Source organism: Variovorax sp. WS11, assembly GCF_010499245.1.
GTDB lineage: Bacteria > Pseudomonadota > Gammaproteobacteria > Burkholderiales > Burkholderiaceae_C > Variovorax.
The window spans coordinates 342,353-453,048 of the sequence record NZ_JAAGOW010000004.1 but is presented as its reverse complement, the minus strand read 5'-3'; the positions used below and the strand labels follow the sequence as shown (position 1 = coordinate 453,048).

Sequence of the window (110,696 nt, the reverse complement as noted above, 5' to 3'; positions counted from 1 at the left end):
ACGGCTGGCGCTGGGCGGCTGGCATGCCAGCGAGAACCCGCAAGACTAGCCCCTGTCCCTCCCGAAGCCTGAACATCGCCTGCGGCGGTTGGGGTACTCCTTCGCCTCCACCGCCCTCCCACAGTAGATAGCCCCATGACCCCTACCGCCCATCAATTGCCCGACCTGCTGCGTGACCTGGACTGGATTGCCGACCCACTGCGCGTAGGCCGGCTTTCGCAGGACTTCGCCTGGTTCAGCCCCGTACTCAAGCGCGACCTGGCGGGCAAGCGCGGCGACATCGCCGTGCGCCCGCGCACCGAAGACGAGATTCGCAGTGTGGTGGCCGCCTGCGCCCGCGCCGGTATTCCCATCACGGTGCGCGGCAGCGGCACCGGCAACTATGGGCAAAGCACACCGCTGCACGGCGGCGTCATCCTGGACCTGAGCGGCTACAACGGCTTCGGCTGGGTGCGCGGCGGCGTGGGCCGTGCGCAGGCCGGTATCCGGCTCGCAGACTTCGACGCACAGGCCAAGCCACTGGGACAGGAGTTGCGCTGGCTGCCCTCCACCTACCGCAGCGCCACGCTGGGCGGGCTGTTCGGTGGCGGTTTCGGCGGCGCGGGCTCCATCAACCACGGACCGCTGGCAGCCCCCGGCAACGTGCTGGCCGTGCGCGCCATGACCGTGGAGGCCGAGCCCCAGATCGTGGAGCTGAGCGGCCCCGAAGCCATGCTGCTGCACCATACCTACGGCACCAACGGCATCGTGCTGGAACTGGAGGTGGCACTCACGCCCGCGGTGGCGTGGACCGAGTGCATTGCCACATTCGCGCAGTTCGATGCGGCGCTGGAGTTCGCCGACCGTTTCGGCAGTGCGCCGGGCCTCGAGAAGAAGGAGGTCTGCTTTCTGGCCGCCCCCATTGCAGACTACTTCACCAGCCTGGCCGAGCACCTGCCCTCCGGCTGCCATGCCGTGATGGTGCTGGTGGCACCACACTCCGAGGCGGGCATGCGCGACATGGTCGTCCGGCACGGTGGCCAGGTCACCTACTGCAAGACCGCGGACCAGGTGGAGCAAAGCCACAAGACGCTCATCGAATACACCTGGAACCACACCACGCTCCATGCACTGAAGGTGGACAAGGGGCTCACCTACATCCAGAGCGGGTTCGACCCCATGCGCAAGCTCGAGCAGGTCAAGGCCCTGGAAGCCGCGCTGAGGGGTGAGGTGATGATGCACCTGGAGTTCCTGCGCACCAAGGAAGGCGCGTTCAACTGCAGCGGCCTGCAGCTCATCCGCTACAGCACCGAAGAGCGCCTGAACCAGATCATGCAGATCTACCGCGACCACGGCGTGCAGATCAACAACCCCCACGTGTACATCGTGGAGGACGGCAAGCAGAACAACCTGGACCCGGCCGTGGTGGACGTCAAGCGCCGCTTTGATCCTCTGGGCCTGCTTAATCCTGGGAAGCTACGCAGCTGGGTGGCTCCTGCAGCCATTGCGTAGCCGCAGCGCCAGACGGCCTGAGCAAGCCACTACCGATGGATCGAAGGGCATATTGGGGTATCAGGCCGCGCAGCCCGTCGCCCGGCGGCGTGCCTCCTTCGCGCTACGTGCTTGGCGTTCAATGGAATCGGCGTGCCGCTTCTGCGATCGGATCCGAGGACGGCCTCGACGCCGGCGTGCCGAGGTCCTCAACCTCTTGGTGACGCATCAACGCGGCGAGACCTGCTGCCGTAGCCAAGCCGCGGGTCGGCATCGGACCGCGGGAGTAGTCGACCAACCGCTGATGGTCGCCAGCCTGGTCGAGGCCAACGATCGTCCAGTAGAAGTGACCAGCGATGGGCTGATCAATGCTCAGTTCGAGGTTCATGTTCATCTGCGACCCCTTCGTAGTACCAAAGATTACATTTGGCGCGCAGCCTCTTGAGCGGAGAAGGAAGGATTTCACGGTACCAAGCCAAAAGCGTGCATGTCTCCCCCAGGGTGCAGCCCACCGCGAGACATGAGCCATTTGCAGCCGCGCTTAAGGGATGCACCGGAGTGCTCATGGCGCCGAAGGTGGACGCGGCCCGCGCCAACCTCGGAGCACGCCGCCGCAGCGCGCCAAGGAAAAGCCTACGCATCCGGGTTTCTCCGCAGAGGGATAGTCCGGGATAGACCTTGGTCTGGCCGCTGGTAAAACCACGGCATGACAAGAAAGATTCAAGCGCCGGTCATCACGCGAATGCAGGAAACCGAGGGCACAGGCTTCTCCAAAGTGTTCGCCTTCCTACGCGACAAGTTGCTCGAGGGCAGCATCCGCTGCGGCGATCGACTGGTGCCCGAACGCGAGCTCGCGCTGCAGTTGGGCGTCAGCCGCCCGATCGTGCGCGAGGCGCTGCGCGCGCTGTCGATGATGGGCGTGGTCGAAATCCGCGAGCGCGTGGGCACCATCGTGCGCAAGCCGGACGTGTCGGTGCTGGGCGACTTCTTTGCGTTCTCGATGGCGCAGCAGGCCGACATCGTGGACGACGTGATGCAGGCGCGCATCGCCATCGAGGTGCAGGCCGTGCGCCTGGCCTGCCGGCACGCATCGACCTCGGATCTGGAGCGCATTGCCGCGGCAGTCGACCGCATCGAGGCGACGGTCGACGATTCCGAAGAGGGCAGCCGCGCCGACTACGAGTTCCACGCCGCGCTGGTGCGGGCGAGCCGCTCTGAGACCCTGATGCAGCTGTATGCCGCGATGTCGACGCTGCTGATGCGCTCGCACCACGAGCGCCGGGACGTGGTCGGTGGCGATCCGGCGGTCAAGCAATACCTCGTCGAAGACCATGCGCGCATCTTCCAGGCGCTGGTCTCGCGCGACGAGGAGCGGGCCGACCAGGTGCTGCGCAAGCACTTCAGCATTGGCGACGAATACCGGCGCAAGGCGGCCAGCGGGCCGGCGGCGCGCGGCCGGCCGCCCAAGCACGAGGAGGTCGCGTGATCGATCTCGACTTCGGCACGGTGCTCCAGCGCTGGCCGTTGTTCGCCGAAGGCGCGTGGCTGACCGTGCGCCTGGCCTTCGTCGCCACGCTGTCGGGCTTCGCGATCGGAACGCTGTGCGCGGCCGGCCGGCGCAGCAGCCATCGGTGGCTGGCGCGCGCCTGCGGGGCCTACGTGGAGCTGATTCGCAACACGCCGCTCCTGGTCCAGATCTTCCTTGTCTACTTCGGCCTGTCGAGCCTCGGCCTGTCGCTGTCGGCGTTTACCGTGGCGGTGATCGCGCTCGCGGTCAATGCCGGCGCCTACGCGACGGAGATCATGCGCGCCGGCTTCGACTCGGTGAATCGCAGCCAGATCGAGGCTGCCGAATGCCTCGGTCTGTCGCGCCTGCAGGTGTACTGGCACGTCGTGCTGCTGCCCGCGATGGAGCGCGTGTATCCGGCGCTGACCAGCCAGTTCGTGCTGCTGATGCTGGCCTCGTCGATCTGCTCGCAGATCTCGGCCGAAGAGCTCACCGCCATCGCCAACCACGTGCAGTCGGACACCTACCGCCCTTTCGAGACCTTCATCCTTGTCGGCGCGGCCTACATCCTCCTGTCGCTGCTGATGCGACTCGGCTTCTGGGGCCTGGGCGCATTGCTGTTCCCGCGCCGCCGCAGACTGGGCACCGCGCTGTGATGACCGGCACCGCATTCAATGCCAACCATCTGATGTTCCTGTTGCAGGGGGCAGGATGGACCGCGATCCTCTCGCTCATCGCCTTCGTCGGCGGTGGCCTGTGCGCGTTCGTTGTGGCGCTGGCGCGGGTCTCGCCCCATCGCTGGGTGCGCACGGCGACCGGCCTGTGGGTCCAGCTGGTGCAGGGCTCGCCGCTCCTGGTGATCATGTTCCTCGCTTTCTTCGGGCTGCCGACGCTGGGCATCAAGGTCTCCGCGCTCGCCGCTGCCGGCGTGTCGCTCACGATCTACGTCTCGGCCTATCTCGGCGAGATCTGGCGCGGCGCCATCCAAGCCGTGCCGCGCGCGCAATGGGAGGCCGCCGAATGCCTGGCGCTGAACCGCACGCAACGCATGTTCAAGGTCGTGCTGCCGCAGGCCGTGCGGCTGGCCACGCCGCCCACGGTCGGGTTCATGGTGCAGATCGTCAAGAACACCTCGCTCGCGTCCGTGGTCGGCTTCGTCGAACTCGCGCGTTCGGGACAGATCATCAACAACTCGATCTTCGAGCCCTTCATCGTCTACCTCGTCATCGCGGCCATCTACTTCGCGCTGTGCTATCCGCTGTCGGTCTGGAGCCGGCGGCTCGAGCGCAGGGCCGCCGCGTCCCCCACTGCGGCGAAGGCCGTCTTGACCCATGAACCTGTCCTCGCCCAACCCTGACCGTGCCTCGGCGCCAGTCGTGCGCCTGCACGACGTGCACAAGAGCTTCGGTGCGCTCAAAGTGCTTGAAGGCGTCGGCTTCGAAGTCGGCCGCGGCGAGGTCACGGCGATCATTGGCCGCAGCGGCTCGGGCAAGAGCACGGCGCTGCGCTGCATCGATCGCCTCGAACGCATCGACAGCGGGGAAATCGTGGTGTGCGGCCATCGCGTCGATGCGGCCGGTGTCGATCTCAAGGCGCTGCGGCTGGACGTCGGCATCGTGTTCCAGAGCTACAACCTCTTTCCGCATCTGACCATCGAGCAGAACATCATGCTCGCGCCGCGCTCGGCCAAGGGCCTGGCCAAGCCGGCCGCGCGCACGCTGGCGCACGAGGTGCTGGCCAAGGTCGGGCTGGCCGAGAAGGCATCGTCCTATCCCGAGCAGTTGTCGGGCGGCCAGCAGCAGCGGGTTGCCATCGCCCGCTCGCTGGCGATGCAGCCGAAGGTGATGCTGTTCGACGAGGTGACCTCGGCGCTCGACCCCGAGCTCACCGGCGAGGTCCTGCGCGTCATCGAGGATCTCGCCGCCGGCGGTATGACCATGGTCATGGTCACGCACGAGATGGCCTTCGCGCGCAAGGTCGCGGACCAGGTGCTGTTCATGCACCGCGGCAGGGTCTGGGAGCGCGGCGGCCCGGAAATCCTGTCATCCCCCCAAACCGCCGAGCTTCGGCAATTCGTGGCCAGCGAGCTCTGAAGGCTGGCCCTCTTTCGAAAACATGGAGACACCCCGATCATGAAAGCATTCCGTTCACTTCCCACCCTGTTGGCCGCCGCCTGCCTCGCCATGGCAGCGGCCGCGCACGCCGACGTGCTCGACGACGTCATGAAGGCAAAGAAGATCCGCATCGCAACGGACCTTTCGATCCCGCCCTCAGGCATGCTCAACAAGGACCTCAAGCCGACCGGCTCCGACGTCGAGACCGCTCAGCTGCTCGCCAAGGACTGGGGGCTCGAGCTGGAGTTCGTGCAGACCACTGGCGCGACGCGCATCCCGAACCTGCAGACCGGCAAGGCCGACATCGTGGTCTCCACGCTTTCGGTGACGCCGGAGCGCCAGAAGGTCATCGACTTCTCGAAGCCGTACGCGGCGCTGGTCTCCGTCATCGGCGCGCGCAAGGACCTGGCGATCAAGGACTGGCCCGACCTCAAGGGCAAGTCGGTCACCGTCACGCGCGGCACCACGCAAGACACCGAACTCACGCAACTGGCCAAGGACCGCGACTTCAAGGTGGTGCGCTACGACGACGACGCGACCATGGTCACCGCCGGCGTCAGCGGCCAGGCCGACATCGTTTCCACCTCGGTGACGATCATGAACCAGATCACCGCGAAGAACCCGCAGCGCCCGTTCGAGCAGAAGATCGTGCTGCGCAATCTCGACCTCGCCATCGGCGTCAAGAAAGGCGAGGAGCGCATGGTCGCCAAGCTCAACGAATGGGTCGCGGCCAATCTGCAGAACGGCAAGCTCAACGCCATCTACAAGAAGTTCCACGGCAGCGATCTGCCTGCGAACATGCGTCCCTGAATCATTCACAACCCGAAGAGGAATTCATGCGTCTCGTCATAGGTTCGGACCACGCCGGCTGGGTGCTGAAAGGCGCCGTGGTCGAACACATCAGAAAGCTCGGCCACGAGGTCGTCGACGTCGGCTGCCATGACGACCAGTCGGTCGATTTTCCCGACGTGGCACGCGCGGTGGCCGCGAAGATCGTCGGCGGCGAGGTCGAGCGCGGCATCATGGTGTGCGGCACCGGCGTCGGCGCGTCGATCGCCGCCAACAAGATGAAGGGCATTCGCGCGGCGGTCTGCCACGACGTGCATTCGGCGCACCAGTCGGTCGAGCACGACGACGTGAACGTCATGTGCATCGGCGCGCAGATTGTCGGCCCCTGGCTGGCCGCCGACCTCATCACGTCCTATCTGGGCGCGCGATTCGCGGCAGAAGACGAGGACTTCCGGCGCCGTGTCGAGAAGCTTCACCAGATGGACGCCGAGTCTTGAAGCCCGATCACGCCACGCCCGAGGTCGTGGTATTCGGCAGCCTCAACATGGACCTGGTGCTCCGTGTGCCACGCGTGCCGGATCCCGGGGAAACCTTGCAGGCCCGTTCGTTCATGAGCAATCCAGGCGGCAAGGGAGCCAACCAGGCCGTCGCGTGCGCGCGGCAGGGCGCTCGGGTCGCGATCGTCGGGCGCGTCGGCAACGACGCCTTCGGGCTTGCGCTGAAGGCCTCGCTCGAAGCCGACGGCGTGGATGCTCGACAGGTGGCCACCGATGCAGCGTCGACCGGAGTGGCCTTGATCATGGTCGACGACGGTGCGCAGAACCGCATCGCGCTGAGTCCCGGCGCGAACGCGTCCGTCGGCACCGAAGACATCGGCCGGCTGCGCAGCACGCTCGCGACGGCGCGCATCGTATCGCTGCAACTCGAGGTGCCGATGGCGGCGGTGTGCGAGGCGGCGGCGATCGCGCATGCCGCTGGCTGCACGGTGGTGCTGAATCCTGCTCCCGCTCAGGCGTTGCCCGACACCCTGTTGCCGCTGGTGGGCATCCTCGTAGTGAACGAGACCGAAGCCGCGATGCTGAGCGGCATGACGGTGGGCGACACGGTGAGCGCCGCCTGCGCGGCCGCTGCCCTGCGACAGCGCGGACCTGCTCACGTGATCCTCACAATGGGCGCTCACGGTGTCGTGGTCGCCAACGCTGAGGGCAGCCGCCACTTCGAGGCCCTGTCAGTCCGCGCGGTCGACACCACGGCGGCCGGCGACACCTTCATCGGTGCCCTGTGTGCCGCGCTCGCGAGGAAGGCATCTATCGATGCCGGCATCGCACTCGGCATCCAGGCTGCCGCGCTCAGCGTGACGAAGGCGGGCGCGCAGGCGTCGATGCCGCGTCGGCAAGACCTCGCCGCACTGCCCGCGGTGCCGCCGCCGCGCCCGGTGGTGGCGCGCTGAGACGGTCTGGCGCTGAACATCGGCTTCGTGCGCATGTGCGCACGCCCCCTCAACAGCCTGCCGTTCGTACCGGCCGTGTTGCTGTTGAGATCGGCCGGCTCGTGTGCGCTCAGGCGCCGTGCTCGCCGTCCGCGGTGCGCAACTGCCGGACCGCGCTCGGCGGCACCCCGAACTCCGCCTTGAAGAGGCGACCGCGGCGATAGGCGAGGCGACCGGCCAACTCGGGGCGCTCGGCCGCGAGTTGCGTATCCATTCCGCCTCGATCTCAGTCTTCCACTTCGGCGCGTACAGGCCGGTGACAGCGATGCTTAGCAGCGCGTCGCTGACGCTCACAGGGTAAAGCACGCACGCATCCAGAAGGGCCGTGTACTGTGCGTGCCCGGCCATCAGTAGTCCAAGCCTCACTCATTGGCGTTGTCCGACGGTCGCTGCAACGCAGCCTTCTGGCCCTTGCGCATCCGCTGCTGGTAGGCCATTAGATCCTCAAACGTGATGCGGCGGTGTGTCCCGACCATGCGATGCGGAAGTCGCCCGGCCTCGATCTCGCGAATGACAAAGGGGCGCGATACGTTCAGGTAGTGCGCCGCCTCAACCGTGGTCATCTCGCGCTTACCCGAGACGACCGTCACCGCCTGGCGCTCGCTCAGAGCGCCCAGGACTTCGCCGATCAGCCGCAGTGCCTTGGTCGGCAGTTGGACCGGAGGCAAGTCCCCATCTTCACTGGTGAGCATGATGCTGGCTGCTCGGGAGCGGTCCAATGCCTCGCCGATGCAGCGCTGCGCCGTGCGCGCCATCTCCAACTCCTCTTGCGTCATCTCCGCAGGCTGCTGGCGCCTCGGGCGTTCCAGAGTTGTCATGACACTTCTCTGCACCCCAGCGGCGCTGTGGGCTTTTTCACCGAACACCAACCAGGCCGTCGCCGAGCGTCCCGAGGACGTGAAACCCCTGGTGGGCAGCACGGCGCAGGCCATGCAGGAATGCCTCGCCGCCAGCGGCATCCAGGAAGGGCGCCCTCTTCCGCTGCATTCGCAAGGGAGGTTATCTCGGGGAGTCACCCGCACCGGCGGCCGTGCGCGACATCGTGAAGAAGCGATGTGCGATGGCGGGGGCGGGCTACTTCCGCGCCGAAAAGCTCACTCAACAGCAGGACCAGCTGGATGTTCGGTGAGGGATGAAGCGCCGGACTCACACTCGACGATCTCCGCGGAGCTCGCCGAATACGGACAGACCATCAAGCGCTTTGCCGCACGATCACCTGGTAGCCAAGGTCCACCGAAGAGGAAGGCGGGGATTCACCTCGCATCAGGGCCAATAGCATGCTTGCCGCGGCGGTACCGATCTCCGCGCGCGGCGTGCGCACCGTGGTGAGGGGCGGCAGCATCTGATCGCTGCCGGTCAGGTCGTTGAATCCGGCAATGGCCACGCGCTGCGGCACCGGAATGCCCAGCCGCAAGGCACTCAGGAGCGCACCCTGCGCAAGATCGTCGTTGCACCAAAGACTCGAGCAGTCGACGAAGGGGAGACGACTGCTTCCCCGTCATAGCCGCTGAGAGCAACATGTTCGGCATGGCAACTAAGCCGTCGCTGACCGCCAGCGCAGGCAGGCCTCGGTTCATTCGGCTACTGCGCGAAATGCCGCCTGTACGGCGCGCACCAGGGATGGATGCAGCGTGCCGAGCTTAGGTACCTGGCCGTGGGGCGCCGCAGGCGGCACGGAAAACCAGTCGGTGGTGTAGGGAAGGTCGACGGCCTGCCTCAGATCGAACTTGGTGTCGTAGCTCAACCCGGCTGCCTCGTAAGCAGATGGGTTGCGTTCACGCAGGATCGAGAACTCGCCCCGGTGCAACGTCGTGGTTCGCTGGCTGGTGCCGTAGGCGACCCGCACGTGGAACTGCGGCGCGTCATCATCGAAAACAGCCAAGACCAACGCCGGCCGTGGTTTGGGGCGCGGGTGGATGTCGTCAGGGAAGTGGCACCAGACGATCTCGCCGGCGGTGGGTTCTGCCCACCATGCCGGCATCATGCGGTCTCTGTGTCGAACAGGCTCGACCGCACCGAGCGCTTGCCGCCTTGCGGGAGGCGCTTCTTGATCTGACGCATCTGGACAGCCGTCAGCGGACCGTCGTCCGGTTCGTACTGTGGCAGCATCCTGACCGCCAGTTCGTGCAGCGCCCGGTGAATGGCCTGGGTTTCATCCACACCCAATTGCTCAGCCAGGCGCTTGGCTGTTTCGCGGGTGACGCCAGTGGCGCTATCGACCGTGCGGTAGCGAAATGCGATCTGATTGGCGAGAGTGCGCGAAGGCATGGATGGCGGCCCCTTGAAGATATCTTTAAGATATCCAATTTCTAAGAAGGAGTCAAGCCTCGTGCGCCGCCGCTTCGCGCCGCCATCTCTCATAGCGCGACGTCCGGTCGGTAGGCGGGGACGTCGCCGTACGTCCCCGGCCGTGCCGGAACGGCGCCTGGGTCTTCGACGATGAACACGAGAGCGAATCCGGCTCGAAGGTGACCCGTTGGCCCTCGCCCCAGGGCCTGGACAAGGACGAGCGTGTCATCTAATTGGGCACGTTCTCCAAGACCTTGTTCGGCGAAGTGGGGCTCCACCTGGTGGTTCTGTTGCCGGATGACGCCGATGATGCGGTTATCAGCGCCGCCCTGCCGCTACAGCAGTTCGGACGCCTCGCGAAGCCGCTGTGCGTGCCCGGCCGTAAGTGGTTCAAATCTAGTTCGTTGGTGTTGTCCGACAGGCGCTGCAAAGCGGCATTCTGGCCCCTCGCGCGTCCGCTGCTTGTTGGCCATCAGATCATCAAGAGTGATGCAGCGATGCGTCCCGACCATGCGATGCGGGAGCCGCCCGGCCTCAATCTCGCGAATGACAACGGGCGACACGTTCGGGTCGTGCGCCGCCTCAGCCGTGGTCAGCTCGCGCTTATCCGAGACGTCAGTCACGGCCTGGCGCCTGCTCAGAGCGCCCAAGATCTCGCCGATCAGCCGCAGTGCCTTGATCGGCAGCTGGACGGGGGCAAATCTCCGTCTTCCTCCACGGCTCAGTCGGTACGGCTGGCTGGCAGCACGATGGTCATGAGAAGCCTGCTCTCTTCCAACCCATGCAGGCCATGTGGCACGCCGCCGGCGAGGTACATGACCTGATCGGCCTCCAGCAGCTTCACGCCGCCGGCGAGCTGCACCTCAACCCTTCCTCGCATGCACTGCAAGGTCATCGACGTTGAGACGGCGTGCGTCGGAACCTGTTTGCCGGCCGGCACCACCAGCCACATGATCTCGATGTCCCTGGCCTTCAGGAGTGCGCAGGTCTGCGCCGCCTCCACGTCGAGCGCGCCGAAGTCCACAACCTGACCGGACGATGCGTGGTGAAGTGCCATGCGAGCAGTTTGGCAAGTTGGACGTTCGCTGTCCAGGTGTCGCTCTTGTTGGCAGGAACCGTTTAGCGCGGACACGAGTGTCTCCATCAAGGCCCTGCACCCCCAAGCCATCCTTCGTCCTCCGAAATTTACAGAAGCGACGGCCAAGCGGCCGGGCCGAACGGTCAGGCCCATGCGGTGGCGCCATAGGTCGAACCTATGGAGCAATCCACATTTCGCATTTTTCAGTGGTCGGCCCATCCCGAAGAATCTCCGCTACGTCACGAAACTTTCACAAGCCCGCAAAGACAACCTGCTCATGTCAGATCACGACGGTACCCCCGGCGCATGGAAGATTCGCCCTACTGACTACTTGGCGAGCTGCGCGCCCGCTTACGACATCCCCGCCCGCCCGTTCTCTGTCTACGTGACGATGCGCGACGGCTGTCGCATCGCCGTGGATGTGTATCTTCCCCAGTCGCGCGATGGCGCTGCGACGGTCGAGCGGTTCCCCGCGATCGCCCTCTTCACCCCCTACTACCGCCGCTTTGTCACGACCGATGCAGCCGAGGAGAACAGCCCGAACTGCGGGCGCTATCGCGACTTCTTCGTGCCGCACGGCTATGCGGTGGTGGTGGTCGACGTTCGCGGCACCGGCGCCAGCTTCGGTACCCGCGATGCACTGCGCTCCCCCAAGGAGCGTGAAGACTACCACGAGATCGCCGAGTGGATCGTCCAGCAAGGTTGGAGCGACGGCGTCATCGGCGCGACAGGCATCTCCTATCTCGGTGCGGCCGCCGTGTTCCTGGCCAGCACCGGACACCCTGCTGTGAAGGCAATTGCGCCGCTCTTTGCCGTCACGGACATCTACACCGACCAGCTCTATGTCGGCGGCATGCTCTCTACGGTGTGGACGGGCCGCTATGACGAACTGATGGTCGCACTCGACCAGGATGATCGCCCGGCGCTCGCCAAGTTCGCCTACTACGGCAACCCACGCCTGGCAGGACCACAGCCGGTGGATGAGGACACCGACGGTAGCCAGCTCGCTCAGGCCATCCAGCAGCACCGAAGCAACTGCCGCCTCAACGACCTGGCGCGCGAGATGCCGTTCCAGCACGACGCCGCGCTGCACGATCCGGAACTCACGCTCGACATCTGCAGCCCGGGCTACTACGCGCGCCGGATTCCGGACAGTGTGGCCGTGTATTCCATCTCGGGCTGGTACGACGGCGCGGGCTACAGCAACTCCGCCATCACTCGCTTCCTGACGCTGCCCAAGCACCAGCACCGCCTGTTGCTGGGTCCTTGGGATCATGGCGCACGCAGCAATGTCTCTCCCTGGCGCGAGAACGCCGGCTCCGACTTTCCGCTGCTCGCAGAGGTGCTGCGCTTTTTCGATCACCACCTGCGGGGCATCGACACCGGATTGGAGCGCGAAGCGCCCGTGCACTACTTCACCATTCACGATGAGAAGTGGCAGGCCGCCGATAGGTGGCCACCGGTGAGGCAGGTCCATCGCCTCTATCCTGCGGCGGGCGCAGCGCTGGTGCCTCAACCGCAGGCTTTCGGGAGCGACACCTACCAGGTCGATTTTTCCGCCTCCTCGGGCACGCAGACGCGGCTGGAGCGCTTGGGCGCGGCGGCCGTCGAGAACTACTATCCCGACTGGACCGAGAGGCAGGACGCTCATTTGCGCTACGACAGCGCCCCACTGGAGGCGGCGGCCGAGCTCACGGGCCATGTCGCTGTCCAGTTGCTGTTCGTGTCGTCCGAGAAGGATGCAGCGGCGCATGTCTATCTCACCGAAGTGCTCGCGGATGGCCAATGCCGCTACGTGACCGAGGGCTCCCTGCGCGCGCTGCACCGTGAAGGCCTCTCGCGCTCGCCTGACTACGTGGCCAGTTGGCCGGTCAACTCCTATGACCGGGCCTCGGCCCGCCTGATGACGCCGGGCGAGCCGGCACGGCTGGTCTTCTCGTTGCTCCCTGTGTCCTGGACGTTCGCCCCGGGCAGCCGCATCCGCATTTCGCTGACCGGCAGCGACGCCGGTCACGCGCCGCAGGTCCCGCACGGCAGGCCTCCGCGTCTTGAGATTCTGCGAGGTCCGGATGCCACCTGGTTCGAATTGCCGCTGCGCAACGCCTCCCGCTGAACTGCCCCTTCCACCTTCCCCCGTGCCGCTGACTTGCACCCTTCGAGGAGTACCCGCCATGCTGTCTCTTACCCGCCGCGACCTGCTTGCGACGCTCGCCGTCCCCACTGCCGGCTTCGTCCTGTCGTCGGGTGCCCAAGCGCAAGTCGCTTGGCCGTCACGCCCCGTCAAACTCGTCGTGCCGCAGGGCCCCGGCTCGGGATCCGATGTCGTCGCCCGTCTGCTGAACGATCGCCTGGCGCAACGCCTCGGGCAACCCGTCGTGATCGAGAACAATCCGGCCGCGAACGGGCTTGTCGCGCTCAGCAGCGTTGCCAAGGCCGCGCCCGACGGCTACACCCTGGGACTGGCAGGGGTCTCGCAAATGGCATTCAATCCGGCCCTGTACAAGGACCTGCCCTACAACCCGGCCAAGGACTTCACCTACGTCGCCCCGGTCGTCGACACGCCTTTCGTGCTGGTCACCAGCAACAAGAGCGGCATCAAGACCTTCCCCCAGTTCGTCGAGCAGGCCCGCAAGAAGAACGGCGAACTGAGTTTCGGCAGTGCGGGGATCGGCAACTCCACCCATATCGCCATGGAACTGATCGCTTCGGCGGCGGGCGTGAAGCTTCTGCACGTGCCCTACAAAGGGTCGGCAGCGGCGCTCACGGCGGTGTTGGCGGGCGAGGTGGACGCGATGGTGAGCGTGGTCGGCCCTGCGCTGCCGCAGGTTCAATCCGGCAAGGCCAACGCCGTTGCCGTGCTCGGCGCAGCACGGGTGCCGCAGTGGCCGCAGGTACCCACCATCAAGGAAGCCGGTCTGAACGTCCCCGCCATGCCCGGCTGGTACGCCGTGGTCGGTCCCGCAGGGCTCGATCCGAAGATCGTCTCCACATTCAACGCGGCCTTGCAGCAGGTCATGGCCGATCCCGCTGTCAAGTCCAAGCTGGTCGAGCTCTCGCTGCCGCCGATTCCGGGCGGCGACGCCGAAATCCGCCAACGCGCCGCCTCCGACCTGGCGTACTGGAGTGACTTCATCCGCAAGAACAACATTCGCGTCGAGTGAGAGCCGCCATGAATGCACGCCACCTGGCATCGAGGGTCGCCCTTGCGCTGGCCTGCATCATCCCTACCGCGCAGGCCCAGGCCCCCTACCCTTCCAAACCGGTCAAGCTGATCGTGCCGTTCTCCGCCGGCGGCTCGACCGACCTGGTGGCGCGCCAGATCGCGCAGGAGATGACGGCTCGCACAGGCCAGTCCTTTGTCGTCGACAACAAGCCCGGCGCCGGCAGCACCATCGGCGCCGACTTCGTCGCCAAGGCGCCTGCCGATGGCTACACCCTGCTGCTGGGCACCATCAGCTCGCACGCCACCGCGGTCGGCCTGTACCCGAAGCTGCCCTATGACCCGCTCAAGGATTTCGCGCCCATCACCGAGATCACGGCGATCCCGAACCTGATCGTCGCCAGCCCGCAGAACCCCAGGCTTGCCGACGTCAAGACCCTGGGCGATCTGGTCAAGCTCGCCAAGGCGAAACCAGGTGCGCTCACATACGGCTCCAGCGGATCGGGCAGTTCGAACCATCTCGCGACCGAGCAGCTGATGGCGGCGGCCGGGCTCTCGTTGAACCACATTCCCTACAAGGGGTCGGGTCCGGCGCTCAGCGACGTTGCGGCCGGGCATACCGACCTGATGCTCGACGTCGTGCTCTCGTCGTTGCCGCAGATCAAGGCTGGCCGGCTGAAGGCCCTGGGCATCACCAGCCTCCAGCGCTCGCCCCTGCTGCCCGATGTGCCGACCGTGGCAGAACAGGGCTACCCCGGCTTCGAGATGCTGGGCTGGTATGGCTTGTTCGCGCCGGCCGGCACGCCGCCGGCGGTGCTGGAGCGGCTCAGCCAGGATTTCACGGCCGTGCTACGCAGCGACAAGATGCGCACCACCCTGGAATCCCAGGGTGGCCCGGCGATCGCCAGCACACCGGCCGAGTTCGCCGCGCTCATTCGCAGCGAGATCACACGCTGGAAGAAGGTGGTCGAACAGGCGGGCGTCAAGCCGGAATGACGTCCCCATGACCACCGCCCTCGAGACGATCCGCTCGGTCGGCACGGAGGCCTTGCCGGTGTTCGTCGAAGCGATGCGCAGCGCCGATCCGACGCTGGCGCTGTTCCGTGCACTCGACGAAGGCCTGGCGCGGTCGCCGGGTCACCGACTGCTGACCGTTCTGATCTATTTTCGCGACAAGGGCGAGTCGCAGCGTGCCTACAGCAGCCGACCCGTCGACTACCCCGTGGGCGGGCGCAAGACGCTGGGGCAGGCGCCGCGCATGCGACACGTACTGGCCACCGCCGAGCCTTTCATCGGACGCACGCGGCAGGACATCATCGACAACTACCCGGACCACCAGAGACTGCTCGCGATGGGCTGTGAAAGCATCGTGAACATGCCGGTGCGCTGGGGATCCGAAGTGCTGGGTACCGTCAACCTGCTGGACGCCGAGGGGCGCTACGGGCCGGCCGATCTTCCCCGGATCGAGGCTTGGGCACAGCTCGTCTCGCCGGCCTTTCTCGCGGCGGTTCTGCAGCGCTGAGAAGGCGAACGCCCTGCCACCGCCCTTGCGCGACCTCGTCCTCGATCACGCGCAGCAGCATCTCGCGCACGGATTGGACGGCAGGGCTGCGCGCTGCGGAAACGGACAGGCTCAACGACAGTTCACGCACGAGCGGCCTCTCGGCGATCGGAACGCCCCGGACGCGACCGTGGTGCTGCGCGAGTGCGAACGCGGCCGTTGGCAACACCGTCGCGCCCAAGCCGCGTTCGACGGCCAGGACAAGGATCTCCACGGCGCTCGTCTCCGCGACCAGCCTGAAGCTCAGGTGCCGTTCATTGAAGAGGCGCTCGGTCGCCACCCTGACGGAATTGGGGTGGGTCGGCAGCAGCAGCGGCAGCGCCGCCAGCGCCGTCACGCTCAGCGTGCGCGGTGTGCGGTGCGCAGGCGCCAGCACCGCAAACAGCTCTTCTTCGAGGACGGGCTCGATCCGCAACCGCGCATCCGCGCGCGCGTTCATGGTGACGGCAAGCGCCAGCCTGTCCTGGGCGACCTGGGCGACCAAATCACCACTGGACGCCTCCACCAGTTCCAGCTCGATCAATGGGTAGCGTTCCTGGAGGCAGGCCAGCAACGGGGCCGCAACGATGCGCGACGTGCTGGTCGGGAAACCAATCGCCACACGCCCGGACGGGGCCTCGCTTTCGCGCCGAATGGCTGAGTGCGCGTCATCGAACTGGCGCAGAATCGTCTTGGCATGCCGGTAGAGCAACTCGCCCATGGTCGTCGCTCGGGTGCCATGCACGCTGCGCTCCAACAGGCTGACCCCGAGCTCGGACTCCAGATTGCTCATGTGCTGGCTCAGCGATGGTTGCGCAATGAAAAGTGCTTCCGCCGCTGCTGTAATGTTCCTGAGTTCGACCACCTTGACGAAGTACCTGAGGTGCCGGATGTCCATAGGGCGATGCGCGGCGTGCAGCGCGCCGCAAGAATGAAAAAAGCCATTCTGGAGCAGTTGCTGACTTCAGCAGTACTTTGATATCGCCGCCTGCAGGTCTTCGACAAGCTGGCTGATTGCACCGATGCGCTGCAGCGAGGTACCTCAGGCTCTGCGGGGCGACGTGCTGCACCTGCGACCGAAGGCGGCGGCGGTCCATCTCTTCGACGCAGGCAGCGGGGTGCGCATGGTGGCGTCCTTCGACGCATGATTCATTTCAATCCCCGGTGCCAAAATCCAGCAGCACCTTGCAGCTGTAGCGCGGGTTCTTCTCCGCAATATCGAAGGCACCCGTCACATCGCGGAAGTCGACCTTGTGGCTGATGATGCGGCCCGGGTCCACCAGGCCCTGCTGGATCCAGTCGATGACCTTGGGGAACATCGCGCAGTTCAGCCGCGAGGCGTACAGCGTCAGCTCCTTCTTGGTCAGCTCCTGCTGCGGGATTGCCGAGGGCGTGCCGGAGAAGCCCAGCACGCCGATGCGGCCGGCCGGTGCAGCGATGCGCACCGCCTCTTCCAGGATCGCGGGGTGGCACACGGCGTCGTAGATCAGTGTCGGGCCGCATTCCACGCCGCGCCTGGCCAGCGCCTCGGCCAGCGGCTCGCGCTGGGTATTGATGATCTCGTCCTGCGCCGCGCCGCACGTGAGCGCCAGCGCCAGCCGCTCGTCGAAGTGGTCCGTGATGAAAGCGCGGATGCCGTACACCTTCTTGAGCACCTGCATCAGGTTCAGGCCGACCGGCCCGGCGCCGTAGATCAGCGCCACGTCGCTGGGAAACACGCCGGTGCGGCTGGTCACGTTGGCCGCCACCGCGAAAGGCTCGATCACCGATGCGCTGGTGTCGGCCAGGCCCTTGGGCACCACGTAGGCATTCTTCTCCGGCGCGCAGGCGTACTGGCTGAAGCCGCCGTCGCGGTGCACGCCGATCACCTGCAGCCTGCTGCAGACGTTCTGCCGCCCGATCAGGCAGGCGTGGCACTGGCCGCAGCTGATCACCGGGTCCACCACCACGGTCTGGCCGATGCGTGCGGCGTCGACGCCGGCACCCACCGATTCGATGCGGCCGACAAACTCGTGCCCGATCACGCGCGGGTACGACACGAACGGGTTGTGGCCGTGGAAGATGTGCAGGTCCGATCCACAGATCCCGGCATAGCGCACGCGCACGCGCACCTCGCCAGCCTGCGGCTCGGGCATGGGCCGCTCTTGCACGGCCATGCTGTTGGGTTGATCGACGACGACGCTCAGCATGATGTCGGTTTCCTGTAGATGAAAATAGTGCGGTGCGGTGCGGTGCGGTGCGGTGCGGTGAGCGCCCTCACCAGTTCCACATCGAGCCGTCGCGCAGCCGCGCGACCGGCAGGTAGGCGCGCTCGTACGGGTACTTGGCGGCCAGGGCCTCGTCGATGTCGACACCCAGCCCGGGCACCTCGTCCATCACCAGGTAGCCGTCCTCGAAACGGTAGTTGTGCGGGAACACCTCGTCGGTGAGTTCGCTGTGCGGCATCAACTCCTGCACGCCGAAGTTGGGCACCCACAGTCCGAAGTTGACGGCTGCCGCCATGCACACCGGCGACAGGTCGGTCGCGCCGTGAAAGCCCGTGCGCACCTGGTACATCGCCGCGTAGTCGGCGATGCGCCGCACGTGCGTGATGCCACCGGCGTGGACGATGGTCGAGCGGATGTAGTCGATCAGCTGCTCGCGGATCAGGTGGTTGCAGTCCCAGATCGAGTTGAACACCTCGCCCACCGCCAGCGGGGTGGTGGTGTGCTGTCGGATCAGACGGAAGGCCTCCTGGTTTTCGGCCGGGGTGGCGTCCTCGATCCAGAACAGGCTGTAGGGCTCGAGCTCCTTGCCGAGCCGGCCGGCCTCGATCGGCGTCAGGCGGTGGTGCGCATCGTGCAGCAGGTGCACGTCGGCGCCGGCCGCTTCGCGCACCTTGCGGAACAGCTCGGGCGTGTGGCGCAGGTACAGCGCGGTGTCCCACGGCTCCTCGGGCGGCAGGCCCTTCTCGGCCGGCTCGTAGTAGCCCTGCGTCTTGCCCACGCCGTAGGTCTTTTCCAGGCCCGGCACGCCGGACTGCACGCGGATGGCCTTGTAGCCCTCCTCCTTGTGCTTGAGCACCGCCTCGATCGCCTCGGCATGGTCGCGCCCATTGGCGTGACCGTAGACCATCAGGCCCTCGCGACTCTTGCCGCCGAGCAACTGGTACACCGGCATGTTCGCCAGCTTGCCCTTGATGTCCCACAGCGCCATGTCGATGGCGGCGATGGCGGTCATCGTGACCGGCCCGCGCCGCCAGTAGGCACCCCGGTAGAGGTACTGCCAGATGTCCTCGATGTTGCGCGGGTCGCGGCCGATCAGGCAGGGAATGACGTGCTCGTCGAGGTAGGACTTGACCGCCAGCTCGCGGCCGTTGAGCGTGGCGTCGCCCAGGCCGTACGCGCCTTCGTCGGTGATCACCTTGACGGTGACGAAGTTGCGGCCGGGGCAGGTGACGATGGTGTCGATGCGTTCGATCTTCAAGGCAGTCTCCAGGGGAAGGTGGGTCGAGGCAGGCAGGCCGGCTGGCGTCAGCGCCGGGGGTCAGTGCCTGCCAACGGGTTTCAGGCCTACAGGAAGCCGATCGAGAACCAGGGCACGAAGACCAGCAGCAGCAGTGCGACGAACAGCGCGGCCATGTGCGGCCAGACGCGCGGCATCGCCACGTCGGGCGAGACCCGGCCGATGGCACAGGCCGCATAGAAGCCGACCCCAAAGGGCGGCGCGAACAGTCCCAGTCCCATGGCGAAGATCACCACCATCGCGTAGTGCACCTCGTTCACCCCGACCAGCTTGGCAATCGGGAACAAGAGCGGGCCAAACAGCACGATCGCCGGGATGCCTTCCAGCAGGCTGCCCAGCACCACGAAGGCCAGCGCCGACACCAGCAGGAAGCCCAGCTTGCCGCCCGGCACGGCGGTCATGATCTTGACCAGGTCCTGCGCGAAGCCGGACTGCGTCAGCGCCCAGGCCATCGCCGTGGCGCAGCCGACGATCAGCAGGATCGCGCCCGACAGCGAGGCCGTGTCCAGCAGCATCGGGTAGATGCGGCGCCAGTCGAACTGGCGGTAGATGAAGATGCCGGCCAGCACCGTGTAGAACACGCCGATGGTCGAGACCTCGGTCGCGGTGGCCACGCCCTCCACCACCGCAGTGCGGATGATCACCGGCAGCAGCAGCGCCGGCAGCGACACCAGCAGCAGCTTGCCGATCTCCTTGCCGGAGGCGCGCTTGACGCCGCTCATGTCCTCCCGGCGCGTCTGCCACCACACCACGATGGCCATCAGCAACAGGCCGACCACCGCCGGCATCAGGCCGCCGATGAAGAGAGCCGTGATCGAAACGCCGGTCACCGAGCCGACCGTGATCAGCACGATGCTCGGCGGAATCGTCTCGGACATGGCGCCCGAGGCCGACAGCAGCCCGATCAGGTCGCCGTCCTTGCTGCCGCGCTTCTTCATCTCGGGAAACAGCGCCGGTGCCACCGCCGCCATGTCGGCCGCCTTGGCGCCCGAGATGCCCGAGACGATGTACATCGCGCCCAGCAGCACGTACTGCAGGCCGCCGCGCACGTGGCCGATCAGGCCGACGAGGAAGTTGATCATGGCGCGCGCCAGCCCGGTCATCTCGATCAGTGCGCCGAGGAACACGAACAGCGGCACCGCCAGCAGGATCAGGTGCGACATGCCCTCCTGCATGCGGTTGGGCATGATCGACATCGGGTTGGTGGTGGAGAACGCGAGGTACGACATGGTCGCGAGCCCGAAGGCGAACGCGATCGGCACACCCATCACGATGCAGGACACCAGCATCACCAGGAAGAAGATCACCAGGTTGATGTTGCCCAGGCTCGAGAGCACCGGCGTCAGCAGCCACAGCGCTGCGCCGCCCAGCGCCACTGCGCCGCCGGTCAGCGCGACCTGCTTCCAGCTCGCGTTCTCGACCCAGCGCGTGACGGCCGTGGCCAGCATCAGCACGGCGCCCGCAAAGACCGCACCGGCGCGCCAGCCCTCGCTGAGGCCCAGTACCGGCGTCGAGACCTCGATCTCCTCATGCCAGTGCTCCCAGGCCGGCACGCACAGCATGACCAGAAAGGCCACCACCAGGCTCATGCCCAGCGCATCCACCCAGGCGCGCGTATTCGGCACCAGGTCCTTGACGAAGGTCGTCAGGTGCATGTGGGCGGCGCGCCGCAGCGCGATGCAGGAACCGAGCATCGCCAGCCACAGGAACAGGATGCTGGCGAGCTCGTCGGTCCAGGTGAGCGGTGCGTGCAACGCATAGCGCGCGAAGGCGCCGCCGCCCAGGATGAAGATTTCCGCGACGACGATGGCCGCGGCCGGAACCTCGGTCACCCAGCCCAGCAGGCGGTCGAACCAGCGCGTCGACGATGGGGAGATCTCGAGGGGGTCTGCCGTGTGTTCCATGGATCACTCATCCGGTCGGTGCAACGGCGGCTCAGACCAGCTTGCCGGAGTACTTCTCCAGCTTGGCCCAGACCTCGTCGCCGTACTTCCCTTTCCACTCGGTGTAGAAGCCGGCGCTCTTGAGCAGCTCGCGGAATGGTGCGGGATCGGGCTTGTTGAAGGTGACGCCCAGTTTGGTGAGCTGCGCTTGCGCGTCGGCGTTGAGCTTGGCGATGTCCTCGCGCTGCTTCAGGGCTGCTTCGTTCAAATGCTTGGCGAGCGAGGCCTGCACTTCCTTGGGCAGCGCGTTCAGCTTCTTGGCGTTGCCGAAGATGAAGTGGCCGTCCCAGGTGTGGCCGGTGAGCGAACAGAACTTCTGCACCTCGAACAGCTTGGCGCTCTGGATCAGCGCCAGCGGGTTTTCCTGGCCGTCGACCACCTTGGTCTGCAGCGCCGAGTACAGCTCGCCGAACGGGATGGCCGTGGGAGAGGCGCCGAGCGCCTTGAACATCGAGATCCAAAGCGGGATGCCCGGCACGCGGATCTTGAAGCCCTTCAGATCGTCCGGCGTGTTGATCGCCTTGGTGGCCGAAGTGATGTTGCGGTAGCCGTTGTCCAGCACCTTTTCGTAGGCCAGCAGGTTGACCTTGGCCAGCGCGCCGCGCACGTGGGCGCCCAGCTCGCCGTCCATCGCAGCCCACACCGTGGCGTAGTCCTTGAAGGCGAAAGCCACGCCGTTGATGCCGGCGGTGGGCACCAGCGTCTGCAGATTGGTCCCGGCGGTGGACATGATGTCGATGGCCCCGGCGCGGGTCTGCGAGATCATGTCGGGCTCGCTGCCGAGCTGGCTGGTCGGATAGACCTGCAGGTCGACCTTGCCGCCGGTGTCTTTCTTGATCGCCTCGGCCGCCTCCTTGATGCGCAGCGTGCCAGGGTGGTCGGCCGGGAAGGCAGTGCCGTACTTCAGCTTGATCTCGCTCTGCGCGAGGGCGAAGCGCGGCAAGGCGGCCGCGGCGCCGGTGACGGCGATGGCCTGGGCGAACTGGCGGCGGGTGGGGGCGAAGCGCATGGGGAGTCTCCGGTGGGTGTCGTGAACAGGTTGTGAAGAGGGTTCGGATCTGGGATTCAGCTCGCCAGCAGCGCGGCCATGCCACCCTGTCGCAGGGTGGCCAGATGCACAGCCAGCCGTGCGGCGAAGTGCGCCGGCCAGGGCGCGGTGCCGAACACCGGCGCATACCCCAGCGCGGCATTCGCCGCGGCGATGTCGTCGATGGCCTGACGCAATCGCATGGCCAGCGGCGCCGCGCCCGGGTCGCTGATGGCCAATGCGATGCCGCTGTCGCTGCGTTCGCGCGCCAGGTAGTGCAGCCAGCCCGCGAGCGCGCGTTCGAGCAGCGGGCGTTCGATGCCGTGCGCCAGGCTCTCACGCAGCGCCGGCAGCCAACGTACCGGCACCTTCTGCGTGCCGTCCATGGCGATCTGCTGGGTGCGGTGCGCCAGCGCCGGGTTCTCGAAGCGCCGCAGCAATTCATGGCAGTAGGCCTGCACGTCGTAGCCGGACGGCGCGGCGACGGTGGTACGCAGGTCTTCCAGCATGAGCCGGCGAGCGAACGCACCGACCCGCGGATGGGCCATGGCGTCGGACACGCTCTCCAGATCACACAACTGCCCGGCATAGGCGATTGCCGAATGCGTGCCGTTGAGCAAGCGCAGCTTCATCGCCTGGTACGGACGCACATCGCCGGCCAGCAGCGCGCCGGCGTCTTCCCAGGCCGGGCGCGGACCGGCGAAGCGGTCCTCGATCACCCACTGCGTGTATGGCTCGCAGACGATCGCCGCCTCGTCGCGCAGGCCGAGCCGGGCTGCGGCGTAGTCGAGCGACGCGGGCGTCGCCGCTGGAACGATGCGGTCGACCATGCTGTTGGGAAAGCCGATCTCGCTTTCGATGCGGCGCGCCAGCACCGGGTCGAACGCGCTCGCGTACTGCACGAGCAGCTTGCGCAGCAGATCGCCGTTGCCGGCCATGTTGTCGCAGCACACCACCGTCAGCGGCGCGTGGGCCGGACGCGCGCGGATGCCGGCAGCCAGTACGCCGAGCGTGGTGCGCGGCGTGGCGGGATGCTCGATGTCGTGGCGCACGTCGGCGTCGCCGGTGTCGAGTTCGCCGGTGGCCGGGCTCTGGCTGTAGCCTTTTTCGGTCACGGTGCTGGTCACGATGGCGGTGCTCGGCGCGGCGATGGTCGCCAACACCGCCTCGCGCTGGCTCGGCGCATGCAGCGCCCCGAGCAGCGCGCCGACGACGCGCGTGCGGGCCTGCTCGCCATGCCGCTCGGTGATCGAATACAGGTGGTCCTGCGCCGCGAGCGTTGCGGGCACCCGCGTGTCGCGCAGGCTGACGCCCACGATGCCCCAGCGCCGGTCGCCGCCCTCGACCACGGCTTCGGTATAGAGCGCCTGATGCGCTCGGTGGAAGGCGCCCAGGCCCAGATGCACGATGCCAGGGCCGAGCTGCCCGCGGTCGTAGCCAGGCAGGTTCACACCCTGCGCCGCTTCGGCGCGGGTCTGCTGCGAGAGGGTCTTCAATCTACTTCTCCCCGTCCATGGCGCCGAACAGGCTCTCGGTGGAAATCCGTCGATGTCTGTGGTGCCAAGCGGGCCGGCATGGTGTTCCTCTGGTGAAATGTCTCTGGGTACTACCATGGTGCCATGGTGCCATGGTGTAAAAGTGGATCGTAGAAGGGAAATGTGGCATCGAATCCTGGGGATTACCCGCAGGTACATCGCCATTTCTCGTTCACTACCATGGTGTACGATGTCGCATGATGCGAACCCCCGCCCTGCCAAAGGCCGGCGCAGGCCCCCGGTCCGACCCGCCGCCGGTCGACGTGCCGGTTGCCGCGGCGCTCCATGGCTTCGAACTCGACCCCTCGCGCTCCTACACCGGGCAGGTGCACGATCTGCTGCGCGACGCGATCGTGCGCGGCACGCTGCCGCCGCGCACCGCCTTGTCGGAGGCCACGATCTCCAAGTTGATCGAGGTCAGCCGCACGCCTGTGCGCGAGGCGCTGGCGCAGCTGGCCGAAGAGCAAATGGTGGTGATCTACCGCCAGGTGGGCACGCTGGTGGCGCCGGTGCGGCTCTCGCTCCTCGAAGAGGGCCGCTTCGTACGCAGCACGCTCGAATGCGCGAGCCACGTGCAGCTGGCCCAGACGATCACGCCCGAGCAGCTCACCGAGTTCGGCCAGATCGTGCAGCGCCAGCGCGACGCGGTGACCAGCGGCGCCATCGACCAGTTCTCGCAGCTGGACGAACTCATGCACCGCCGCCTGTTCGAATTCGCCGGGCGCGGGCACGTCTGGGCCATGCTCGAACCGATCAAGCGTCAGTTCGACCGCGTGCGCTGGCTGCTGCTGGGGCATGTGGCGGGTCACGCCGAGCGCGCGCTCAAGGAGCACGAGCAAATGCTGGCGCAGATGGCTTCGCGCGACGTGGCGGGCCTCGGCGCCAGCGTCTCCTCCCATATCGACCACATCACCGCGCATGTTGCCGCACTGCGCGAGCAGGCGCCGGCGAGCTACTTCGCCGACTGAGCGGCCTGCATCCGGTGCGCTACTGCCGCTGTTTGCGTTCTTAGTTTGTCGGAAGTGGATGAAAAATGGGGGAGTCCCCCAGCAATGCTGCAACGGGCGATCTGAAGTGCGGAAAGCGCTCAGCGAAGGGGGTCTCAAGCCGACCCTCGAGCACCGCCCCGCTTGCAGCCGACAGTGCGCACCCTTCGTCGACCATCGCATTTGCTGGCGCTTGGACACCCGCCGATTGACCAGGTGGCTCATCACCGACTCGGCCGAGGCCGACGAAACGCGTGCCCGGCCACCTTCGCAGCCGCCGAAGTAGTAGAGCTGGCGAGGCGCCAGGCCGTAGACCCCTTGCATGAGATCCACCGCCACGTCCCTGACCTTCTTGCAGGAGGCGTAGGCGAAGTTCCCCAGCATCTCGTCGTTGAGCGCGAATACACCGGGCTCGCCCGGCGGGGACGCAGTCGCCTGGTGGCCCGAGTCGGTGCCGAAGGTGGCGTAGCCGCGCGCGAGCGGCAGCGGGTCGCCGGGCGCCGCATCCCGCAAGGGCGCGAGCCCGCTGATCAGCACGCCGTTGAACCCGCCGCCGCCGCACTGCAGCGCCTTGCCGTTCCATCGGGTCGGCAAGTTGAGCTGGAAATGATCGGCTGCGCCCTCGGATCGCGCGAGGCCACGCCGGCCAGCACGTTGCAGTATTCCGGCGTCGCCGGGGGTGAGGGTGTTGCCGCTGACGGACTCCGGCGCAGCCGTCACGAGCACTGCCGAAGGACGGTGGCGGGGCTGCCGGGCAGGCCGCTGGAGGAGGCGGGAACCGGAGCGCCGCCCGCATCACCGCGACGGTCAGCGCGTTGCCGGCCAGCGTGCCGCCGAGGCCGGCATGCGCGCTCTGCCGCGCGGTGGGCGGCAGATGCGGCAGCTCGGCCCAGACGCGCTCGGCGGTCCAGTGCGCGGGATGGTGCCTAGCTGCCCCAAAGGCGTGCGGGCTGAGTCGCGACTCCGAATCCGATCATCCCCTTGGTCGGCGCGCCCTTGGGAGCGGATGCACACATGCGGCGGGCACGTATATTGCTTGAAATCGCCGACTGTCGACAGTATTCTGTCGACACCGGCCCAAGGAAGATAAAACCATGCCATTGCAAGCAGTGGGCCGCTCGGCCACCCCCCCGTCCGAGGCCGAGCGCGCCATGCGCCAGGACCTGGCCGCCGCCTACCGGCTGGTGGCGCACTACGGGATGGACGACAGCATCTACACGCACATCTCCGCCCGCGTGCCCGGCACCGAGGACCAGTTCCTGATCAATCCCTTCGGCCTGCTGTTCAAGGACGTGACCGCCTCCTCGCTGGTCAAGATCGACCTCGAGGGCCGCATCCTGGACGACTCGCCCTACGACGTGAACCCGGCCGGCTTCACCATCCACAGCGCGGTGCATGCGTCGCGTCACGACGCCGCCTGCGTGCTGCACACGCACACGGTCGCCGGCGTGGCGGTGTCCTCCCTCGCCTGCGGGCTGCAGCCCTGCAACCAGTGGGCGCTGCAGTTCCACGAGCGCGTCGTCTATCACGACTTCGAGGGCATCGCGCTCGAGGCCGAGGAGCGCGAGCGCTTGGTGGCGGACCTGGGGCCGACGGCGCGCGCGCTCATCCTGCGCAACCACGGCCTCGTCACGCTGGGCCGCACGGTCTCCGAGGCCTTCATCCTGATGCTCAACCTGGAGCGCGCCTGCCGCGTGCAGGTCGCGATCCAGTCCACCGGCCAGGCCGTGTACCCCGTGCCGCCCGAGGTCCGCGAGAAGACCGCGCTGCAGTACGAAAGCGGCGACAGCGTGCGCATGGCCGGCCAGCCCGATCCGAACGAGCGCGAATGGCGCGCGCTGCTGCAGCACATCGAGCCCCTGCCCGCGACCTCGTTCCGCGACTGAATCCCCTTTCCTCCTGATCCTTCAACATCCCCACCCACAAGGAGTCCTCATGAAACGTCGCAACCTCATCCAGATGGGTGCCGCCACGGCCGCCGGCCTGACGCTCGCGGGCGTTCCCCTGCACTTGCTGGCTGCGGGCAAGAAGGGGGGCGTGATCAACGCGGTCGTCCAGCCCGAGCCGCCGGGCCTGATGCTGGGCATCACGCAGAACGGCCCTACGCAGATGATTGCCGGCAACATCTACGAGGGCCTGCTGCGCTACGACGAGAAGATCAACCCGCTGCCTTCGCTGGCCACCGCGTGGAGCTCGAACAAGGAAGGCACGCTCTACACCTTCAAGCTCAAGCCCAACGTGTTGTGGCACGACGGCAAGCCCTTCACCTCGGCCGACGTGGTGTTCTCCGCCGACGTGTTCCTGCGCAAGACCCATGCGCGCCTGCGTGCCAACCTGGCCGCGGTCGAGAGCATCCGCGCGGTCGATGCGCTGACGGTCGAGTTCAAGCTCAAGTACCCCTTCGGCCCCTTCCTCGGCATCTTCGAGGTCGGCAGCATGCCGATGATCCCGAAGCACATCTACGAGGGCACCGACTTCCTCACGAACCCGGCCAACGCCACGCCCATCGGCACCGGCCCCTTCAAGTTCAAGGAGTGGGTCAAGGGCTCCTACATCCAGCTCGTGGCCAACGACAAGTACCACGTCAAGGACGTGCCTCTGATCGAGAGCGTGTACTTCCACGTCATTCCCGACGCGGCCTCGCGCGCCGCGGCCTTCGAGTCGGGCAAGGTGGACCTGGTGCCGGGCGGCGCGGTCGAGTACTTCGACGTGCAGCGGCTCGCCAAGCTGCCGGGCGCCGCGGTCACGACCAAGGGCTGGGAGTTCTTCGCGCCGCATGCCTGGCTGTGGATCAACAACCGCAAGGCGCCGATGGACCAGGTCAAGTTCCGCCAGGCGCTGATGCACGCCATCGACCGCGAGGCCATCTGCAAGGTGGCCTGGCAGGGCTTCGCCAAACCGGCGACCGGCCCCTTCAACAGCAACATCAAGTTCCACAGCACCGACGTGCCCAAATACCCACGCAGCGTCGACGCCGCCAAGAAGCTGCTGGCCGAGGCCGGCTACAAGGGCGAGACCCTGCGCCTCCTGCCGCTGCCCTACGGCGAGACCTGGTCGCGCTCGGCCGAGATCCTGCGCCAGAACCTGGCGCAGGCCGGCGTGAAGATCGAGATGGTCGCCACCGACGTGGCCGGCTGGAACCAGAAGCTCAACGAGTGGGACTACGACCTCGCCTTCACCTACGTCTACCAGTACGGCGACCCGGCCCTGGGCGTGGCGCGCAACTACACCACCGCCAACATCGCCAAGGGCTCGCCCTTCAACAACGTCGAGGGCTACTCCAACCCGAAGATCGACGAGCTGTTCGACGCCGGCGCCAAGGAAGCCGATCCGCAAAAGCGCGCCGCGATCTACCTGCAGGCGCAGCAGCTGCTCCTGAGCGAGGTGCCGGTGGCGTGGCTGTACGAGATCAACTTCCCGACGCTCTACCGCAGCAAGCTCAACAACCTCATCAGCTCCGGCATCGGCTTGAACGACAGCCTGGGCACCGCCTCGGTGGGATGAGCCGCGCATGAAGCGCACGCAATTCATGCTGGCCCGCGTGCTGCAGGGCCTGATCGCCATCCTGCTGATCGCGACCGTGAACTTCCTGCTGGTGCGCGCCGCGCCGGGCGACCCGGTCTCGGTGCTGGCCGGCGAGGCCGGCGCGTCCGATGCGCAGTTCGTCGCGCAGCTGCGCACGCAGTTCGGCCTCGACCAGCCGATCGGCACCCAGCTCGCCACCTACATCGGCAAGGTCGTGCAGCTGGACCTGGGCTACTCCTACCGCCAGCAGCAGCCGGTGCTGAAGCTGATCGCCGAGCGCCTGCCGGCGACCCTGCTGCTCACCGGCAGCGCCTTCGCGCTGTCGCTGCTGTTCGGCGTCACGCTGGGCGCGCTGTCCGCGCGGCGCGCCGGCACCTGGGTCGACAGCGCGATCACGGTGGTGGCGCTGATCTTCTATGCCACGCCCCTCTATTGGCTGGCGTTGATGGCGGTGCTGGTGTTCACCGTGCAGCTCGACTGGCTGCCGGGCTTCGGCTTCAGCACCGTCGGCGCCGGACTCGGCGGGCTGGCGCTGGCCTGGGACATCGCCAAGCACCTGTTCCTGCCGGCGCTCACGCTGGCCCTGTTCTACATGGCCGTCTATGCGCGCATGACGCGCGCGGCGATGCTCGAGGTCGCGCAGATGGACTTCGTGAAGACCGCGCGGGCCAAGGGCGTGCGGCCCGGCCGCATCCTGCGCGCCCACGTGCTGCGCAACGCGCTGCTGCCGGTGGTCACGCTCGCCGGCATCCAGGCCGGCGGAATGATCGGCGGGGCGGTGCTCACCGAAACGGTGTTCGCCTGGCCCGGCATCGGCCGCCTGATGTTCGACGCGCTGCTGCAACGCGACTACAGCCTGCTGCTCGGCGCCTTCCTGGTGACCGCCGCGATGGCGGTGCTGTTCAACCTGATCACCGACCTGGTCTACACCCTGGTCGACCCACGCATTGAACTGACATGAAGATGAACAGCCCTTTCTGGCGGCGCTTCGTCCGCAACAAGGGTGCCGTCGCCGGCATGGCCGTGCTGCTGGTGGTCGCCGCGGTCGCGCTCTTCGGGCCGCTGATGGCCGCCAACAGCCCCTGGGACATGGTGCAGCAGCCCTTCCTGCGTCCGTGGACCGAGCCCGGCTTCGCCCTGGGCACCGACACCCTCGGGCGCGACATCCTCGCGGGCGTGATCCATGGCGCGCGCATCTCGCTGCTGATCGGCGTCGTGTCCACCGTGGTGGCGCTGCTGATCGGCGTGACGCTCGGCGCCATCTCGGGCTACTTCGGCGGCTGGGTCGACGCCGCGCTGATGCGCTTCACCGAGCTGTTCCAGGCGGTGCCGAGCTTTGCGCTGGCGATCGTGCTGGTGGCGATCTTCCAGCCCTCGGCCGGCTCCATCGTGACCGCCATTGCCGTCGTCTCCTGGCCGCCGGTGGCACGCCTGGTGCGCGGCGAGTTCCTCACGCTGCGCCAGCGCGACTTCGTGCAGGCAGCGCTGCTGGCCGGGCAGTCGACGCCGCGCATCATCCTCACCCAGATCCTGCCCAACGCCATGTCGCCCATCATCGTGATGGCCTCGCTCATGGTGGCCACCGCGATCCTGCTCGAATCGAGCCTGAGCTTCCTCGGCCTGGGCGATCCGAACCAGATGAGCTGGGGCTACATGGTCGGCTCGGCCCGCACCGTGCTGCGCCAGGCCTGGTGGATGGCGCTGTTCCCGGGGCTGGCCATCGTGCTGACGGTGCTCGCCCTCAACCTCGTGGGCGAGGGGCTGAACGACGGGCTCAACACCCGGCTCGACGGGAGGGGACGATGAGCGCCGCGAAACAGCCGGTGCTCGAGATCGCCGACCTGAGCATCAGCCTTCCCAAGGGCGCCGATCGCGCGCTGGCGGTCGAGGGCGCGACGCTGTCCCTGCTGCCGGGCCAGACGCTGTGCGTGGTCGGCGAATCCGGCTCGGGCAAGTCCATGATCGCCAATGCCGTCATGGGCCTGCTGCCGCGCCCGCACGTGGCGCCCACCGGCGGCCGCATCCTCTTCGAAGGCACCGACCTGCTGCAGCTCGGCGAGCCGCAGATGCGCGAGCTGCGCGGACGGCGCATCGGCATGGTGTTCCAGGAACCGATGACGGCACTCAATCCGGTCATGCGCATCGGCGAGCAGATCGGCGAAGTGTTCGACGCGCACGGCGCCGTGCCCGCCGCCGAGAAACGCCGCCGCATCCTCGCGGCGCTGGCCGACGTGGGGCTGCCCGATCCCGAGCAGTTGATCGACGCCTACCCCTTCCGTCTCTCCGGCGGCCAGCGCCAGCGCGTGATGATCGCTTGCGCCCTGGTGCTCGAGCCCGCGCTGCTGATCGCCGACGAGCCGACCACCGCGCTCGATGTCACGACGCAGGCGCAGATCCTCGAGCTGGTGCGCGACCTGCAGCGGCGCCGCGGCACGGCCGTGCTCTTCATCACGCACGACTTCGGCGTGGTCTCCGAGATCGCCGACCAGGTGGTGGTGATGCAAACCGGCCGGGTGGTCGAGTCCGGGCCGGCGGCCCGGGTCCTCGGCGCGCCGCGGCACCCCTACACGCGCAAGCTGATCGCCGCCATTCCCACCGGCGAGGCGCAGCCGCCCACGCGCACGGACGACGATACGCGGGTGCTTCAGGTGCAGGACCTGTGCAAGACCTACAAGTCCGGCGGCAGCCTGTTCCGGCGCGGCCGCTCGGTGCAGGCCGCGAAGAACATCAGCTTCGACCTGCGCAGCGGCGAGACGCTGGGCCTGGTCGGCGAGTCGGGCTCCGGCAAGTCGAGCGTGGGCCGCTGCCTGGTCGGACTGGCGCCCTTCGACAGCGGACGCATCCTCTTCCAGGGCCGCAACCTGTCGCAGGGCGAGGCCTTCCGGCGCTCCGCGGCGGGCAAGATCCAGATGGTGTTCCAGGACCCCTACGCGTCGCTGAACCCGCGCCACCGCATCGGCGCCGCCATCGCCGGCGGGCCGATCGCCCAGGGCCTAGACAAGTCCGAGGCCATGGCGCGCGCGCTGGAGCTGCTCAAGCTGGTGGGACTCGGCCCCGACGCCGCGCAGCGCTACCCGCACGAGTTCTCGGGCGGGCAGCGCCAGCGCATCGGCATCGCGCGCGCGCTGGCCATGCGGCCCGAGCTGCTGGTGGCCGACGAACCGGTGTCGGCGCTCGACGTGTCGGTGCAGGCGCAGGTGCTGGAGTTGTTCGCCGAAGTGCGCGAGAAATTCAAGCTGGCGATGGTGTTCATCACCCACGACCTGCGCGTGGCCGCGCAGATGTGCGACCACATCGCGGTGATGCAGCGCGGCGAGGTCGTGGAATACGGCGAAACGCACGAGGTGCTGCGCGACCCGCGGCATGCGTACACGCGCAAGCTGATCGATGCCGTGCCCAAACTGGCAGCGCCGGCCGAAGCCATGGCGGCGGCAGCCTGATGCAGTCCGCGCAGGACGACAGGCCGCCGCGCGTGGCGCTGCTCAGCGCCGTGCTGGACCTCGGCTACCTGGCGCCGGCCTTCCGCGAGGCCTGCCCCGGCATCGAGCTGCGCCTGGGCGCCGAGCTCGGAGCGCTGGAGGAGATCGATGCGGCCGTCTGCTGGTTTCCGCCGCCCGGCCTGCTGGCGCGCATGCCGAAGCTCAAGCTGGTGCAGTCGCTCGCCGCCGGCATCGACCACCTCCTGGCCGACCCGCAGCTGCCGCGCGGGCGGCCGCTGTGCCGCATCGTCGACCCCGGCATGGCCGCCGGCATGACGGCCTATGTGAGCTGGGCGGTGGTGCAGCACCATCGCGGCATGCGGGCCTATGTCGCGGGCTCGGCCGCCGGCCGATGGCAGGAGCAGGAGGTCGTCTCGCCGCGCCGCCATCGCGTCGGCATCGCCGGCCTGGGCACGCTGGGCCTGGCCTGCGCCGAGGCGCTGGCGGCCATCGGCTATCCGGTGCGCGGCTGGAGCCGCAGCGCCAAGCAGGCGCTGCCCGCGGGGGTCGCCGGCTTTCACGGCGAGGCGCAGCTGGACCAGTTCCTCTCCGGCTGTGACACCCTGGTGTGCCTGCTGCCCCTGACGCCGCAGACGCAGGGCTTCCTCGATGCCGCGCTGTTCGCGAAGCTGCCGCGCGGCGCGCACCTGATCAACGTGGGCCGGGGCGATCATTTGGTCGAGGCGGACCTGCTCGCGGCGTTCGCATCGGGCCGGCTCGCGGCTGCCACGCTCGACGCCTTCTCGCAGGAGCCGCTGCCGCCGGACCATCCCTTCTGGGGCGACCCGCGCATCCTGGTCACGCCGCACATCGCGACGCGCACCGACCACGGGGTGATCGCGCAGCAGACCCTGGCCAACCTGGCCTTGCTGCAGAAGGGCGAGCGTCCCCTCAACCTGGTCGATCTCGAACGCGGCTATTGAACATGAACGCATCCACACACGCAGCCAACGCCGCCCACGATATCGCGGCCCATCTCCATCCCTTCACCGACCTCGCCTCCCATGCGCAGGTCGGCCCGCTGGTGATCCGGCGCGGCGACGGCATCTTCGTGGAGGACGACCAAGGGCGCCGCTACCTGGAGGCGATGTCGGGCCTGTGGTGCGCGTCGCTGGGCTTCAGCAACGAGCGCCTGGCCCGGGCCGGCAGCGAAGCCCTGCGCTCGCTTCCCTACTATCACACCTTCAACCACCGCTCGAACGAGGCGGCCATCGCGCTCGCCGGGAAGCTGCTGTCCCTCGCGCCGGTGCCGATGTCGAAGGTGTTCTTCGCGAACTCCGGCTCCGAGGCCAACGACACCGCCGTCAAGCTGGTCTGGTACTACCACAACGCCATCGGCAAGCCGCGCAAGAAGAAGATCATCGCGCGCACCAGGGCCTACCACGGCGTTACCGTGGCGGCCGCCAGCCTGAGCGGCCTGGTCCCCAGCCATCGCGACTTCGACCTGCCGATCGAGCGCATCCTGCATGTCGACTGCCCGCATCACTACCGTCACGCGCAGCTCGGCGAGAGCGAGGAGGCCTTCGCGACCCGGCTGGCCGATGCGCTCGAGGCGCGCATCCTCGCCGAGGGTCCGGACACCGTGGGCGCCTTCATCGCCGAGCCCGTGATGGGCGCGGGCGGCGTGCTGGTGCCGCCGGCCACCTACTTCGAGAAGGTGCAGGCGGTGCTGCGGAAGTACGAGGTGCTGCTGATCGCCGACGAGGTGATCTGCGGCTTCTGCCGCACCGGCGAGATGTTCGGCTCCACCACCTTCGGCTTGCGGCCCGACATCCTGACCGCCGCCAAGGCGCTGTCCTCGGGCTATGCGCCGATCTCGGCCGTGATGGTGTCCGAGCAACTGCATGCGGCCGTGGCCGCCAACAGCGGGAAGATCGGCACCTTCGGCCACGGCTTCACCTACTCGGGCCATCCGGTGAGCTGCGCCATCGCGCTCGAGACCCTGCGGGTCTACGAGGACGAGCAGGTCCTCGCGCACGTGCAGGCGCTGGCCCCGCGCCTCCAGGCCGGGCTGCGTGCGTACGCGAAGCGCGCGCACGTGGGCGAGGTGCGGGGCGTCGGCCTGATCGGCGCCATCGAGCTCGTGGCCGACCCGGCGCGGCGAACGCCCTTCGACCCGGCGCGCAAGGCCGGCCCGCGCCTCGCCGAGCTCGCGCTGGCGGAAGGCCTGATCGTGCGCGCCATGGGCGACGCCATCGCCTTCTGCCCGCCGCTCATCGCCAGCGCCGCCGAGATCGACGAGATGCTCGCGCGCTTCGACCGGGCCCTGCGCCGCTTCGAGGAGTCGGCGGCGTGAAAGCCTTGCGCGCCGGCGGCACCGGCGCGGCTGTCGCGGCGCTGCGTCCTCCCGGCTCCAGGAGCGCCGGCATCGCGCTCTTCTTCTGCGCGCTGGTGGCCTTCGCCTCCTACGACGCCTTCTGCAAGAAGATGCTGCAGCACTACCCGGCGCCTTTCGTCAACGTGATGCGCTACCTGGCGGTGGGCGGCATCGCCTTTGCCGTGCTGCTGCGCCATGGCGACCTGCGCCTCTGGCGCGCGCCCCACAAGAGGTGGCTGCTGCTGCGCGGCGCGATGCTGGCGACGGTGGCCACCTGCTTCATGACGGCGCTGATCTGGATGCCGCTGGCCGAGGCCACCGCCATCTACTTCACCGCGCCGCTGATCATGGTGGCGCTCTCGCCCTGGCTGGTGGGCGAGCGGGTGCGGCGCAGCCGCTGGGCCGCCGTGCTCGTCGGCTTCGCCGGCATGCTGCTGATCGTGCGGCCCGGCAGCGACCTGCCGCGGCTCGGCACCTTGCTGATGGCGATCGCGGCCGTCTGCTATGCCGTGTTCCAGCTGATCACGCGCCGCCTCGTGGGGCAGGTCGCCGGGCCGGTGCAGTACGCCTACACCGCGCTCGTCTGCCTGGTCGCCACCGCGCTGCCGGCGCCGCTGTTCCTGCCGGCGCAGGCTCCGGGCGCCGGCGCCGTGCTGCTGCTGCTGGCCGGCGGCGCCTGCAGCGCCGCGGCCCAATGGCTGCTGCTGGCAGCCTTCGAGCGGGTCGAAGCCTCGACCCTGGCGCCGCTCAACTACTTCCAGCTGCTGCTGGCGGTAGGCTTCAGCACCTTCTGGTTCCACAAACCGCCCGACGCGCTCGCGATGTCGGGCATGGCACTGATCATCGCGGCCGGGGTCTACCTGGCGCGCGGCCGATGAACGAGGCCGCGGACAAACAAAGAGGCAAACGACATGGCTTTCCCTTCTTCTTCTTCTTCCTCTTCCTCGGACGACGTGCTCTTCGAGTCCCTCGAGACCACCGACCTGGTCGAGCAGGTCGAGGCCCAGCTCACCCGCGCCATCGTGGAGGGCCGCCTCGCGCCGGGCAGCCGCATCGTCGAGGCCGACATCGCGCGCCGCATGGGCGTGAGCCGCGCGCCGGTGCGCGAGGCGGCGCGCCGGCTCGAGCGCCAGGGCGTGCTGGTCGCACGGCCGCGCCACGGCTTCACGGTGCGGACCATCAGCGTGCAGGAAATCGATGACCTGTACGAAGTGCGCCTGAGCCTGGAGCTGACCTCGATCGAGCTGGCCTGCCGCAAGGCCAGCGATGCCGACCTGGCACGCGTGCGGGCGATGGTCGACGACATGGTGCGTCAAGCGCGCACGCGGCCGCAGGACGAGCGCATCGACACCGACCTCGCGCTGCACACGCTGATCAGCGAGCTGTCCGGCAACGCGCACCTGCACCGCATCTTCCTGAACACGCAGACCGAGCTGCGCATGGTCATCGCCCTCATCACCGTGGTCGACGACTCCGAGACCGTGGCCAGCAACCACCTGGCGATCGCCGACGCCCTACTGCGCCGCGACCCCGAGGCCGCCAAGGCCGCCATGCGCACGCACATCGAATCCGCCTGGCGGGACGTGCGCGCCCTGTTCGTGCGGCAGCACGGTGCCGCGCCGTCCCTTCCCGCTTCACCCGTGCAAGGAACCCCTCGATGAAAGTCGTCTACGCCGACACGCACAAGGAACATGACCCGCAGCTGTTCATGGTGCGCGGCAAGCTCAAGCGCAGCAACGAGCAGCCCGAGCGCGCATTCCGCCTGCTGGCGGCCGTGCAGGGCGAAGGCCACGACATCGTTCCCTGCGAGGACTTCGGCGCCGGACCCCGTGCGGCCATCCATACGCCGGAGTACCTGCGCTTCCTCGAGACGGCCCATGCGCGCTGGCAGTTGCTCGACGACCCGTCCGAAGAGGTGATGCCGAACATCCATCCCTTCCCGGGCCAGCCCTGCACCTATCCCGACAGCGTGGTGGGCCAGGCCGGCTTCCACATGGGCGACAACGCCTGCTCCATCGGCGCGCACACCTGGGAAGCGGCCGTTGCTTCGGCCCACATGGCCACGCACGCCGCGCAGCTGGTGCTCGACGGCGAGCGCGCCGCCTATGCGCTGTGCCGCCCGCCCGGCCATCACGCCTACGCCGACCGCGCCAACGGCTTCTGCTACCTGAACAACGTGGCCATCGCCGCGCAGCACCTGCGCGGCCGGCACGAGCGCGTCGCCATCCTCGACATCGACGTGCACCACGGCAACGGCACTCAAGGCATCTTCTATCGCCGCGCCGACGTGCTCACGATCTCCCTGCATGGCGACCCGCGCAACTTCACGCCCTTCTTCACCGGCCATGCGCACGAGCGCGGCGAGGGCGAAGGCCTGGGCTACAACATCAACAAGCCGCTGCCGCTCGGCACCGACCTCGACGGCTACCTGCCGGCGCTGCGCGAGGCCTGCGACAGCATCCGCGCCTTCGCGCCCGGCGCGCTGGCGGTGGCGCTGGGCCTCGACACCCACGAGCGCGATCCCTACAAGGGCATGCGCATCACGACGCCGGACTTCGCGCTGCTGCTGGCCGAGATCGCGCGCCTGGGCCTGCCGACCGTGCTGGTGCAGGAAGGCGGCTACCTGTCCGACGACCTGGGCCCCAACATCGCGAGCGCGCTGCGCGGCTTCGCAGGCGCGGCATGACGACGGCGCTGGACTTCGACGACGCGCATGTGCTGAGCGAGGGATCGCCCGAGCTCGACGAAACCTGGGTGCGCGCGCTGGCGCGCGAGCATTGGGCGCTCGAGGGCGAGCTGAAGCCGCTCTCGGGTGAGCGCGACCGCAACTACCGGCTGGAAGCGGCCACGGGCGGTGCACGCTTCGTGCTCAAAGTCTCGCACCCGGCCGAATCGGCGCTGGTCGCCGACTTCCAGACCCAGGCCCTGCTGCGCCTGGCGCGTGTCGACCCGGCATTGCCGGTGCAGCGCATCGTGCCGACGCGAAGGGGCGAGCCCTCCCTGCTGCGCGACCCGGGCGATGGCCTGCCGCGCGTGGTGCGCCTGTTCAGCTACCTGCCCGGCCTGCCGCTGCCCGAGGCGCCGCGCACGCCGCTGCAACGCGAGAACCTGGCGCGCATGCTGGCGCGGCTGGATCTCGCGCTCGCCGGCTTCGACCATCCCGCCGGCGACCTGCCCCTGCCCTGGGACCTGCAGCGCGCCCACAGCGTGCGCGGCCTGCTCGTGCACATCGACGACCCGGCGCGCCGCGCACTGGCGCAGGCGGCGCTCGACCGTTTCGAGCACGCGGTCCTGCCGCGGCTGCGCGCGCTGCCCGCGCAGCCGATTCACAACGACTTCAACATCTACAACGTGCTGGTCGATCCGCAGCAGCCCGATCGCATCGCCGGCATCCTCGACTTCGGCGACATGGTGCGCGCGCCGGCCATCGACGACCTGGCGGTCGCCGCCGCCTACCAGCTCGGCACCGGCGAGGACCCGCTGGCCGAGGTGCTGCCTTTCGTCGCCGCTTATCACGCGGTGCGGGCGCTGCAGCCGAGCGAGATCGCGCTGCTGTTCGACCTGATCGTGGCGCGCCTGGTCATGGTGGTCGCCATCAGCGGCTGGCGCGCCGCGCGCTATCCGGAGAACGCGGCCTACCTGCTGCGCAACAACCCGCTCTCGTGGGCGCGCCTCGCGGCCTGCGAGCGCATCGGCGCCGAGGCCGCCGCCGACGCCTTCCGCCGCGCCTGCGGCCTGCCATGAGATCCTGCGATGTCCACCCTGCCTGCTGATATCCCAGCGCTCATGGAGCGCCGCAACCGCTTGCTCGGCCCGGCCTACCGGCTCTTCTACGACACGCCGCTGCATACGGTACGCGGCGAGGGCGTGTGGCTGCACGACGCCGACGGCAGGCGCTACCTCGACGCCTACAACAACGTGGCCTGCGTCGGCCACTGCCATCCGCACGTGGTCGAGGCCATCGCGCGCCAGGCCGCCACGCTCAATACCCACACCCGCTACCTCCACGAGGGCGTGCTGGACTACGCCGAGCGCCTGCTCGCCACCATGCCGCCCGAGCTCGGGCATGCGATGTTCACCTGCACGGGCAGCGAAGCGAACGACCTGGCGATGCGCATCGCCGGCGCGCACACCCAGGCCAGCGGATTGATCGTCACGCGCTTCGCCTACCACGGCGTGACCGCCTCGATCGCGCAGGCCTCGCCCTCACTGGGCCGCTTCGTGCAGCTCGGCGAGGCGGTGCGCACCGTGCCGGCACCGGATGCGCGATCGATGGCGCCCGAGGCCGTGGGCCCGGCCTTCGCCGCCGGCGTGCGCGCCGCCATCGCCGACCTCGAGGCCCACGGCATCCGGCCTGCAGCGCTGATGGTCGACACCGTGTTCTCCAGCGACGGCATCTTCACCGACCCGCCGGGTTTCCTGGCCGAGGCGGTGGAGGCGGTGCGCGCGGCCGGCGGCCTCTTCATCGCCGACGAGGTGCAGGCCGGCCTGGGCCGCACGGGCGATGCCTTCTGGGGTTTCCAGCGCCATGGCATGGTGCCCGACATCGTGACCATGGGCAAGCCGCTCGGCGCCGGCCATCCGCTGGCCGGACTGGCGGTGCGGCCCGAGGTGCTGGCCGCCTTCGCGCGCGAGTGCCGCTACTTCAACACCTTCGGCGGCAACCCGGTCTCGATGGCCGCCGGCCTGGCCGTGCTCGACGTGATCGAGCGCGAGGGCCTGATGGCCAATGCGCAGCGCGTCGGCCGCTACCTGCGCGAGCGCCTGACGGCGCTCGCGCAGCGCCACGCCTTGATCGGCGAGGTCCGCGGCGCCGGCCTGTTCGTGGGCGTGGAGCTCGTGAACGACCGCACCGCCCGCGCACCGGCCACGGCCGAGACGGCACGCATCGTCAACGGGCTGCGCGAGCGACAGGTGCTGCTGAGCGCCACCGGCGAGCACACCAACACGCTGAAGATCCGCCCGCCGCTGGTGTTCTCTGAAGCGCACGCGGACCTGCTGGTCGACACCCTGGACAGCGTGCTGGCGACGATGTGATTCAGCCGTCGAGCGGCTCCACTCGCACCAGCCATAAATTGGGCGAGCTAGGCGTCGGGCAACCGGCGAGTAGTGACAGGTGAATCGAGTCCCCTACCTGGAGGGGGGACAGGCTCAGCGAGTCGGCGGCAACAAATGATGGCGGCTGTCGGTGTCCTTCATTCGGTCACCTTCGCCCTTTCAATTGACACCGATGCTCCTTTCAATGTGCCACCCGCCTGGCTCAGGCTGCTTCCCGCCTGTCACGCATCGGCTTCGTCGGGCTCCTGCTCGGCGGGAAGCTCGAATATCCCTGCCGCAGCAGCCCGATCGAGCAACGCTACGCTGATGAATTCCGCCTTCTCGCAGATCGCCAACTCGGCCGCTTGAACCAATAGGGTGGTGAGCTTCCGGCGCACTTGCCGTGCGCTTTGGCGTTATGCATCGGCCAGCACTGCACTGACCTCGCGCGATCCGCCGTAGTTTCGATTGGGTACGACTGGCGGCCACGGGGTCGGAGCGACGCCGCGGAACGTCGGGTGAGCGTGGGCTGCGGCCTAGGCGTTGGGGGTGACTAGCGCTAACGGCGGCGATGCCGCCCATTCACAAGCGACGCTTCTCCGGGGGGCGGCTCGTTCGGCTCGCCGGCGGCGGGATCTACGCCACACTTCGTCGGCGCGATGGCGGCGCGCTCGGCGGACATCGAGATGACCCCACATTCCCTACCGCGGCCCCACGCTCGCGGTGACGGATCTCATCGGTGGCGAGATCCCTTCCGCGTGCGCCGCGGTGGGCGATTTCCTGCCCTACGTGCAGGCCGGGCGCTGCCGTGCGTTCGTGACAGCCGCGTCAAGCTGCGTCAGCTTGCAGGTTGCCACTCTCACGATGGCTGCAACGGAATTCCCAACAATGGCAGCCGAGCCCGATGACGCTACACGGCTCGGAGAGAGGCCATCTGCGTGTTGCGCATGCCAGGGGACGACGCGTTACGATCATCCATGAAAAAGTCATTCCTGCTGGTTGTCGACGTCAGGCGCGAGCGCCGGCGCCTGCCCGAGTGCGCGGACGACCGGGAGTTCGACTGCAAGTTCGCGCCTTCGCGCAAGCTCGCAGTGCCGACGCACCTGTCCGCCCTCACTGCCTTTATTGACCGAGCGGCGAGGGACGGCGGCGCGCGGTTCCTCGCCGGCATCCTTGCGAAACCCACCCATCGCAAGGCGCGGACCGGAGACGTGAGCAACACGGTGCCATGACGGGCATCCAGGCCAAGCGCAGGTTTATCGTCATCGCACTGCTGTGCGTGGCCCTTGGCGGCGCACTGCTGCGACAGCTCTCCGCGCCCGGTTCGACGGCCCGCGACGTCGGCACCTTGTTGATGCTGCTGTGGCTGCCGATCATCGGCAACGTCATCGCCTGGCTCATTGGCAAGCTGCGGCGCCCGGTGCCCGCGCAGCCTGCGGGTTTCGAGGCGGGCAGCACATTCCACCCCCATGCCCTCGTCGAGCTCACGCTGCGCGCGCCGCAACTCCCCTCCGAAGACTCGCTGGTCCCCGAAGGCGAGCACCGCTGCGCCCTCGTGGTGGACAACGAAGGCTTTTCGGCACGCTGGGTCGTGGCGCCGGGGCAGGCGTTTCGGCGCGGAACGGCGCAGACGCTTCAGTTCGAGTTCCTGAAGCCTGCAACCGCACTGCCGCGGTTCCAGCGCAACGTGGTATTCCGGATCCTGATGGTCGAATCGTTCGTGGGCGATGGCCGGGTGCTGGAGCTGCTCGGCCACGACTGACGCCTGGCCCGCGGTCATCGCGGTTTCGGTGCGTCGTTCGCATCGAAAATCAAGCCCTTCGTGCTAGACAACGAATTCGAGTCCCGGCCTCCTTCATCGCGGCAAGGCCCCTGCCACAAAGCACGGTGATGGAGCGGCAACCACTGCGGCGTCAGCTGACCAGGTCCGGCCATCTGTAGTACCCACCCAGGAATGGCAGGAACCAGGGCGGACCGAGATGGGCGGTCGCGCCAGCGGCCGTGCGCGGCATCGTGAAGGAGCGATGCGCGATGGCGGGGGTGGAGGAAAGTTTTGGTGCGCTCTCGCTGAGGGCCGGGTTCGTGACGGAAGCCGGCCGACAGAACATGTCGCTGCTCGAGCCGATGGCCATGACCTGCCATCACAGCGTCGCGACCGTGATGGGCTACTTCCGCGCCGCAAGCGCGCTGGGCAGCAAAGTGAGCCGGATGCTCGATGAGGGTGAGGCGTTCCTGGTATCCGCGCTCGGCTTCATCGACGCCGCAAGCCATGGCCGTGCCGATCGACGGAGTTCACGTGCCGCCGCGGTCGCTCAGGGCGTCGCGGGCCGAGAAGCCTCGGACTTCAGGAATCTCGTCGCTGCCACACAGCATAAGTGGTGGTCTTCGGCTGCGTCTGCGCCAGCAAGAGTCGCAGATACCCGATCGCGCGGGTCTTGCCAATGCGCGACAGTGCGCTAGAGCTTCGCGATCGACCATCTGCGCAAGAGGCACATGACCACCGATGGCAGCAGCGGAGGCACAGGACAAGGCGTTACCACAAAATAATAACAACCCGCTTGACAGGTCGCGATGCACGGAATAACATTGTTGCCACACCGGAGAAAACCATGCAAGTCACCATCAGACCATTCGGAAACAGCAAGGGCGTTGTCCTTCCCAAGCCACTTCTGGCGCAGGCGGGACTGGGCGATGAGGAAGCTGCTGAGATGACCGTCGAGGAGGGGGCCATCGTCTTGCGCAGAACGGCGCGTCCGGCGCGAGCCGGTTGGGCCGAGGCCGCTATGGCGCTGGCCGCCAACGGAGGCGACGAGTTGGTCATGGGTGAATTCAGCAACGAAGCCGATGCGGAGTTGGCTTGGTGAGGCGTGGGGAGATCTGGCTTGTGAACCTGGACCCCACGGTCGGTAGCGAGATCAAGAAATCCCGCCCTTGCGTGGTAGTGTCCCCGGCTGAGCTGAACGACCATCTGCGCACCGTGATTGTGGCGCCGATGACCTCCAAGGGGTTCGCAGCGCCGTTTCGGATTGCGCTGACGCACGGTGGCACCAAGGGTTTGATCCTGCTGGATCAGGTGCGCACGGTCGACAAGGCTCGCTTGGCAAAAAAACTTGGCGCGGTATCAGCGAAGACACTGGCGGCGACGTTGGCGACGCTGCAAGAAGTCTTTACAGCCTGAACAAGGGCCGCGGGGACCATCGACACGGGCGAGGGACTGGCCAAATTCAGGAGGCGCTTCCAGTAACTCATCTCAACAGCTGGATCCGGCGCGCCTGTCGCAAACCGTCGAAGATGCAGCGCGCGCGCTCCTGGGTTGAACCATGAGTACATGGCTCAATCGGGGCGCCTCCGGCGGCCTGGCAGGGGCCTTCTATGAGGACTCAAATGTTGTCAAGCGTCGATGGCGGTCGGGCTGTTGTGGAACGGACTGAACGAGGCGAAGACGCGATCACGGGTCGGGGTCGAGCCTGTCAAAAATTTTGTGTTCGAGGCATAGCATGACGACCAGGAGCATGTATGCCAGTAAGCAAGACGAAGATGAAGAACGCGGCGATCGCCGCCAAGATGGCGGCGCTGCCGTCGATTCCGAAGGAGTTGATTGACCAGTTCGTCACCGGCCCCATGACCGGTGACGCAGTCAATGAGGCGACGGCCGCGTTCAAGAAGGCGCTGATCGAGCGCGCCCTGGGTGCCGAGATGTCGCACCACCTGGGCTACCCGAGCGGCGCGAGCAAGCCCGAGGCCAGCGGTGGCAATCAGCGCAATGGCAGGAGTGCCAAGACGGTTTTGGCCGGTGACGGGCCACTTCGCATCGAGGTGCCGCGCGACCGCGAGGGCTCCTTCGAGCCAGTGCTCATCCCAAAGCACGAACGCCGGTTCACCGGCTTCGACGACAAGATCGTGGCCATGTACGCGCGCGGCATGACCATGCGCGAGATCCAGGGCTTCTTGATGGAGAGCTACGCGGTGGAGGTGTCGCCCGAGTTCATCAGCTCGGTCACCGACGCCGTCATGGCCGAGGTCGGAGCCTGGCAGGCCCGGCCGCTGGAGCCGATGTACCCGGTGGTCTTTTTCGACGCCTTGCGCGTGAAGATCAAAGAAGACGCGGTGGTGCGCAACAAGGCCATCTACTTGGCCTTGGGGGTGCTGCCCGATGGCACGCGCGACATCCTCGGCCTGTGGATCGAAGGCACCGAGGGCGCCAAGTTCTGGATGAAGGTATTCAACGACCTGAAGACCCGCGGCGTGGGTGACATCCTCATCGCCGTCACCGATGGCTTGAAGGGCATGCCCGAGGCGCTGGCGGCGGTGTATCCGGCTACCACGTTGCAGACCTGCATCGTGCACCTGATACGCAACTCGCTGGACTACGCGAGCTGGAAGGACCGCAAGCTGCTGGCCGCGGCGATCAAGCCAATCTACACGGCCGCGAGCGCCGAAGCGGCCGAGGCCGAACTCGATGCCTTTGCTCAAGGCCCCTGGGGTATCAAGTTCCCGACCGTGGTCGCGGCTTGGCGCCGTGCGTGGGATCGGGTGATTCCGTTCTTCGCGTTTCCGCCGTCCATCCGCCGGGTGATCTACACGACCAATGCCATCGAGAGCATCAACGCGCAGTTGCGCAAGATCATCAAGTCGCGCGGCCACTTCCCCAGTGATGACGCGGCCTCCAAGCTGATCTGGCTGGCGTTGCGCAACATCACGACCGACTGGGGGCGCGCGGCGCACAATTGGAAGGAGGCGATGAATCAATTCGCGATCCTCTACGAAGAGCGCTTCACGCACGCGGCCCAAGGCAACGCAAAATCAGGAGGTTGAACCATGAATACATGGCTCAACCGGGGCGCCTCCGGCGGCCTGGCGGGGGCCTGAAGACATAAGAAAAAACAATCGAGAACAAATCAATCAACCGGCCTCGAACACAAAAATCCTGACAACTCCTCGGGGTCTGACGAAAGATTCCAGCCAACGCTGAAACAACCTTCTATCCGTGTCGGGCGTGTTGCCCGGCACCACATGCAACATGCGCGCCCTGCGCTTGGCTGACCCCTGTTACCGACGCTCCCCATCTGAAAGAACGGTCACTGCGTGGTGACCCAGCCCCTGCACGGGCGCGTCGAACCTGCGATCGTAGCGTGAGACGTCTCCTCCAATTCGTCGCGTCGAGGGAAGATCCTTCTCTGTTGCGGGGGTCTACACCGCCGGCTTGAGCGATGCACCGGCTGGAATCTCGCCGTGTTCGGTGTAGCGCCAGAGCGCCACCGCCAAACGGCGTGCCAGCGCGATGATGCCGATGCGTCGCATGCGCTTGCCGCCGCTGCCGAAGCGCCGCTTGAACCACTGGCTCAGGTCGCTGTCAGGCTGGTAGCGCAGCCAGCTCCATGCCAGTTCCACGAACAGGGTCCGCGCTCGCTTGTTGCCGGCTTTGCTGATGCCTTGCTCGATCTGGATGTCACCGCTGGCATAAGGGCTTGGCACCAAACCCAGACATCCCGCCACCTGGCGTTGATTGGCAAAGTGTCGCCAACCAAACAACTCCTTGACCAGGACCCAGGCCGTCGGGATGCCGATCGCGCGCAGCCTGGCCAGTTGCGCCACTTGCGGCTGCTCGTTATCGCTGACCTGCTTGCTCTGCACCGCTTGCAGTTCGCGAATCTGCTGCTTGACCAGGACCAAGCGCGCGTACTCGCGCTCGATCTCGGAGCGCAGCGCCGGCGGCACCTGCTCGTGATGGCTGCCCCACCAGCGGCTCCAGTCTCGTCCGCCTACATGGGGCACTCGCAGGTTGTGCAGCATCAGTAGCGACCCGATGCGATTGGTGTGCGACGTGCGTTCGCCCGACAGACGCTGCAGTTCACGGTGCAGGCGGCGATCGTCTTCCTGCTGCACCGTAGGCTCGGGCACCACCGACCACACCCGTGTCTCCCCGGCGTGCCACCGCTGCAGCATGCACAGCAATTTGTCGCCGTCGAGTCGGTCGGTCTTGGCACGCCGGGCGCGCCGGTTGACCTCGATGCTGGCGGAGTCCACTACGATGTTGTCGACACCGTGCTCCCGCAGCCTGCGGTGCAGCCACCAGCCGTCGCGCCCGGCCTCATAGCAGCTGTGCACCGCGGCTGCCGCACTCAGCCCGAAACACACCTTGGCCTTACCGATGCGTTCCAGCACCGCGGCCTCATCTCCGGCGGCTACCGTGCAGCGGCTCGGTCGCTGGCTGCCGTTTCCGAAGGTTAGTTTCCAGCTTTTGTCACCGAGCTCCATGCTCATGTAAAGATCAAATGCAGTCGTCCTATCCATGCCTTGAAGGGCCGTCTCGCGTGCAGTCATGATGCGCTCCTTCGGTTTCTTGACTGAGAACTCCCGTTCTAGCGCAACAGGGCTCGCCAGTGGCAGGGAGTCCTCCATAGCATCTGAAGATTGAAAGATCAAACCCGCAGCCAATCCACTTATCTCAGGTCAAAGCGTGTTCGGACGATCGGAGCCTCCTCTCAGGACGCTTTCGACCACCAGGCGGGCGGCAGCTGGATCGTCAGTGCCGATGTGGGTAGCTTCCTCGTCGATTTGCGCAGCGCCCCACGCAACCATCTAACTCACACTCACCTTCCACTTTTTTGCCAGCGCTGCGACATCCTTGCCGCTGGCGAAGTCGCCCGCCTTCGCTTCATCGACCGCTGCGCGGATCTCGGCGATCTGCCACTCATTGTTCTCGACGAACTCACGGATCGCCTCGCGCGGACGTACCTCTTTCTCGATCTGCTTCGCGGCTTCCTTCTCGGCCATCTTGAGGTCGTAGACGCTCTGCATGTTGAGCCACCATTGCGCCGAGCCGCCGAAGTAGCGGGACAGGCGCAGGGCCATCACAGGGGAAACGCCGCGCTTTTCGCGCACGATGTCGTTCACGGTCGGCGCGGCGACGTGCAGTTCCTTTGCGAGCGCGCTGGCGCTCATTTTGAGGGGCTCCAGAAAGTCCTCACGGAGCGTCTCGCCGGGGTGAACCGGGCGCAGTCTGTTCTTAAACATGGCTCTTGCCTTTCTGCCAAGGGGCGATTCGCATCTTGCGAAGATCCGCACGGCCTGCACTGTGGGTCGTAAATCTTCACGTTCTCGGGCTCGTTGCCGGTCCACTGCCAAGTTAGCCGCCATTGGTCATTGCCGCATCGAGCCAGGGTTTACACGATTTGCGAAGCAAATGTGTCAGCGCAGCCGCCTCTGGGGGCGCTTCTACCGCCCTGCCCTATCGCCGCTTGCGTCACCGCGATAGGACGCTCGCGCGTCAACGCGGTGCACTGCAGGGGTGGGGGCGAGTTCGAGCCGTATTACCGCAGGCAGCGAGGAGCGGCTCACGATGCATCGGACATCGGTCGTGGCGCTCACGCTGGTGCACCACCGTGTGATAGCCGAGCGACATGCAGAGAGGGCAGTATCGCAGGAAGCGGCAACCATCCACCGCCGCCGCGTCATCTCCTCGCACACGCTGCGCTATGTCACGCCCAGCAGACGCGCAACGATCGGTGCGTCGATGTCCCCGGGGGCGAGGCCCAGGGCAATGAGCAGTCGTTGGCGGACTTCATGCGCACGTCGCCGCTGTACTGCCGTGAAGACATCGAATTTGAGCGCGATCGCAGCCCGCCGCGCGAGCTCGAGTTTTGAGCTACCTGATTGATACCAACGTCCTGTCGGAACTGCGCCGCAAGCAAGCCGACGCGTGACCTGGATTCAGGCGCGGCCGCGCCAATCCCTCTACTTGAGCGTGCTGAGCCTGGGGGAGATCCGCAAGGGCATCGAGGGCGTCACGGACGCGGCCTTTCGCCAGACATTGACGGACTGGTTGGAAGTGGACTTGCCCAATTGCTTCGTCGGCAGACTGCTGGGCATCGATGCCCAGGTCGCTGATCGTTGGGGTCAGGTACAGGCGCGTGCGGGCCGCACGCTGCCGGCCATCGACGGGCTGCTTGCCGCCACGGCCTTGCAGCACGATCTGACGCTGGTAACGCGCAACACCCGGGACTTCGAGGGCCTTGCCGTGCGACTGATCAATCCCTGGGAACGTTGACGGCACGGAAAGGCAATTGCGTCGGGAGTGGTTTCACCCGGCGCAACATATAGCCAACGTGCGGATTCAGCACGTGCTGGTCCAGCATCAGAATCGGCAGCGACATCGCTCGACCTCGCCTGCAGTTCCAGTTCTCAGGCGGCACTCGTCACGCGGCCATCGAAGGCAAACTGCCACGCGGCACATCGCGCGTCCGCTAGGTTCTCATGCCCTGCGGCAGGCTGGGCATCACGCCCACGTAGCGCCCGCGTGGCCGGATCACTTGCGTCACGCTCAGTTGCTCCAGGCAGTGCGCCAGCAGCCCGACGCTGCGCGCCGTTGCGAAAAGGCCGAAGGCCGCATCGGCGGGAAGTCGATGGTGGGTGACCAGGGCCGCGAGCGCCACGTCGATGTTCGGCTGCAAGCCGGTCTGCTGCGTGACCTTCCGGATGAAGCGCGCAATCGCCTTCGGCGGCTCGAACAGGGCCAGCAAGGCGGCCGCGCGCGGGTCGCCATCGGGATAGAGGTGATGACCGAATCCCGCGAAAGGCAGGCCGGTCGACAGGTAGTGGCTGACCACCTGTTCCTCGCCCAACCGTTCCACTTCGCTGAACAGGGCCTGAACCTGACCGGAGGCATCGCCATGCAAGGGGCCCGAGAGCGTGCTCAGCCCGGCCAGAAGGCATGCGGGCAGCGATGCGCCGGTCGAAGCCGCAATGCGCGCGGCGAACGCGGAACTGGTCAACTCGTGGTCCACCAGGAGGACCATGGCCGTGCGCAGCAGATCGGCGACGTGGGCCGATAGCTTCCACCCTTGGGCAAAGCGCAGATGCAGAGGCTGGCCCCCCGGCTGGGCACCGAAGGCATTGGCCAACTGGCCCACCAGGCCCTGGCCCTCGTTGTGCAAGACCCGGGTCAGGCGTCCACGGGTGGAATGTCCCGCAGCCGCCAGGCTGGCCAGCGCCGTGAAGGCAGCGACCCGCCCCGGCTTGCCCGCGCGCATCGGCGTGGACGACGAAAAGTCGACGGGCTGCTCGGCGCTCCACATCAGTCGAGTCACCTCTTCCAGGTCGGCAGATCCCGCCAGGCTCACGGCATCCTGGCCCCGGTAATACAGGCGACCGCGAAAGAAGGCCGAGAGGGCCGTCGGGATGCTGGGCTCCGCGCCGAACAGCGTGTTGGCCGCCAGGGTCTCGTGTTTGCGGCCGGCCTGCTTGCGTTTGGCCAGGCCGGCCACGTCCTCGGCGCGGTACAGGCTGCGGCGCGTATCGGCCGGGTCGGGCATGACCTCCAGCTTGCCGCGGCTCACGTAGGCATAGATCGTCTGAGGCCGAACGCCGAGGAGGCGGCACGCCTCGTTCATCGATATCCAGGAGGCCATGGCTGGGTGCAGAAGTTCTTATATATTGATTCTATCTGTCAATCTTGCTTAGTTCATCAACTATTAACTACGATGCGTCCATCCCAAAAACGGCTCCCTCGCGCCCATGAAACCCCGCGTCCTGCAACTCAACCCGATCCTGATCCCGGCGGTCAACGACAAGCTCGCATCGCTGTACGACGTTCACAAGTACTTCGAGCTCTCCGATCCGCAGGCCTGGCTGGGTGAGCACGGCGCCTCCGTCGACGCCGTGATCACCGGCGGCCACACCGGCATTTCGCGCGCGATGCTGGAGCGCTTGCCCGGCCTCAAGGTCGTCGCCATCAACGGCGTCGGCACCGACGCCGTTGATCTGGCGTACTGCCGTGGCCGGGGCCTGCCGGTCACCGCGACCCTGGGCGCGTTGACCGACGACGTGGCCGACTTGGCGATCGGATTGCTGATCGCCGCCTGCCGAAACCTGTGTGCCGGCGACCGCTTCGTGCGCGACGGCCAGTGGGCGCTTCACCCCCAGCCGAGCGCACTCCCGCTCGCTCGCCGCTTCAGCGGCATGCGCGTCGGCATCGTCGGCATGGGGCGGGTGGGTCGCGCCGTTGCGCAGCGGGCGGCGGCCTTTGGCTGCCCGATCAGCTACACGGACCTGCGGCCCATGGACGACCTGCCGCATCGGTTCGTGAACCACCTGCTGGACCTCGCGCATGACGCGGATGCGCTGGTGCTGTGCGCGGCGGCGGACAAGGCCGAAGGCATCGTCAACGCGGCCGTGCTCGAAGCGCTCGGCCCGCGCGGCTTCCTCGTCAACATCGCCCGCGGCCGCCTGGTCGATGAGGCCGATCTGACGCAGGCGCTGGCCGCCGGCCGCATTGCCGGGGCAGGCCTGGACGTCTTCGTCGACGAACCCCACGTTCCCCTGGCGCTGCGCCAATCCGAGCGCGTGACCCTCCAGGCCCATCGCGCCAGTGCCACCAGGGAGACCCGGACCGCGATGGGCGAAATGGTGCTCGAGAGCCTGGCTCAAGCACTGGCAGGCGAACGCCCGACCATGAGCCTGACCACCGAGCCCCGAACTGAACCCCTGCCCGTGACCGGAGCCCACGCTTGAACGCCACCACCTCCACGAAGATCGCGCTGGTCACCGGCGCAGGAAGCGGCATCGGCCGCGCCGTGGCCCTCGGTCTGCTGAGCGACGGCTGGAACGTCGTCCTCGCGGGCCGTCGTGCCGAGCCCCTGCAGGCGCTGGCGGCCGAGGCCCAGGCGCGTGACCAGGCGGCGTTGGCCGTGCCCACCGACGTGACGTCACCCGACAGCGTGGAGGCGCTGTTCGCCACCATCGAGCGCAGCTTCGGCCGATTGGACCTGCTGTTCAACAACGCCGGCGTGAACGCCCCGGCCGTTGCGATGGATGAGCTGCCGCTGGAAAAGTGGTTCGACGTCCTGAACACGAACGTGACCGGGGTCTACTTGTGCGCAAGGGCGGCCTTCGGGCTGATGCGTCGCCAGTCGCCGCAGGGCGGGCGCATCATCAACAACGGATCGATCTCGGCGCACACGCCGCGCCCCTTCACGGCGCCCTACACCGCCAGCAAGCACGCGGTGAGCGGCCTGACCAAGGCGCTCGCGCTGGACGGCCGTGCCTTCAACATCGTGGCCAGCCAGATCGACATCGGCAACGCGCTGACCGAGTTGTCCGAACGCATGACGCGCGGCGTTTTGCAGGCCAACGGCACGGTCGCGCCCGAACCCATGATGGACGCGAAACACGTGGCCGATGCCGTGCGGCAGATTGCCGCGATGCCCTTGCAGGCCAACGTGCTGAACATGACCCTCATGGCCAGCACCATGCCCTACGTCGGGCGCGGATGAGGCCTCGTGCCGAGGCAGAAGCATCGACAAAGCTGCCGGCACTTCATGACCCTTTGACCCCACCCCCAAGAGGAGACCTCCATGCAATTCACTTCCCTGTCCAGGCGCCTGGCCCTCTCGGCGCTCCTGGCCCTGGCGCCGCCCCTGGCGTCGGCACAGGCCTATCCCACCCGCGCCATCAAGATCATCGTGCCGGCGCCGCCGGGCGGCGCGATCGACATGATCGCCCGCGTGGTCGGCGACAAGCTCGCGTCATCGATGGGCCAGCCGGTGATCGTGGACAACAGGCCCGGCGCATCCAACAACCTCGGCACGGACGTGCTGGCCAAGTCGGCACCCGACGGCTACACCATCGGCATCGTGGGCGGCAGCCACAACATCAACAAGTTCCTGTTCAAGAACCTGGGCTGGGATCCGGAGAAAAGCTTCGAGCCCATCGTCTACACCCACGTGGTTCCGCTGGTGTTCGCCATCCATCCGCAGATTCCCGCCAAGACATTGCCCGAGTTCGTGGCCTGGATGAAGGCCAACCCGGACAAGGCCAAGGTCGCGACGTCCGGCCGCGGCAGTGCACAGGAAATGGCGGCCGAGATGTTCCGCATGGCCGCCGGCACCGACATGCTGCTGGTTCCCTACAAGGGATCTTCCGCCGCCCATCCGGACCTGCTCGGCGGGCGCACCGCGCTCTTCATCGACACCATCAGCGCCATCCTGCCGCAGGTGAAGGGCGGCAACGTGCGTGCCATCGCGGTGTCGACGCTCAAGCGAACGTCCGCCCTGCCGGACGTACCGACCGCGAACGAACAAGGATTCAAGGGCTACGACGCCAACACGAACGGCGGTTTCCTGGCGCCTGCCGAAACGCCCAAGGCGATCGTCGCCCGGCTCAATACCGAGATCAACGCGGCGCTCAAGCTGCCTGACGTGCGGGCCAAGCTCGAGGCTGCCGGCATCGAGATCCAGGGCGGAACACCGCAGGAGTACGCTGCGGTGATCAAGTCCGACCTCGCCAAGTGGGGCAAGGTGGTCAAGGAGGCCGCCATCCAGCCGGAGTGAAGCAACAAGGCAATGGCTGCGCAAGGCTCGCCCAGATCGCCGCGTTGAACGTTGAAACGTCCCGCGCCTGTCTGGTCACCGAGTTGCCCGCCGACATCGACCAGGCCCTGGTCGCCAACGGCTACAAGGCGCGCCTCGGGGCGCCGGCGCTCAACACGCTGGTGCACCGCATCGCCGTGCTGTCCAAGGCGCACCAGCTGGTGCGCGAGCTGCTGGCCCAGACGCGCCGCGCCTACAGCGAGGTGCGCGGCCGCGCAAGCAGCGCGCGCTCACCAAGGACCCGCTGCAAGCGGTACTGGCGACCTGCGACGACACCCTGCGCGGAGAACGCGATCGCGCCCTCCTCCTGTTCGCCTGGGCGACTGGCGGGCGAAGGCGCTCCGAGGTCGCCTCGGCCACGCTCGAGAACCTTCAGCGTGTCGATGCCAGCTCCTACCTCTACACGCTCGCGCACTCCAAGACCAACCAGGCTGGCGCCCAGCGCCCCGACGACGTCAAGCCCCTGGTGGGCAGTGCGGCGCAGGCCATGCAGGCGTGGCTCGCCGTGCTAGCGGAAAGAGGCATCCAGGAAGGCGCCCTCTTCCGCCGCATCCGCAAGGGCGGTCATCTGGGGGAGCCGCTCGCGCCAGCGGCCGTGCGCGACATCGTGAAGGAGCGATGCGCGATGGCGGGGGTGGAGGGTAAGTTTTCTGCGCACTCGCTCAGGGCCGGCTTCGTGACCGAAGCCGGCCGGCAGAACATGTCGCTGCCCGAGACGATGGCCATGACCGGGCATCACAGCGTGGCGACCGTGATGGGCTACTCCGCTCTGAAAGCTCACTCAACAGCAGGACCAGCCGGATGCTCGATGAGGATTGAGCGGCAACCCAGCGTCTAAATCTTGCCCGCCCCGCACGCCCTTCTGGCACGCCGTCGCGCAACAGAAACTTGTACATGATGGTAATATACAATCCATGATTGACCTGAGCGGCATTACCGGGTTCGACTGGGATGAAGGCAACGCCCGCAAGAACGAAAAGCATGGTGTTTCCATGGCCGAAGCCGAGCAAGTCTTCTTCAACGCACCCTTGCTGCTTTTGGAAGATGCCGCCCACAGCCGTCAGGAACCCCGGCTCCACGCCTTGGGCAAAACCGACGACGCACGCACACTGCACATCACGTTCACGCTGCGCCGATCGGGCCGATTAATCCGCATCATTTCAGCCCGGGACATGCACCGTAAGGAGCGCGCCATCTATGAACAAGCCGACTAAAGCCATCCCGAAGTTCGCCACCGAAGCGCAAGAGCGTGCGTACTGGGAAAAGCATGACTCCACGGACTACCTTGACTGGTCGAAAGCCCAGAAGGTCACGCTGCCCAACTTGAAGCCCACCACCAAGACGATTTCGCTGCGCTTGCCGCAGCACCTGCTTGACTCGATCAAGGTCGCGGCGAACGCCCGCGATGTGCCTTACCAGTCGCTGATCAAGGTCTGGTTGCAAGAAAAACTGCACACTCACTGAGCAGCCTCTGGTGGGGGGTGAACTGCCTCTGGTGCAAATTTGTGCACAAGCTGCCCATGGATCGATCGTCGTCGCGGTTCAACTCATCAAGGTGAGGACGGTACCAAGATGAGGGTCATGAAACAGAACCCCTTTTCCGGCCCTTGGCGCATCGTCTGCATGTCCGGCTGGGACCAGAACTACGTGGACATGGAAGTGCCGGGCCACATCACCTTCGGCGCAGGCCGGGCCGCAGAACATGTCGCTGCCCGAGACGATGGCCATGACCGGGCATCACAGCGTGGCGACCGTGATGGGCTACTTCCGCGCCGAGAGCGCGCTGGGCAGCAGGGTCAGCCGGATGCTCGACGAGGAGTAACTGTTGATTTCCTCGAGAAGTGATCCCCCTGCCCTGCAATTCCATTCAGATCTGCCGCCCCGCAGTGCCTTCATAGGCGGCAGGCGAAGAAAGCATCGGGCTGTGCGGAGTGGAGCCATGCCGACGTGGCCCCCTGGTCTCCACGCAATCATCATGCGCATCGCTTTAGCCGCCCGCTTGGACCGCATCCAGTCATCGGTCTGTGGCTCAGCTTCATCAACCGTGCGCGCGCCATGCCTTCAACGCCCGAAACTTGTAAGGGTCGGCAGGAACGAGTTTCCCGCTGCAAGCGCTGACGTTGCCAGCCTCCTTGCCGACAACGACGGTGTAGATGGTCCGTTCCCCTTGCAGCGTGACGGTGTCGTTCGCCCAGGCCATGGCCGCAAGGCCGCAAGTACGGCCAGGATTGCTATCAGGAAGAGCCATGTGCACATGCCCGCGTTATTGGGGTCGACAGTCCGCTCGGCACCGTCGCGAATCCTCCGACGGCCAAGTCAACTACAGCAGCTCGGATGCCTCGCGAAGCCGCTGCGCGGTGACGACCAAGCCGTTGCGCTCAAATGCGTGCGCGAACTCGTCGACGGAATATGGTGGGCGCTTGGAGCGGGCACGCATCTCTTTGAAGGCCGAGAGCACGGTGATCGGTTCCAGGTCGAGCTGAGCGACGATGAAGTCGTCCGGGTGGATCGCGGTTTCAGACCGTGGACGGCCAGCACGTCCGCAGGAAAGTCTTTGAGGTTCGCTGTGACGATGCAATCCGCGTAGCCAGCGATAGCTGCTGCGAGGACATGCACATCTCCGATATCCGGGAGCTGCAGCGTGCCCGTCAACGCCCTCCAGGCGGTTTCCGGAACTTCCCAGTCGGGGATTGCGTCGCGCATGTTGTCGCGGCGATAGTCGAGGCGACCGGCCAACTCGGGGCGCTCGGCCGCGAGGTTGCGCATCCATTCCGCCTCGATCTCAGTCGTCCACTTCGGCGCATACAGGCCGGTGACAGCAATGCTTAGCAGCGCGTCGGTGACGCTCACAGGGTAAAGCACGCACGCATCCAAAAGGGCCGTGTATTGTGCGTGCCCGGCCATCAGTAGTCCAAGCCTAACTCATTGGCGTGGTCCGACAGCCGCTGCAAAGCAGCCTTCTGGCCCTCGCGCATCCGCTGCTTGTAGGCCATTAGATCCTCAAACGTGATGCGGCGGTGTGTCCCGACCATGCGATGCGGGAGTCGCCCGGCCTCGATCTCGCGAATGACAAAGGGGCGTGATACGTTCAGGTAGTGCGCCGCCTCAACCGTGGTCATCTCGCGCTTACCCGAGACGACCGTCACCGCCTGGCGCTCGCTCAGAGCGCCCAGGACTTCGCCGATCAGCCGCAGTGCCTTGGTCGGCAGCTGGACCGGAGGCAAGTCCCCATCTTCACTGGTGAGCATGATGCTGGCCGCTCGGGAGCGGTCCAGTGCCTCGCCGATGCAGCGCTGCGCCGTGCGCGCCATCTCCAACTCCTCTTGGGTCATCTCCGCAGGCTGCTGGCGCCTCGAGCGTTCCAGAGTTGCCATGACACTTCTCCTTGTGGTTACCGGATCATCCCGGCAAGCCTAGTAGCTGAGGAGTACTTTACCTCAGTAAATGCAATATGTGAACTAGATGCAATAAGTGCACACAGCAGCCCTGTGGGCTTTCTTCCACGAAGTCCAACCGGCCGGTGCCGAGCGTCCGGAGGATGTGAAACCCCTGGTGGGCAGCGCGGCGCAGGCCATGCAGGAATGGCTTGCCGCAGCGGCATCCAGGAAGGGCGCCTCTTCCGGTGCATCCGCAAGTAGGGCAACCTGGGCGAGCCGCTCGCCCCTGCGGCCGGACGCGACATCGTGAAGGAGCGATGTGCGCTGGCGGGGTGGAGGGGAAGTTTTAGCGGGCACTCGCTCAGGGCTGGGTTCGTGACGGAAGCCGGCCGACAGAACATGTCGCTGCCCGAGACGATGGCCATGACCTGCCATCACAGCGTCGCGACCGTGATGGGCTACTTCCGCGCCGCAAGCGCGCTGGGCAGCAAGGTCCGCCGGATGCTCGATGAAGACTGAGACGCCCTTGCCGCAGCCAGGATGCAGCGGCAGCGCGTGACCTCCTCCTGAGCACTCGCCAACTCCTTGCGAGCTGCGACAGAGCTATCGAAGGCAAGGAGCCCTTCCAGCGGGGCTTAGAAATCGCAGCGGCCGGCGCCGCAGCAATGCTGCATGCCGCCGCCGTGGCTTCCACCAGCCTGTGCAATCCGTTCGTCGACCAGGACAGCGACGCGGGGGCTTTCTTGATCGAACTCGTAGTAGTCGAAAATCCTGTCCCGGTCTTCGAGCGCCAAGGGGAACCATTCAATTCTCACGCGCCACCCTTGGCGCTCCTGCGCAGCGCTGCGGCGCGACGCTCGGCGAAGCGCTCTGCCACGTCATCGTGCGCGATGGCCGGACGCGGGTCATCCAGCGCCTCCTGTACCTTGGCACGAAACCAGGCGTCATACGCTTTCGGGTCGGCGAACAAGCCGGCAGGAAGGGCACCTTCATTCGCAACGCGCGTCAGCACGATGCGAACGACATCCGAAACAGTCAGACCCAAGCCGTCGAGGACCTCGACGGCGCGGTCCCGCACGTTGGCGGAGATGCGCGTTTGCACCAAGGCGTTGGCAGTGGCCATCGGTTTCCTTCAGAAGGTGGACGATAAGCTGATTGTAATTCAAATGAATGACAGCAATTGTCGCAAATCTGGTGCGCGCTTCAACAGTTGCGCGCGCCCGCCCGGCGGCGTGGCGCCTGGAAGGCGGAGCGCAGGCCATGCAGGAGTGGCTCGCCGCCAGCGGCATCCAGGAAGGCGCCCTCTTCCGCCGCATTCGCAAGGGGGGCCATCTCGGGGAGCCGCTCACGGTCCCGGCACTTTGCGGTCCGCTCACCCTGTCCGGGAAGTCGACGGCCGCCCAGGTTCTGGCCGTGACGCAGAAGGGCTTTGAAGAGCTCGCCGACTTCAGCTACCCGAGCACCCCGAAGGACGAATCAAAACCGTGGCTGAGCGCCAGGATCGCAGCGCTGGTGAGTGCCCAAGGCAGGCACCCCGGCGATCGTCCGCGCGCCTGGGTGAAAGAAGTCAGGGCTGCCGGGGTTCCAGCGGGTCGATTGTGCAGGCCGGCGTTCGAGCGCGAGCGTGGGTCGCGAACGCCTTCTTTCGGATCCCCTACGTGTCGAGCACTTCGAGACGATGCCTCGAGACCTTCGCGATAGCGCCCTCGCATCCGTTGCTCCTCCAGCCTGTCCCGCCTGACGTGGCCTCGGACGGCAGTCCGCCAGCGCACGCACCACCGGCGCATGCGCTTCGCGAAGGCGGCCGGTGTCTTGATTCGGGAGCGCCGGCGCGAGGCGCTCTCGTCGAGGCCGGCAAGGCCCTGGCACCTCTCAACCGAAGGAGAGCCCCGAGACGTCTGGGCACCCCAAAGCGACTCGCCCTGGCTCGCGCCCGCTGACGGCGGCAAAGCCGTGGTGGGAGACACGATGGACGACGGCCGGCCCTGAATACCAGCGAAGCCCACCGTCCTCCAGCATGGGCGGAAGGTCGGCGTCGACGAGTTGCGCCGCACGCAAGACAGACAGCTTCTCGATCTCGTCTTCGTCCGACACGTGGCACGGCATCGTGCCGTGGCATAGCCGGCTCAGCAGTTCCATGGGCATGGCTCGCCTCCTTCCCAGCGGCAATTCCGCTTTTTGCCTGACGCCTAACGTATCGCGCTTCGTCTGGACAATCCATCGGGAAGGTGCGCATGTCGGCCAAAAACAACTCGTCCATGCGACTGCGCCGCCAGGTTCCGGCGATCCGGCTGCAGCAGGCGTCGATGGCCTCGGTCTTGATCGGAATCCGGTGATGCTGCGATGGGCCGCGAGCTACCACGCCAGGACCCAGGTCAAGGTGAACTACCAGGCGATCGGGTCCGGCGGCGGCATTCAACAGGTCAAGGCCGGGCAGGTGACTTTCGGTGCGTCAGACAAGCCCTTGCCGCCGGAGGAATTGAAAGCTGCCGACCTGATGCAGTTTCCGCTCGTGATCGGCGCCTTCCACTCTCGGTCGGCACGTCTCGTCACTGTCCTTCTCGTTTGGCCCTTCGTCGGGGAACCCGACTACTACGGCCGCTGCTGACTTCTCGCTCCGGGCAAGCCCGTCGCCCTTTCAGGCACGAGGCGAGATCTCCCCAGGTAAGAACGCGATCCTTCGCCGCACAGTCGCCCCATTTACGCCGCCTTGCTTTGGCCACAAGAGCTTCGCGGTATCTTGCCCGCTCGCCCTGCTCGGCAGCGCCTCGTATGAGGTTCGTGTTCCTCGACTCGCGGTTTCGCTCCCCGCTTCCTCCCCACGCTCGGTCGCCCTCGCGCAGTTGCGGTTTGCTTCGCTCGCTGTGGCCAGCTCGCGGGAGGACTTGTACCTCCAAGATCGCGCCCATGCTGGGCACACAAGAAAAAGCCCCGTGCATCGCTGCGCGGGGCTTGAAGCGGACCTTTGCGGGATCCGCGGAGACAAACGAATTATAGGGTAAACCCTAAACAACCGTTGGGGCCTCGGAATACCCACACACCAGCCCCGTCTGCGCGCGGTCGAGGCTGGGCGGGACGATGATCTTCGCTAGTCGTCTGGGCCTCTGCGCCGCGAGCATCGGAACGCGTCTGAGCCGGCCGGCAGAACAGCGCCTTGAGGCAGGCATCGGGAAGGCAGGCCCGGGCGAAACGTCAAAGGTAGCGCACCTGGGCCACCACCGGCGCATCGGCCTGGTTGGTGTCCGCGTTGGCGTAGGCGCCGCCCTGCCGGAACCAGTAGCGGCATCCGGTGCGGCCAAGCATCTTCACGCAGGTCTGCCCGTCGTCACGGACGCTCCAGGTGCCCGTGGCCCGGCCGAGCCCGCCCGCAGCTTCCACCGTTCCGTCTGCACGGAATTCCCACTGCGAAAGCTTTCCGCTCGCGATGTTCTTCGACACCACCGTCTTGCCGAGCAGGCCGGCCTCAATCTCGGCCTTGCTCAGGTAGGTTCGCTCTTCGGCGAAGGCCGCTCCCGGCAGCAGGATGGCGAAGGTCGCGAGTGCGGCAAAGACGAGCCGGGTGAAGGAGGTGCTGGGCACGATGCTGGCCTTTCGTTGATTGGGGACCTGTGTCGCAATCGGGTTCACCATGGCCGCTAATTTATGGATTCGCTCCCTTTGGCACGAGTAAGCAGTGCACGCGTGGCGTGTGACGCAGTTCACATGGGCGGCGGCGAGGCGCCGATCGCGCCCTCACCCGGCCCGTCAAAGAGCGCTGCGACGTCCAAGTTGTCTTCGGACAGGCGGCCGCGCCAGGACGTCCCGCGCAAACGCCCCGCCGCTGCCCTGCCCCCGGCGCACCGCGTCGACCGCGAATTCCGCGTGCTGCGGGCGCTGCTGGCGACGGACATGCCCATCCCCTCGCGCGCGTCCTGTGCGACCGGGGGATCCTGGGCTCGGCCTTCTTCGTGATGGATCGCGTGGCGGTCCGCCTGTTCTGCGATCCCGGCCCGCCTGCCACACTGCACCCGCAGCGGGCAGCCACCTATCCGAACCGCTCGCCCAGCGCCTGGCAGAAGGCGCGCGTCCCGCCGATGGCAAGGCTGAAGCAGCGGCGCGGCGGATTCGTGTCCTCGTTGCTCACTTGCAGCTCGGCATCCCACTCGCCGCCGTCTTCCACCGGGCCGCGACAGCCGGGGAAGGTGGCTTCGGCCCACGCCAGCACGGCGTCGATCTCGGCCTGCACCTCGGCCGCGTGGCCCAGCTCGACCGAGGCCATGGCGTCGAACACGCCGGTGTCGTCGTCGCCCTCGCTGTAGTCGAAGTCCAGCCAGCGCAGGCTCATGGGGCGGCTCCTGCGCGTGCAGCAGCTTCTGGCGCTGCGGCGGCGCGCCGCTTGTCCTTCTTGCTCGGGCGCCGGCCCTTGATGCCGCCAGCCGTGTCCTCGGGCGACGTCGCTGGCGGCGCCGTCGCCACCTCGACCGGCTCGAAGCCGGCGATGCGCCCGCGCGGCACGCGCAGGCCCTGGCGCTTCTCGATCAGGCGAAAGTGCGCTTCGCTCTCGGCCGCAATGAAGCTCAGCGCCAGCCCGCGTTCGCCCGCACGGCCGGTGCGGCCGATGCGGTGCACGAAGTCGCCGGCCGAGCGCGGCAGGTCGTAGTTCACCACCACCGGCAGCTGGGCGATGTCGATGCCGCGCGCCGCCAGGTCGGTGGCCACCACCACCTGCAGCCGGCTGGCCTTGAAGTCGGCCACCACCTGGCTGCGCTTACCCTGGCCCAGCATGCCGTGGAACGGCTCGGCCTCGACGCCCGCCTTGCGCAGCTTGTCGGCCACCACCTCGGCGGCGTGCTTGGTGGCGACGAAGACCAGCACGCGCGGCCACTTCTCTTCGTTCACCAGATGGCGCAACAGTTGGGTGCGCCGGCCGGCGTCGACCTCGATGGCGCGCTGTGCGATGTCGGGCACGGTCGCGGGCGTCGCCTCGACCTCGATGCGCAGCGGCTCGTGCAGCAGCTGCGCGGCCAGCACCTCCACCGCCTGCGCAAAGGTGGCAGAGAAGAAGAAGTTCTGCCGCCGCGCCGGCAAGGCCGTCAGCACGCGGCCCAACTCCTTGGCAAACCCCAGGTCGAGCAGGCGGTCGGCCTCGTCGAGCACCAGCGCCTGCACCGCGTCCAGCCTGATGGCGTTGTGGTCCAGCAGGTCGAGCAGGCGGCCCGGCGTGGCCACCACGATGTCAGCGCCGCCGCGCAGGCCCATCATCTGCGGGTTGATGGCGAGGCCGCCGAACAGCACCGCGATCCTCGGCCGCTCGTGCAGGCGCACCGACAGCAGACGGAAGGTCTCGCCCACCTGGGCGGCCAGTTCGCGCGTGGGCACCAGCACCAGCGTGTGGACGGCGCGCCGCGATCGGTGCCGCGGCGCCTGCGCCCATCGTTGCAGCAGCGGCAGCGAAAATGCCGCAGTCTTGCCCGAGCCGGTCTGCGCCAGGCCCAGCACGTCCTGGCCGCGCAGCACCGCCGGGATGGCCGCCTGCTGGATGGGCGTGGGGTCGAAGTAGCCCACTTCGCAGGCCGCTTGGGCCAGGGCGGGCATCAGGCCCAGCGTCGGAAATGACATGAAAGGAACAGGTTGAAGAAATTCGGATGCGGGAAGCCGCCCGGCGTATTCGACCGACAGCGGGCGGACTGCCCCGGCTGCGGCCAGCCGGTGGCCGCCCGCACCTACCGCGAACAGCAGGAATCGGCGGCAAGGCCCGCCACAGATGGCATTGTGCGAGTGTCGCTCGAACCCCAAGGCCCCGAAGACAAGGGCGTCACCGTGGTCAACGGTGTGGCGCTGGATGGGCAGCCGGCAACGATTTCCTGGCGATGACGAGATGGGCCAGCCGGACCTGACTGATCCGCTGCGCCAATCAGCGCCCCGTTAGCGTCTGCGTCCAGATCTGCCATCAGCGTGATCGCCTCCTCGCCGTCCCATGGCCCCGACGATCGCATCGTCGCCCGATGCATGGAGCCTGCTTCGTTCGACGGTGCGCAGCAAGAAGGACGTTCGCAAGGGATCGGCCTCGACCTTCATGCTCGGAGCTCCGAACTTCGCATCGCAGCGTCAACAGACGATGGAGGAATTTGGACCTACCGTCCGCTCACCGTTTGCTGTGCGGACTCTCACAAGAGCGATCTCAAAAGGATGGTCTTCGGGTGACCTGCGCGGGCCGCACGGAGATGGTTTTCCGCACTAGCCTTTCAGATAGCCGGTCACGAGGCGCGCCGCCTCGTCGATGAGCGCTTCCATCCGATCGTCGGTCAGCTCTTTGGCATGGTGCAGCACCGCGTTGTGCGTCAACGCCTCGATCGTGGTCACACAGACAAAGGATGCGAGCTCCAGGTCATCGACGCCGAGTTCGTCCCGGGCTCCTTCAAGATAGGTTCTGAACAGACTGAAATTTTCGCGACTGAAGGTTTGCAGCTTCTCGAGCTTGCCCACGCGCGGGATCTGCTCGGCGAGCACTCGATGCAACCGGGGATCGAGACGGTGCGCCTCGACAGCGACAGCGACGAATCTGCGCATCGCCTGGTCCAGCGCCTGGGTCGAGACCTGCGCCAACTCGCTGCGCACCGTTTGCATGATCTGCTGTTGATGGCGCTCGATCACGGCGGCGACGAGGGCCTCCTTGCTCGGGAAATATTGGTAGAGCGAGCCGATGCTCACCCCCGAAACTTCCGCGATGCGGTTGGTGCTGGCCTTGTCGAAGCCGTCCTTGACCAAAATGCGAGCGGTTGCCTCAATCAGGTTGTCCACCGTCGCGCGCGATCGCTCCTGAGTGGCGATCTTCCGGGGCCTGGTGAGGGGCTTTCGCGCCATTTTTTGATAGCGTCAATGCGAGTAGCAAAAGCGAATGATCGCTCATATTCTAGGTACACGCGGACAGGCGGCGCAACTTCCTGCATGTAAGACCTGTGGCGCGCACATCCCTCAGGAGCCCCATGACATGGACGACACATTGCACCACCTCTTCAGATACAAAGCTTGGGCCGACGACCAGCTATTGACCGCGCTGGCCCGGCTTGGGGACCACTCCCCCATCACCGCATTGGCCATCACGGCTTTGAGCCACACCTATGTGGTCGACCGGATATTCGCCGCGCACATCAGGCGAGAAGCTCACGCGTACACATCGGCAAACTTGAGCGAGATGCCGACGCTGGAAGATCTATCCGCTGATCTCAGAAGAAGCGATCAGGAATACATCGACTACGTGACGACGCTCCATCACGACCGATTGGCCGAACATTTCGATTTCACGTTCACCGACGGCGCAGCGGGGCGTATGTCCCGCGAGGAAATGCTCATGCATGTCGTCACGCACGGAACAGGTCATCGTGGACAGATCAGCGCAGTGATGCTGCTCAATTCCGTTCCGCCCGCCAAGGATGGATTCACGACTTATCTCCACGAGGCGCAGGCGTCAGCGAGAAGGCGGGCTGTCGCTGAGCGCCGTTGAGCGGCGCGGTCGGGCCAGTGGGTGGCTCGACGCCCGGTCCTGGCCGCCCGATGGTAGCTCCGTCGCTAGTTTGAGGCACGGCAGCCATCCGTTCGAATTAAACGCGAGCGACGAGGGGACGCCGCCACGGGCCGCCTCAACCTGAACCAGCGATGACATGGCACACATCACCCAGGAGGCGCCTATCGAACAACCTGTTTGCGGCCGGGTCGGGAACGCGGCGCCGCCACGGCCACACGAATCCTCGGGAGCGCTATTGCGCAGCCATGAAAGTGACCGACCGCAGACCCTGGAAAACAGGCAACCCCGCGACGAAAACGCTGCCTCAGAGTGCGGACGAGGTGATTCAGTAGTGAATCGTTCCGGGTGCTCGCGGGCTTCGCTCCTCGCCTGTTGTCGCGCTACGGCACGGGTGGTCTCGCGTTAGCAATAGGCCATTGAGTGGAAGCGCGTCGGCACGCACAGATCTAACCTGTATCCGAAAACGCGGTTCAATGGCGGAGGTGATCGATGCTCAAGCTGGTACTTGCGCTGCTTATGCTGCTCGGCGGCGCAGATGCTCTCGCCTTGGCCAAGGCAACGCCGCCCACGGCCGACCAGAAAGGCTCGAAGGACAACCCTCTGCTGAAGCGCTATGAGGGCGCGTACATCGTCAGCTTCGAGCAGAAGCGCTTTGCCGAATTCACGTTGCCGCTGTCTGCGCTGGAAGAGGTTCCGGACAAACGCGATCTGAAGAACAATCGCCTTCACGAGCCGAAAAACCGCAAGGCACTGGAGGGCGCGTACACGCGCCTTGTGTACATCGTTCCTGCGGGGCGATCGCCGCTGGAGGTATCGCGCAACTACCGCGAGGAGATCCAGTCCAGGGGCGGTCAGATCCTGTTCGAGTGCAAGGACGCCGACTGCGGCGGCGATCCGAAGCGAAGCATCGCCGGCGGCGGTGGCCAGATGAGCCTCGCGATGTACCTGTACCCGGAGTCGCGGGTGACCAGCGAATACGGTTCCAACGGGCATTGCGCCATGACCGAGCACATCGCCGACCAGCGCTACCTCTCGGCGGAGGTGCAGAATTCCGGCGCGCACATCTCGGTGCTCACCTATACCTTGGTCGCGCCGGACCGCAATGATGTGTGCAACGGCGTCAACGAGCGCACGGTGGCCGTGGTCGACATCGTCGAGGCCAAGGCCCGCGAGCAAAGAATGGTGACTGTCCAAGCCTCGGAGATGGCGACGGCGATTGCTGGCACCGGCCGCGTGGCCCTTTACGGCATCTTCTTCGACTTCAACAAGGCAGACGTGAAGCCGGAATCGGAGGCGACGCTGGAGCAGATCGCCAAGCTGCTGAAGGACAACGCGGCGCTCAGGCTGCTCGTCGTCGGGCATACCGACAACGTGGGCGGCTTTGCATCCAACATGGATCTGTCGCAACGCCGCGCCGCGGCCGTCGTGACGACCCTGGTCCAGCGCGGCGTCGGCAGGGAGCGGCTGGCGCCCCACGGCGTGTCGTTTGCCAGCCCGGTCGCCTCCAACAAGACCGATGAAGGCCGCGCCCGGAATCGTCGCGTGGAGTTGGTCGAGAACTGAGGCGCGCAAGTGCCACTGGTGGTTGCGTGGGGCCTGAAGGCGCAGTGCTCGCCGGCGCAGGGTCAGTTGGCATGAAACGCCAGGCGTCACAAGCGCGCTCAAGGCACGACGCGCTCCATGTCGGCCAGCCACTTCTCGCGCGCGTACGCTTCATCGTGTCGTCGGCCGCGTCGAGCCGACCGCTTTCAGGACGAACCCATGGGCGCCAGCGTCTTGGCGTAGAGGGTCTGGCCGCCAAGGTCCTTGAGCCGCACGGTCATCGCGCGCGTCCGGGCATCGATGTCGACCTGGCCGAAGAACTGCAGGCCGGCGGTCGGCGCCGTGTTCTGCGCCTCGGGCGCCTTCTGGTAGACCACCTGCAGCCCAAAGGTGCCGTCCGGTGCGTTCGGGCCGAAGCTGCCGGCATTGAGCGGGCCGGACACAAATTCCCAGAACGGCGAGAAGTCGCTGAATTTCGCCTTGGCCGGATCGTAGAAGTGCGCCGCGGTGTAGTGCACGTCGGCGGTGAGCCAGACCACATTGCGCACGCCTGCCTGCTTGATCCCGCGCAGCAGCCGCGCAATTTCGAGTTCGCGGCCAAGCGGCTGGTTGTGCTCGTTGTTCGCGATCGCCTCCCACCGGTCGCGGCCGGCGTCGTCCTTGCCATCTGGCACGTTCAGCCCGATCGGCATGTCGGCGGCAATCACCTTCCAGACCGCCTTCGATTGCTTCAGCCCCTGCGGCAGCCAGGCCAGCTGTGGCCTGCCGAGGAAGGCGGCGTCTGCGTCTTCCGTGGCCTGCACGTTGGCGGCGTTGGGGCCGCGGTAGCTGCGCATGTCGATCACGAAGACATCCAGCAGCGGTCCCTGCGGCAAATGGCGGTAGACGCGCTCGACCTCGTCGTCACCGTGATGCCGTAAGGGCGCATATTCGAGAAATGCTTTCGTCCCGCGCGCCATCAGCAGGGGAACGTTCTTTTCCTTGTAGCGCGCATCAGCCTGCACGCTCTTGGAATCCGACCAGTTGTTGGTCACCTCGTGGTCGTCCCACTGCCAGATCTGCGGCACCTCGGCCGCCATGCGGCGCACGTTGGCATCCATCAGGTTGTAGCGGTAGCGTCCGCGGAATTCGTTGAGCGTTTCCGCGACCTTGGCGACTTCCTCGGTCACGACGTTGTTCCACACCGTGCCATCGGGCAGCTTCACTTCGGCGGCGATCGGTCCGTCGGCGTAGATGGTGTCGCCGCTGTGCAGGAAGAAGTCGGGGTTCACCTTACGGATCTGCTCGTAGATCTTCATGCCGCCCCAGGCCTCGTTGATGCCGAAGCCCTGACCTGCGGTGTCGCCGCTCCAGACGAAGCGCACATCGCGCGCCGCCCGACCGTTGCCAGCAGGCGGCAGCCTCAGGTGGCCCTGCGCGGGCTCGGAGCGCACACGCTCGTTCGTCAAGTCCTGCAGGGTGACGCGGTAGAAGATTTCCTGGCCCGCCGGCAGCCCTCCCAGGTCGATTCGCCCCGTGTAGTCGCTGTCGTCCAGCAGGTACGGACCGCGGACACGCTGCGCGTTGGAAAAGCTGGCGACGCTCGACCATTCGACCCACATGCGTGCTGGGCGATCTGCGCGCGTCCACACGACGGCGCGGTCGGCCAGCGCGTCGCCGCTTTGGACCCCGTGCGGGATCTGTGGGCGCGCCGCGTCGCGGGTGATCGCGGCAGGCGCCTGCTGGGCCAGCGCCCAGTGGGGGAGGATGAGGGCCGCCGCGGTGCCGGTGGCTGTGCCTCGAAGAAAGTCGCGTCTTTGCGTGGTCATGGGCGCCTTGAAAAGTCGAGCCGACACTGTCCGTGCGCGAGGTGTCAGTCTGATGAAGCGGCCGCGAAAGGCGCCGGCGGGTCCCGGCCGAGCCCTGCCGACTGACGGCCATCGACCGGGGGTCTCTCAGAAACCAATGAAGGACTGCCGGTCCTCAAGCCGACGGCGCGCCCGGCCGCGAGGTGACCGCCGGGCGCCGGCGTCCCGCGCCCCTTCGGACCGATGGCGGCGCCGGGCGACGTCATTCAGCATCCTGCTTCTCTTGGCGCATCTTGGATGGGACCGCCCTTGAGCGAATCCGGCATGGGACAGCGCCGGGCGGCCATGCCGCGCCCACTTCGCACCCGCGCGCGCGGCCAATCGCCTGCACGAACTCAGCCGGTTGAAGCCGGGGAACTCCGCGTCGTTGGCGAACCGGAACAGCCGGAACGCGGTGTCCGAGGACACCAACGGCCTATCGCACCCAGGGGAGTCGACCGTTGAAGCGCCGAAGCATCTCCGCATTCCCCTGCACGAAGAACTCCGGCTGCACCGACAGCGGCGTGTTGCCGGCCCGGTCGTTCACCGTGTAGCCGTAAGTGCAGTCGTAGGTCGGCGCAATCTGCCGCAGCGCATGCGCGATCACCCGGTCGACCTCGGGCTGCCCCGGCTTGCGGGCCTTGCGATACCAAAGCGGCGAGATCTGCACCGCCAGCCGTTTCGGCAGGAAGCAGCAGTTGACGTCGATGAACAGGTCGTCCGGGTGCAGCACGCTCGGCCATTTGCCGAGGCTCTCGCAGTCGTCGCGGCACAGGAAGCGGTGCTCGCCGTCGACGATGTTGCGCAGCGCTTAGGCCCAGGCGTTGCCCCGGGCACAGGTGTCGAGGCATTGCTGGACATACCCGGGCTCAAGCACGGCCCCGTCGAGCCCGTAGGACTCCATGTGCTCGCGCGCGATCCATCCCAGCTCGCATGCGGCGGCATAGACAACCACCGCATAGTGGCCGGGCGACAGCACGAACCTGTCGTGCCCCGCCTTGACGAAGCCACCGCCGAACAGCGCGGCGATCAGTTCGCCCGCGGACAATGCTTGTCCGAGATAGCCGAACCCCTGGATGTTCACCATCTCGGTGGCATTTAGCTTCACCCGTGCGGCGAGCCGCTTCAGCTCGACCGCATCGACCGGTGGAAATGATTGCACTTCAGTTCCTCTCGCTGCATGGAGCAGGCAAATGCGCCTGCTGGGGAGGAATTGTTCGCTGCGGCGGCATGGACGGGGCAGCGCGCGCTTACGGGAACACTGGACATCCTTCGCCTCGCATTGGCGCTGTCGTGGCGCCCGTCGGCAGTTAGTCGCGTGCATGCCGACCTGGGCTGCGTCATCCGCTTGTGCAGACCCGACGTTGGCAGGCGTAGCAAAAACCAACTGTGGGTCTTCCGCACCTATGGACCTATGGACTGGAGTCCATAGGTGCGGAAGACCCAGATTTGCTTTTTTCAACGGCTTGGGACTGAAGACCTCTATGCGCCTTCGTGCGCCCGCGCCAGGCAACGCGAGCGGGCGCCGCAAAGGCCCCGCAGGCACGGCGCCAAACCGCGGGTATGGATTCCTGGATAACACGGCCGAAATGCCAAGATTTGCCGGAAAAGCTTTGTCAGGGCCACCTTAGTCCCGTGGCGCTGCGGCCAAGCCGACAGCGTAGTGGAAGTCCCGAATAACGCTCGATTAACGATCATTGTTGAGCGATTGTCGAACCGCGAACGAAGGTGAAGCCTGTTTACTGAGGTGCGACCGACTATCGTTGGGCCATCCAAGCAAGCAGTTACCGGACGGCGACTATCCGCCCACCACTCGGCGGCTTGGTGAAAAAACAAACTATCGCAACTCCTGGAGACAACGCCATGACGACATCCCTCTTGAGGCGGCGCGCCGCTTTGGCCACCCTGTCGGCCTTGACCTTGGCCGCCTACGGCCCTGCAGCCCAAGCCCAGGACGCCGCCCAGTGGCCCACGCGCACCGTGCGCCTGACTACGCCCTATCCGACTGGCGGCGCGCCCGACACGATTGCCCGGGTGCTGGCCGAGAAGCTCTCGCGCAAGTGGGGCCAGAGCGTGATCGTGGACAACAAGCCGGGTGGCAACGGCTTCATCGCGATCGACGCGTTCAAGCGCGGCGCCAAGGACGGGCACGACCTGATCCAGCTCGACAGCGTGCACATGGCCGCCTATCCGTACCTGTTCAAGAAGCTGCCGTACGACCCAGCAAAGGACTTCGACGTGCAGGCCACGCTGTGGAAGGCCTACCTCATGTTCGTGGTGCCGACCGGCAGCAAGTACAAGACCGTGGGCGACGTGATCGCGGACGCCAAGGCCAACCCAGGCAAGATCGACTACGGCTCCTGGTCCATCGGCAACCCGGTGCATCTGGGGATGGAGGAACTGCAGCAGCTGACCGGCACCAGCATGCAGCATGTGGTGTACAAGGAGACCTCGCAGCTCTATACCGCGGTCGCCACCGGCGAGTTGCCGGTCACGCTGGGCACCGCCGGCACGACCGGGCCGATGTACAAGGCCGGCAAGGTTCGCTTCCTGGCCGTGGGCGCGCCTCAGCGCTTGGTCGCCTATCCGGACGTGCCAACTGTGGCCGAGGCCGGTGGACCCAAGGACTACGAAGTCAGCGGTTGGAATGTGATCGCCACACCGAAAGGCTTGCCGCTGGCCGTCAGAGACAAGATCCGCCAGGATATCGCCGAGGCCGTGGCCAGCACCGACGTGCAGGATCGCTACGCGACGTTGGGCTACGTCCCGCTGTCGCTGGATCGCGCGAAGATCGAAGCATTCATCCAGGCCGAGTCCAAGCGCCATGAAGCCATCATCAAGCGCGCCAAAATCGAACTGCAATGAAACATCTGCCCGTTGGCTTGCTGGCCAGTCCAGGCATCAAGGCTCACCTGGATCCTGCGCTGACAGAATGAAAGAGCAACAGTGACAGGTTGAAGGAAAACCGACAGCTTCCATGGCGGGCTGGCCGTTCGGTACGCGCAGGACGACAGGGCCTGGGAGGCGGGCCGGGTCGAATCTGCGGAAGCACTTCCCAAGGCTCGTCGAAGCTGCCCACTCGCTTCGGCGGACGAGGCTCCGGCTTCAGGCTACCTTCGGAAAGAACATGACGTCCGGCAGCCCCTTGAAATGGGCGTCGCAGGTCAACAACTGCGCCAGCTGGTTCTGTGCCGTGGCGTAGACAATGGCATCGGCGGTGGCCAGCTTGTGCTCGCGGTGCAGATCTGCCGCGAGCAGTGCGATGGTGGTGTCCAGGGGCACGACAGCGCATTTCTGCGTGTAGGCGATTACCTGATCGGCCTGCTCCTCGCCGACCTCGCGCACCAGCCATTTCGAAAGTTCGAGTTGCACGATGGTAGGCACGATGCACTGCGGCTTGTCCGGGAACTGCTTGGCCAGTGTCTTGCCGAGTGCGCTGCCCGTGAGCCATTCAATCCAGACCGAAGTATCGACCACGCGCAACGGTGCTGCCATCAGTAGCGGTCCTTGCGGTCGCGGTAGCCGTCCTTGCGCGCGCCTTTGGCGACCCCGACCAGTTGGTCCAGCTCAGGCACGGGCATCACCAGAACGCCCTTGCCCTTGGGAATGAACACGAACTCCTGCCCGGCCTGCCAGTGCTTCTCTTCACGCACGGCCTTGGGAATTGAGATCTGGAACTTGCTGGACAGAGTGGCAGTCGCAGTCATCCTCATACCTCGTTGTCATCGATCATGATTCGGTAAGAATACACGATCTCCGGCCAGCCTGTCCAGGCTCCTCCAGACGGGCCTGCTAGCGGCATTGGAGGCCTTCAACACCGGGCCATCACCGTGCATAGTGCGACCGGCTTGTCCCGTCCTCGAAGGGAAACGCCTCGGGCGCCGCGCACGTGTTGGAAGTCCCCGAAACCGACAACAGCCGCAAACGTGGGACACCGCCACGCAGGTTACCCGTGGCGCGTTTCGTCGCCAAGGACGTCGCGTTCCCGATCGATGCCGATCAACCTCGAAATGCGCACCGGAACGCCAGCCCGTTGAGATCGCTCAATGCGTTCCTGCAGGCTTCGATCTGCGATGGTCGCCCGCGCGCGGGTGCGGACGTACTCGGCCCAGGAAGCAATGATGAATCGCTCAACAAAGAGCCCGTCTTCACCCAGATCGCGAAAGACCCGCCAGCTGCTCGCCCCATTGCGACGTCGTGCAGGCTCGATGGCATGGATGGCGCGAAGAAACTCCGCACGATGCTCACGATCGATCCGGTACTCGATCTGAATCAGCACCGGACCGTCATCCGGCTGGGGCTCGGTGGCAATAGCCAGTTCCGCCAATTTCGCTCCCGGAGTGACGTCGGCCTCGTTGCCCATCGCAACGCGTGCGCGGTGACTGATGGCGAGCAGCAAGAGCATGGTGATGACCGAGCCGGCAAGCGCAAGTCGAGTTCCAGCCGCCGCCGCCGCCGCACCCCACAGCGCACTGCCGAGCGCGAGACTCGCTTGCATTGAAACAAGGTTCACGGAGACGGCGCGCGCTCGAACCCAGGCGGGCGCGCTGGTCTGCGTTCCGGCCGAGAGACCGGCGAGCACGGAAACCCATGCCGCACCGCCGCCGCCAGCCGCTACGATCGCGAGGGCGACGACATCGGTTGCCGCCAACAAAGCGATCGCGCCTACCCACAGAATCGAAGCCCACGTCACGACAACGTTCAACGATCGGCGCTGCAGCTGCCCTGGGATGGCCAACGCTCCCACGATTGCACCGATGCCAAAGCCGGCCGAGAGCAGACCAAAGCCGCCAGCACCGAGTTGGAGTTGGTCGCGCGCGATCACCGGAAGCAGCGCCCAGAACGCGCTCGCGCACAGGCTGAAACTGACGTTGCGGATCAGCAGCGAACGCATCGGCAGCGAGTGTCTCGCGAAGCGCAGGCCGCTCAGGACGCCCATGAACACGGTTTCCGGAACGCCCGGAAGTCCGCGCTCGCGCTTCTTCATGCGATAGACCGCGACGATCATCAGGACGAACGACAGCGAGCTGGCAACGAGTGCGCTCCCCGAGCCCAACCAGGCGGCGATTCCCCCGGCCAGTGCGGGACCGACCGCGCGGGCGACGTTGAAGGCGACCGCACCCAGGGCCACGGCACGCGGCAACTCTTCCCTCGACACGAGATCGTGGATGCTCGCCGCCTGGGCAGGCAGGTACAAACTGAGGCCGGCACCGACCATGAAGGTGAGCGCAAGCAGCATTGCCGGGCCAACGAGTCCGGCGAGCGTTGCGGCACCCAGGATCGCGGTGGACGCCAGCAAAAGCCATTGCGTGGCGAGGATGAGCCGGCGTCGATCAACGATGTCCGCCAGCGCGCCTGCGACCAACCCGAACAACAGTGCCGGCGCGGTACTTGCCGTCTGTACGAGAGCGACCATGAACTCGGACGGCGTCAGCGTCGCCATCACCCAGGCGGCGACGGTCGTCTGCATCGTGTAGCCGAGTGCCGTTCCGAGCGAGCCGAAATAGAACAGCCGGAAACGCGGATGCCGCAGCGGCGAGGTCGCAAACAACCGCGACGCTGAGTTGGCGAGAGGTGTTTTCACGCGCAGAGTCTAGCCATCGCACGAAGCCCTGAAGTTACTCAATGGCGCTGAGATCCGCAGGATCGCCTCGTCACGCCCGCTTTGGAAGCGCAAGAGCTGCGCGCACTGCCCCTGGATGGCGATGACCGGCGGTGGCGGATCTGGCGCGCGGTTGGCGGCGGGCGCCGGCGAGATCCATCTCGATCGCGCGCTGGGCCTGCGCGCACGCGTGCCGATCGAACGCATGCTCGTACGCGAGCTCCTGGTGCGGATGCGCCGCGCCTGCGCGCAGCGCGGCGCGCGGCCAACGCAAGCAGCGCGCGCTCACGAAGGATCCGCTGCAGGCCTTTTGGCCACCTGCGACGAGTCGCTGCGGAGGAAACGCGACCGCGCCCCGCTGCTCTTTGCCTGGGCAACCGGCGGTCGGTGACGTTCCGAGGTGGCCGCGGCGACGATGGAGAACCTGCGGCGCGTCGACGCCGGGTCCGGCTCCTACCTCTACCCGCTCACCCACTCCAAGACCCACCAGGCCGGCATCGAGCGTCCCGAAGACGTGAAACCGCTGGTGGGCAGTGCCGCGGCGGCCTGCAGGCCTGGCTCGCCGCAAGCGGGATCCAGGAAGGCGCCTTCTCCCGCCGCCTCCGCAAAGGCGCCCACTCGGCGTTGGCACCGGTGGCCGCGCGCGGCATCGTGAAGGAGCGCTGCGCCCTTGCCGTGTCGAGGGACAGTTCTCGGCGCACTCGCTGCGCGCGGGCTTCGTGACGGATGCCGGCCATGACGCTCGGCCAGTTCGCCGATGCGATGCGGAGGGCAAACGCTTCCGATGGCCCCACCTGATCGAGATCGTCATGCAGGGTCCTTGCCTCCTCGGAAGGTCGCGACGGCTGTTGAGGAGCGCTATTCTTCCTTCCCGAGGCGTATGGGAACAGAATCGCACCTGCAATGGCAATTGCGAAATGCGCCGCAAACCCAAGGGTCACCGACGACAACAAGGGTCGGGTCCCTGGGGCGAAGGCGGATAGGCGTCGACGCGACCCACGTCCTGTCGCGCCGCGATCTGTGAGTGGCCCGATGGCCTGCTTCGCGCAGAACTCATCAGCAGAGGGCGGGAAAGTTCGATGGCATCAAGAGAAGCGGCTCGCCATCGGCCCGACGTCCAGCCCCCGAAGTCCTGAAGCGGTTCACATGGCAGGCCGAGACCGTCGCCGCGCTGGCGGAGATCCACTTGGGCCCGCTCTGCGGAAGTCGATGGCGTGTGGTGCTCCCATGGCGCGGCGCGCGTCGGCCGCACCACGGAAAAAGCCCGTCAGATGCGAACCGTTCGAGCTGTATAGGCGACGATCCGGGTTTCTGTCTGTGCCGTTGTCCGATACAGGCCGCGCTGCTGGGTGCGCAGCAAGACGCCGGATGCGATCCAGTTCTGAATCATGTGCCGCGCGACGCCGCGCGCAATCAGTTCGCTGGCTGTGACGGCCTTGCTTCGCTCGCGTCGCGGGGCTGCTGGCGTCTTGCCGTCTTTCGCCGACAGCGCCGACCCTGGAAGCGGATCGACGGCTTTCGGCTTCCGCGATCCGTTGCGAGACGGCGCCATGGCGGGCGGCGGCCGCGCTGTCGACGCCGTGGATCCATCGTCGAGATCAATGCCGAACAAGGCCGACAGATCGGTGCCGTCCAAGGCACCTTGCGTGTCGGACGGCGCCATCGCCGGCATGTTGCCAAATTGTCCAGTCAGCTCCTGCGGATCCACGTGGCGCAGTCGGAACAGCAGCTCCGGCTCGTCGTCGAGGCGAGCACCCACGCCGTACAGCACCGCCGCGACATGCTTGCACATCGACGCAGCGTCCGGGCAATTGCAACACATGCTGATTTGCCGCGGCAGCGGGAACAGCCCCTCGCCGCGGCGCGTCACCGTTTCCATCACCGCCTTGGACAGGCGGCCTTGCAGCAACTCGACCAGGGAGGCCACCTTGCCCGAACATTCCTTGATGATCGCGACCCACCTCGTGGCAGCGAGCGGCTGCACACCGATCTCGACCCTGTAGACATCGGAACCGGACACGAGCGCCAACACCCGGCCGCTCTCGATGCGCAGATCGATGACGGAGCTGTTGCGCACATAGGTCCGCCCGCGCGGCAGTCGGTTCGCAAAATCGCTGTAGGACTCCAGGTTGTCGCACCAGGCCTTGCCCCAGAAGCTCTTGGCGATCGCGCGGCCGTCGATCGTGACCGGCTGGCAGCTCTGCCCTTTCTTGCTCAGCGCCGCGACCGTTTGCTTGGCCTGGCGCTGCCTTTGCGCCACTGGAATGTAAGGCGCCCAGCCGCCGTCGTCGTTTCGTCCCATGTGTTGCCCCGACCTCTTCCAAACAAGACGCGTTCTTACCGGGCCTTGGCCTCGTCCATGGCGCTGCCGATATCAAGCGCGACCATGCGCAGCAACTCGTCGTTGCTCAGCTCCGTCATCAGTGTCTCGCCGCCGCCATCGATGACCTGGTTCGACAAACCCAGTTTGGCTTCGACGAGGGCGTCGATCTTCTCCTCCACCGTACCACGGCAGACGAACTTGTGGACCAGCACGTTGCTCTTCTGGCCGATTCGATAGGCGCGATCGGTCGCCTGATTTTCCACGGCCGGGTTCCACCACCGATCGAAATGCACGACGTGCGATGCTGCGGTCAGGTTCAGGCCTGTGCCGCCCGCCTTGAGCGAGAGCACGAAGAACGGCGGCCCCTGCTCGCGCTGAAAGGCCTCGACCAGCGCCGCGCGTGCCTTCACCGCGGTGCCGCCGTGAAGCACCAGTCCGGGGCGCCCGAAAACGCCTTGCAGAAACTGCGCGAGCGGCCCCGTCATTTCCTGGAACTGCGTGAAGACCAGCACCTTCTCCTGGCGCGCCGCGACCGCCTCGCACAATTCCCGCAGGCGTGCGAACTTGCCGCTGTCGTGCGGCCCGTACGCATCGTCGCCCAGCCATTGCGAAGGATGGTTGCAGATCTGCTTGAAGCGCATCAGGAAGGCCAGGACCACGCCGCGCCGTTGGATGCCCTCCAAGGTCTCGACCTGCCTGGCCAGCGCGTCGACCGCCTGCTGATACAGGCTCGCCTGCAGCCTGCTCAGTGCGCAGTACGCCTTGACTTCGGTCTTGTCGGGCAGGTCGGCGATGACCCGCTTGTCGCTCTTCAGGCGCCTCAGGATGTAGGGTCGCACCAGGTTGCGCAGCGGCGCGTAGTCGACGTGCTCCCTGCTCGCCAGGCTGCGCACGAAGCGGTTGAAGGTCGCAGCCGGGCCGAGCAGCCCCGGGCAGATGAAATCGAAGAGCGACCACAAGTCGCCGAGCCGGTTCTCCACGGGCGTGCCCGTCAGCGCGATGCGCACGCGGCTCCTGAGCGCCTTGATCTTGCGCGTCTGCTGCGCCCCGGGATTCTTGATGGCCTGTGCTTCGTCCAGCACGACCAACGACCACTGCACTTCGCCCATCCAGGCAAGGCGCGTCACGGTGCCATAGCTCGTCACGACGACATCGACGCCCGCCAGCCGCTTTTCAGAGAACGCCGCCAATTCCTTGGCCGCCATCGCCGACGGATGCGCGACCAGGAGCCGCAAGTGGGGTGCGAAGCGCGCTGCCTCCGCTTGCCAATTGGCGATCAGCGAGGCGGGCACGACCAATAGATGGGGCCCCGGGTCGCGCTCACGCTTGAGCAGCGACAACAGACCGAGCACCTGAACGGTCTTGCCCAGGCCCATGTCGTCGGCAAGGCAGCCGCCCAGTCCCAGGCGGTTGAGCAACCACAGCCAATGCACACCCTTGCGTTGATAGGGTCGCAGCTGTGCCTTGAGTTCGGGCTGGGGATCGGTGGCCTCACCTGACTCGCCAGGCTCGCGCAGGTGCGCGAGCGTGTTGTGCAACCAGTCGCCCGCCAGGACCGTCGACCACTCGGCGCTGGATTGCGCCAACTCTGCGTTGGACTTGGCGTCGATGACGGCGCCCGACAGCAGGCGCATCCCGTCGAGAAAGGAAATCCCGTCGGCGGCGGCCGAGCGCTGCACCTTCTTCCAATGGGCCAACACGGCGTCCAGCTTTTCTCGGTCGACCTCGACCCAGCGTCCCTTGAGCCGGACCAGACCGTCACCCGCCGCGGCCAATTGCTTCCACTCCTCCTCGGAAAGCGGTTCGCCGTCGAGCGTGAGTTCGACCTTGAAGTCGAGCATCGTGGCCAGCCCCAGGCCCGAGGCGTGCTGACCCAGGTTCACCCGCACTTGCGGGCGCGGCGGCTGCCGCGGCTTCCACCAGTCCGGGATGCGCACGACGAGGCCGCTGGCTTCGAACACGGGCACGTTGCGCAGGAACTGGTACGCCTCGGGCGGCGACCAGGCCAGCGGATGAAACACCTTGCCCGCATCGACCAACGCCTTCAGCCACGGGCTTTGCTCGGCCGCCTTGTGCACGGGCAGGAGCAACTTCAACAGCCCGGCGCGATCCTGGGCCTCGGAATAGCTGTGCAGCGCTCGCCCCAGGGGCACGTGCTGGACGCGAGCGTCCTTCGACACATGGCTCGCGCAGGTGGCGAGAAAGGCGAACGGTGCCTGCTCGTTGCTCTTGTTCTCGGCCAGATGAAAACACACGCGGCCCACCAGGTTCCAGCTCGGGTGCTTGCCTCGCAGCCAGGTATCGACCTCGCCACCGCCGGCGGCGATTTCCTCGCGCACTGCCGTGTGCAAGTCGACCCACCATGCATCGAGCACCGCGCCGTCGAGGTATTCCGCACCCGTCATGGGTGGCGCTGCGGCGGCCAGTTGTTCCAGCGCTGCGCGGGGGGCGGGCAACTCGGCGCTCGCCCAGTTTTCGGCCAATGTGGCAAGGGCCGTCAGCCGCACCATGAACAGATGTGCGAACTCGCGGCCGAAGGCCAGTGCGGGGGTCAGGGCGCCGCCCAGTTCCACCGCGCCCAGCTGCAGCAAGCCATGCGCGCCGCTGCGCTCGAAGGCCTTGCAAATGCGCGTTGCCGCGGGCGATGCCGGGGCGTCGGCCACGCCGCGCGCCGGCTCCAGGTAGACCCGGCCGGCAGGCGAGATGGCAAGGTCAAGGGCCAAGCCAATGAGATCGCCCTGGGGGGCAGGCATAGTGCCATCGAGATCAGCCATGGGAAGATTCTCCGGCGCAAACCGGCATCGGCCGGCCGACGCAAGGGCCGTGCGTGCGATGGGCAGGCCTGTGGGGGAGGTGGGTGTTGGCCAATGTCAAACACGTCGCAGTGCCGTCACTGGCCCTGCGTCAGGAGGGTCAAGTTGTGCGTCCAAGGCCGTCGTGTCACCCAGCGGTGTCACTTTCTCGTCGCCGTCGTACGCCTCGAAAAACTGCCGCATTCGGACCAACTCGATGAGGCCGACCACTTCAGCGAACGAGTTTCGATGGGCTCTGCAGCGCCAGACTGGACCATGACTTGAGCGGCGGGCGCATGTGCCTTCGCCGTGGCTTTTGCGGGCGTTCACGCTGATGTTCCTTTGCGCAATTCGTCGACCAGGTCACCGGCCTCGCGTTCGAGGGCGGGCACCGGCGAGCCATTGCGCGCTGGCGAAACATGCTGCCCGAATTCTCTTCTGGCCATCCGTGGTGAACCGCTGCTTGAATGCGGAAATCATCGGGTGATAGATCCCGAGTCAATCTTGTCTTGACTTCCAGGCCCCCGCATTGCTGCGAGCCTGGGCTCCCTCTCGCTGGTGCGGGTCATGGACGCGGTCCCAACGGACGCATGTCCCAGATTGTTCTGGACAACCTGGATCGGCACGGGCGTCTGCCCTGCCCTGCCCTGCCCTGCCCTGCCCTGCAGCGCGTGTGACCCGTGTCGCAGCCAATGCGTGCTCGCTCTTCTCAGTTGCTGCGCGTCAACGCCTTCGACGCTGGCGGCGGCCTGCGCGAGGAACACCTTGATCGCCTGGTAGAGCCCTGAAGCCGACCATGCCACCCGCAGCTCTCGCCGCGGGGCATGTATTACGCGGCTCGATACCCGGCCCGCGCGTACCCCTGTCAACGCTTCGCCCACACCCTCACGAATGTGTACGCATGACTCGGGGCCGCCGTAGCTGGCTAAGCCTTCAACGTATGACTCTTTCATTCACAACACCTCGCCGGTTTTGACCGGCGAGAGTTTCAAAATCTTGCCGACATGTCGCAGATTGCTTTGGAGCCGGCTGCGACAGAAGGTGCGGAGAGAAAACAAAGAGGGCGGGCCTGAGCAGGAACGCCTCGGACGTGTGACGGTGCGCACTCGCGAAGCGCGTCTTACCCCTCCCAGGGATTGATCAGTCGCACGGTAAGGCCCTCGAAGTCCCGGGTGTTGCGCGTGACCAGCGTCAGGTCGTGCTGCAAGGCCGTGGCGGCAAGCAGCCCGTCGATGGCCGGCAGCGTGCGGCCCGCACGCGCCTGTACCTGACCCCAACGATCAGCGACCTGGGCATCGATGCCCAGCAGTCTGCCGACGAAGTAATTGGGCAGCTCCACTTCCAACCAGTCCGTCAATGTCTGGCGAAAGGCCGCGTCCGTGACGCCCTCGATGCCCTTGCGGATCTCCCCCAAGCTCAGCACGCTCAAGTAGAGGGATTGGCGCGGCCGCGCCTGAATCCAGGTCACGACCCGCGGGTCGGCTTGCTTGCGGCGCAGTTCCGACAGGACGTTGGTATCAATCAGGTAGCTCAAAACTCGAGCTCGCGCGGCGGGCTGCGATCGCGCTCAAATTCGATGTCTTCCCGGCGGTACAGCGGCGAGGCGCGCATGAAGTCCGCCAACGACTGCTCATTGCCGCTTAGGCGGTCGAACAGTTCGCGCGACACCACCACCGCGACGGAACGTCCGTGGACGGTGATGTCTTGCGGCCCCTGCAGGGCCGCGTGCTTGACCAACTCGGAGAACCGCGCCTTCGCGGCTTGCATTTGCCAGCTTTGCATAAGTCTCCCCAAGAATCTGACTAGACAGGTCAGAATTATGCATGGAATCTGCACCAGATGTCCAACCGCATTGAATTCCCACTTGCTTGGCAGCCAGTCAAAGCGCAGAAAGCTCGGCCGAACTGCTCGCCGTCGGGCAGCGCGACCCCAAAGGCTGAACGGCTTGGCGCAGCGCTTCGTGGCACGCCCCGAGCGGGCTGCGGCGCAGGCCCGGGTGAACGCGCCGGTGGAAGTGCTCGCAAATCTCGATGGCAGGCCAGTACTCCGGTTTGGCCATGGTCAGCACGGACTCGGCTTTTGCCGGGTAGGCTTCCTTGGCTGCCGGGCTCGAGCCCACAGTGCCTCGGCACCAAACGGAGCCGCCCCTTCATCGCGCTGATCAGACGTTCAACCGAAATCCTCAATCAGCCGTACACGGGCGAGTTGGTCAGCAGCCTGCTGACCAACTGCCTGCAGTACCCGCAGCTTCCAAATTTTCCGGATCATGTGATGAATGCCCCCAGGCCACCAAAGAGCCCGTCGCTCTTTCAAGCCGATCGGTTGCTCCAAGGGCGCCGCATCGCTTTGATTCTTTCATCCTTCTCGGTGGGCCAGATACATCGACGTCGTCTCGAGGGACGCGTGCCCCAGGTTGTTCTGCACCACCTGGATCGGCACGGGCGTCTGCCCTTCCCTGCCCTGCAGCGCGTGGGACCCGTGCGTATGCCGTAGCCAGTGCGTGCTGGCTTTTCTCAGTTGCCGCGCGTCCATGCCGTCGATACGGGTCGCAGCCTGCCCGAGGAACGCCTTGATGGCCTGGTAGAGCCCTGAGGCCGACCATCCCACCGGACGCTCGAGGTCTGTGTCGAAGCGTGCCATCACAGGGATGCCCTGGTTGCTGATCGCCCCCACCTGCCGCTCGAAGCCATGCCGCGCCAGCTCGTCGCCAAGCTCCTCGACCAGCTGCGCCGGTACCGGCACCTGGCGGATACGCCCCCCCTTCCCTCTGACCGACAGCAGCCAGCCGGTCGGCGTCGTCCCGTCGGCCGCCTCGTGCTCGACCTGCTCCAGGTCCTCGCACTGGACGCTCGTGATCTCGGCCAGACGAAGCCCGGTGGCATAGAGCCAGCGCATGCCGCGCCGCAGACGCCGCCCGGCTTCCGTGTCGACATGGTCCTGCAGCAGGGCGTCGAGATGGTCCCACTGCGCAAAGCTCAGGGTCCGCCTCGCGCCCAGCGGCCCCTGCGGATGCGGCGGAAGGGTGAGCGCCGCAAACGGGTTGCCGACCACGTAGCCCTGGCTCACGAGGAACGCGAACAGGCTGCGCAAGATGACCAGGGCCTGCCGCAGCGCCGCCGGCGCGAGGGGTCCTTCCAGCGGCCGCCACATCGGCGACCAGCGTTGGTGGTGCCGCGGCCCGCACCAGCTCGACGGCGGGTCGGCGATAAAGCCGCAGTAGGCGCTCGCATCGTCCACCGACAAGGAGGACAGCGCCTTCTTCCGCTCCAGGATCGACCACAGCAGCAGCCGCTCCGCTTCCTTGCGATAGGAGCGCTGGGTCGACGACAGTTCCCTGTTCCCCTCGCCCGGGCGCTGGGCGGCCAGCCAGGCGCCGATGGCTTCATGGTCGTTGACCGCCAGGAGCCGGCACCGGGCCTGCGGCGCGCGGTAGTGCCCCTCGCGGCCATCGAGCTCGGCGGGCAGCTGGAATTTTTCATAGGGCACGAGGGCCGTCGCCGCCGGCACCACCGAGGCCAAGGCGGTCGGTGTCAGCTGCGCCCGCGGCATGGCGACGTGCACGCCGACGCGCAGCCCGAGGACCGCTTCGTTGGCATGGAGCCAGTCCAGGATCCGGGCCGCCTTGCGCTCACCCACCCCGGGCACCTGGGCCCACCAGCGGGCACCGATGCCGTTGATGCGTTCGACCAGCGCGACCAGGGTCGGCAAGCCGGCGCGATCGAGCCTCGCGGCCAGCGACGGGTGCAGCCAGGCCGCCACGCTGTCGCTGGGGCGCGGATCCTGGACCACCAGGCCCTCGAGCCAGCGCAGCGCCTGCAGCTGGTGGTCGATGACGCGGGCGCGGCGCGACGGCCGGGCCGACCCGCCGCTTTGACTTGCGCCCTGCCCTCCCCCACCCCCTGCCGGGTAGGCGGCTTCGTAAGCCTCGATCTGCTCGGCCTCCGAGAAGTCCTCCAGGCCCTGCGCGGCCGCGAACTCGGCCAGGGTCGGCAGGGCCGGCGGGGCGGTGAAGCGATCGGGATCGAGCAGGATCAGCCGCGCCGTGCCCGGCTTCTGCTCGCGCCGCGCCGCCGCCGCGAACTGGTCGCGGATCCAGGCAATAGTCCGGCGCACCGTGCGCAGATCGGTGTGCTCGCCTTCGAGCCGCAGGTAGCGGTCCCAGCTGGCCCGTTCGTCCAGGCCCTGGGCCAGCGCCCGCATGAAGGCGAAGTGCCCGCGATGCAGCTTGCGCGGTGGCGGCTTCTTCACGTCAGCGTCGGCCCGCCGCCGGCGTCCGACGGCGACATCTGCCAGAACTTCCACCACGGGCGAGGCGCCATCGGCTCGGGCGGCAGCTGGTCCAACTGGCTCTGGCGCAGCCGGCGGCGCCGCTCGACTTCGAGCGCGTGCGCGACGCCGAAGGCAATCCGATCGCCATGGCCAGCGCGCGTGCGCCAGCTCGTGGCCAGGAGCACGAGCTTCTCGTCGTCAATTTGGGCGAGCTGCGATGGTGTGGGAATGGCGGTCATGGCACCATGAAGATAGCCGATTAAAAGCTGGACGGTTCGGGCGGAGGCTGCGGGCGTCGGTACCAGCACCCGCTCCCTGTTGGACAACCGGGTCGCCGATGGCACGCGACTTCCCTGGTGATTATCCACATAATCATCAATGCAGTTTTTATCTGCCGCACAGCGGCTTTTCCGAGATCATCTTCCTAAGTCCTTGCTGGCGTTAGGATTTTATCTCCTCTGGGCGTAGCACGTCGCTCCGAAAGCGGGATCCAAGGTTCGCCCGGGGCCGGTCGTCGACGATGTTTTGCTGGCCGTTCCAGTGATCGGGCACTCGGCCCCGCTACGCCGTCCATGGGTTGATCACTTTCAGGCCCATCGCCTCGAACGGCCCGGTGCCGCGGGTTGCCACCGCCTCGATGCCATTGGCGTGCGCCACGGCCGCGAGCTGGGCGTTACCCCTGTGAATGGTGTGCCCTGCCCGACGCGCCCTTTCCGCCGTCTGCACATAGGACCGCGCGGCGAACTCGTCGAACGGCAAGCATCTGAATCGCGCAATCAGGCTGTTGACGGCTTCCTCGAGCCGCAATCCGCGGGCGCCGACGCCCAGGCAGGCTGCGCCGTCAAGCATGACCATGACGGTGACGGCGCTGATGCACAGTTGATCGACCACCTGATCGTCCAGCCAGGCGATCACGGCGGGGGCGGGGTGAGGCTTCAGAGGTTCTGTCAGGACGTCGGTATCGAGCAGGATCATTCGAACGTCGCCGGTTCGTTCCGCTCTCCCGGGCGCCGGAACAGGGCATCGATCTCCTCGTCGCCCATGCTTTCTCCTGCGGCAGCGAGGCTGGCCTGGAACTGACGGCCAATGGCGGCGAGCTGAGTGCCCAGGCCCGGCCCCCTTCTGCGCGTCGCATTGACCAGCAGCGTTCGGGCGAGGCCTTCCACGCTGCGCCGACCGCCTTTATGCGCGTCGGCTGCCATGACCTTGAGGGCCGCGTGGATGTCCTCGGGAATATCGCGGATGGTGATCGTCGCCATTGCTGTCATTCCTCTAGTTTGCTAGCAATGGTAGCGCGCGCTGCCCTCCCCTGCAAGTCGCTGCGTCAAATTGGGTGTCCCACTGCGCCCCGCCGGCCGCGGTTTTCCAACGCCGTGAGCCGCTTTCGGGCTTGCGCAAGGAGGCCCCGCGGGGGCACGGCGCGCGTACGTCTTCGCAGCGATTCGGGAGTCCCAGGACATGACCCTTCACGCCTTTGACTCGCCCATGCAGCGTGCCAGTATCACGTCCCACGTGCAGCGCCAACTCTTCCTGCGGACCCGTCCTCAGGCCTTGCTACCCACGAAACCGTCCATCAGCTTGACCAGCTTTCGACGCTGAGCCTCGGCCATCGGCTGATCAAAGGACAGGGTCACTCTCCCCTTCCGGTCGACGACGAGCGAGGCGATGCGCTTGCCAGCGTCGTCTTTCCATTCCGCCGTGGTTCCTGGCGCTTGCCGATGGACGCCGCCCTGCGCGGTGAGTTCGGCAAAGACTTCCGCCGGCGAAGGTGGAGGGACCCGAGTCGTTAGCTCACGCGATGCGGCGAGCAAGCCCTCAGGATCGCGCTGATGCGCATCCTTGAGCGGTGTGGCCCAGCGGAACTGGAGATTCAACGGCGAGCCGAACGCGCGGACGACCTCGCCCGGCAGTTTGGCCAGGGCCATCGCCTTGCCGATGTTGCCCAGGTCTCTATCGATGGCGGCGGCCAGTTGCTTGGCAGACGGAAAGAGGCCCTGCTCCAACGCGCGCATGTACATGACGCCCTGCTCCCACGCAGAAAGATCCTCGCGCTCCCGATTCTCGCGCTCCATCTCGACAAAAAGTTCGGCATCCCTCATGTCCGGTTGCACGAGCGCGAGCACCGGGAGACCCAGTTCCAGGCATGCCTGATGCCGACGATGGCCGAAGACGATCTCGAAGCTCGGCGAGCCTGCGGCCGCACCCTCGATCGGACGCACCTTGATCGGCTGGACGTTGCCGCCCGCACTCGCAATCTCCTCTTTCAGACGGGTGAAGGCCTCTGTCTTGAAGTGCGACAGATCCCGGTTGGCCCAGCTGGAGGCCTTGATCAGCTTCGGATCAATCGCCCGCGTTGCTTGTGCGCCGTCGAAGTCGCTCAGACGCTCACGAAGGCGCAACACCTCGCGGTGGACTTCGGATTGATCGGTCATGAAGGCCAGCATGGAGCCTGGCCCGGTCTTGGGCGCCACGGGAACTGCCGCCGGCTTGTTGGGCGTGGCGGACGCAATGGTGGCAGGGGCTTCGGAGCCCTTCGTGCCATCCAACCCTGCCTCCGACGTTGATGCGGTGTCCTGCCGCTGCTGACTGGCGGTGGGGAGATTTGCAGTGACGCTGAACGCGCGCTTCACCAGATCTTTATTTGCCATTGCGGATGTCCTTGTTCATGTTCTATCCAACGCTTTGCGTGGCCATGCGAGTGAACGAGATTGCGTACGGCTCTCGTGCCGGCTCCTTGCGCGGTGCGCATCCCTGCACGGACCAAAGCTGGATGCAACCCGCCTCCGGGAACGGGGGGTTGTACGGTACAACCCCCTGGAGGCTGTCGTGCTTGAGAAGCGGACAGGGGTCCGCTGCGTACCCGTCATGATCGCTAGGCCTCCACGCGCAGGGGGGTTGTACCGTACAACCCCCCTGCCAGTGCCGGCAACTGCCTGGCCCATCCGTTTCGAATCGAGACCTCGATGTGCTGCACAAAGAGGTCATAGGCGTCCCGGGCACGCTTGTATGTTTTGTCCTTCGCATCCCCCGCCTCGCTGTCGTAGACGGTCCCAAACCCGGATGACTTCTGGGAGGCGATCGACGTGCGCGGGATCTCCAGTGGCAGCACCTTCTCCTTGTAGGTGGCGCCAATCCATTCCCGCACGGCATCCGCTGTGGTCGACGCACCGCGCCCCGCCTTGGGCGGTACGCGAGACAAGAGAATATTGATGAAATCGAAGCTCTTGGTTTGTCCACGGCCTTCCAGCATCGTCTGGGTCAGGTCGGAGAACAGGGACCAGAACTGGGTGGACGAGGCGAAGTCCAGCGTCTCGGGAGGCAGCGGCATGATGATGCCGTTGGCCGCCATCAGGGCATTGATCGTCAGGTAAGACAAGGCAGGGGGGCTGTCGATGATGATCACGTCGTAATCCGCCCGGACGTCATCGATCCCGAGATCCAGGACCTTGTAAAACTCGAAGCCCGACAACCCTTCCTTGCCCTGGCGGGAGGGCAGCATGAACTCCGCGTCGAACAGCGAACTCGCGGCCGGCACCAGGTCCAGCCCGTCCCAGTACGTGCTTCGGATCATCGGCCGCACGCTCATGGACGAACCATCGGCCAGCGACATGATCGTGTCCTTGGCGCTGATCTCGACATCGGGGAGGATGCCGAAGAGCGTGGTCAGCGAGGCCTGAGGATCGGTGTCGATCACCAGCACCTTATGGCCCAGCAGCGTGAGTCCCTGGGCCAGGGTCATGGCCGTGGTGGTCTTCGTGGTGCCCCCCTTGAAGTTCGCAATGGAGATCGTGATCGCCTCAGCACCCTCCGGGCGCAGCATCTCCTTGCGGTAATCCCGCACCCACTGGCGCGTCTCGGCCAAGGTGAACAGCCTCTTGCGCCCGTTGGACACCAATGTCCCCGAAGGCATATCCTTGCGGCTCGCGACACGGTGAGCGAACGAGCCGCGCGAGGTGGCCTCGCACAGGGTAGCCACCTGGTCGGCGCTGAAGGAGGGCGCAGCCTTGCGAACCATCGGAGCCAACATGGCCGCGCGGATGCTCGACAACATGGCCGCCGCTTCCTCGGCCTGCTGGTGCACGCTGGCCAGGGTGATCTGGGGTCGAATTTCCATCATTGAACCAGTTTGTGATTGACGGCGCGATTGTGCGCGTTGGACGTGTTTTGCGCAAACAGTCGAAGTTTCGTCCAATCCACGCATCTGCTCTCCTGAAAAAGCTCCAAAGACTCCGTTCGGGGTTTTTAGAAGGTCAAATACCTTCAACTCCTTTAGTTCTTTGTGAAGAATATAATCAATAAAATCAACAAGTTAGCGGATGATTTGGAGAGCTTACAGTGAGCTTTGGAGGCTTTTCGGTGGAAGCCTGAGTGGATACGGTGGCATCCGGAGGATCTTCAGGCCGGACGCGGAGTGGACTCAGTCGGGTGCGCATCCGCACGGTCCAGGCGTGCCTAGCGTCCAAAATCTGCCCGTGAAACCGCCGAACCGGAGCTTTTTCAGTGACGCGCGCGCCCGTCAACGCACGCATCCCGGTGGCGAAAGCGGAGCTTTTACAGTGACCCCTGGAGAGAAGTTGCGACTGCGACAAGTGAATCCATGTTTCACATGAAGCTCACGGTCGGATACAGTTGGCCATGGCCATGGAAGCAACCCGAGAAGTGTCGACGCCCGCGCGCGGGGCAGTGCCGTTGCTCAAGCCCGTGTTCTCGCTGGCGCTGGTCCCCCAAAACAACAAGATCACGGCGTTGGGCCGCAGGACATGGAATGTGCTGCTTCACATCGCTCAGAACCAGGGACTGGAGCGAGAGACGTTTCGCGCCGCGCTGACGGACATCGTCAAAGGGCTCGACTACAACAGCGGGGACATGAAGATCATCAAGACGCACCTGCGCTCGATGATCACCACGCTGGTGGAGTGGCAGTCGCCCACCGCGGGCGAGTGGCAGACCTGGGATGTGTGCGGCATGCTCTCGCATGCCAGGCTCACCAAGGAACGCGGGCAGATCTTTGTCGAATGGTCGTATGCGGTGAACATGCGCAACGAACTTCTGGATCCGGAAATCTTTGCAAAGCTGTCGCTGGAAGTCATTTCACAACTGGGCTCCCATCCCGCGGTGGCGCTCTACGAGATCTGTTCCCGGTATCTGGGCGTCGGGCAGACGGCACGCAAGGCATGGTCCTGGTGGCGGCCTGTGTTGCTGGGGCGGCCCGATGACGAACGTCTGCAGCGCCTTGAGTACCGCATTTTCAAGCGCGATACGCTGCGGCCCGCGCTCGCCGAGATCAATGCCTTGGCGGATATCGAGATCGAAATGCTCGAGTTCAAGTCGGGGCGGTTCGTGTCGGACCTTCAGTTCACCGTACGAAAGAAGCCCCAGCGGGTTCTGGCGCTTCAACAACGCTCGGCCGCCGAACCGGTCGATGTTGGTGTCCTGGCCAGCGCGGAGCGGCTGGGCATTGATCACACGAGGATCGAGCGACTGATCGAGGAGTTTGGCGATGCTGCGGTCGCCACCGCGATCGAGGCGGTCGAGAAGCGCGCGGCCAGCGCCTTCCCGGAGCCATTGCGCGATCCACTTCGCTACTTGAAAAGCGTACTGCCCGGTCACTTGGCCGCGCAGGAGGAGGAACTCGAGAAGGTCGCGGCGGCCAAAGAGCCCGCAGTCGTGCCCATGGAGTCCAGCGAGCGATTGGCCCAATGGGAGAAAAAATGGCTTGCCGAGCGCATCGAACTGCTTGCGGCCGAACTGGCGGCGCTGCCCGTAGAACGTCAGGGCGAGCTTGTTCAAGGACTCCAAGAGGACCTGGTGCGTCGAAATGTCCACCCGGCCGTGATTCAACGATTGGTGGGGAAGGGCTGGACTCACCCCATGGTGCGCCATGAGATGGTCAGCTTCTACGCCGCCGGCGCCTATGGGCCGAATTGGAACAAGCCGACCGACAAGCAACTGCTCGCGATCGCAGCAGCGCCCAACGCATGAAATCCTAGGTGCGAACGTGGGGCGATCGCTCCCCGGATCTATCGAAGAGCGTGGCCGCTAACTTCGGCCAGAGGGGCGCATTTGCGGGCTGGTTGGGCAGCAGCACCGTCACCGGTCGGAGGCGTCCCCTCAAACGGAACCACTGCGTGGGCCGAATTTACGATGGGAACTGTGAGCGCAATCGGGGACCCAGGCGAAATCCATTGGAATTGCGGCCCTCGCGTAGCGTTCCAGGCAGCGTGGATGCCGGCTGGTCCGGTGGGGCAGGGGGCTTCAAAGCCAGGAGAGGCCTGCAGCGCAATCGCGGGGAAATGCGCAAGCAGCGAGCCGCAACCCTTGTTCACAATCTCAAGCGTGCTTCGCGCCGCTCTCAATCCCATCCGTGTCTCACATTCAATCCCAAAACCTCTCACACGAATTCCCATGCGTACTCGCGTGGCCTGTCAGCACTGGGGAAACGGCGGCGCCGACTACCGCCTTCCGTTGATGGCTGGGCCAGGTCACTTGGCCCGAGAAGGCCACCGACCGGGTGCCGCTGGATTTGCGCTGGCCCAGGGCGTCGCCGGTATGTGACTGGATTGGCGGGGCCAGCTTCATCGTGCCCCTGCTCCACACCCGCGAGGCTCGTTGAGCAGGCGTGCATCAACTGCCACGTGCTCATGGGTCAGTGTGAGCACACGCTTTCGCATGAGCGCATGGCGCGCCCTGGCGCGAAATTGCCCAGTCGGGAGTCTGTGCTTGCCGAATCCTGGCGCCTTCCCCCGCGCGGCGGAGGGCAGGCCAGGGCACCGGTCCCTGAAGTTGTCCGCACCGCGAAGCGACAGCGTCCGACGGCAAGGCAGGCACGCGTCCGGCTCGACCCTTCTCGCATCGGCTCCGTAAGATGGCGCATGCCCAAGCTCATGATCACCTCGGCAGGCAAGACGGGCCAGGTGGACCTCGGACCGATGGAAACCACGCTGGGCCGCGGCAAGCACAACGACGTCGTCCTCAACTCGATCTTTGCGAGCCGCAGCCACGCCGTGATCGTGGTCGAGCCGGCGTTCACCATCATCCAGGATCTCGGTAGCCAGAACGGGACCTTCGTGAACGGCGAGCGCATCCAGACGCAAGTGCTGGTCGACGGCGACGTACTGAGCCTTGGCGGATGCGAGCTGCGCTTCATCAGCGCCGAGCAGGAGTTCAGCGAAGTGGAGGCGCGCCGTCTTTCCTCCGTTCCGAACTGGTTGGAGGACGCGCACGGCAGCGATGAACCGACCGCGCCGGACGACGCGTTCAAGACGCGGGGCAAGGGATAGCCGAGCCATTCGGTGGGAGGGTTTGGACTTCCCAACGGCCTCCTGCCGCGATGGCCTCCCATTTCACGGAAGCTTGACGGCTGCTCGGGCAAGGCGTTCCAACCGGCCGGCCTTTGAGCGCAGCGGATGCGGAAAAGTAAGTGGTTGCTTTGATTCTGCAGTCCCGATGGCAGCCAGGTCCCAGAAAATGGGTAAAATGGGCAAAACCTTTAATTTCAAGGATTTGCGATGGTCGCCCATACCGCCCCTGTCCGACCTGCCGGGATCGAGCGCCTCGCGCGCGACCTGCCGTCGTTCTCCGCCACCAAGCTGGCCTCGGGCATGCAGGCGGTGAGCAGCACGGTGATGGCGCGAGGCGCGGTGGTGATCACGCGCCACGAGAAGCCCTCGATGGTGCTGATGTCGGTGGAACGCTACCTGGAGATGGAGCAGGCGTCGGAGCCGAACCTGGAAGCCCTCACGCATCGCTTCGACGACATGTTCGCGCGCATGCAGGGCGAGGCCGCCGCACAGGCCATGGCCGATGCCTTCGCCATGGATCCTGCGGACCTCGGTGAGGCGGCGGTTGTCCAGGCGGCACAGGCAGCACGCGGCTGATGCCGGCACGGATCTTCGTGCTGGCCGGCGTCAACGGCGCCGGCAAGAGCAGCGTGGGCGGCGCTGCGCTGCTGCAGAAGAAGGTCGACTACTTCAACCCTGACCTGGCCGCCCGCGCGCTGCTCGATGCCAACCCGGGACTGTCGGCCGAGGCGGCCAATGCCCAGGCCTGGGAGTTCGGCCGCCAGGGGCTCGAGCGGGCCCTGGCGCAGGGACTGAATTTCGCCTTCGAGACCACGCTGGGCGCCAGGACCATTCCCCAGATGCTGCTCGACGGCGCGCGCCAGGGCGCGCAGGTGCATCTCTGGTATGCCGGGCTGTCGTCGCCGGAGCTGCACCTGCAGCGCGTCCGGGCGCGGGTGGCCGCTGGCGGTCATGACATCCCCGAAGTGAAGATCCGCGAGCGCTACGAGAGCAGCCGCGCCAACCTGATCCGGCTGCTGCCGCATCTGGCGAGCCTGCGCGTCTACGACAACAGCGCCGAAGGCGATCCGAAGGCCGGGCAGCGGCCCCAGCCGTTGCTGCTGCTGCACATGGAAGGCGGGCGCATCGTCGCCCACGTCGCGCTCGACCAGGTGCCGCAGTGGGCCAAGCCCGTCATGGCCGTGGCGCTGGGGCGCCCAGGCGGCGCGAGCTGAGCGATGGCCGCGCTGGTGACGCGTCGGGGGCTGATCCGAAAACGCCGAAGTGATGTTTACTGGGACCATCGCTGCCGGCGTCAGGCGAGAAGCGGGCGCCCCGTGCTGGGTCGACTCGCCGGGAATGCCGAGGCCACGCCGCAGATCTGCCGCGAGGACTTCGCCTGAGGAGGCGCCCGCGTGCTGCACCGTCCGAGCCATGAGATTCGTGCGCGACGCCCCCCAGTGCCGCCGGCGAAGCGCACTGGCACCGGGTCTATGCTGCACGGGTCTGCGCGACCTTCAACTGGGTGCCGTACTCAACAGCGACCAAGGAACACACCATGCCTGCCACGCCCGAAGAGCTCAAGAGACTCCTGGACGCCTTCGAGGAGGCGCATGCGCCGGTGGCGCGCGCGATGGCGGACCTGCTGATTCGCGGCAACGTCATCCTGGAAGAACACCGGATGCTGGAAGGTCCCATCGGTGACGCCTTCGAAGCCTTCGTCTTTCGTGTGCTCGACGACAACGCCATCCAGAAGGAAGCCTTTGCGAAGACGCTGGTGGCGTTGGACCGTCTGCGCGAGACCGTCGACCAACTCGATCAGTTGCCGCCCTGAATCCGCAGGCCGGTGCGCCGACCGCCCAGTCCTGCCGGGTTCGCGGGCCCTCCCGACTTGGCGTTTTCCGTGTTGATGCCCGGCTGCGCCAAGTGCCATCCCGGCTCTGCGAACGGCCGTCCACCGAACCCGCGGGCCGGCTCGCCGGCCCCGAGCGCGTTCAGCGTCTTCCCTCGGTCGCGCACTCGGACCCGGCATGCGCGCGCAGGTGCGCGATCACGGCCTCGGCGGCACGCCCGGCGCCATCGACCTCGACGTAGTGCCGTCGCGTCCGTGCGGCGGCTGCGGCATAGGACGGGTCGCCCACGATCTGGCGGACCGCCTGCGCCACCTTCGCCTCATCCGCGTGACGCGGTCCGATGGCGATCGCCATGCCGTGCCGAACGGCCAAGGCCACGTTGAGCTCCTGCTCCGGCTGCAGCGGAAAGCCGACGAAGGGCGTGCCGGCGGCCATCGCCGTCTGCACGCTGCCCTGTCCCCCCATGATCAGCGCCACGGCGACGCGCGGCATGATCCGATGGCTCGGCAAGATGGATTCCACGAGCACCTCGGCGCTTTCCAGGTCGTGCAGTTCGTGGATCGTCGCGCCGACGAGCACGCGCAGGCCGGCGTCCCGCACGCCCGAAACGACGCGCCGTATGAAAGCGGGCGTGCTCGACGACAGGCACACGTAGGCCGTCGGTCGTGCACCGTCGAGGAAGGCTTCCACCCTCGCCGGAATGGGCAGGTCGAGGCGGGCGTAAAGCGGGCCGACGTAGCGCAGGCGCGTGCCCGCGCGGTAGGCGCGCCGATCCCTGGGCGTCCATGCCGACATCGCTGCGTCGGAAATGCCCAGCACTTCGGGAACGTCGGTGACCAAGGTCAGGTCGCCCAGCATCAGCGCGGCCAGGCTGGGCACGGGCTCGACGTCCAGTTCGGCAGCAATCTCGTTCAGGAATGCGACCGGGCCGCGCATGCGGGGCGGCCCCAGGTTGGCCATCATCTTCAGCATCGAAGCGGGCAGCCAATCGAGTTGGGGAACGGGCGACTGCGAGGGTGCAGGTGCCAGCCCCTGCTCGAAGACCGGCGGAACGTAGGAGCCGCCATGCGAGGCCGCGAGCGGGATGCCGAGCACCCGGGCCGACAGGTAGGCCGTCAGCGTGAATCCGATCACGATCATGTCGGCCGCGTGGGCCCGCAGGAACGCCACCTCGCTGCGCACGCCGGCGCGCACTTCGTCAGGCGGCTGGAGCCGGGTGCCCGGCCTTCCCAGCGTGACGATGCCGGCGAGGTATTCCTCGCAACGCCGCGCGTCCATGGTGGGCTCCAGCAGCGTGTAGTGCACGCCCGCCTCGTCGAGCACGCGCGTGTAGGGACCGCCATGGGTTGCCAGGGTGACCTGCTCGCCGCGCGCCATGAGCGCCTGTGCAATGGCCAGCATGCGCGAGGTCTCCGAGAGGAATCCGCAATGCGGAAACAGAGCGATCATGGTGCCACCTTGCTGGTCATCGCCGGCGCGATCGAATATAGGTAATATATTCCCTATGGACCTTCGCCGTCAAATCCTGAACCTCGGGCTGGACGCAGATCGGGACGCCGAACAGGCCGATCGCGTCTTGCTGTTCCGGCTCCTTCTCGCCAGCGGCATGGAACTGCGCGCCCGCATGGACAGGCTGCTGGCGGACAGCGGCCTCACGACCCAGCAGGCGATGGTGCTGCAGGTGCTGCAAGGCCAGGCCGAGCCGCCCACGCTCAAGCAACTCGCGTCGAGCCTGGCGATGAGCCACCAGAACCTCAAGCAGATCGTCAGCGTGCTCGAGCGCAAGGGATTCGTCGAGATCGCCCTGGACGCGCAGGACGGGCGCCTTCGCCGTCTGCATCTGACGAAAATGCACCGTCAATTCTGGAAGCACCGCAACACGGACGATCACGCGGAAGTCGAGCGGTGGACGGCGGCGCTGTCGAACGCCGAAGTGCGCGGGCTCGTCCGGGGCTTGGACAAGCTCCACCAGGCCTTGATGGCGTCGCGGGATGCACGCTAGCGTCGAACGGCGCCCAGACGGACTCCCGAGGCATGGCGGTCTTTGGGAAGCCCGCTGCCTCGAACCCGCTGCGCAGACCGTTCGAATGCCTGGCGCGGTGCCGGAGATCTGGCGCGTGTTCCACCTCTCGCGGCGCGCTTGCGCGGGTGGCTCACCACCCGATCGGGGACTATCATCATCGCGCCCATGACCCCCCTGCCCACGCCGTCCCAGATCGCCCTCCTCGATGACGAGCGCCTCGAGGAGCTCGCCGTCAGCTGGCGCGCGCAGGCGCTGCGCGGCGACCGGCGGGCCTTCGGCGTGGCCCACGCCTTCGAAGTCGAACGGCGCAGGCGCCTGAGCGCGAGTCAGCTGCAGCAACTCGAGCCGCTGGCGCCGGTCGCGCCGCGCAAGCCGTGGTGGAAGTTCTGGTAACCCCGCCTCACGGCACGCCTGCAAACCCCACCCCGGGCACGTGCGGCAGGACCGACTGCCCCGCGGTGATCTCGTCTTCAGGCGGCGCGGTCCAGGCCTGGAGATCTCCGCTCCTCCCGCGCTGGCCGCCATCGCTTCGTCACGACCCGGCTGCAGGGCCGCCTCCCCAACGCCGGGGTGATGCGGAACAGACACACCGACACGATCGACCAGACGTCGATCCGTGCGCCATGGGATGGGTCGGGCCTCGGTGGGCCTCCATGGGCTCGTTGCGGCGACACTCGACAGCCGCTAATGGTTGTCCCGGGGAATGCCGAAGGTCGCATGGATCTTCTGGTACTTGACCGCGGGCTTGAGCACCATGCCTTCGGAGAGCTCGTCGACGACGGCGCGCTGGATCTCCTGCCACGGCGTCTGGCTCGGCGGGTACGGATAGCCCCCGGCCGCCTCGAGCTTTGCCCGGCGCCGGGCGATTTCCTCGTCCGGGACCAGCATGTTCGCCGTGCGCTTCTTCAGGTCGATGCGGACGCGATCGCCGGTCTCGAGCAGTGCGAGGCCGCCGCCGGTCGCGGCCTCCGGCGAGGCGTTGAGGATCGACGGCGAGCCCGAGGTGCCGGACTGCCGGCCGTCGCCGATGCAGGGCAGCGCGGCGATGCCTTTCTTCAACAGGTAGTCGGGCGCGCGCATGTTGACCACCTCGGCCGCACCGGGATAGCCGACCGGGCCCACGCCGCGCATGCAGAGAATGCTGTTCGCATCGAGCTTCATCTTCGGGTCATCGATGCGGCGGTGATAGTCCTCCGGGCCGTCGAAGACGATGGCCGTGCCTTCGAAGGCCATCGGGTCCTTCGGATTCTCGAGGTAGCGCGCATGGAACTCCGGCGTGATCACGCTGGTCTTCATGATCGCGGAGTCGAACAGGTTGCCCCGGAGATTGAGGAAGCCGGCGTTCTTCTTCATCGGCTTGGTGTACGGAAAGATGACCTTGCGGTCGCTGGTGAACTTGCCTTCGCAGTTCTCGATGAGCGTCTTGCCGTTGGCGGTGAGCGCCGGCTGGATCTTGCCCTGGGCGATCAACTCGGCGACCACTGCCGGCACGCCGCCGGCGCGGTAGTACTCCTCGCCGAGGTACTCGCCGGCCGGCTGCAGGTTCACGATCAGCGGGATCCTGTAGCCGTGCTGCTCCCAGTCGGCCGTGGTCAGCGCGACGCCGATGTGGCGCGCGATGGCATTCAGATGGATCGGCGCATTGGTCGAGCCGCCGAGCGCCGAGTTCACGACGATCGCGTTCTCGAACGCCGCGCGCGTGAGGATGTCGGAAGGCTTGAGGTTCTCTCGCACCATCTCGACGATGCGCTTGCCCGTCAGGTACGCCATCTCCTGGCGGTCGCGATAGGGCGCCGGAATCGCGGCGCTGCCCGGCAGCGTCATGCCCAGGACTTCGGCCAGCGAGTTCATGGTCGATGCCGTGCCCATGGTGTTGCAATGGCCGGTCGACGGGGCCGAGGAGGCCACGAGCTTCAGAAATTCCTGATAACCGATCTCGCCGGCGGCCATCATCTCGCGCGCCCTCCACACGATGGTGCCCGAGCCGGTGCGCTCGCCCTGGAACCAGCCATTGAGCATCGGACCCGCGTTGAGCGCAATCGCGGGAATGTCCACGGTTGCCGCGGCCATGATCTGGGCCGGCGTGGTCTTGTCGCAGCCGGTCGTCAGCACCACGCCGTCGAGCGGGTAGCCGTAGAGGACCTCGACCAGCGACAGGTATTGCAGGTTGCGGTCGAGCGCCGCCGTCGGGCGCTTGCAGGTTTCCTGGATGGGGTGGATCGGGAACTCGAAGGCGATGCCGCCGGCATCGCGGATGCCCTCGCGCACGCGCTCGGCCAGCACCAGGTGATGGCGGTTGCACGGCGCGATGTCCGAGCCGGTCTGCGCGATGCCGATGATCGGGCGCCCCGACTGCAGCTCGTCGAAGCCGAGCCCGAAGTTCATCGTGCGCTCGATGTAGAGCGCCGTCATGTCGGCGTTGGCCGGGTTGTCGAACCAGGCCTGGGAGCGCAGCGCCGCGGTCTTGCTCTTCTTGCTCTTGTTCCTCGGCTTCATCAGCGCATTCCCTTCAGCGTTTGGTCGGCGTCGGGCCGGGCCCGGCAGTCGTCGATGTACTGCCGCACGATGTCGGCGAAGTGATCGTGCGGCAAGAGCCCGAGCCGCGCGGCGCGCGCCGCCGATGCGCCGGTGGGCCAGTTGGCCACGATGCCGGCGATGCGCTCGTCGCGCTCGAAGCGCACGCGCGCCCGCACCGCCGATCCGGCGACCTGCTCGAGCGCATCGAGCATCTCGCTCACGCGCACGTTGAGGGCCGGCAGGTTGAGCGCGGTGCGCCCGCCGAAGGCCTCGCGGCTGGCCTCGAAGACGGCGATCAGGCCCTCCACCGTGCGTTGCGGCGACGACACCGGATGCGACACGTCGGGCGACACCGGGCAGATCGATTCCACGCCGGCCAGCGGCTCGCGGATGATGCCGCTGAAGAAGGACGAGGCCGCGCCGTTGGGCCTGCCCGGCCGTACCGTCACGGTCATCAGCCGCGCGGCCCGGCCGTCGATGTAGCCCTTGCGCGTGTAGTCGGCGACCAGGTGCTCGCAGATGAGCTTCTGCGTGCCGTACGAGGTCTGGGGCGCGGGCAGCGTGGCGTCGGCCACCACGCGGGGCATCGGCACGGCCGCATCGGGGCCGAAGACCGCGACCGAGCTGGAGAAGACCAGGCGCGGCACCTTGCCGCCGGCCTCGACCTGCGCGCGCAACGCGTCGAGGAGCGCGCGCGTGCTGTCGAGGTTGGAGCGCAGGCCGAGCTCGAAATCGGCCTCGCACTCGCCGGAGACGGCAGAGGCCAGGTGGAAGACGCCATCGAAGGACTCCTCGCGCAAGGCGTCGGTTTGCGAGAGCAGCGCGCCGGTCCGTGCCTCGACCCGCGCATCCGCGAGCAGGTCGGCCGGCGGCGGCGCGATGTCGCTGAGCACGAGCCTGTCGATGCGCTCGCCGGCCAAGCTGCCGCGCGCAAGCAGCGCTCGCGCCAGGCGCGAGCCCACGAAGCCGCCGCCGCCGGTGATCATCAGTTTCATGTGTTGTCCTTCCTTGTCATGGCCTGTCCTTCGGGCGGTGGAGGGCCGCTGCGGCGCGCACGGCCTTGGCGGCGGCGCGCCGGCGCCGGCCGTCGATGACCCCCCCTTCAATGAGCCGCTGCTCGCCGCGGATCAGGTGATCGATGGCGCGATGTCTCGCCGCGGCCGGATTGCGCGCGGCGATGGCTTCGAAGATGGCGCGATGCTCGCGCTGCACCGCCACCATGAAGTCCATCCGCCGGGCCTCGTTGCCGCGCGTGATGCGCATGCCCTCGCGCAGGTACTGTTCGAGAAAGCCGAGCAGCAGGCGAAACTGCGGATTGCCGGTCGATTCCCCGATCACGCGGTGGAAGGCGAGGTCTTCGGCCACGCCGTCGCGCCCGTCGGCGACGGCCGCGTCGATGGCCTTCAGGCTGCGCCGCAGGGCGGCGATCTGCGTGCGGGTGGCGCGCTCGGCGGCCAGCGCAGCGATCTCGCCCTCGAGCACGCGCCGCACCTCGACCACGTGCACCACCGCCTGCACCGAGCCCAGCACGGCGGGGTCGAAGGCCAGCGCCTGATGCTGCGGCGGGGGCGCGACGAACACGCCCAGTCCCTGACGCGATCGCACCATGCCCTTGGACTTGAGCTGGTGCACCGCCTCGCGCACCACGGTGCGCGAGACTCCGTGCGAGGCCGCGAGCTGCTGCTCGGTCGGCAGCCGATCGCCGGGTATGAGCGCGCCCGATTCGATCTGCGCGCACAGGCGCGCCGCCAGCCGGTCGGACAACCGATCGACCATCAACTGCTGGGGCTGGGGGAGGGTGGACGCCCGCACGGCGGTGGTGAAATGAGCTCGCTTATCGGGTCATCATACAAGTCCAAGGGAATGGTCGCATACCCCGGTTTGCCCTGATGCGCGGGCCTATCGCATTGCCAATACTGCGCGCTGCGACGGCACGCGCTTCCCGCGTCGGCGCACGTCCGCTTGCGAACTCTCAGGACTCAGTGCATGGCCAGTGTCACGATCCAGGCAGTCAAGAAGAACTTCGGCGACGTCTCCATCCTGCATGGGGTCGACATCGACATCCAGGACGGTTCGTTCACCGTGCTGGTGGGCCCGTCGGGCTGCGGCAAGTCGACGCTGCTGCGCATGATCGCGGGCCTGGAGGAGATCAACGGCGGCGAAATCCGCATCGGCGACCGGCGCGTGAACGACCTGCCGCCCAAGGAACGCGACATCGCGATGGTGTTCCAGAACTACGCGCTCTATCCGCACATGACGGTGCGCGACAACATGGCGTTCGCGCTCGCGCTGGCCAAGCTGGACAAGCCCACGATCGAATCCAAGGTGAAGCGTGCCGCCGAGATCCTCGGCCTCATCCCGCTGCTCGAGCGCTTTCCGCGCCAACTCTCGGGCGGCCAGCGGCAGCGTGTGGCGATGGGCCGCGCGATCGTGCGCGACCCGCAGGTGTTCCTGTTCGACGAGCCGCTGTCCAACCTCGATGCCAAGCTGCGCGTGGCCATGCGCGGCGAGATCAAGGAACTGCACCAGCGCTTGAAGACCACGTCGATCTACGTCACGCACGACCAGATCGAGGCCATGACCATGGGCGACAAGATCGTGGTCATGCGCGACGGCCGCATCGAGCAGACCGGCAGCCCGCTCGACCTCTACGACCACCCGGCCAACCAGTTCGTCGCCGGCTTCATCGGCTCGCCGGCCATGAACTTCCTGCCGGGCACGCTGCGGCGCAGGGACGGCGCGGCGCACGTGGAACTGAAGGACGGCACCCAGCTCGCAGCGCCGCTGCGCTGCGGCGGCGTCGACGGCCAGGCCGTGGTCTACGGCACCCGGCCCGAGCACCTGACGCTCGCCGATTCGAACGGCATCCCCGCGCGCGTGGCCGTGATGGAACCGACGGGCATGGACACCTTCGTCGCGTGCCGCCACGAAGGCGCGGAACTCTCCGCGGTGTTCCGCGAGCGCCACGAATTCGCGCCGGGGACCACCATCCATCTGCAGCCCGATCTGCAGCGCGCGCACCTCTTCGACGCAGGCACCGGCGAACGGCTGGTGTCCTGAATTCCACGGGCAGTCCGTTCAAGACACGAAGGAGACACCAATGACCGGGTTCAATCGCCGTCAATTTCTGGAAGGTTCAGCCGGCGTTGCCGCCGCCGCCACGCTCGGCACCGGTACCGCGGTCTTCCCCAGTGCCGCCCACGCGCAGTCGTTGACCTTCAAGCCCGAGAAGGGCGCCACGCTGCGCGTGCTGCGCTGGAGCCGCTTCGTGCAGGGCGACATCGATGCCTACATGGCCAACGTGAAGAAGTTCACCGAGGCCACGGGCGTGCCGGTGCGCGTCGACAACGAAACCTGGGAGGACGTGCGGCCGAAGGCGGCGGTGGCGGCCAACACGGGCGCGGGGCCCGACATCATCCTGTCGACCAACGACGACGCCAACCTCTATCCCGACAAGCTGCTCGACGTCACCGACCTGGCCGAGTACCTCGGCAAGAAGTACGGCGGCTGGTACCCGGCGGCGCAGGCCTTCATGCGGCCCGACGGCAGGAAGTGGATCGGCCTGCCGCTGGGCGCCTCGGGGTCGCTGATCGTCTATCGCCAGAGCATGGTGAAGGCGGCCGGCTTCGACAGCTTCCCGAAGACCACCGACGACTTCCTCAAGCTCTACAAGGCGCTCAAGGACAAGGGCACGCCCGGCGGCATGGCGCTGGGCAACGCGACCGGCGACAGCACCTGGACCAACTGGCTGGTGTGGGCCTTCGGCGGCAAGCTGGTCGACAAGAGCAACAAGGTGGTGATCGACAGCCCGGAGACGCTGAAGGCGCTGGAGTACGCGAAGGAGCTCTACGCCAACTTCATCCCGGGCACGCTCTCGTGGCTGGACCCGAACAACAACAAGGCCTTCCTCGACGGCCAGATCAGCGTGACCAACAACGGCATCTCGATCTACTACGCGGCCAAGAACTCGCAAGACCCGAAGATCAAGGAGATGGCGGCCGACATCGGCCATGCGGTGTTCCCGATCGGGCCGGTGGGGGTGCCGACCGAGTCACACCTGTTCTTCAACCAGATGGTCATGAAGTACACCAAGTACCCGCAGGCGGCGAAGGAATTCCTGCGCTTCATGATGGAGCGGCCGCAGTTCGACGACTGGCTGCAGGGCGGCGGTGGCTACGTGGCGCAGCCGCTGGCCGACTACGAGAAGAACCCGATCTGGTCCGTCGATCCGAAGCACACGCCGTACCGCGACTCGGTGAAGAACCTGCGCCCGGCCGGCTACGACGGCAAGCTGGGCTACGCCTCGGCGGGCGCTGCGGCCGACTTCATCATTCCGAACATGGTGGCCGAGGCGGCCAGCGGCTCGAAGTCGCCGAAGGAAGCCGCCGAACGGGCGCAAAAGCGTGCCGAGCGCTACTACAAGGTCTGAGCCCGCCACGGACGCGCCGGCGCCGGCGCGTCCGTGGACGGCGCGGCTTGCCGACAGCCGCAACTTCCTCGGCTTGCTCTTCATGCTGCCGGCGGCGGGACTGCTGCTGCTGTTTCTCACCTATCCGCTCGGCCTGGGCATCTGGCTCGGCTTCACCGACACCAAGGTCGGCCGCGGCGGCCAGTGGATCGGGCTGGAGAACTACGAGTTCCTCTGGGACGACGCGGTCACCCGGCTGGCGCTCTTCAACACGCTGCTCTACACGGTGGTGGCGAGTGTGTTCAAGTTCGTGCTCGGCCTGTGGCTGGCGCTGCTGCTCAACAAGAACCTGCGCTTCAAGACCCTCTTTCGCGCCGTCATCCTGCTGCCCTACATCGTGCCGACGGCGCTGTCGGCCATCGCCTTCTGGTGGATCTACGACTCCCAGTTCTCGATCGTCAGCTGGGCGCTGCTGAAGATGGGGCTGATCGACAGGTACATCGACTTCCTCGGCGATCCGTGGAACGCGCGCTGGTCCGTGATCGCGGCCAACGTCTGGCGCGGCATCCCCTTCGTCGCCATCACGCTGCTGGCCGGCCTGCAGACCATCTCGCCCTCGTACTACGAGGCCTCGGCCATCGACGGCGCATCGCCCTGGCAGCAGTTCCGGCACGTCACGCTGCCGCTGCTGACGCCGATCATCGCCGTGGTGATGACCTTCTCGGTCCTCTTCACCTTCACCGACTTCCAGCTGATCTACGTGATCACGCGCGGCGGACCGCTCAACGCCACGCATCTGATGGCCACGCTGTCCTTCCAGCGCGCGATCTCGGGCGGGGCGCTCGGCGAAGGCGCGGCCATCGCCATCGCCATGGTGCCGTTCCTGCTCGCCTGCGTGCTCTTCAGCTACTTCGGCCTGCAACGACGCAAGTGGCAGCAAGGAGGAACCGACAAATGAGCGCAGCCCAAGCCGCAACGACCGACATGGTCGGCATGAGCTATCTCGAATCGTTGCCGCGCAAGGTGGTGACCGTGTACCTGCCGCTGGTGGTCTTCCTGATCGTGCTGCTGTTCCCGTTCTACTGGATGGCGATCACCTCGGTGAAACCCGACGCCGAACTGCTGACGCGCGAGGGCAATCCCTTCTGGGTGGTGGCGCCGACGTTGGCGCATTTCCACAAGCTGCTGTTCGAGACCTCGTACCCCCAATGGATCTGGAACACGCTGCTGGTGTCGGTGGTGTCGACCTTCTGTTCGCTCGGCTGCTCGGTGTTCGCGGCCTACGCGATCGAGCGGCTGCGCTTCAACGGCTCGCGCCAGGTCGGGCTGGCGATCTTTCTCGCCTACCTGGTGCCGCCGTCGATCCTCTTCATCCCGCTCGCGAACGTGGTATTCGGCCTCGGCCTGTTCGACACGCGCCTGGCGCTGATGCTCACCTACCCGACCTTCCTGATCCCGTTCTGCACTTGGCTGCTGATGGGCTACTTCCGCTCCATTCCCTTCGAGCTGGAGGAGTGCGCGCTGATCGACGGCGCGAGCCGCTGGCAGATCCTGGTGAAGATCGTGCTGCCGCTGGCCGTGCCCGGCCTGATCTCGGCCGGCATCTTCGCCTTCACCTTGTCGTGGAACGAGTTCATCTACGCACTCACCTTCGTGTCCTCGTCGGAGATCAAGACGGTGCCGGTCGGCGTGGTGACCGAGCTCGTCCAGGGCGACGTCTACCAATGGGGGCCGCTGATGGCCGGCGCGCTCCTGGGCTCGTTGCCGGTGGCGTTCATCTACTCGTTCTTCGTGGAGTACTACGTGTCGGGGTTGACCGGGTCCGTGAAGGAGTGAGGGAGAAGGGGCCCAGCGGCCGGGGAGCGGCGTGCCGGAGGCGGCGCCGCCGGCCACGGTGCAGGCCGCCTGCGACGCGACCCGTACGCTGTTGGAAGGCGCGAGCCGCGCGACCTGGCGGAGGTCGTGCTGGACGACGAAGGCGTTCCCGACTTCCACCGCCGCGTCTACGAGATCGTCGCTTCGCCTGCCGCAGGCGACCCGTTGAAGTTGGGTTCGTCGGACGCTCAGGACGACGAGAAGACGTGAGCGCCGAAGGTCCCGCCTTGTAGAAGGCGAGAAGTCGCGTTTGGGCTCGAAGCTCCGAGACCGCTGCCAGCCACAGAACCGGACTTCCGCAACGTATCCGCAAATGAATCACCCTAGGCAGAGCGAGTATTGTGAAAAATTAAACTATCTTTCAACAATTATGAAGATTGAATATAATTTTTCGTATGGAACTGAACCAGATTTGGCACTGCCCCCGACCGGAGCTCGCAAAGCGCTACCTAGCCCTGCTGCAAGCCGGGCCGGTTGTGAGCACGACCATTTTCGCGCCCCGGCGCACCGGGAAGACGGTGTTTCTGCGCAAAGACCTGACGCCGGCAGCCGACGCTGCCGGCTTCACCGTCGCGTATGTGGACCTTTGGCAGACGAGGTTGAACCCCGGCATCGCGATTGTTCGGGGGCTGGAGGAAGCGCTCACGCCGAGGACGTTGGCACAAAAGGCGCTCCACAAGCTGCATGAGCCGGTCAAGAAGGTCAAGGCATCCGGCAGCGCGGGTGAGTTGAAGGGCGCCATCGAGGTTGAGTTGGGCGACGCGAAAAAGGAAGCCACTGAGCTCGCCCTGCGTATCGAAGAACTTGTTGTCAAGCTTGTTTCCAAGAAGAAGCTTCTGCTCTTGGTCGATGAAGCTCAGGAACTTGCACGAAACAAGGAGAATGAACTGATGGCAATGGCACTGCGCACCGCCATCACCAAAAACAGCGACAAGCTGCGAGTCGTATTCACCGGCTCATCGCGCACGCAACTCGCCAACGTCTTCTCCAACAGCACCGCGCCACTCTTCTCGGTGGGCGCCGCTGTTCAAGAGTTCCCGATGCTTGGCAGAGAACTGGTCGAATTCGTCGCAAAGAAGTTCCAGGTCGCCAGCGGACGAACCCTGGACGTCGCCGCAGGGTGGACGGCCTTCCAAGAATTCCATCAGCAGCCCGAGCCATTCCTCTCGGTGGTCGTGGCCATGCTCATGGACCCATCGCTCTCCTTAGAGCGCGCAGTGGCAACCGAAAAGGCAGAGCAGGACAAGGAGGAAAACCACGAAGGAACCTGGGGGTCGCTCGATGCGATGCAGCGCCAGCTCCTTCTGCTCTTCGTCAACGACCCGCATGCCAAACCATTCGGAAAGGCGGCGCTTGTGAAGCTTGCCAAAGCTCTCGGCGTTCCTTCGCTCGCGCCGTCCGACGTGCAGTATTCGCTCAACAACTTGAAGTCCAAGACCATCATCTCGAAGGCGCCAGGCGGTGTGCACACGTTCGAAAGTGCGGCGTTCGAGCGCTGGGTCAGAACGTTGGCGCCCGTTAATCCCTAACCGGCGCCAAACCGGGCTGGGGCGTGTGGCAGCATCCGCCGTCCAGGCGCGGCCCGGCCCGGGCGGGGAGCGTGAAAGACAGGCTGGCCAGCACCACAGCAACCAGCGCGAGGATTCTCTTGGGGATCATTGGCGATGTTGGCCCTCGCGATGGCGCCGTCGCCGGGCGAGCGTTCAGCGGGTCCAGGGGACTACAGGATAGAGAGTCAAAGAGCTGTGAGCGAAGGAGCGAAGCTGTGCTCCGAAGACCCGAATCCCGCCCTGCGGCCACTGGGCAGAACGCGTCCTGGAATGAACCGCACGCATGCCACTGAACTGATGGCGAAGGTGCCACGCACCTCGAGGCGCGACCCGGTGGGCCACTGGCCCGGGGTCGCGTTTTGCGCAAGAAGCGCATAGGATGCGAGCCGCTTTCCATCTGATGGGGGTGAGTCATGCTGCCAACGGATTTCCAGCCGGTGTCGAATCGCGCCGCGATGCGTCGCCAATTCCTGCGCGGCGCGGGCGCCGCCGTCGCGAGTGCCGTCGTGATACCGCGATGGGCGAGCGCGCAATCGGGCTCGGCCTCGGCCAACGCGCCCATCGGCCCGCCCAGCACCGTCACGCAGCCTCCCCGCGACTTCAGTCGCCGCGGCGCGCCCACCACCTACTTCACCGACCCTGACGTGCTCACGGTCGATCCGGCCTTCGACGGCCTGCGCCAGCCTAACGCGCCGATCCAGCGGCTGTGGACGGGCGCGCTGTGGTCCGAAGGGCCCGCGTGGAGCTCGGTCGGCCGCTTCCTCGTGTGGAGCGACATTCCGAACAACCGGCAACTACGCTGGAGCGAGGACGACGGGCACGTGAGCGAGTTCCGCGTGCCTTCCAACAACAGCAATGGCAATACTTTCGACTACCAGGGCCGGCAGCTCTCGTGCGAGCACCTCACGCGGCGCGTCGTACGCTACGAGCTCGACGGCTCGACAACCGTGCTGGCGTCGAACTTCAACGGCAAGCGGCTCAACTCACCGAACGACGTGGTGCCGCATCCGGACGGCAGCTACTGGTTCACCGACCCGCCCTATGGCGCGCAGCTCTACGAAGGCACGGTCGACGCGCCCGGCGGTCCCGCGAACAAGGCAGGGCGATTGAATCCCAAGCTCGGACAGCCGCCCGAGATCGGCAGCTACCAGCGCGAGTTGCCGACGGCGGTGTACCGCCTCGACAAGAGCGGCGCGCTCACCCAAGTGGCCGGCGAAGACCTCGTGCCCGACCCCAACGGCCTGTGCTTCTCGCCCGACTTCAAGAAGCTCTACATCGTCAGCACCGGCCAGGGCCCGGGCGACACGATCGCGGGCGGCAAGGGCGACATGTACGTGTTTGACGTCGGGCCGAACAACACGCTGAGCAATGGCAAGCTCTTCAACAACTTCATGATCGACGGCGTGAAGTGCGGCCCCGACGGCGTGCGCTCGGACGTCGACGGCAACCTCTGGTGCTCCAGCAATGCGGGGCGCCGCGTCGGCTACAGCGGCGTGACGGTATGGACACCCGGCGGCAAGCTCATCGGGCGCATCCGCCTGCCGGAGGTCTGCGGCAACGTCTGCTTCGGCGGACCGAAGCGCAACCGGCTCTTCATGGCCGCGAGCCAGTCGCTCTACGCCGTGTACACGGCCACGCAAGGCGCGGCACCCGGCTAGGCGTGCGCCGGGTCATCGCGCGCGCACTGTCTCGGCGCGCGCAGTCCCTCGAACTCCCGCCTGAGACCTGACCTGAGGACCTTTCCTTCTTGCGCCCCTGACCGGCGCGGAGGAGGCCCTTGCGGCGTCGGCCGAGGAACAGCGCGATGCGGTTCTCCAGTGACAGGCTCCAACCGGCCAACAGCGGCCGGTCGTGTCGGGACTGCTAGTTAGGCAAGCGCACGTGCTCGTCCGTGTGGTCGCCTGCAGCTGGACTTACTCAGTAGTCGATAATTTAGGCTACAAAAGTCACCGCGGCGATCGGTTTGATGATCCAATAGTGCATGAAGCGAGATGGCCGCACGCTGGATCACAAAACGCTTGAAGAGATTCGCCTGATGGCGGTGGAGCGAGTTCGCGACGGGGAGAAGCCCTCTGCAGTGATTGCCGCCTACGGTTTCAGCCGCACAACCATCTACAAATGGCTGAAGGCCTCGTCGGGTCGAGGCAAGGGACTCAAGGCATTGCGCGGCACGCGCGGCACCGGGCGACCACGGACGCTGAGTGCCGCGCAAGAGCGCCAAATATTTCGTTGGATCAATGGGCGCGACCCGCGACAGTACGGACTGGACTTTGGGCTGTGGACACGCGCCATTGTCGTGGCGCTGATCGAGCAGAAGTTCGGCGTGAATATGGGGGTGACCGCAGTCGGTGCGTTGCTGGCCAAGCTCGGACTGACCCCGCAAAAGCCGCTGCAACGCGCCTACCAACGCGATCCTCAAGCCATCGAGCGCTGGCAGCGTGAAACCTACCCCGGCATCGCCACGGCTGCGAGGCAAAGTGGTGCCGACGTCTACTTCTGGGACGAATCGGGCTTTCGGGCTGACACCGTGCACGGCAAGACCTGGGCGCCCATGGGCAAGACCCCGGTTATCGAGCGGCCCGGCCAACGCCAGTCGATCTCCGCGGCATCGGCCGTCAACGCCAGGGGTGGATTCTGGTTTGCGACTTACCAGGGTGCGCTCAATGCCGAACTGTTCATCGAATTGCTCAAGAAGATGATGAAGGGTCGCAGCAAGCCGGTGCACTTGGTGGTCGACGGATTGCCGGCCCACAAGAAAGCCAACGTGCGCGAGTACATCGAATCCACTCAGGGCAAGCTGAGCATGCACATTCTGCCGGGCTACGCACCGGACCTGAACCCGGACGAACTGGTCTGGAGTCACGTCAAACGTACCGGCGTGGCTCGCAACCCATTGCGAGCTGGCGAGAAACTCGAAATCCGCGTCGACCAGCAACTGCGCAACATGCAGAAGAATCGCCGGCTTGTTCGATCATTCTTCGAAGCGCCCTCTGTCGCCTATATTTCCGACTGCTGAGTAGGATCGCCGTGAGCGCTCGCCGCTGCAGGAGGTAGAGCCGGCCGCCGGCGAACGCCCACTCGATGTCGTGGCCCCCGCCAAACACCTCGTCGCAGCGGAGCGCGAGCGCATGAAGCGCGGCGAGCTGTGCATCGTCGAGGCAGAGCACGCGGGTGAGCCCCTCGGAAACGTGTGTGCTGCTTGTGCCGCCTTCCGGGTCGGTGCGTATGGCGACGTCCTTCAGTCCCGCGATTCGCTCGGCGACGGCACCGTCACGCCTCAAGCGGAACCGATCTGGGATGACGAGACCGGCAACGACCGACTCCCCGAGCCCCCAGGCCGCCTCGATCACGAGCTCGTCCGACCCGTTGACAGGGTTACGGCTGAAGAGCACGCCGGCGGAGTCCGCATCGACGAGTTCCTGTACGACGACGGCCATTCTCGGCTCGCGGGGCAGCCGAAGGCGCTCGCGGTACGCGAACGCTGAAGGCGAGCGCGCCGAGCGCCAGATGGCGGACACGGCGTCAACGAGTTCGGGCTCGGAGCGCAGGTTCAGCTGCGTCAGATGCTGTCCTGCGAAGCTCGCCTGCTCGGAGTCCTCACCCACTGCGGACGAGCGCGCCACGAGCGGGGCGCCGAGCGTGCGAAAGACTGCAGCCAGCCGCTGCCTCGCGTCGCGTTCGTCAGCAGCGAGTGCATCCACGAACCCGTACGGAAGCGCGACACCCGCGGGAACGGGCAGGCCCGCACGCGTGGCCGCGGCCAGCTGCGCGGCCTTGCCGCCAAACAGGCTTTCCTCGAGCTCCTCGGTAAGTGCTGCCGGTTTCATCGTCGCCTGCTTCCGTCATGCGACGAGCTCGACCTCGCCCGCGGTGCCATCGACGATGATCCTCGCACGGTCCAGGAGCACGGAGGTCGCATCGGTGCACCCGACGACTGCCGGCAGCCCGTACTCGCGCGCGACGATCGCGGCATGCGAGAGCAGCCCGCCCCGGTCGGTCACGATCGCGCCGAGGAGCGGCAGCACGATGTTGAATGCCGTCGTCGTCGAGTTCGTGACGAGGATGTCGCCCCGCTCGATGCGACCAAACTCCTCGGTGCCGCGAATCACCCGTGCGATGCCCTCGTACACGCCTGGGCTGACGCCGAGACCGTGCACCTTTCGCTCCTCGGTGCGTGGCTTCGGCGCGGCGAAGATCGCCTGCACGGCTGCACCGATCGCGCGCTCCAGCCTTGCCGCCGAGGACGGCAGCCACTCGGGCGGCAGCGGATCGCCCGGCTCGCCGCCGAGAAACGCCGGCGCATCCGCGTAGCGCGCCTTGAGCCGGTAGCGCGCACGCTCGGCCAGTTCCTCGCCCGATGGGCCGTCGCCGGACTCGACGAGGCTTCGCAGCTCCGCGTAGCCAGCCTCGACGAGATGGCCCGGATCGGCGAGCCGTCCCGCCGCCGTAAGCCGACGGCCGGCCGCCAGGATCGCGCGCCGCATAATCCCGATCGCCCAGAGGTCGGCGTAGATGCCCCGCTCGTCGCGTAGCCGGTAGGTCGCCCGAGCCTCCTCGAGCAGCGCGTCGAAGGCATCGCGATGCCGAGCGGGCACTGCGTCGCGCAACTCAGAGGTCTTCCGGTCCAGGTCGTTCGCCGGTGGAGTCTCGAGGCGATCGAATGCTGTGCGGATCGCTCCGACGATCAGCTCGGGAAGCTCGTGCACCGACGGGTCGCCCACGTCCTCGCCGTTTACCGGCCGGTAGGCGACACGATCGACGTATGCCGAAGCGAGCCGGCCCGTGTCGCCGGACAGCGAGCGAAGCGCGGCGACCACCTCACCCGGCTCTCCGGCCGACGTGAGCAAGGCCGTCGCCGCCGTATCTAGTCGGAGAGCGCCGACCAGTCGCTCGAGCTCTTCGTCTGCACCGAGCGGGTCGGGGTTCGCGCCCTGGAGGAGACCGAGTAACTGGGCTGGCGAGCGGCCTGTCCACTCTTGCGCGTGCACGAGGAAGTCGCCCACAGACAGGAGCGCCGGCACGTTGAAGAGGTGATGCATGTACGCGCCATGGATCTGGTTCTCGCGGCAGCGATCGATGTATGCGAGGAGCGCAGGCGTGTCGAGCGCCGCCGGGTCAACCGCGAGCAGCGCGAGGTGAGCTCGGATCGCCGCGGGCTTCACCTCCAAGTCCCAGCGCTCGAGGTCCTCGCGCCAGAGCTTGCGCTCGAACACGGTCGCGCTCGTCTCGAGCCTGCGCCGAATCATTGGGTGATTGCGCGCGAGCTCGTCCCACACCTCTTTCGGAGGGTGACCGACCGCCTCCCTTGGCGCGCCGACCGGACGTGCGCAGTAGTACGGGAACCCGTTGACGAAGCCCGCCTCCAGGTACTCGAGCAACGATCCGTAGCGGCGGAGGCTCTCGCCGAAGCCGCGCTGGAACGCGTCGGGAAAGATCTCCACGTGGAAGCGGGTCACCGGCCGCGTCCAGTGAGTCGGGTCGAGGAACCACGATCCCGGACCGGGTGGGGCGAAGGTTTGCTCAGCGACGAGTGTCATCATTACCAACCTCCTTCATGCTTGCCGGATTGCGGCGAAGTTCGTCCGTCAGCACGCGTACGGCCCAGGCGGCGGCCTTGCCGGCCTCCGGGCCCTCGAGGTCCCACTGGTCGCGCATCGCCTGCCAAGCGGGCGCGCTCACGAGCAGGTAGATCACCGCAAGGGCGCGCCGACGCTCGGCCGGGCCGAGCCCGCCGGTGACCTCCCGCATCGCCTTCTCGAACGTCGCCAGTCGCCGGCGCCGCGTGCGGGCCCGGATCTCCTGTCCGCGCTTGGATAAGAGGGCGCGGATCAGCGGCGCTCGCTCGTCGTACATGCGATAGAGCGCAGGCGCCATCTCGCGGACGCCCTCGAGCGTGTCTGGGTAGGAAAGGAGGACGACCTGGAGGTGCTCCTGCGCCCATTCACCGAACTCGTCGAAGAGCGCCTCCTTGGTCGGAAAGTGCCGGTAGACGGTACGGACCGACACGCGGGCGCGCACGGCGACAAGCGGAACGGTGACCTCGTTGACCTCCTCGTCCGCCAGCACATCCGCCGTCGCCTCCAGTATCCGAAGGCGCGTCTGCTCCATCTGTTCTGCGCGGAGCGGGCTCTCGTACGTGGTCGTGCTCATGACAGCAGAATATTCATGTCACGTTGTCGTGTCAAGAAGGCATGCTGACATGTCGCCAATTGCCGCGCCCCATGATGCCGTGGCAAAGCCGATTGAAAATCGTGAATCTCTACGCTGCATCGCGACTAATCCCGCGGCCCTGCGCCGTGCGCGTGCCAGCCCGTTAGCCGCGACATGGACCGCAAGGGGCTCGGAGCCGCGGGCCGGCGACAGGCTACAGTCGGCCAAACCAGCCGTCGGCCGCCGCGCTCCAAAGTAGCAATCCACTCACCCGATGTCCGCCAACCGTGCCCAAAGCAGCTGACGTCCAGCAGCGATATTTACGATGGCGAGCAGGGGGCCTTCGAGTCGTCGCAGGTTGCCCGTCGGTCGTCGAAAAAGATGAATCGGCTCCATGCAGTGAGCCGATTTCGAACCGGACGAGTCCGTCGGGCTGTGGACCCAGCTACCCTGGCTTCCGAGCCTCTGCTCGCATAAGATAATTTATCTTTACTTATTCAAATGACCGCGTGATTGCCGTCAGATGGCTACGGGCGCCGGAGTGGTGGTGGGTGAAATTCCTTTATCCAGCAGGAACTTAGGTGATTTGACACGTAAGCAAAGATATATTATCTTAAACACATGACTGACTGGAGCTTCTACGGCAGAGGGACACAACTCGACGACCTGAAGAGCCTTGTGCACCGCGGAAACTGGTTCTTCTGCCGCGTCCAGGGGCGCCGCCGCATTGGCAAGACAGCGCTACTGAAGCACTTGGCCACCCTCGACGGCGACCTGATGGCCAGGCTGGTGTACATGCAAGTGCCCGACTCCGACCAGTTCGATGTGGTTGCCACATTCAAGGCAGCCCTCGGACAGAGTGACCAGCAAGTCGCCCGCGACCTGGTCCCTAAAGTCGACGATTTCGCCTCCATGGCAGCGGCCATTGGCACGCTCTGCCGTGCAGGCATGGTTGTCGTCCTGGATGAATTCCAGTACTTCACTCGGGCGGCCTTGCGTGCGTTCAACTCCTTCCTGCAGGCTCAAGTCGACATCTTGCGCGGAACCAAGGGCGGGGGCCTGTTCGTCCTGGGTTCCATTCATTCGGAGATGGAAGCTCTACTAGACGACAAAGGCGCCCCCCTGTATGGCCGCCTGACGTCGCAGCAGCACCTGAATCACTGGGACTTCGAGGACCTGATGGTGGTCTACAAAGCCCACGGCTTGGAAGACCCATACGAGTGGCTCTCGCTCTGGAGCTTCTTCGAGGGCGTGCCCAAGTTCTACCGCGACTGCTACGAGCAGGGGCTGTTCGACGTGGAGCCTGCGGCATGCCAAGCCGAGCTGCTCAAGCGCATGTTCCTCATGAGCAGCAGCCCGCTCACCGAGGAAGCGGACACCTGGTTTTTGCGGGAAATCCGCGGTCGGGGCGTGTCAATCCTCAACTTCCTGGCCCAGAACCCCGGCTGCACAAACGGCGAGGTCAATGCTGCTTTCGCAGGCAAGGACGAGAAAGACAAGAAGGCTCTGGCGGCCTATCTCGGCACCCTCGCGAACCACTACGGCCTCGTTGAACGGCAGTTGCCCGTCTTCTCGGACAGCACGAGCCGCAACGCCCGGTACTACATCGCGGACAACTTCTTGCAGGGCTGGCTGGCAGTGGCCAAGCCTGCACGCGACGTCGTGCGCTTGAAGCCCATGGACCGGGCTATCGAATATGCGCTGCCTCGCATGAACACCCACGAGGGACACGCGTTCGAGAAGCTGATTCGCCAGCTGCACATCGAGTGCTCTCAGAAGGGCAAGGGCGATTTCAGCCTGACGGACATCAATCTCGGCTTCTGGAACCGGCCGCGAGACGCGAGCCGCAACATCGAAATCGACGTGGTCGCCATGGACGGGGACACCAAGACGGTTCGTTTCGGGAGCTGCAAGCGCTCGGCCTCAGCGCACACACCGGGCGCCCTGGCGGAATTCGACCGGCACATCGAAGCCTTCCTCGGTACCAAGGAAGGCAAACGTGTTCTCGGCTGGAACGTGCAGAAAGTGTGCTTCTCGCCCAAGTTCACGGCCGGAGAGCGTGCCGCACTTCGCGCCCGAGGCTATGGCACCCGCGACCTACTGGACTACGCGCGCCTGTTTTGAACCGGCACCGGCCGTCAGCCTGCTCATATGGTCGCCAGTGTCAATAGCGCTCCTGCATGGCTATGGGGTGTAGGTGCATGTTGGGATCGATCAGGTGATGCGACTCGAGCGTTTGCAGCGACGATGAATCAAGCTCATATCCGCGGTTTGGTTACCTGCACTTCATCGATTCGTCGTGGGCCTGCCTCGCTCTAGGGTCGGGGATCAGCCTTGCGGTGCCCTTGTAACAGGCTCGAGGATTGCCCTATCGTTGCTCGTGTCGCATCGCCAGATCGATCCGGGGGCGTCTTCGCCTTTTCAGGTTGACTCGACCTTCTCGCGTTGCGCCTGCATGCCGATGGCCCAGACGAAGCCGGCCAGTTCTCTTGCGACCGCGACGCAGGCCTTGTTGGCTTGCAAGCCGCGTGCATTCAAAGCGGCAAACCGCTGAGTCAGCCGCAGCTGCGCCGTCCAGGCCATCCTTCGTATCGGTTCGGACAACTCCTGTTGTCGAATCTGCGCCTGTTTGCCGATGCGCGCTTTGA

At 66.4% G+C, this 110,696-nt stretch carries 106 protein-coding genes and 14 pseudogenes (2 of these 120 running past the window's edge); 63 read left to right on the top strand and 57 right to left on the bottom strand.

The features are described 5' to 3' along the window. Positions 1–49: the final stretch of an ABC transporter permease gene (locus tag GXN78_RS31535; RefSeq protein WP_239143057.1), read on the top strand. Its footprint begins 737 nt before the window's first position; 49 of the gene's 786 nt are visible here — the last part of the coding sequence; the start codon falls outside the window, past its left edge; it ends in the stop codon at positions 47–49. Positions 50–135: 86 nt separating this feature from the next. Then, a complete protein-coding gene (locus tag GXN78_RS31530) occupies positions 136–1,491 on the top strand; it encodes an FAD-binding oxidoreductase (RefSeq protein ID WP_106559944.1) in 1,356 nt (451 codons plus the stop codon). 118 nt (positions 1,492–1,609) lie between these two features. On the opposite strand, the gene GXN78_RS31525 is transcribed toward GXN78_RS31530, so the two are convergent. Further along, positions 1,610–1,858, bottom strand: coding sequence for a hypothetical protein (locus tag GXN78_RS31525; RefSeq protein WP_164256000.1), 249 nt, complete (start codon positions 1,856–1,858; stop codon positions 1,610–1,612). A gap of 354 nt (positions 1,859–2,212) precedes the next feature. Between GXN78_RS31525 and GXN78_RS31520 the strand changes: the two genes are divergently transcribed. The 7 genes from GXN78_RS31520 to rbsK all read left to right on the top strand — a co-directional run bounded on the left by GXN78_RS31520 (position 2,213) and on the right by rbsK (position 7,330). Beyond that, positions 2,213–2,956 (top strand): FadR/GntR family transcriptional regulator, encoded by a 744-nt coding sequence (locus GXN78_RS31520; protein ID WP_239143056.1) that lies wholly within the window; start codon positions 2,213–2,215, stop codon positions 2,954–2,956. After that, positions 2,956–3,633 (top strand): amino acid ABC transporter permease, encoded by a 678-nt coding sequence (locus GXN78_RS31515; RefSeq protein WP_106559954.1) that lies wholly within the window; start codon positions 2,956–2,958, stop codon positions 3,631–3,633. Before GXN78_RS31520 ends, GXN78_RS31515 begins: the two co-directional genes overlap by 1 nt. Then, the gene (locus GXN78_RS31510) at positions 3,633–4,334 is read left to right on the top strand and encodes an amino acid ABC transporter permease (protein ID WP_106559941.1); all 702 of its coding nucleotides are present in this window, start codon (positions 3,633–3,635) and stop codon (positions 4,332–4,334) included. The genes GXN78_RS31515 and GXN78_RS31510 overlap by 1 nt, the downstream gene beginning before the upstream one ends. Further along, positions 4,309–5,070 (top strand): amino acid ABC transporter ATP-binding protein, encoded by a 762-nt coding sequence (locus GXN78_RS31505; protein ID WP_106559940.1) that lies wholly within the window; start codon positions 4,309–4,311, stop codon positions 5,068–5,070. Before GXN78_RS31510 ends, GXN78_RS31505 begins: the two co-directional genes overlap by 26 nt. 90 nt (positions 5,071–5,160) lie before the next feature. Next, positions 5,161–5,901 (top strand): transporter substrate-binding domain-containing protein, encoded by a 741-nt coding sequence (locus GXN78_RS31500; RefSeq protein ID WP_239143055.1) that lies wholly within the window; start codon positions 5,161–5,163, stop codon positions 5,899–5,901. Between the two features lie 26 nt (positions 5,902–5,927). Further along, positions 5,928–6,377: a ribose 5-phosphate isomerase B gene (gene rpiB / locus GXN78_RS31495; RefSeq protein WP_106559938.1), complete on the top strand. Its 450-nt coding sequence runs from the start codon at positions 5,928–5,930 to the stop codon at positions 6,375–6,377. Beyond that, the gene (gene rbsK / locus GXN78_RS31490) at positions 6,374–7,330 is read left to right on the top strand and encodes a ribokinase (RefSeq protein WP_106559937.1); all 957 of its coding nucleotides are present in this window, start codon (positions 6,374–6,376) and stop codon (positions 7,328–7,330) included. The genes rpiB and rbsK overlap by 4 nt, the downstream gene beginning before the upstream one ends. 109 nt (positions 7,331–7,439) lie before the next feature. On the opposite strand, the gene GXN78_RS31485 is transcribed toward rbsK, so the two are convergent. The 7 genes and pseudogenes from GXN78_RS31485 to GXN78_RS31455 form a co-directional block, all read right to left on the bottom strand. After that, entirely contained in the window at positions 7,440–7,583 is a 144-nt protein-coding gene (locus GXN78_RS31485; protein WP_164255996.1) for a hypothetical protein, read from the bottom strand. Positions 7,584–7,731: 148 nt separating this feature from the next. Next, the gene (locus GXN78_RS31480; RefSeq protein ID WP_343231040.1) at positions 7,732–8,301 is read right to left on the bottom strand and encodes a helix-turn-helix domain-containing protein; all 570 of its coding nucleotides are present in this window, start codon (positions 8,299–8,301) and stop codon (positions 7,732–7,734) included. A gap of 260 nt (positions 8,302–8,561) precedes the next feature. Continuing rightward, positions 8,562–8,825, bottom strand: a pseudogene (locus tag GXN78_RS31475) (substrate-binding domain-containing protein); the annotation flags it as partial. A 117-nt stretch (positions 8,826–8,942) separates the two neighbouring features. Next, positions 8,943–9,353, bottom strand: coding sequence for a hypothetical protein (locus GXN78_RS31470; RefSeq protein ID WP_106559934.1), 411 nt, complete (start codon positions 9,351–9,353; stop codon positions 8,943–8,945). Beyond that, on the bottom strand, positions 9,350–9,637 hold the full coding sequence (locus GXN78_RS31465; RefSeq protein ID WP_106559953.1) for a hypothetical protein: 288 nt from the start codon (positions 9,635–9,637) through the stop codon (positions 9,350–9,352). Before GXN78_RS31465 ends, GXN78_RS31470 begins: the two co-directional genes overlap by 4 nt. Before the next feature lie 356 nt (positions 9,638–9,993). Then, positions 9,994–10,281, bottom strand: coding sequence for a hypothetical protein (locus GXN78_RS31460; protein WP_146163156.1), 288 nt, complete (start codon positions 10,279–10,281; stop codon positions 9,994–9,996). A 98-nt stretch (positions 10,282–10,379) separates the two neighbouring features. Next, positions 10,380–10,802 (bottom strand): hypothetical protein, encoded by a 423-nt coding sequence (locus GXN78_RS31455; RefSeq protein WP_239143041.1) that lies wholly within the window; start codon positions 10,800–10,802, stop codon positions 10,380–10,382. 211 nt (positions 10,803–11,013) lie between these two features. On the opposite strand from GXN78_RS31455, the gene GXN78_RS31450 reads away from it, so the two are divergent. From GXN78_RS31450 to GXN78_RS31435, 4 genes are read left to right on the top strand one after another with little or no spacing between them, the layout of a single operon-like run. Then, positions 11,014–12,849, top strand: a complete 1,836-nt coding sequence (locus tag GXN78_RS31450; protein WP_106559931.1) for a CocE/NonD family hydrolase — start codon at positions 11,014–11,016, stop codon at positions 12,847–12,849. A 58-nt stretch (positions 12,850–12,907) separates the two neighbouring features. After that, positions 12,908–13,897, top strand: a complete 990-nt coding sequence (locus GXN78_RS31445; RefSeq protein WP_106559930.1) for a tripartite tricarboxylate transporter substrate binding protein — start codon at positions 12,908–12,910, stop codon at positions 13,895–13,897. 8 nt (positions 13,898–13,905) lie between these two features. Next, positions 13,906–14,892 (top strand): tripartite tricarboxylate transporter substrate binding protein, encoded by a 987-nt coding sequence (locus tag GXN78_RS31440; RefSeq protein ID WP_239143040.1) that lies wholly within the window; start codon positions 13,906–13,908, stop codon positions 14,890–14,892. Positions 14,893–14,899: 7 nt separating this feature from the next. Next, entirely contained in the window at positions 14,900–15,418 is a 519-nt protein-coding gene (locus GXN78_RS31435) for a GAF domain-containing protein (protein WP_106559928.1), read from the top strand. Here GXN78_RS31435 and GXN78_RS31430 read toward each other — a convergent pair. From GXN78_RS31430 to GXN78_RS31405, 6 genes are all read right to left on the bottom strand, one after another. Continuing rightward, complete coding sequence (locus GXN78_RS31430) at positions 15,309–16,334, bottom strand: LysR substrate-binding domain-containing protein (protein ID WP_106559927.1); 1,026 nt, start codon at positions 16,332–16,334, stop codon at positions 15,309–15,311. The genes GXN78_RS31435 and GXN78_RS31430 overlap by 110 nt on opposite strands. A 256-nt stretch (positions 16,335–16,590) precedes the next feature. Further along, complete coding sequence (locus GXN78_RS31425; protein ID WP_106559926.1) at positions 16,591–17,625, bottom strand: Zn-dependent oxidoreductase; 1,035 nt, start codon at positions 17,623–17,625, stop codon at positions 16,591–16,593. A 67-nt stretch (positions 17,626–17,692) separates the two neighbouring features. Beyond that, the gene (gene manD / locus GXN78_RS31420) at positions 17,693–18,901 is read right to left on the bottom strand and encodes a D-mannonate dehydratase ManD (protein ID WP_106559925.1); all 1,209 of its coding nucleotides are present in this window, start codon (positions 18,899–18,901) and stop codon (positions 17,693–17,695) included. An 86-nt stretch (positions 18,902–18,987) separates the two neighbouring features. Beyond that, positions 18,988–20,844: a TRAP transporter large permease subunit gene (locus GXN78_RS31415; protein WP_106559924.1), complete on the bottom strand. Its 1,857-nt coding sequence runs from the start codon at positions 20,842–20,844 to the stop codon at positions 18,988–18,990. 31 nt (positions 20,845–20,875) lie between these two features. Then, positions 20,876–21,892: a TRAP transporter substrate-binding protein gene (locus tag GXN78_RS31410; protein ID WP_106559923.1), complete on the bottom strand. Its 1,017-nt coding sequence runs from the start codon at positions 21,890–21,892 to the stop codon at positions 20,876–20,878. Between the two features lie 56 nt (positions 21,893–21,948). Next, entirely contained in the window at positions 21,949–23,406 is a 1,458-nt protein-coding gene (locus GXN78_RS31405; protein WP_239143039.1) for a mannitol dehydrogenase family protein, read from the bottom strand. Positions 23,407–23,645: 239 nt separating this feature from the next. Between GXN78_RS31405 and GXN78_RS31400 the strand changes: the two genes are divergently transcribed. After that, a complete protein-coding gene (locus tag GXN78_RS31400; RefSeq protein WP_106559952.1) occupies positions 23,646–24,413 on the top strand; it encodes a GntR family transcriptional regulator in 768 nt (255 codons plus the stop codon). A gap of 40 nt (positions 24,414–24,453) precedes the next feature. On the opposite strand, the pseudogene GXN78_RS41595 reads toward GXN78_RS31400, so the two are convergent. From GXN78_RS41595 to GXN78_RS41590, 3 pseudogenes are all read right to left on the bottom strand, one after another. Further along, positions 24,454–24,701: pseudogene (locus tag GXN78_RS41595) on the bottom strand (hypothetical protein); the annotation flags it as partial. A 30-nt stretch (positions 24,702–24,731) separates the two neighbouring features. Continuing rightward, positions 24,732–25,151, bottom strand: a pseudogene (locus GXN78_RS31395) (tannase/feruloyl esterase family alpha/beta hydrolase); the annotation flags it as partial. A 67-nt stretch (positions 25,152–25,218) separates the two neighbouring features. Further along, positions 25,219–25,335: pseudogene (locus GXN78_RS41590) on the bottom strand (hypothetical protein); the annotation flags it as partial. 190 nt (positions 25,336–25,525) lie between these two features. Here GXN78_RS41590 and GXN78_RS31390 point away from each other — a divergent pair. The 12 genes from GXN78_RS31390 to GXN78_RS31335 are packed head-to-tail and all read left to right on the top strand — an operon-like array spanning position 25,526 to position 38,789. Continuing rightward, a complete protein-coding gene (locus tag GXN78_RS31390; RefSeq protein WP_106559921.1) occupies positions 25,526–26,317 on the top strand; it encodes a class II aldolase/adducin family protein in 792 nt (263 codons plus the stop codon). A 49-nt stretch (positions 26,318–26,366) separates the two neighbouring features. Further along, complete coding sequence (locus GXN78_RS31385; protein ID WP_106559920.1) at positions 26,367–27,935, top strand: ABC transporter substrate-binding protein; 1,569 nt, start codon at positions 26,367–26,369, stop codon at positions 27,933–27,935. 7 nt (positions 27,936–27,942) lie between these two features. Further along, a complete protein-coding gene (locus GXN78_RS31380) occupies positions 27,943–28,917 on the top strand; it encodes an ABC transporter permease (RefSeq protein ID WP_106559919.1) in 975 nt (324 codons plus the stop codon). Positions 28,918–28,919: 2 nt separating this feature from the next. Then, positions 28,920–29,762 (top strand): ABC transporter permease, encoded by an 843-nt coding sequence (locus GXN78_RS31375; protein WP_106559951.1) that lies wholly within the window; start codon positions 28,920–28,922, stop codon positions 29,760–29,762. Then, positions 29,759–31,396, top strand: a complete 1,638-nt coding sequence (locus GXN78_RS31370; RefSeq protein WP_106559918.1) for an ABC transporter ATP-binding protein — start codon at positions 29,759–29,761, stop codon at positions 31,394–31,396. The genes GXN78_RS31375 and GXN78_RS31370 overlap by 4 nt, the downstream gene beginning before the upstream one ends. Next, positions 31,396–32,358, top strand: a complete 963-nt coding sequence (locus tag GXN78_RS31365; protein WP_106559917.1) for a glyoxylate/hydroxypyruvate reductase A — start codon at positions 31,396–31,398, stop codon at positions 32,356–32,358. The genes GXN78_RS31370 and GXN78_RS31365 overlap by 1 nt, the downstream gene beginning before the upstream one ends. A gap of 2 nt (positions 32,359–32,360) precedes the next feature. Beyond that, complete coding sequence (locus tag GXN78_RS31360; RefSeq protein ID WP_106559916.1) at positions 32,361–33,731, top strand: aminotransferase; 1,371 nt, start codon at positions 32,361–32,363, stop codon at positions 33,729–33,731. Positions 33,732–33,772: 41 nt separating this feature from the next. After that, the gene (locus GXN78_RS31355) at positions 33,773–34,630 is read left to right on the top strand and encodes a DMT family transporter (RefSeq protein ID WP_181360661.1); all 858 of its coding nucleotides are present in this window, start codon (positions 33,773–33,775) and stop codon (positions 34,628–34,630) included. 33 nt (positions 34,631–34,663) lie between these two features. After that, positions 34,664–35,413, top strand: coding sequence for a GntR family transcriptional regulator (locus GXN78_RS31350; RefSeq protein ID WP_106559915.1), 750 nt, complete (start codon positions 34,664–34,666; stop codon positions 35,411–35,413). Continuing rightward, positions 35,410–36,438, top strand: coding sequence for a histone deacetylase family protein (locus tag GXN78_RS31345; RefSeq protein WP_106559914.1), 1,029 nt, complete (start codon positions 35,410–35,412; stop codon positions 36,436–36,438). Before GXN78_RS31350 ends, GXN78_RS31345 begins: the two co-directional genes overlap by 4 nt. Further along, the gene (locus GXN78_RS31340) at positions 36,435–37,496 is read left to right on the top strand and encodes a phosphotransferase (RefSeq protein WP_106559913.1); all 1,062 of its coding nucleotides are present in this window, start codon (positions 36,435–36,437) and stop codon (positions 37,494–37,496) included. Before GXN78_RS31345 ends, GXN78_RS31340 begins: the two co-directional genes overlap by 4 nt. Positions 37,497–37,505: 9 nt before the next feature. Then, complete coding sequence (locus tag GXN78_RS31335; RefSeq protein WP_106559912.1) at positions 37,506–38,789, top strand: aspartate aminotransferase family protein; 1,284 nt, start codon at positions 37,506–37,508, stop codon at positions 38,787–38,789. 242 nt (positions 38,790–39,031) lie between these two features. Here GXN78_RS31335 and GXN78_RS31330 read toward each other — a convergent pair whose 3' ends face one another. Further along, positions 39,032–39,187: a hypothetical protein gene (locus GXN78_RS31330; RefSeq protein ID WP_164255993.1), complete on the bottom strand. Its 156-nt coding sequence runs from the start codon at positions 39,185–39,187 to the stop codon at positions 39,032–39,034. A 579-nt stretch (positions 39,188–39,766) separates the two neighbouring features. Between GXN78_RS31330 and GXN78_RS31320 the strand changes: the two genes are divergently transcribed. The 6 genes and pseudogenes from GXN78_RS31320 to GXN78_RS31295 all read left to right on the top strand — a co-directional run bounded on the left by GXN78_RS31320 (position 39,767) and on the right by GXN78_RS31295 (position 43,604). Next, the gene (locus tag GXN78_RS31320; RefSeq protein WP_106559910.1) at positions 39,767–40,021 is read left to right on the top strand and encodes a DUF6172 family protein; all 255 of its coding nucleotides are present in this window, start codon (positions 39,767–39,769) and stop codon (positions 40,019–40,021) included. Further along, on the top strand, positions 40,018–40,551 hold the full coding sequence (locus tag GXN78_RS31315; protein WP_106559909.1) for a hypothetical protein: 534 nt from the start codon (positions 40,018–40,020) through the stop codon (positions 40,549–40,551). The genes GXN78_RS31320 and GXN78_RS31315 overlap by 4 nt, the downstream gene beginning before the upstream one ends. 224 nt (positions 40,552–40,775) lie before the next feature. Next, positions 40,776–41,009, top strand: a pseudogene (locus GXN78_RS41585) (integrase); the annotation flags it as partial. 389 nt (positions 41,010–41,398) lie between these two features. Next, positions 41,399–41,653, top strand: a complete 255-nt coding sequence (locus GXN78_RS31305) for an AbrB/MazE/SpoVT family DNA-binding domain-containing protein (protein WP_106559908.1) — start codon at positions 41,399–41,401, stop codon at positions 41,651–41,653. Then, complete coding sequence (locus tag GXN78_RS31300; protein ID WP_106559907.1) at positions 41,647–41,967, top strand: type II toxin-antitoxin system PemK/MazF family toxin; 321 nt, start codon at positions 41,647–41,649, stop codon at positions 41,965–41,967. The genes GXN78_RS31305 and GXN78_RS31300 overlap by 7 nt, the downstream gene beginning before the upstream one ends. A 359-nt stretch (positions 41,968–42,326) precedes the next feature. After that, on the top strand, positions 42,327–43,604 hold the full coding sequence (locus tag GXN78_RS31295; protein ID WP_106561513.1) for an IS256 family transposase: 1,278 nt from the start codon (positions 42,327–42,329) through the stop codon (positions 43,602–43,604). A 375-nt stretch (positions 43,605–43,979) separates the two neighbouring features. Here GXN78_RS31295 and GXN78_RS31290 read toward each other — a convergent pair whose 3' ends face one another. Together GXN78_RS31290 and GXN78_RS41580 are read right to left on the bottom strand one after the other, a co-directional pair. Next, on the bottom strand, positions 43,980–45,113 hold the full coding sequence (locus tag GXN78_RS31290; RefSeq protein ID WP_106559386.1) for an IS110 family transposase: 1,134 nt from the start codon (positions 45,111–45,113) through the stop codon (positions 43,980–43,982). A 399-nt stretch (positions 45,114–45,512) separates the two neighbouring features. Next, positions 45,513–45,806 (bottom strand): annotated as a pseudogene (locus GXN78_RS41580) (HigA family addiction module antitoxin); the annotation flags it as partial. Positions 45,807–46,432: 626 nt separating this feature from the next. Here GXN78_RS41580 and GXN78_RS31280 point away from each other — a divergent pair. Beyond that, positions 46,433–46,839, top strand: a pseudogene (locus tag GXN78_RS31280) (type II toxin-antitoxin system VapC family toxin). A gap of 196 nt (positions 46,840–47,035) precedes the next feature. On the opposite strand, the gene GXN78_RS31275 reads toward GXN78_RS31280, so the two are convergent. Next, a complete protein-coding gene (locus tag GXN78_RS31275) occupies positions 47,036–48,199 on the bottom strand; it encodes a citrate synthase family protein (protein WP_106559388.1) in 1,164 nt (387 codons plus the stop codon). A 106-nt stretch (positions 48,200–48,305) separates the two neighbouring features. Here GXN78_RS31275 and GXN78_RS31270 point away from each other — a divergent pair, with 106 nt between their 5' ends. From GXN78_RS31270 to GXN78_RS41575, 7 genes and pseudogenes are all read left to right on the top strand, one after another. Beyond that, positions 48,306–49,301: a 2-hydroxyacid dehydrogenase gene (locus GXN78_RS31270; RefSeq protein ID WP_106559389.1), complete on the top strand. Its 996-nt coding sequence runs from the start codon at positions 48,306–48,308 to the stop codon at positions 49,299–49,301. Further along, positions 49,298–50,062, top strand: a complete 765-nt coding sequence (locus tag GXN78_RS31265; protein ID WP_106559390.1) for an SDR family oxidoreductase — start codon at positions 49,298–49,300, stop codon at positions 50,060–50,062. The genes GXN78_RS31270 and GXN78_RS31265 overlap by 4 nt, the downstream gene beginning before the upstream one ends. 81 nt (positions 50,063–50,143) lie before the next feature. Continuing rightward, a complete protein-coding gene (locus GXN78_RS31260) occupies positions 50,144–51,118 on the top strand; it encodes a tripartite tricarboxylate transporter substrate binding protein (protein ID WP_106559391.1) in 975 nt (324 codons plus the stop codon). A gap of 74 nt (positions 51,119–51,192) precedes the next feature. After that, a pseudogene (locus GXN78_RS31255) lies at positions 51,193–51,976 on the top strand (site-specific integrase); the annotation flags it as partial. A gap of 95 nt (positions 51,977–52,071) precedes the next feature. Beyond that, positions 52,072–52,371, top strand: coding sequence for a BrnT family toxin (locus GXN78_RS31250; RefSeq protein WP_106559392.1), 300 nt, complete (start codon positions 52,072–52,074; stop codon positions 52,369–52,371). Continuing rightward, on the top strand, positions 52,355–52,621 hold the full coding sequence (locus tag GXN78_RS31245) for a BrnA antitoxin family protein (protein WP_106559393.1): 267 nt from the start codon (positions 52,355–52,357) through the stop codon (positions 52,619–52,621). The genes GXN78_RS31250 and GXN78_RS31245 overlap by 17 nt, the downstream gene beginning before the upstream one ends. A 220-nt stretch (positions 52,622–52,841) precedes the next feature. Then, positions 52,842–52,979, top strand: a pseudogene (locus GXN78_RS41575) (integrase); the annotation flags it as partial. A gap of 216 nt (positions 52,980–53,195) precedes the next feature. On the opposite strand, the gene GXN78_RS31235 reads toward GXN78_RS41575, so the two are convergent. From GXN78_RS31235 to GXN78_RS31225, 3 genes are all read right to left on the bottom strand, one after another. After that, entirely contained in the window at positions 53,196–53,357 is a 162-nt protein-coding gene (locus tag GXN78_RS31235; RefSeq protein WP_164255984.1) for a hypothetical protein, read from the bottom strand. A gap of 116 nt (positions 53,358–53,473) precedes the next feature. Next, positions 53,474–54,061 carry a PIN domain-containing protein gene (locus tag GXN78_RS31230; protein WP_239143038.1) on the bottom strand — a complete coding sequence of 196 codons (588 nt, stop codon included), beginning with the start codon at positions 54,059–54,061 and terminating at the stop codon, positions 53,474–53,476. Then, positions 54,061–54,489: a helix-turn-helix domain-containing protein gene (locus GXN78_RS31225; protein ID WP_239143037.1), complete on the bottom strand. Its 429-nt coding sequence runs from the start codon at positions 54,487–54,489 to the stop codon at positions 54,061–54,063. The genes GXN78_RS31230 and GXN78_RS31225 overlap by 1 nt, the downstream gene beginning before the upstream one ends. A 184-nt stretch (positions 54,490–54,673) precedes the next feature. Between GXN78_RS31225 and GXN78_RS41570 the strand changes: the two are divergent. Next, positions 54,674–55,053 (top strand): annotated as a pseudogene (locus GXN78_RS41570) (tyrosine-type recombinase/integrase); the annotation flags it as partial. A gap of 116 nt (positions 55,054–55,169) precedes the next feature. Here GXN78_RS41570 and GXN78_RS40965 read toward each other — a convergent pair. The 3 genes from GXN78_RS40965 to GXN78_RS31210 form a co-directional block, all read right to left on the bottom strand. Further along, positions 55,170–55,328 carry a hypothetical protein gene (locus GXN78_RS40965; protein ID WP_181360647.1) on the bottom strand — a complete coding sequence of 53 codons (159 nt, stop codon included), beginning with the start codon at positions 55,326–55,328 and terminating at the stop codon, positions 55,170–55,172. Positions 55,329–55,345: 17 nt separating this feature from the next. Next, positions 55,346–55,657 (bottom strand): type II toxin-antitoxin system RelB/DinJ family antitoxin, encoded by a 312-nt coding sequence (locus GXN78_RS31215; protein ID WP_106559395.1) that lies wholly within the window; start codon positions 55,655–55,657, stop codon positions 55,346–55,348. Positions 55,658–56,406: 749 nt separating this feature from the next. Continuing rightward, positions 56,407–56,679: a hypothetical protein gene (locus GXN78_RS31210; protein ID WP_106559397.1), complete on the bottom strand. Its 273-nt coding sequence runs from the start codon at positions 56,677–56,679 to the stop codon at positions 56,407–56,409. A gap of 184 nt (positions 56,680–56,863) precedes the next feature. On the opposite strand from GXN78_RS31210, the pseudogene GXN78_RS41565 reads away from it, so the two are divergent. Further along, positions 56,864–57,055: pseudogene (locus tag GXN78_RS41565) on the top strand (substrate-binding domain-containing protein); the annotation flags it as partial. Positions 57,056–57,726: 671 nt separating this feature from the next. Here GXN78_RS41565 and GXN78_RS31200 read toward each other — a convergent pair. The 3 genes from GXN78_RS31200 to GXN78_RS31190 form a co-directional block, all read right to left on the bottom strand. Continuing rightward, entirely contained in the window at positions 57,727–58,113 is a 387-nt protein-coding gene (locus GXN78_RS31200) for a hypothetical protein (RefSeq protein ID WP_106559436.1), read from the bottom strand. 445 nt (positions 58,114–58,558) lie between these two features. Next, positions 58,559–58,858 (bottom strand): hypothetical protein, encoded by a 300-nt coding sequence (locus GXN78_RS31195; protein WP_106559399.1) that lies wholly within the window; start codon positions 58,856–58,858, stop codon positions 58,559–58,561. Then, positions 58,855–60,132, bottom strand: a complete 1,278-nt coding sequence (locus GXN78_RS31190) for a DEAD/DEAH box helicase (RefSeq protein WP_106559400.1) — start codon at positions 60,130–60,132, stop codon at positions 58,855–58,857. The genes GXN78_RS31195 and GXN78_RS31190 overlap by 4 nt, the downstream gene beginning before the upstream one ends. A 12-nt stretch (positions 60,133–60,144) precedes the next feature. Between GXN78_RS31190 and GXN78_RS31185 the strand changes: the two genes are divergently transcribed. Continuing rightward, positions 60,145–60,387, top strand: a complete 243-nt coding sequence (locus GXN78_RS31185) for a hypothetical protein (protein WP_164255853.1) — start codon at positions 60,145–60,147, stop codon at positions 60,385–60,387. Between the two features lie 32 nt (positions 60,388–60,419). Here GXN78_RS31185 and GXN78_RS41560 read toward each other — a convergent pair. Together GXN78_RS41560 and GXN78_RS31180 are read right to left on the bottom strand one after the other, a co-directional pair. After that, positions 60,420–60,516: pseudogene (locus GXN78_RS41560) on the bottom strand (dihydrodipicolinate synthase family protein); the annotation flags it as partial. Positions 60,517–60,750: 234 nt separating this feature from the next. After that, positions 60,751–61,377, bottom strand: a complete 627-nt coding sequence (locus GXN78_RS31180; protein WP_106559402.1) for a TetR/AcrR family transcriptional regulator — start codon at positions 61,375–61,377, stop codon at positions 60,751–60,753. Positions 61,378–61,504: 127 nt separating this feature from the next. On the opposite strand from GXN78_RS31180, the gene GXN78_RS31175 reads away from it, so the two are divergent. Together GXN78_RS31175 and GXN78_RS31170 are read left to right on the top strand one after the other, a co-directional pair. Then, on the top strand, positions 61,505–62,017 hold the full coding sequence (locus tag GXN78_RS31175) for a DinB family protein (RefSeq protein ID WP_106559403.1): 513 nt from the start codon (positions 61,505–61,507) through the stop codon (positions 62,015–62,017). A 510-nt stretch (positions 62,018–62,527) separates the two neighbouring features. Then, on the top strand, positions 62,528–63,601 hold the full coding sequence (locus tag GXN78_RS31170) for an OmpA family protein (protein ID WP_106559404.1): 1,074 nt from the start codon (positions 62,528–62,530) through the stop codon (positions 63,599–63,601). Between the two features lie 185 nt (positions 63,602–63,786). Here GXN78_RS31170 and GXN78_RS31165 read toward each other — a convergent pair whose 3' ends face one another. From GXN78_RS31165 to GXN78_RS31155, 3 genes are all read right to left on the bottom strand, one after another. Next, a complete protein-coding gene (locus tag GXN78_RS31165) occupies positions 63,787–65,388 on the bottom strand; it encodes an alkaline phosphatase D family protein (RefSeq protein ID WP_106559405.1) in 1,602 nt (533 codons plus the stop codon). A 454-nt stretch (positions 65,389–65,842) separates the two neighbouring features. Then, positions 65,843–66,139 (bottom strand): hypothetical protein, encoded by a 297-nt coding sequence (locus tag GXN78_RS31160; protein ID WP_106559406.1) that lies wholly within the window; start codon positions 66,137–66,139, stop codon positions 65,843–65,845. Between the two features lie 78 nt (positions 66,140–66,217). Next, complete coding sequence (locus GXN78_RS31155) at positions 66,218–66,568, bottom strand: hypothetical protein (protein WP_106559407.1); 351 nt, start codon at positions 66,566–66,568, stop codon at positions 66,218–66,220. A 701-nt stretch (positions 66,569–67,269) separates the two neighbouring features. On the opposite strand from GXN78_RS31155, the gene GXN78_RS31150 reads away from it, so the two are divergent. Further along, positions 67,270–68,271 carry a tripartite tricarboxylate transporter substrate binding protein gene (locus tag GXN78_RS31150; protein WP_106559408.1) on the top strand — a complete coding sequence of 334 codons (1,002 nt, stop codon included), beginning with the start codon at positions 67,270–67,272 and terminating at the stop codon, positions 68,269–68,271. 240 nt (positions 68,272–68,511) lie between these two features. Here GXN78_RS31150 and GXN78_RS31145 read toward each other — a convergent pair whose 3' ends face one another. From GXN78_RS31145 to GXN78_RS31135, 3 genes are all read right to left on the bottom strand, one after another. Beyond that, positions 68,512–68,901: a type II toxin-antitoxin system VapC family toxin gene (locus tag GXN78_RS31145; protein WP_106559409.1), complete on the bottom strand. Its 390-nt coding sequence runs from the start codon at positions 68,899–68,901 to the stop codon at positions 68,512–68,514. Further along, entirely contained in the window at positions 68,901–69,113 is a 213-nt protein-coding gene (locus GXN78_RS31140) for an AbrB/MazE/SpoVT family DNA-binding domain-containing protein (RefSeq protein WP_106559410.1), read from the bottom strand. Before GXN78_RS31140 ends, GXN78_RS31145 begins: the two co-directional genes overlap by 1 nt. 239 nt (positions 69,114–69,352) lie before the next feature. Further along, positions 69,353–70,990: an MFS transporter gene (locus GXN78_RS31135; RefSeq protein ID WP_164255981.1), complete on the bottom strand. Its 1,638-nt coding sequence runs from the start codon at positions 70,988–70,990 to the stop codon at positions 69,353–69,355. Between the two features lie 91 nt (positions 70,991–71,081). Between GXN78_RS31135 and GXN78_RS31130 the strand changes: the two are divergent. Continuing rightward, a pseudogene (locus tag GXN78_RS31130) lies at positions 71,082–71,219 on the top strand (quinolinate synthase NadA); the annotation flags it as partial. Between the two features lie 1,056 nt (positions 71,220–72,275). Here GXN78_RS31130 and GXN78_RS31125 read toward each other — a convergent pair. The 11 genes from GXN78_RS31125 to GXN78_RS31075 all read right to left on the bottom strand — a co-directional run bounded on the left by GXN78_RS31125 (position 72,276) and on the right by GXN78_RS31075 (position 84,509). After that, positions 72,276–73,310 carry a hypothetical protein gene (locus tag GXN78_RS31125; protein ID WP_106559412.1) on the bottom strand — a complete coding sequence of 345 codons (1,035 nt, stop codon included), beginning with the start codon at positions 73,308–73,310 and terminating at the stop codon, positions 72,276–72,278. A gap of 35 nt (positions 73,311–73,345) precedes the next feature. Beyond that, positions 73,346–76,105 carry a DEAD/DEAH box helicase gene (locus GXN78_RS31120; protein WP_239143036.1) on the bottom strand — a complete coding sequence of 920 codons (2,760 nt, stop codon included), beginning with the start codon at positions 76,103–76,105 and terminating at the stop codon, positions 73,346–73,348. A gap of 1,138 nt (positions 76,106–77,243) precedes the next feature. Further along, on the bottom strand, positions 77,244–77,657 hold the full coding sequence (locus GXN78_RS31115; RefSeq protein WP_106559413.1) for a type II toxin-antitoxin system VapC family toxin: 414 nt from the start codon (positions 77,655–77,657) through the stop codon (positions 77,244–77,246). Further along, positions 77,654–77,905 carry a type II toxin-antitoxin system Phd/YefM family antitoxin gene (locus tag GXN78_RS31110; protein WP_106559414.1) on the bottom strand — a complete coding sequence of 84 codons (252 nt, stop codon included), beginning with the start codon at positions 77,903–77,905 and terminating at the stop codon, positions 77,654–77,656. The genes GXN78_RS31115 and GXN78_RS31110 overlap by 4 nt, the downstream gene beginning before the upstream one ends. A 97-nt stretch (positions 77,906–78,002) precedes the next feature. Further along, positions 78,003–78,191 carry a hypothetical protein gene (locus tag GXN78_RS31105; protein ID WP_146163142.1) on the bottom strand — a complete coding sequence of 63 codons (189 nt, stop codon included), beginning with the start codon at positions 78,189–78,191 and terminating at the stop codon, positions 78,003–78,005. Between the two features lie 287 nt (positions 78,192–78,478). Then, on the bottom strand, positions 78,479–80,371 hold the full coding sequence (locus GXN78_RS31100; protein ID WP_106559415.1) for a phage integrase family protein: 1,893 nt from the start codon (positions 80,369–80,371) through the stop codon (positions 78,479–78,481). Next, on the bottom strand, positions 80,368–80,631 hold the full coding sequence (locus tag GXN78_RS31095) for a hypothetical protein (protein WP_106559416.1): 264 nt from the start codon (positions 80,629–80,631) through the stop codon (positions 80,368–80,370). The genes GXN78_RS31100 and GXN78_RS31095 overlap by 4 nt, the downstream gene beginning before the upstream one ends. Positions 80,632–80,953: 322 nt before the next feature. Next, a complete protein-coding gene (locus GXN78_RS31090) occupies positions 80,954–81,367 on the bottom strand; it encodes a PIN domain-containing protein (protein WP_106559417.1) in 414 nt (137 codons plus the stop codon). Beyond that, a complete protein-coding gene (locus tag GXN78_RS31085) occupies positions 81,364–81,651 on the bottom strand; it encodes a hypothetical protein (RefSeq protein ID WP_106559418.1) in 288 nt (95 codons plus the stop codon). The genes GXN78_RS31090 and GXN78_RS31085 overlap by 4 nt, the downstream gene beginning before the upstream one ends. A gap of 285 nt (positions 81,652–81,936) precedes the next feature. Continuing rightward, the gene (locus GXN78_RS31080) at positions 81,937–83,040 is read right to left on the bottom strand and encodes a ParB/RepB/Spo0J family partition protein (RefSeq protein WP_106559419.1); all 1,104 of its coding nucleotides are present in this window, start codon (positions 83,038–83,040) and stop codon (positions 81,937–81,939) included. Positions 83,041–83,264: 224 nt separating this feature from the next. Next, on the bottom strand, positions 83,265–84,509 hold the full coding sequence (locus GXN78_RS31075; protein ID WP_239143035.1) for an AAA family ATPase: 1,245 nt from the start codon (positions 84,507–84,509) through the stop codon (positions 83,265–83,267). A gap of 518 nt (positions 84,510–85,027) precedes the next feature. Between GXN78_RS31075 and GXN78_RS31070 the strand changes: the two genes are divergently transcribed. From GXN78_RS31070 to GXN78_RS31050, 5 genes are all read left to right on the top strand, one after another. Continuing rightward, entirely contained in the window at positions 85,028–86,374 is a 1,347-nt protein-coding gene (locus GXN78_RS31070) for a replication initiation protein (RefSeq protein WP_106559420.1), read from the top strand. A gap of 890 nt (positions 86,375–87,264) precedes the next feature. After that, a complete protein-coding gene (locus GXN78_RS31065) occupies positions 87,265–87,672 on the top strand; it encodes an FHA domain-containing protein (RefSeq protein WP_164255978.1) in 408 nt (135 codons plus the stop codon). 228 nt (positions 87,673–87,900) lie between these two features. After that, a complete protein-coding gene (locus tag GXN78_RS31060; RefSeq protein WP_106559422.1) occupies positions 87,901–88,269 on the top strand; it encodes a hypothetical protein in 369 nt (122 codons plus the stop codon). Next, positions 88,269–88,907 (top strand): zeta toxin family protein, encoded by a 639-nt coding sequence (locus GXN78_RS31055; protein ID WP_106559423.1) that lies wholly within the window; start codon positions 88,269–88,271, stop codon positions 88,905–88,907. Before GXN78_RS31060 ends, GXN78_RS31055 begins: the two co-directional genes overlap by 1 nt. A 323-nt stretch (positions 88,908–89,230) precedes the next feature. Then, complete coding sequence (locus tag GXN78_RS31050) at positions 89,231–89,506, top strand: hypothetical protein (protein ID WP_106559424.1); 276 nt, start codon at positions 89,231–89,233, stop codon at positions 89,504–89,506. Positions 89,507–89,666: 160 nt separating this feature from the next. Here the strand turns inward: GXN78_RS31050 and GXN78_RS31045 are convergent, their stop codons facing one another. Beyond that, the gene (locus tag GXN78_RS31045; RefSeq protein WP_164255975.1) at positions 89,667–90,926 is read right to left on the bottom strand and encodes a glycosyltransferase; all 1,260 of its coding nucleotides are present in this window, start codon (positions 90,924–90,926) and stop codon (positions 89,667–89,669) included. Here GXN78_RS31045 and GXN78_RS31040 point away from each other — a divergent pair. Together GXN78_RS31040 and GXN78_RS31035 are read left to right on the top strand one after the other, a co-directional pair. After that, positions 90,916–91,527 (top strand): MarR family transcriptional regulator, encoded by a 612-nt coding sequence (locus GXN78_RS31040; protein WP_164255972.1) that lies wholly within the window; start codon positions 90,916–90,918, stop codon positions 91,525–91,527. The two genes, GXN78_RS31045 and GXN78_RS31040, sit on opposite strands and share 11 nt — an antisense overlap. A gap of 186 nt (positions 91,528–91,713) precedes the next feature. Further along, complete coding sequence (locus GXN78_RS31035; RefSeq protein WP_106559426.1) at positions 91,714–91,941, top strand: hypothetical protein; 228 nt, start codon at positions 91,714–91,716, stop codon at positions 91,939–91,941. Positions 91,942–92,232: 291 nt separating this feature from the next. Here GXN78_RS31035 and GXN78_RS31030 read toward each other — a convergent pair whose 3' ends face one another. The 3 genes from GXN78_RS31030 to GXN78_RS31020 are packed head-to-tail and all read right to left on the bottom strand — an operon-like array spanning position 92,233 to position 95,877. After that, positions 92,233–94,044 (bottom strand): IlvD/Edd family dehydratase, encoded by a 1,812-nt coding sequence (locus GXN78_RS31030; RefSeq protein ID WP_106559427.1) that lies wholly within the window; start codon positions 94,042–94,044, stop codon positions 92,233–92,235. Then, positions 94,044–95,060: a D-erythronate dehydrogenase gene (gene denD / locus GXN78_RS31025; RefSeq protein WP_106559428.1), complete on the bottom strand. Its 1,017-nt coding sequence runs from the start codon at positions 95,058–95,060 to the stop codon at positions 94,044–94,046. The genes GXN78_RS31030 and denD overlap by 1 nt, the downstream gene beginning before the upstream one ends. 16 nt (positions 95,061–95,076) lie before the next feature. Then, positions 95,077–95,877 (bottom strand): FCD domain-containing protein, encoded by an 801-nt coding sequence (locus GXN78_RS31020; protein WP_106559429.1) that lies wholly within the window; start codon positions 95,875–95,877, stop codon positions 95,077–95,079. A gap of 174 nt (positions 95,878–96,051) precedes the next feature. On the opposite strand from GXN78_RS31020, the gene ugpC reads away from it, so the two are divergent. The 8 genes from ugpC to GXN78_RS30985 all read left to right on the top strand — a co-directional run bounded on the left by ugpC (position 96,052) and on the right by GXN78_RS30985 (position 104,914). Then, on the top strand, positions 96,052–97,125 hold the full coding sequence (gene ugpC, locus GXN78_RS31015) for a sn-glycerol-3-phosphate ABC transporter ATP-binding protein UgpC (protein ID WP_106559430.1): 1,074 nt from the start codon (positions 96,052–96,054) through the stop codon (positions 97,123–97,125). 40 nt (positions 97,126–97,165) lie between these two features. Beyond that, the gene (locus tag GXN78_RS31010) at positions 97,166–98,494 is read left to right on the top strand and encodes a substrate-binding domain-containing protein (RefSeq protein ID WP_106559431.1); all 1,329 of its coding nucleotides are present in this window, start codon (positions 97,166–97,168) and stop codon (positions 98,492–98,494) included. Between the two features lie 82 nt (positions 98,495–98,576). Next, a complete protein-coding gene (locus GXN78_RS31005) occupies positions 98,577–99,431 on the top strand; it encodes a sugar ABC transporter permease (RefSeq protein ID WP_106559440.1) in 855 nt (284 codons plus the stop codon). Next, positions 99,428–100,309 carry a carbohydrate ABC transporter permease gene (locus GXN78_RS31000; RefSeq protein ID WP_106559432.1) on the top strand — a complete coding sequence of 294 codons (882 nt, stop codon included), beginning with the start codon at positions 99,428–99,430 and terminating at the stop codon, positions 100,307–100,309. Before GXN78_RS31005 ends, GXN78_RS31000 begins: the two co-directional genes overlap by 4 nt. Before the next feature lie 126 nt (positions 100,310–100,435). Beyond that, entirely contained in the window at positions 100,436–100,558 is a 123-nt protein-coding gene (locus tag GXN78_RS42075) for a hypothetical protein (protein ID WP_258187146.1), read from the top strand. A 185-nt stretch (positions 100,559–100,743) separates the two neighbouring features. After that, positions 100,744–101,877, top strand: a complete 1,134-nt coding sequence (locus GXN78_RS30995) for an AAA family ATPase (protein WP_106559433.1) — start codon at positions 100,744–100,746, stop codon at positions 101,875–101,877. Between the two features lie 476 nt (positions 101,878–102,353). Next, a complete protein-coding gene (locus GXN78_RS30990; protein ID WP_106559441.1) occupies positions 102,354–103,556 on the top strand; it encodes an SMP-30/gluconolactonase/LRE family protein in 1,203 nt (400 codons plus the stop codon). 323 nt (positions 103,557–103,879) lie between these two features. Then, on the top strand, positions 103,880–104,914 hold the full coding sequence (locus tag GXN78_RS30985) for an IS630 family transposase (RefSeq protein ID WP_106561526.1): 1,035 nt from the start codon (positions 103,880–103,882) through the stop codon (positions 104,912–104,914). Positions 104,915–104,981: 67 nt separating this feature from the next. On the opposite strand, the pseudogene GXN78_RS41555 reads toward GXN78_RS30985, so the two are convergent. The 3 genes and pseudogenes from GXN78_RS41555 to GXN78_RS30970 form a co-directional block, all read right to left on the bottom strand. Beyond that, a pseudogene (locus tag GXN78_RS41555) lies at positions 104,982–105,725 on the bottom strand (PEP/pyruvate-binding domain-containing protein); the annotation flags it as partial. 15 nt (positions 105,726–105,740) lie between these two features. Then, positions 105,741–107,438: a PEP-utilizing enzyme gene (locus GXN78_RS30975; protein WP_106561025.1), complete on the bottom strand. Its 1,698-nt coding sequence runs from the start codon at positions 107,436–107,438 to the stop codon at positions 105,741–105,743. Continuing rightward, a complete protein-coding gene (locus tag GXN78_RS30970; protein WP_106561024.1) occupies positions 107,419–108,048 on the bottom strand; it encodes a TetR/AcrR family transcriptional regulator in 630 nt (209 codons plus the stop codon). The genes GXN78_RS30975 and GXN78_RS30970 overlap by 20 nt, the downstream gene beginning before the upstream one ends. 621 nt (positions 108,049–108,669) lie before the next feature. On the opposite strand from GXN78_RS30970, the gene GXN78_RS30965 reads away from it, so the two are divergent. Further along, on the top strand, positions 108,670–110,172 hold the full coding sequence (locus GXN78_RS30965) for a DUF234 domain-containing protein (RefSeq protein WP_106561023.1): 1,503 nt from the start codon (positions 108,670–108,672) through the stop codon (positions 110,170–110,172). 297 nt (positions 110,173–110,469) lie between these two features. On the opposite strand, the gene GXN78_RS30960 is transcribed toward GXN78_RS30965, so the two are convergent. Next, positions 110,470–110,696, bottom strand: the final stretch of a protein-coding gene (locus GXN78_RS30960; protein ID WP_106561022.1) for an IS110 family transposase. 892 nt of this gene lie beyond the right edge of the window; only the last 227 of its 1,119 coding nucleotides appear in the window; its start codon lies off the right edge, out of view — the gene reads right to left on this strand; its stop codon occupies positions 110,470–110,472.

What these genes read in the sequence shown, in the direction of transcription:
- GXN78_RS31315 (WP_106559909.1), top strand. Translation starts at nt 40,018, where the DNA reads ATGACGGGCATCCAGGCCAAGCGCAGGTTTATCGTCATCGCACTGCTG.
- GXN78_RS31375 (WP_106559951.1), top strand. Translation starts at nt 28,920, where the DNA reads ATGAACAGCCCTTTCTGGCGGCGCTTCGTCCGCAACAAGGGTGCCGTC.
- GXN78_RS31085 (WP_106559418.1), bottom strand. Translation starts at nt 81,651, where the DNA reads ATGGCGACGATCACCATCCGCGATATTCCCGAGGACATCCACGCGGCC.
- GXN78_RS31370 (WP_106559918.1), top strand. Translation starts at nt 29,759, where the DNA reads ATGAGCGCCGCGAAACAGCCGGTGCTCGAGATCGCCGACCTGAGCATC.
- GXN78_RS30990 (WP_106559441.1), top strand. Translation starts at nt 102,354, where the DNA reads ATGCGTCGCCAATTCCTGCGCGGCGCGGGCGCCGCCGTCGCGAGTGCC.
- GXN78_RS31030 (WP_106559427.1), bottom strand. Translation starts at nt 94,044, where the DNA reads ATGAAGCCGAGGAACAAGAGCAAGAAGAGCAAGACCGCGGCGCTGCGC.
- GXN78_RS31175 (WP_106559403.1), top strand. Translation starts at nt 61,505, where the DNA reads ATGGACGACACATTGCACCACCTCTTCAGATACAAAGCTTGGGCCGAC.
- GXN78_RS31430 (WP_106559927.1), bottom strand. Translation starts at nt 16,334, where the DNA reads ATGGACATCCGGCACCTCAGGTACTTCGTCAAGGTGGTCGAACTCAGG.
- GXN78_RS31505 (WP_106559940.1), top strand. Translation starts at nt 4,309, where the DNA reads ATGAACCTGTCCTCGCCCAACCCTGACCGTGCCTCGGCGCCAGTCGTG.
- GXN78_RS30965 (WP_106561023.1), top strand. Translation starts at nt 108,670, where the DNA reads ATGACTGACTGGAGCTTCTACGGCAGAGGGACACAACTCGACGACCTG.
- GXN78_RS31035 (WP_106559426.1), top strand. Translation starts at nt 91,714, where the DNA reads ATGACCCCCCTGCCCACGCCGTCCCAGATCGCCCTCCTCGATGACGAG.
- GXN78_RS31340 (WP_106559913.1), top strand. Translation starts at nt 36,435, where the DNA reads ATGACGACGGCGCTGGACTTCGACGACGCGCATGTGCTGAGCGAGGGA.
- GXN78_RS31410 (WP_106559923.1), bottom strand. Translation starts at nt 21,892, where the DNA reads ATGCGCTTCGCCCCCACCCGCCGCCAGTTCGCCCAGGCCATCGCCGTC.
- GXN78_RS31480 (WP_343231040.1), bottom strand. Translation starts at nt 8,301, where the DNA reads ATGGCCTGCGCCGTGCTGCCCACCAGGGGTTTCACGTCCTCGGGACGC.
- GXN78_RS31040 (WP_164255972.1), top strand. Translation starts at nt 90,916, where the DNA reads ATGGCCAGCATGCGCGAGGTCTCCGAGAGGAATCCGCAATGCGGAAAC.
- GXN78_RS31260 (WP_106559391.1), top strand. Translation starts at nt 50,144, where the DNA reads ATGCAATTCACTTCCCTGTCCAGGCGCCTGGCCCTCTCGGCGCTCCTG.
- GXN78_RS31010 (WP_106559431.1), top strand. Translation starts at nt 97,166, where the DNA reads ATGACCGGGTTCAATCGCCGTCAATTTCTGGAAGGTTCAGCCGGCGTT.
- GXN78_RS31145 (WP_106559409.1), bottom strand. Translation starts at nt 68,901, where the DNA reads ATGGCAGCACCGTTGCGCGTGGTCGATACTTCGGTCTGGATTGAATGG.
- GXN78_RS30985 (WP_106561526.1), top strand. Translation starts at nt 103,880, where the DNA reads ATGAAGCGAGATGGCCGCACGCTGGATCACAAAACGCTTGAAGAGATT.
- GXN78_RS31060 (WP_106559422.1), top strand. Translation starts at nt 87,901, where the DNA reads ATGGTCGCCCATACCGCCCCTGTCCGACCTGCCGGGATCGAGCGCCTC.
- GXN78_RS31050 (WP_106559424.1), top strand. Translation starts at nt 89,231, where the DNA reads ATGCCTGCCACGCCCGAAGAGCTCAAGAGACTCCTGGACGCCTTCGAG.
- GXN78_RS31225 (WP_239143037.1), bottom strand. Translation starts at nt 54,489, where the DNA reads ATGACCCAAGAGGAGTTGGAGATGGCGCGCACGGCGCAGCGCTGCATC.
- GXN78_RS31190 (WP_106559400.1), bottom strand. Translation starts at nt 60,132, where the DNA reads ATGTCATTTCCGACGCTGGGCCTGATGCCCGCCCTGGCCCAAGCGGCC.
- GXN78_RS31055 (WP_106559423.1), top strand. Translation starts at nt 88,269, where the DNA reads ATGCCGGCACGGATCTTCGTGCTGGCCGGCGTCAACGGCGCCGGCAAG.
- GXN78_RS31345 (WP_106559914.1), top strand. Translation starts at nt 35,410, where the DNA reads ATGAAAGTCGTCTACGCCGACACGCACAAGGAACATGACCCGCAGCTG.
- GXN78_RS31290 (WP_106559386.1), bottom strand. Translation starts at nt 45,113, where the DNA reads ATGACTGCACGCGAGACGGCCCTTCAAGGCATGGATAGGACGACTGCA.
- GXN78_RS31215 (WP_106559395.1), bottom strand. Translation starts at nt 55,657, where the DNA reads ATGGCCACTGCCAACGCCTTGGTGCAAACGCGCATCTCCGCCAACGTG.
- GXN78_RS31455 (WP_239143041.1), bottom strand. Translation starts at nt 10,802, where the DNA reads ATGGAGACACTCGTGTCCGCGCTAAACGGTTCCTGCCAACAAGAGCGA.
- GXN78_RS31170 (WP_106559404.1), top strand. Translation starts at nt 62,528, where the DNA reads ATGCTCAAGCTGGTACTTGCGCTGCTTATGCTGCTCGGCGGCGCAGAT.
- GXN78_RS31180 (WP_106559402.1), bottom strand. Translation starts at nt 61,377, where the DNA reads ATGGCGCGAAAGCCCCTCACCAGGCCCCGGAAGATCGCCACTCAGGAG.
- GXN78_RS31320 (WP_106559910.1), top strand. Translation starts at nt 39,767, where the DNA reads ATGAAAAAGTCATTCCTGCTGGTTGTCGACGTCAGGCGCGAGCGCCGG.
- GXN78_RS31045 (WP_164255975.1), bottom strand. Translation starts at nt 90,926, where the DNA reads ATGCTGGCCATTGCACAGGCGCTCATGGCGCGCGGCGAGCAGGTCACC.
- GXN78_RS31445 (WP_106559930.1), top strand. Translation starts at nt 12,908, where the DNA reads ATGCTGTCTCTTACCCGCCGCGACCTGCTTGCGACGCTCGCCGTCCCC.
- rpiB (WP_106559938.1), top strand. Translation starts at nt 5,928, where the DNA reads ATGCGTCTCGTCATAGGTTCGGACCACGCCGGCTGGGTGCTGAAAGGC.
- ugpC (WP_106559430.1), top strand. Translation starts at nt 96,052, where the DNA reads ATGGCCAGTGTCACGATCCAGGCAGTCAAGAAGAACTTCGGCGACGTC.
- GXN78_RS31110 (WP_106559414.1), bottom strand. Translation starts at nt 77,905, where the DNA reads ATGCAAAGCTGGCAAATGCAAGCCGCGAAGGCGCGGTTCTCCGAGTTG.
- GXN78_RS31065 (WP_164255978.1), top strand. Translation starts at nt 87,265, where the DNA reads ATGCCCAAGCTCATGATCACCTCGGCAGGCAAGACGGGCCAGGTGGAC.
- GXN78_RS31335 (WP_106559912.1), top strand. Translation starts at nt 37,506, where the DNA reads ATGTCCACCCTGCCTGCTGATATCCCAGCGCTCATGGAGCGCCGCAAC.
- GXN78_RS31150 (WP_106559408.1), top strand. Translation starts at nt 67,270, where the DNA reads ATGACGACATCCCTCTTGAGGCGGCGCGCCGCTTTGGCCACCCTGTCG.
- GXN78_RS31385 (WP_106559920.1), top strand. Translation starts at nt 26,367, where the DNA reads ATGAAACGTCGCAACCTCATCCAGATGGGTGCCGCCACGGCCGCCGGC.
- GXN78_RS31270 (WP_106559389.1), top strand. Translation starts at nt 48,306, where the DNA reads ATGAAACCCCGCGTCCTGCAACTCAACCCGATCCTGATCCCGGCGGTC.
- GXN78_RS31400 (WP_106559952.1), top strand. Translation starts at nt 23,646, where the DNA reads ATGCGAACCCCCGCCCTGCCAAAGGCCGGCGCAGGCCCCCGGTCCGAC.
- GXN78_RS31450 (WP_106559931.1), top strand. Translation starts at nt 11,014, where the DNA reads ATGTCAGATCACGACGGTACCCCCGGCGCATGGAAGATTCGCCCTACT.
- GXN78_RS31525 (WP_164256000.1), bottom strand. Translation starts at nt 1,858, where the DNA reads ATGAACCTCGAACTGAGCATTGATCAGCCCATCGCTGGTCACTTCTAC.
- GXN78_RS30995 (WP_106559433.1), top strand. Translation starts at nt 100,744, where the DNA reads ATGGAACTGAACCAGATTTGGCACTGCCCCCGACCGGAGCTCGCAAAG.
- GXN78_RS31210 (WP_106559397.1), bottom strand. Translation starts at nt 56,679, where the DNA reads ATGCCCATGGAACTGCTGAGCCGGCTATGCCACGGCACGATGCCGTGC.
- GXN78_RS31465 (WP_106559953.1), bottom strand. Translation starts at nt 9,637, where the DNA reads ATGCCTTCGCGCACTCTCGCCAATCAGATCGCATTTCGCTACCGCACG.
- GXN78_RS31005 (WP_106559440.1), top strand. Translation starts at nt 98,577, where the DNA reads ATGCTGCCGGCGGCGGGACTGCTGCTGCTGTTTCTCACCTATCCGCTC.
- GXN78_RS31235 (WP_164255984.1), bottom strand. Translation starts at nt 53,357, where the DNA reads ATGGCCTGGGCGAACGACACCGTCACGCTGCAAGGGGAACGGACCATC.
- GXN78_RS31470 (WP_106559934.1), bottom strand. Translation starts at nt 9,353, where the DNA reads ATGATGCCGGCATGGTGGGCAGAACCCACCGCCGGCGAGATCGTCTGG.
- GXN78_RS31295 (WP_106561513.1), top strand. Translation starts at nt 42,327, where the DNA reads ATGAAGAACGCGGCGATCGCCGCCAAGATGGCGGCGCTGCCGTCGATT.
- GXN78_RS31440 (WP_239143040.1), top strand. Translation starts at nt 13,906, where the DNA reads ATGAATGCACGCCACCTGGCATCGAGGGTCGCCCTTGCGCTGGCCTGC.
- GXN78_RS31000 (WP_106559432.1), top strand. Translation starts at nt 99,428, where the DNA reads ATGAGCGCAGCCCAAGCCGCAACGACCGACATGGTCGGCATGAGCTAT.
- GXN78_RS31230 (WP_239143038.1), bottom strand. Translation starts at nt 54,061, where the DNA reads ATGGCCGGGCACGCACAATACACGGCCCTTTTGGATGCGTGCGTGCTT.
- GXN78_RS31140 (WP_106559410.1), bottom strand. Translation starts at nt 69,113, where the DNA reads ATGACTGCGACTGCCACTCTGTCCAGCAAGTTCCAGATCTCAATTCCC.
- GXN78_RS31510 (WP_106559941.1), top strand. Translation starts at nt 3,633, where the DNA reads ATGACCGGCACCGCATTCAATGCCAACCATCTGATGTTCCTGTTGCAG.
- GXN78_RS30970 (WP_106561024.1), bottom strand. Translation starts at nt 108,048, where the DNA reads ATGAGCACGACCACGTACGAGAGCCCGCTCCGCGCAGAACAGATGGAG.
- GXN78_RS30975 (WP_106561025.1), bottom strand. Translation starts at nt 107,438, where the DNA reads ATGATGACACTCGTCGCTGAGCAAACCTTCGCCCCACCCGGTCCGGGA.
- GXN78_RS31075 (WP_239143035.1), bottom strand. Translation starts at nt 84,509, where the DNA reads ATGATGGAAATTCGACCCCAGATCACCCTGGCCAGCGTGCACCAGCAG.
- GXN78_RS31095 (WP_106559416.1), bottom strand. Translation starts at nt 80,631, where the DNA reads ATGACCGCCATTCCCACACCATCGCAGCTCGCCCAAATTGACGACGAG.
- denD (WP_106559428.1), bottom strand. Translation starts at nt 95,060, where the DNA reads ATGAAACTGATGATCACCGGCGGCGGCGGCTTCGTGGGCTCGCGCCTG.
- GXN78_RS31120 (WP_239143036.1), bottom strand. Translation starts at nt 76,105, where the DNA reads ATGGCTGATCTCGATGGCACTATGCCTGCCCCCCAGGGCGATCTCATT.
- GXN78_RS31390 (WP_106559921.1), top strand. Translation starts at nt 25,526, where the DNA reads ATGCCATTGCAAGCAGTGGGCCGCTCGGCCACCCCCCCGTCCGAGGCC.
- GXN78_RS31500 (WP_239143055.1), top strand. Translation starts at nt 5,161, where the DNA reads ATGGCAGCGGCCGCGCACGCCGACGTGCTCGACGACGTCATGAAGGCA.
- GXN78_RS31485 (WP_164255996.1), bottom strand. Translation starts at nt 7,583, where the DNA reads ATGGATACGCAACTCGCGGCCGAGCGCCCCGAGTTGGCCGGTCGCCTC.
- GXN78_RS31090 (WP_106559417.1), bottom strand. Translation starts at nt 81,367, where the DNA reads ATGATCCTGCTCGATACCGACGTCCTGACAGAACCTCTGAAGCCTCAC.
- GXN78_RS31380 (WP_106559919.1), top strand. Translation starts at nt 27,943, where the DNA reads ATGAAGCGCACGCAATTCATGCTGGCCCGCGTGCTGCAGGGCCTGATC.
- GXN78_RS31250 (WP_106559392.1), top strand. Translation starts at nt 52,072, where the DNA reads ATGATTGACCTGAGCGGCATTACCGGGTTCGACTGGGATGAAGGCAAC.
- GXN78_RS31425 (WP_106559926.1), bottom strand. Translation starts at nt 17,625, where the DNA reads ATGCTGAGCGTCGTCGTCGATCAACCCAACAGCATGGCCGTGCAAGAG.
- GXN78_RS31350 (WP_106559915.1), top strand. Translation starts at nt 34,664, where the DNA reads ATGGCTTTCCCTTCTTCTTCTTCTTCCTCTTCCTCGGACGACGTGCTC.
- GXN78_RS31365 (WP_106559917.1), top strand. Translation starts at nt 31,396, where the DNA reads ATGCAGTCCGCGCAGGACGACAGGCCGCCGCGCGTGGCGCTGCTCAGC.
- GXN78_RS31435 (WP_106559928.1), top strand. Translation starts at nt 14,900, where the DNA reads ATGACCACCGCCCTCGAGACGATCCGCTCGGTCGGCACGGAGGCCTTG.
- GXN78_RS31360 (WP_106559916.1), top strand. Translation starts at nt 32,361, where the DNA reads ATGAACGCATCCACACACGCAGCCAACGCCGCCCACGATATCGCGGCC.
- GXN78_RS31415 (WP_106559924.1), bottom strand. Translation starts at nt 20,844, where the DNA reads ATGGAACACACGGCAGACCCCCTCGAGATCTCCCCATCGTCGACGCGC.
- GXN78_RS31520 (WP_239143056.1), top strand. Translation starts at nt 2,213, where the DNA reads ATGCAGGAAACCGAGGGCACAGGCTTCTCCAAAGTGTTCGCCTTCCTA.
- GXN78_RS31125 (WP_106559412.1), bottom strand. Translation starts at nt 73,310, where the DNA reads ATGGGACGAAACGACGACGGCGGCTGGGCGCCTTACATTCCAGTGGCG.
- GXN78_RS31305 (WP_106559908.1), top strand. Translation starts at nt 41,399, where the DNA reads ATGCAAGTCACCATCAGACCATTCGGAAACAGCAAGGGCGTTGTCCTT.
- GXN78_RS31165 (WP_106559405.1), bottom strand. Translation starts at nt 65,388, where the DNA reads ATGACCACGCAAAGACGCGACTTTCTTCGAGGCACAGCCACCGGCACC.
- GXN78_RS31195 (WP_106559399.1), bottom strand. Translation starts at nt 58,858, where the DNA reads ATGAGCCTGCGCTGGCTGGACTTCGACTACAGCGAGGGCGACGACGAC.
- GXN78_RS31070 (WP_106559420.1), top strand. Translation starts at nt 85,028, where the DNA reads ATGGCCATGGAAGCAACCCGAGAAGTGTCGACGCCCGCGCGCGGGGCA.
- GXN78_RS31530 (WP_106559944.1), top strand. Translation starts at nt 136, where the DNA reads ATGACCCCTACCGCCCATCAATTGCCCGACCTGCTGCGTGACCTGGAC.
- GXN78_RS31245 (WP_106559393.1), top strand. Translation starts at nt 52,355, where the DNA reads ATGAACAAGCCGACTAAAGCCATCCCGAAGTTCGCCACCGAAGCGCAA.
- GXN78_RS31275 (WP_106559388.1), bottom strand. Translation starts at nt 48,199, where the DNA reads ATGGCCTCCTGGATATCGATGAACGAGGCGTGCCGCCTCCTCGGCGTT.
- GXN78_RS31080 (WP_106559419.1), bottom strand. Translation starts at nt 83,040, where the DNA reads ATGGCAAATAAAGATCTGGTGAAGCGCGCGTTCAGCGTCACTGCAAAT.